The following is a 115,343-nucleotide window of genomic DNA, read 5'->3' on the forward strand; positions in this document are numbered from 1 at the left end:
TCGCGGACGAGCACGTCGACCCCGAGTTCGGCACCGGCGCGGTCAAGGTCACCCCGGCCCACGACCCGAACGACTTCGAGATCGGGCAGCGGCACGGCCTGCCGAACCTGACCGTCATGGACGAGCACGCGGTCATCACCGCCCATGGCCCCTTCCAGGGCCTGGACCGGCTGGAGGCGCGCAGCGCCGTCGTCGGCGCCCTGCGCGCCGAGGGCCGGATCGTGGCCGAGAAGCGCCCGTACACCCACTCCGTGGGCCACTGCTCGCGCTGCAAGACCACCATCGAGCCGCGGCTGTCCATGCAGTGGTGGGTCAAGGTCGGCCCGCTGGCCAAGGCCGCGGGCGACGCGGTCCGCGACGGGCGGGTGAAGATCCACCCGGAGGACATGTCGAAGCGCTACTTCGACTGGGTCGACAACCTCCACGACTGGTGCATCTCGCGCCAGCTGTGGTGGGGCCACCGGATCCCGGTCTGGTACGGGCCGAACGGCGAGGTCGTCTGCGTCGGACCGGACGAGCAGCCGCCGAGCGGCGAGGGCTGGCACCAGGACAGCGACGTCCTGGACACCTGGTTCTCCTCCGGCCTGTGGCCGTTCTCCACGCTCGGCTGGCCCGAGCGGACCGAGAGCATGGCGAAGTTCTATCCGAACTCGGTCCTGGTCACCGGCTACGACATCCTCTTCTTCTGGGTCGCCCGGATGATGATGTTCGGCTTGTACGCGATGGACGGCACCCCGCCGTTCCACACCATCGCGCTGCACGGCATGGTCCGTGACCAGTTCGGTAAGAAGATGTCCAAGTCCTTTGGAAACGCGGTCAATCCGCTGGACTGGATGGACACCTATGGATCGGACGCGGTCCGCTTCACCCTGGCCCGGGGCGCCAACCCCGGTGTGGACGTCCCGATCGGCGAGGACTGGGTCCAGGCGTCCCGCAACTTCGCCAACAAGATCTGGAACGCGACCCGCTTCGCGCTGATGAACGGCGCCACGGTCGAGGGTGAACTGCCCGCCCCCGAGCGGCTGTCGGCCACCGACCGCTGGATCCTGTCCCGGCTGAACGCGGTGGTCGCCGAGGTCGACGCGTACTACGAGGACTACCAGTTCGCCAAGCTCTCCGACGTCCTCTACCACTTCGCGTGGGACGAGGTCTTCGACTGGTACGTCGAGCTGTCCAAGACCACCTTCGCCAAGGGCGGCGCGGAGGCCGACGCCGCGCGGCGCGTCCTCGGCGAGGTCCTGGACGTCACGCTGCGGCTGCTGCACCCGGTGGTCCCGTTCGTCACCGAGAAGCTGTGGACCTCGCTGACCGGCCAGGAGTCCGTGGTCATCGCGGACTGGCCGGGCGACAGCGGCTTCCGGGACGAGACGGCCGAGCGGGAGATCGAGAACCTCCAGCAGGTGGTCACCGAGGTTCGCCGGTTCCGCGCCGACCAGGGCCTCCAGCCCGGTCAGCGGGTCCCGGCCCGGCTGGAGCTCTCCGGCACCTCGCTGGCCGCCCACGAGGACGCGATGCGCTCCCTGCTGCGCCTCCAGCCGGCCGGTGAGGACTTCACGGCCACCGCGTCGCTGCCGGTCGCGGGCGCGACCGTGGCGCTGGACCTGTCCGGCGCGATCGACGTCGAGGCCGAGCGCAAGCGGCTGGCCAAGGACCTCGCCGCGGCCGAGAAGGACAAGGCGCAGACGACCGCGAAGCTGTCCAACGAGGGCTTCCTGGCCAAGGCCCCCGACCATGTCGTGGAGAAGATCCGCACCCGGCAGACGACCGCCGAGGCGGATATCGCCCGGATCACCGCCCAGTTGGCGGCCCTCCCCAAGGGCTGACCACCGGGGAGTACCGATCACACCACAGCGCCCCCGCCGGGGGCGCTTGCGCGTGAGGCGTGTGCGATGTGCCACAGACACCCCGGAGAAGCCGCACGGGCCCTTGGAGAAGCCCCACAGACGCCTCACAGGCACCACATAGCAAAGCCCCACCGGGAACCAAACACTGCCTTCAGGGAGTTATCCGGCCGTACGTCCCGGAAGGAGCTCCCCCTCCATGAACAAGCCGCTGAGAAGGGCATCGGTGTTCTCGCTGCTGCTCGTGCTGGCCCTGCTCGCCTGGGTCACCTATGTGCAGTTGGCGAGAGGCGACAGTCTCCGGGAGGACCCGCGCAACGCCCGGGTGGCCATCTCCGAGTACGCCGGGCCGCTGGGCGACATCATCGCCGGCGGCAAGCCGGTCACCGGCTCGGCCGCCACCAAGGGCGACCTGAAGTACAAGCGCACCTACACGGACGGGAAGCTCTGGGCGCCGATCACCGGCTACGCCTCCCAGTCCTACGGCAGCACTCAGGTGGAGGCCCTGGAGCGGCAGGTGCTCGACGGCTCCGACAGCCGGCTGAAGAACCCGCTCGAGGCGGTGACGCGGGAGCGGTCCAAGCCGGGCGACGTGATCACCACGATCAACCCGGCCGTGCAGAAGGCCGCCTACGAGGGGCTGGGGAACAAGACCGGCGCGGCCGTGGCGCTCGACCCCACCACCGGCGCCGTCCTGGGCATGGCCAGCACCCCCTCGTACGACCCCGGCACCTTCGCGGGCTCCTCCACGGCGGACCAGAAGGCGTGGACCGCGCTCCAGAAGGACGACAAGCAGCCGATGCTGAACCGCGCGCTGCGCCAGACGTACCCGCCGGGCTCCACCTTCAAGGTCCTGGTCGCCGCCGCGGCGCTGGAGAACGGGCTGTACTCGTCGGTGGACGAGCCGACCAAGAGCCCGGATCCGTACCGGCTGCCGGGCACGGTCACCGATATGCACAACGAGAACAGGTCGGCGCCCTGTGAGAACGCGAACATACGCACCGCCCTGCAGTACTCGTGCAACACGGTCTTCGCGAAGATGGCCGTGGACCTCGGCCAGTCCAAGGTGGCGGCGGAGGCCAAGAAGCTGGGCTTCGACGATGCCGAGCTGGACATCCCGGTGCGCGCCGCGAAGAGCACCTACCCGAGCGGCATGAACGACTCGCAGACGGCCCTGACCGGTATGGGACAGTTCGATGTGACGGCCACTCCGCTGCAGATGGCGATGGTCTCGTCGGCCATCGCGAACGACGGCAAGCTGATGACCCCGTACGAGGTCGACCGCACCACGGACGGCAGCGCGTCCGCCCTGGACCGGACCTCGGCCAAGACCTACAGCCAGGCGATGTCCCGGCACACCGCGTCCGAGCTGCAGTCCGCGATGCGGACGGTCGTGGACCAGGGCACCGGGACCAACGCGAAGATTTCCGGGGTGACGGTGGGCGGCAAGACCGGCACCGCCCAGCACGGTGAGAACAACAGCGCCAATCCGTACGCGTGGTTCATCAGTTACGCGGACGCCGGCGGCGGCCACAAGGTCGCGGTCGCGGTGGTGGTCGAGGACAGCGACGCGGCCCGTGCCGACATCTCCGGCGGCGGTCTGGCGGGGCCGATCGCCAAGTCGATGATGAACGCGGCACTGGCCGATACCGGCTCGTGACCTGGGTGGGGATGGCGCTGGGCCGGGTTGTCACCCCTCCCTCGTAGACTGGTCGGCGTGAGCGAGGAGCGCCCCCAGAACGAGTCCGACGAGTTCGAAGAGATCGTCGGAGCCGAGACCGACCGCGACCCCGATCTGGCGGTGATCGAGGCCGGCAGCCGGACGCTGCGTGCGCAGTCCGGGCCGCCGCAGGGAGACGGCATCCCGGCCCGCCCGTCCGACCCCGAGGTGGACCGCGCCCTGCGGGAGGTGGAGGGCGAGCTGGCCAGGCGCTGGCCGGAGACCAAGCTGGACCCGTCGCTGGTGCGGATCGAGTCGCTGATGGACATCCTCGGCTCGCCGCAGCGGGCCTATCCGTCGATCCACATCACCGGTACGAACGGCAAGACGAGCACCGCCCGCATGATCGAGTCGCTGCTGGGCGCCTTCGAGCTGCGCACCGGCCGGTACACCAGCCCCCATGTCCAGTCGATCACCGAGCGGATCAGTCTGGACGGGGCGCCGATCTCCGCCGAGCGGTTCATCGAGACGTACCAGGACATCCGGCCGTACATCGAGATGGTCGACGCCCAGCAGGAGCACCGGCTGTCCTTCTTCGAGGTGCTCACCGGCATGGCGTACGCGGCCTTCGCGGACGCGCCGGTGGACATCGCGGTGGTCGAGGTCGGCATGGGCGGCTCCTGGGACGCCACCAACGTGATCGACGCGGGCGTCGCGGTGATCATGCCGATCTCGCTGGACCACACCGACCGGCTCGGCACCACTCCGGAGCAGATCGCCGTCGAGAAGGCCGGCATAGTGAAGCAGGACGCGACCGTGGTGCTCGCGCAGCAGCCGGTGGAGGCCGCCTCCGTGGTGCTCAAGCGCGCGGTCGAGGTGGATGCCACGGTCGCCCGTGAGGGCATGGAGTTCGGCGTGCTGTCCCGGGAGGTGGCGGTCGGCGGCCAGCTGCTGACCCTGCGCGGCCTCGGCGGGGAGTACACCGATGTCTTCCTCCCGCTGCACGGCGCCCACCAGGCGCACAACGCGGCGATGGCGCTGGCGGCCGTGGAGGCGTTCTTCGGCGTCGGCTCCCAGCACGCCCGTCCGCTCGACATCGACACCATCCGCTCCGCCTTCGCCTCCGTGACCTCGCCCGGCCGGATGGAGGTCGTGCGCCGCAGCCCCACCGTGGTGCTGGACGCCGCGCACAACCCCGCGGGCGCCCGTGCCGCCGCCGCGGCGGTCACCGAGTCCTTCGACTTCAGCCGGCTGATCGGCGTGGTCGGCGCGAGTGACGGCAAGGACGTGCGCGGTCTGCTGGAAGCCTTCGAGCCGATCTTCGCCGAGGTCGTGGTGACCGGCAATTCCAGCCACCGCGCCATGGACCCGGACGAGCTGGCCGCGATCGCCGTCGAGGTCTTCGGCTCCGACCGGGTGCAGGTCGAGCCGCGGCTGGACGACGCTCTGGAGGCCGCCATCACCCTGGCGGAGGAAGAGGGCGAATACGCCGGAGCGGGCGTTCTGGTGACCGGGTCGGTGATCACGGTCGGCGAGGCCCGGCTCCTCCTGGGAAAGGGCTGATATGCGAACGCTGTGCGCTTCCACCCTCATCGGTGAGTTCTTCGTGATCGGCTTCGCCGGGCTGGTCGCGATGAAGACGTCCGGGCTTTCCACGGGCACCGTCTGGACGGTCAGCGGAATCGCCATGGGGCTGTGTGTGCTGCTGTGCGGGCTGCTGAGCCGTCCGGGTGCGGTGCAGATCGGCTGGGCCCTGCAGATCGGGCTGGTGCTGAGCGGTTTCGTGGTGCCCACCATGTTCTTCCTCGGGGCGGTCTTCGCCGCGCTGTGGTGGGCCTCGGTCCACTTCGGCCGCAAGGTCGACGAGGCCAAGGCGCGGTTCGCCGCGTCCTCGGCCGCCTCACCTGACGCTGCGTGACGTGGGCGTCGTTCCCCCATGTAGCCTCTGCCTCACAGCCCCGCCGCATGTCTTTTCCCAAAGGAGCCCGCACCGTGAGCCAGCGCACGCTCGTCCTGCTCAAGCCCGACGCCGTCCGACGCGGACTGGTGGGCGAGATTCTGGGGCGGATCGAGAAGAAGGCGGGCTGGACGATCAGCGCCCTCGAACTGCGTCAGCTGGAGCGTGAGGTCCTGGAGCAGCACTACGCCGAGCATGTCGGCAAGCCGTTCTACGAGCCGCTGGTGGAGTTCATGGCCTCCGGTCCGGCCGTTGCGCTGGTGGTCGAGGGCGAGCGGGTGATCGAGGGCGTCCGGGCGCTGGCCGGGCCGACCGACCCGATCGCCGCGGCGCCGGGCTCCATCCGTGGCGATTTCGGCACCATCGTTCGGGAAAATCTGATCCATGCCTCCGACTCGGCGGAGTCCGCCGAACGGGAAATCAAGATTTTCTTTCCTGGGCTCGCCTGATCCCGATCCGATCGTCACTGATCGGCCATCAGTTTGATCATCAGCTTGCCACACCCCTGCTGACCTGGGGGCGGCCGAATTACCCGGCCGCCCTTCGGCATATGCGAGCCGATCGGGGGAACGCATCTTCGCGACACGACGTCACCATTAGAGGAGGCGGGGTCGTGTTCTGCTGACAATGGCGGAGGACCCCCGCAGCGTGTTCGAGCGGGCGTGACTACGATGAAGTCTCTGCGCGTCGCAGCGCACACCCATCCTGCCGACCTCAAGCAAGCAATCGCTCCAGCAGGGAAGGCCTGACGTATCCTCATGGGGAACAACATGTCGTTCATCGGCCGTGACATGGCTGTCGACCTCGGGACCGCCAACACGCTGGTGTACGTCAGGGGCCGCGGGATCGTCCTCAACGAGCCATCCGTCGTCGCCATCAACACAAACACCGGCGGAATTCTCGCCGTGGGCGCCGAGGCGAAGAAGATGATCGGCCGCACCCCTGGCAACATCGTCGCTGTGCGTCCGCTCAAGGACGGCGTTATCGCCGACTTCGAGATCACCGAGCGGATGTTGCGGTACTTCATCCTCAAGATCCATAAGCGACGGTATCTCGCCCGGCCCCGAGTGGTCGTCTGTGTGCCGTCCGGTATCACCGGGGTTGAGCGCCGTGCCGTCATCGAGGCGTCCACCCAGGCGGGCGCCCGTCAGGTGCACATCATCGAGGAACCCATGGCCGCGGCCATCGGCTCCGGCCTTCCGGTCCATGAGGCCACCGGCAACATGGTCGTGGACATCGGCGGCGGAACCACCGAGGTCGCCGTCATCTCGTTGGGCGGCATCGTCACCGCGCAGTCCATCCGGGTGGCGGGCGATGAGCTGGACAACGCGATCATCCAGCACATCAAGAAGGAGTACAGCCTGCTGCTCGGCGAGCGCACCGCCGAGAACATCAAGATCACCATCGGCTCGGCGTACGAGGGCGACGAGGAGGAGCACACCGAGATCCGCGGCCGTGACCTCGTCAGCGGCCTCCCCAAGACCGTGGTGATCTCCGCCGCCGAGGTCCGCAAGGCCATGGAGGAGCCGGTCAACTCGATCGTCGACGCGGTCAAGACCACCCTCGACAAGTGCCCCCCGGAGCTCTCCGGCGACGTCATGGACCGCGGCATCGTGCTCACCGGCGGCGGTGCGCTGCTGCGCGGCCTGGACGAGCGGCTGCGCCGCGAGACCGGGATGCCGATCCACATCGCCGAGGACCCGCTGGACTCCGTCGCACTCGGGTCCGGCAAGTGCGTGGAGGAGTTCGAGGCGCTCCAGCAGGTGCTGGACGCCCAGCCCCGCAGATGACAACCCGGCGGACCGGCCGTACGGGTGGTTGGCTGCCCGTGCGGCGGAACGCTGATATACAGGCATAAGGCTCCCCAGGACCGGCCGGTCAGCACATCCCCGGCACCGGTCCGACTTCGACGAGGAAGGCACGTCGCCGCACGTGAGGGACACACGAGAGAGCCGGCTGCTCCTGGTGCTGCTGGTCGCCATCGCGTTCGCGCTGATCACGGTGGATATCCGCGGCGGCGAGGACTCACCCCTCGACGGCGCCCGGCACGCCGCCGCTTCCGTCTTCGGGCCCGTGGAGGACGGCGTCGCCTCCGCCGTGGACCCGGTCGGCAACGCGGTCGCGGCCGTACGGGAATCCGGTGACCGGCACGACCGGGTCCGCCGGCTGGAGGAGGAGAACACCAAGCTCAAGCAGCGGCTCGGCAACAACGCCCGCGACCGTGCCCGCTCCGCCGAGCTCGACAAGCTGCTCAAGACCGCCGGCGCCGGTCAGTACGGCATCAAGGGCGCCCAGGTCATCGGCATCGGCGCCGCCCAGGGCTTCTCCTGGACCGTCACCATCGACATGGGCAGCAGCGACGGCATCCGCCGCGACATGACCGTCATCAACGGCGACGGGCTGGTCGGCCGGGTCACCACCGTCGGCTCCTCGACGGCCACCGTGCTGCTCGCGATCGACCCGGACTTCACCGTCGGCACCCGTATGGAGGGATCGGGCGAGCTCGGTTTCGCCACCGGGCGCGGCGACCGCTCGCTCCATGTGCAGCTCCTCAACGGCAAGGCCCGGATCAAGAAGGGCGACCGGATGGTCACCTTCGGCTCTCAGGCGGACAAGCCGTTCGTCCCCGGCGTCCCGGTCGGCAAGGTCGTCGGCGTCGATCCCACCGGGGGCGATCTGACCCGCACGCTCCGGGTGCGCCCGTACGTCCGGTTCAGCAAGCTGGACATCGTCGGGGTCGTCGTCCAGCCGCCGCGGGCCAACCCGCGGGACAGCGTGCTCCCGCCAAAGCCCGCGAAGCCCAAGCCGACGCCCACGGTCACCGTCACGGCCAACCCCTCCGCCACCGCCACCAGCCCGGCCGCCAACAGGAGCTGACCGATGCTGCACCTCAACCGGATCGTCCTGTCGACCTGCCTGGTGGTCTTCGCCCTCGTCGTCCAGATCTGCGTACTGGCCCGCCTCCAACTGCCCGGCGCCGTTCCGGACCTGCTGCTGCTCGTCGTGCTCGGTCTCGCGCTCGTCTACGGCCACACCGGCGGCGCGCTCATCGGCTTCGGCGCGGGGCTGCTCGCCGACTTCGCCCCGCCGGCCGACCACGCCGCGGGCCGCTACGCCCTGGTGCTCTGCGTCATCGGCTATCTGGCCGGGCTCGCCAAGCCGGAGACGGGCCAGCTGAGGTCGGCCACCGGGCCGATGCTGGTGGTCGTGGCGGCGGCCATCGGCGCCACGCTGCTGTACGCCGGGGTCGGCATCCTCGTCGGCGACGACGCGGCCCGTCAGGTGGGCCTGGGCAAGCTGCTGTTCACCGCGGCCCTCTACGACCTGCTGCTGGCACCCTTCACGGTGCCGCTGATCATGGGGCTCGCCAGACGGAGTGAGAACGATCCGATGGCCGACAGCGCGGGCGGCGGCGAGAGCCCGTCCCGCTGGATCAGCACGGCGGGCGGTGTCAGCACCGGCCGGATCGGCCGGATGAGCCGGCTCAGGCGCCCGGGCCGGACGCCCCGGATCGGCAGCCAGCGCGGCGGGCTGCTGGCCCGTACCGGGAAGAACAGGACGGCACGCATCAAGGGGGTCAAGCGCCTGTGAGCAACGCCCTCCCGTCGCCCGCCTCCCTCCTGTCTCCCGCCGCCCGCCCGTCTCCCGCCGCCGCCCTCATGGGAGCGCCATGAGCAATATTCCTGAGACCGGACGGACCTCCCGGGTCACCATCCGGCTCGTCGGCCTCCAGATCCTGGTCTTCTCGCTGCTGCTGACCCTCGGCGGACGCCTGTGGTACCTCCAGATCCGCAACGGCGACGAGTACACCGCCGAAGCCGCCAACAACCACGTCCAGCAGGTCGTCCACCCCGCCGTGCGCGGTTCCATACTGGACGCCCGCGGGGTGCCGCTGGCCGACAACGAGACCCGTCTGGTGGTCTCGGCCAGCCGCACCGAGCTGATGAAGATGCCGGACGACGGCAAGGCCGTCCTCACCCGCCTCGCCGATGTCCTGGGCATGAAGTCCAAGGACGTCATGGACAAGGTCCGGCTGTGCGACGCCAAGACCCCGCAGCCCTGCTGGAACGGCTCCCCGTACCAGCCCATCCCGATCACCGACGAGGCCAGCGCCAAGCAGGCGCTCCAGATCCGCGAGCGCGAAGAGGAGTTCCCCGGCATCAGCGCCGAGCCCACCGCCGTGCGCCGCTACGCCGCGCCGGCCGGCTCCAACGCCGCCCAGGTGCTCGGCTATCTCTCCCCGGTCACCGATGAGCAGGTGAAGGAGGCCGAGCACACCAAGTCGCCCCTGCTCCGCTCCGACCAGGTCGGCAGTAACGGCCTCGAGCGCCAGTACGACAGCGAGCTGCGCGGCAAGGCGGGAGTGACCCGCTACGAGGTCGACAACCTCGGCCGGGTCATCGGCCAGCGGGAGAGCCAGCGGGCCCGCCCCGGCGACAACGTCGTCACCAGCATCGACTCGCGGGTCCAGGCCGTCGCGGAGAAGGAGCTGGACCAGGCGATGCGGGACGCCCGCAAGCAGCACGACCGGAACACCGGCACCAACTACAAGGCGGACTCCGGCGCGGTCGTGGTCATGGAGGCCAAGACCGGCCGGGTGGTGGCCATGGCGTCCAACCCGACGTACGACCCCAACGCCTGGGTCGGCGGCATCTCCGGCAAGGACTACAAGCAGCTCACCGGCAAGAAGTCCAACTACCCGCTGCTCAACCGGGCGATCCAGGGCCAGGCGGCGCCGGGCTCGATCTTCAAGGTCGTCCCGACCACCGCCGCGATCAACGCCGGCTACTCCTTCAACGGGCCGTATCCCTGCACCAGCTCGTTCAACATCGGCAGCCAGGTCTTCAAGAACTTCGAGTCCGAGAACTACGGCGGGATCAGCCTCGGCCGCGCGCTGGAGGTCTCCTGCGACACCGTCTTCTACCACCTCGCCTACGAGCAGTGGAAGAAGGACGGCGGCAACAAGCCCAAGAAGAAGCCGGGGGACTGGTTCTACCGGACCGCCCACCAGTTCGGCCTCGGTAAGGAGACCGGCATCGACCTCCCCAACGAGGTCACCGGCCGGGTCCCGGACCGCCAGTGGAAGAAGGACTACTGGAAGGCCAACAAGGACGCCTGGTGCAAGACCGGCAAGAAGGACGGGAACTACGGCCAGCGGATCGCCTACGAGAACTGCCTCGAAGGCATGAAGATGCGCGCCGGTGACTCCGTGAACTACTCCATCGGCCAGGGTGACACCCTCGTCACCCCGATCCAGATGGCCACCATCTACGCGGCCATCAGCAACGGCGGCACGCTCCACGACCCGACCGTCGGCAAGGCGATCGTCAGCCCCGACGGCAAGGACATCCAGGAGATCAAGCCGAAGGCGCACGGCAAGCTGCCGATGAAGGGCCAGACCCGCGACAAGATCGACAGCGCGCTCGCGGGCGTCGCCACCCGGGGCACCGCCGCCTGGCGGTTCCAGGGCTGGCCGCAGAGCAAGATCCCGATGCATGCCAAGACCGGTACCGCGGAGGTCTACGGCAAGCAGACCACCTCGTGGTTCGCCACGTACACCAAGGACTACACGGTCGTCATGACGATCTCCCAGGGTGGTACCGGCTCCGGCGCCTCCGGCCCCGCCGTGCGCAAGATCTACAACGCGCTGTACGGGGTCGACGCCAAGGGCGGCATCGACAAGAAGAAGGCGCTGCTGCCCCAGCCGCAGGCCGAACTGCCGAAGATCTCGTCGGACGGCTCCATCGAGTCCCAGCCGCTCGGCAAGCAGTTCGAGGCGGCCGCGCGGGAGCGGCGGCGGGGAGCTGATTCATGAGCGCGTCCACGCATGGTTACTCCGTCCGCCGCTTCACCCCGGAGCGCGGCGCCTGGAGCAAGCTCATGGCGCGCGACTCGGTCGTCCGCCGCCTCGACTGGGTGCTGCTGCTCACCGCGCTGGCCCTGTCCGCGATCGGCGGGGCGCTCGTCTACTCCGCCACCCGCAACCGCACCGAGCTCAACCAGGGCGATCCGTACTACTTCCTGGTCCGGCACGCCCTCAACACCGGCATTGGGCTGCTGCTCGCCATCGGCACCATCTGGCTGGGCCATCGCACCCTGCGCGGCGCGGTCCCGGTCCTCTACGGGCTGTCCGTCATCCTCGTCCTCGCCGTGCTCACCCCGCTGGGCTCGACGATCAACGGCGCCCACGCGTGGATCGTGGTCGGCGGCGGCTTCTCCCTGCAGCCGGGTGAGTTCGCCAAGATCACGATCATCCTGGGGATGGCGATGCTGCTGGCCGCGCGCGTGGACGCGGGCGATCGGCTCAACCCCGACCACCGCACCGTCGTCCAGGCGCTCGGCCTGGCCGGGCTGCCCATCGCGATCGTGCTGCTGATGCCGGACCTCGGTTCGGTGATGGTCATGGCGATGATCGTGCTCGCCGTGCTGCTCTCCTCCGGCGCGTCCAACCGCTGGATCGCGGGGCTCATCCTCACAGCCGTGGTGGGCGCGCTGCTCGTCTGGCAGCTGCACGTCCTCGACCAGTACCAGATCGACCGCTTCGCCGCCTTCGCCAACCCCGCGCTCGATCCGGCCGGGGTCGGCTACAACACCAACCAGGCGCGGATCGCGATCGGCTCGGGCGGGCTCACCGGCAAGGGGCTCTTCCACGGCACCCAGACCACCGGCCAGTTCGTCCCCGAGCAGCAGACCGACTTCGTCTTCACGGTCGCGGGCGAGGAGCTGGGCTTCCTCGGCGCGGGCCTGATCATCCTGCTGCTGGGGGTCGTGCTCTGGCGCGCCTGCCGGATCGCGCGCGACACCACGGAGCTGTACGGGACCGTCGTCGCGGCCGGGATCATCGCCTGGTTCGCCTTCCAGGCGTTCGAGAACATCGGGATGACGCTGGGCATCATGCCGGTTGCCGGTCTGCCGCTGCCGTTCGTCTCCTACGGCGGGTCCTCGATGTTCGCCGTATGGATCGCGATCGGGCTGCTCCAGTCCATCCGGGTGCAGAGGCCCGTCTCCGCATAGGGCCCGCTTGGTGTCGCGTCTCCGCTTGGGGCTGATAAGCCCGAGTTTGGGTACGTGACTCACATGGTGGACACGAAGCAGGAGATAGAGCGCAAGTACGAGGCCACCGCCGAGGAAGCCGGTCCGTCCGGGCGGCCCGACCTGCCGGGTCTGCCCGAACTGACCGGAGCGGGGCCGGTCGCGACCGTGGTGAGCCGGGGAGTCGCCACCCTGGACGCCACCTACTACGACACCCCCGGGCGGCGGCTGCTGGCCGACGGCATCACCTTGCGCCACCGCACCGGCGGCGACGACGAGGGCTGGCATCTGAAGCTGCCCGTCGGCCCGGACACCCGGGAGGAGCTGTGGGCGCCGCTCGGCGACGAGGTGCCCGCCGAGATGGCCGCACTGCTGCGCTCGCGGGTCCGCCACGATCCGCTGCGCCCGCTCGCCCATCTGCGCACCGAGCGGGACCGCAAGGATCTGGTGGACGCCGACGGCACGGTGCTCGCCGAGGTGTCCGTCGACCGCGTGACGGCCCGGCGGCTGGCGCCCGAGGAGAGCGAGCCGGCTCGGTGGACCGAGGTCGAGGTCGAGCTCGCCGAGGGCCGCGGCCACGATCAGCGGCTGCTCGACGCGGTCGAGGTGCGGTTGCGCGACGGCGGTCTGCACCGCGCCGACAGCCCCTCCAAGCTTGCCAAGGCCCTGGCCGAGACGGAGAAGGCCGCGGTCACGGCCGAGCGTGGCGGAGGCGGGGGCGGCGAGCGCGCCAAGCCCGCCAAACCCGCCAAGCCCGGTAAGCCCGCGAAGACCGCCCGTCAGGTCGCACGGGCCGCGTCGGAGCCCCGGCGGCCGCTCGGCGCCGACGATGTCGTCCTGGACTACATACGCCGTCAGAACGGCGCCCTGGTACGGCTCGACCCGGCCGTGCGCGGGGACGTGCCGGACGCGGTGCACCGGATGCGGGTCGCCACCCGCCGGCTGCGCAGCGCGTTCCGCTCCTACCGCAGGGTCCTGGACCGTTCGGTGACCGATCCGATCGACGACGAGCTGAAGTGGCTGGCCGGTGAGCTCGGCGTGGAACGCGACCGAGAGGTGCTCACCGAGCGGCTCCAAGGCCGTCTCGCCGAACTGCCGGAGGAGCTCCGGCGCGGCCCGGTGCGCGAACGGCTGCACCACTGGTCGCACGGGCGGCGCGACGGCGCCCGTGCCACCGTCCTGGGCGCGCTGGACAGCGAGCGCTACCTGACGCTCCTGGACACCCTCGACGCCCTGGTGGCCGATCCGCCGCTGCGCCGCGCCGCCGCGAAGCCGGCCGCGCCGGTGGTCGCCAGGGCCGTGCTGCGCGACTACGAGCGACTGGCGGGCCGGATGGCCACCGCGCTGGAGACGCCCCCGGGGCCGGACCGCGACATCGCCATCCACCAGGCCCGTAAGGCCGCCAAGCGGGTGCGCTACGCCGCCGAGACGGCCCGGCCCGCGCTCGGCAAGTCCGCCAAGCGGTTCGCCCGCCGTATGCGGGCCGTGCAGGACGTGCTCGGCGACCACCAGGACAGCGTCGTGGCCCGCGAGGCGCTGCGACAGCTGGCCACCCAGGCCCACGTGGCGGGGGAGAGCGACTTCGCCTTCGGGCTGCTGTACGGCAGGGAGGAGGCGCGGGCGGCCGCACGCGAGCGTGAGCTGCCGGAGCTGTGGGCCGAGATCTCGCACAAGAAGCACCGGGCGGACCTGGAGGCCTGATCCGTGGCGAGGGCGCCCGGCGGGGCAGGTACGCTAGAGGGTCACCCCTGTCAGCTTCACGAAAGTCCGCGATGTCTGTCGAGTCGGTCTTCCCACAGCTCGAGGCCCTGCTGCCGCATGTGCAGAAGCCCATCCAGTACGTAGGCGGTGAGCTCAATTCCACCGTCAAGGACTGGGACTCCTGCGACGTCCGCTGGTCGCTCATGTACCCGGACGCCTACGAGGTCGGGCTCCCCAACCAGGGCGTCATGATCCTCTACGAGGTCCTCAACGAACGCGAGGGCGTGCTCGCCGAGCGCACCTACAGCGTGTGGCCGGACCTCGAGGAGCTGATGCGCGAGCACAAGGTGCCGCAGTTCACCGTGGATTCGCACCGCCCGGTCTCCGCGTTCGACTTCCTCGGCGTCTCCTTCTCCACCGAGCTGGGTTACACCAACCTGCTCACCACGCTGGACCTCGCCGGTATCCCCCTGGACGCCGTGGACCGCACCGAGGACCACCCCGTGGTGGTCGCGGGCGGCCACGCCGCGTTCAACCCCGAGCCGATCGCCGACTTCATCGACTGCGCGGTGATCGGCGACGGTGAGCAGGCCGTGCTCGACATGACCGGGATCCTCCGCGGCTGGAAGGCCGAGGGCCGCCCGGGCGGCCGCGATGAGCTGCTCTTCCGCCTCGCCCGCACCGGCAGCGTCTACGTCCCGAAGTTCTACGACGTGGAGTACCTGGCCGACGGGCGGATCTCGCGTGTGGTGCCGAACCGCTCGGGCGTGCCGTGGCGGGTGTCCAAGCACACCGTCATGGACCTCGACGAGTGGCCCTACCCCAAGCAGCCGCTGGTGCCGCTGGCCGAGACCGTCCATGAGCGGATGTCGGTGGAGATCTTCCGCGGCTGCACCCGGGGCTGCCGCTTCTGCCAGGCGGGCATGATCACCCGCCCGGTGCGCGAGCGGTCGATCACCGGGATCGGCGAGATGGTCGACAAGGGGCTGAAGTCCACCGGCTTCGAGGAGGTCGGCCTGCTGTCGCTGTCCTCCGCCGACCACACCGAGATCGGCGACATCGCCAAGGGCCTCGCCGACCGGTACGAGGAGGACAAGATCGGCCTGTCCCTCCCGTCGACCCGGGTGGACGCCTTCAACATCGACCTCGCCAACGAGCTGACCCGCAACGGGCGCCGCTCGGGCCTCACCTTCGCCCCCGAGGGCGGCAGTGAGCGCATCCGTAAGGTCATCAACAAGATGGTCTCGGAAGAGGACCTCATCCGTACGGTGTCCACCGCGTACGGCAACGGCTGGCGGCAGGTGAAGCTGTACTTCATGTGCGGTCTGCCCACCGAGACCGACGACGACGTGCTGCAGATCGCCGACATGGCGACCAAGGTCATCGCCAAGGGCCGCGAGGTGTCCGGCAAGAACGACATCCGCTGCACGGTCTCCATCGGCGGTTTCGTACCCAAGCCGCACACCCCCTTCCAGTGGGCCCCGCAGCTGAGCGCCGAGGAGACCGACGCCCGGCTGGAGAAGCTGCGCGAGAAGATCCGCGGCGACAAGAAGTACGGCCGCTCGATCGGCTTCCGCTACCACGACGGCAAGCCCGGCATCGTCGAGGGCCTGCTCTCGCGCGGCGACCGCCGGGTGGGCGCGGTCATCCGCGCCGTCTACGAGGACGGCGGCCGCTTCGACGGCTGGCGCGAGCACTTCAGCTACGACCGGTGGATGGAGTGCGCCGAGCGGACCCTGCCCGACTTCGGCCTCGACGTCGACTGGTACACCACGCGCGAGCGCACCTACGAGGAGGTCCTGCCCTGGGACCACCTCGACTCGGGCCTCGACAAGGACTGGCTGTGGGAGGACTGGCAGGACTCCCTCGACGAGACCGAGGTGGACGACTGCCGCTGGACCCCCTGCTTCGACTGCGGCGTCTGCCCGCAGATGCAGACCGAGATCCAGATCGGCCCCACCGGACGGAAACTGCTGCCGCTGTCGGTGAAGTAGCCGAGTAGCCGTACGGCGGTGACATGGCGGTACGGCGGCGATGCAGCGGCCGGGCGGTGACGTAGCCGTCCGGCGGCCCTCCGTCACCGGGCCGCCCGCGCCGCCCACAAAGTAGGCTGGAAGACACCGGGGCCCCGTGGCCCTGGGGTTCGACGGCAAGGAAGTACAAGGAGACAGTCCCCTGGGCAAGCGACAGCCCGAAGGCCCGCCGCCCGCACCCGCGGTGCAGCGCATCCGTTTGCGTTACACCAAGCGCGGCCGCCTCCGGTTCACCAGCCACCGCGACTTCCAGCGCGCCTTCGAGCGGGCGCTGCGCCGCGCCGAGGTGCCGATGGCGTACTCGGCGGGGTTCACCCCGCATCCGAAGGTGTCCTACGCCAATGCCGCACCCACCGGCACCGGCAGCGAGGCGGAGTACCTGGAGATCCAGCTGACCGAGGCGCGTGACCCCGAGAAGCTGCGGGCGGTCCTCGACGAGTCACTGCCCGAGGGGCTCGACGTGATCGAGTCCGTGGAGGCCCGCACCTCGGGGCTCGCCGACCGGCTGCAGGCGTCCGTATGGGAGATCCGGCTCGACCGGGTCGCCCCGGCGGACGCCGATCGGGCCGTCGCGGCCTTCCTGGAGGCCGACACGGTCGAGGTGGAACGCCGGACGAAAAACGGGTTGCGAACCTTCGACGCCCGTGCCGCGGTGGCCCGGCTGGAGACGCTTCCGGCTCGGGCCGATAGGCCCGGCGACGGTGGCTGTGCGATACTGCGGCTGGTGGTACGGCATCTGACACCTGCCGTACGACCCGACGACGTCCTGTCCGGTCTCCGCGCTACGGCCGACCTGGCGCCGCCGGTCCCCGCAGCGGTGACCAGGCTGGCGCAGGGGCTGCTCGATGAGGAGTCCGGCACGGTGACCGACCCGCTCGCGCCCGATCGCGAGGCAGCTCAGGCCGCTACATCCACGGCCGCCGAGCTGACCGCCGCGATGGCGCCGGAAGGTCCCGCGTAGGGCCGCCGTCGATGCGCCGCCGATGCACTTGGGAGCCACCCGGGTCCGGCTGGCGCACTGACCAGAAGACTTTCGCCGGTCCCGACAGATCCGGTCCCGGCGAGCGAGACGACAGCTCCCGTGCGGCGCCCGCGCCCCGGACGGCGGCACCCGCGCACAGTGCGCGGGTGGCCGGCCGGAATCAGGCGCGGCGCCCGGGAGCGTGACGGGAGAAACGCCCGCATGCTCGAACCTATTGAGCCGACCCGACCTGTCCAGCCCCTGGGGTCATCCGCGCCGCGTGCCGTGGTACCCGGGGAACCCATCGACAACACGCCCAGCGACACGCTGCCGCCGCGCCGCCGCCGTGCGGCCTCCCGCCCGGCCGGTCCGCCGCCCGGTGCGGTGAGCGAGGCCGAGGTCACCGCGCCCTCGGTACCGGCCATAGCCGCTGCGCAGACCGGTGCCTTCGCCGCCGCCGAGGCCGCTTCCGAGCCCGTCGCCGCCGGTGCCGCCATGGCCACCGCGGGTGGATCCGTATCCGGGTCCGACACCGAATCCACCGCTCCGCCCGCCCGTACGCGGCGCCGGGTCGCCCGCAAGGCGACCGCTCCGGCCGGTTCGCCGGAAGCCGCGGAGACCGTGGTCCCGGCCGACGCCGGGCTTGGCGGCGAGGAGACCGAGGCCGCCGCCGAGCCGGTGGCGGAGCCCGTGGTGGAGGCCGCCGCCGAGGCCGCTCCGCCCGCCCGTACGCGACGCCGTGCCACCCGTAAGGTGACCGCTCCGGCCGGTGCCCCCGCGGAGTCGGAGGCCGTGCAGCCGAGCGAGCCGGAGGCGGCGGAGGAGCCCGAAGAGACCGAGGAGTCCGCGGCGGCTGCGGCCGCCGAGGCCGAGACCGTGTCCTCGGCCCCCGCCCGTACCCGCCGCCGTGCGACCCGTAAGGCCGCCGCCCCCGAGGGTGCGCCGCAGGCGGAGGCCGCCGACGCGGACGCGTCGTCTGCGGCGGCCGCTGGCGGCAGTGGTGACGAGGCCACGGCCCCAGCCGCAGTCGCAGCCGATGCCCAGGCCGATGAGGCCCCGCGTGCCCGTACGCGCCGTCGTGCGGCCCGTAAGGTGACCGCTCCGGCCGGTGCCCCCGCGGAGTCGGAGGCCGCGGAGGTCGTGCCGCCGAAGGAGCCGGTGGAGCCGGAGGCGACCGAGGAGTCGCCGGCGGCCGCCGAGGCCGAGACCGTGCCCCCGGCCCCCGCCCGTACCCGTCGCCGTGCGACCCGTAAGGTCACCGCCCCCGCCGGAGCGCCCGCGGAGGCCGAGGCCGCCGAGGAGCCCGCCGCCGAGCAGCGTGGCGAGAGCGCCGAGGAGACCGCCGGTACGCGGGCCGAGGACGAGGCGCCGCGCGCCCGCACCCGCCGCCGTGCCACCCGGAGCACCACATCCGAGGAGCCGAGCGGCGCTCAGGAGCCGCAGGCCGCCGAGGCCGAGGCCCCCGCCGCCGAGGCCGCGTCCGAGCCGGAGCCCGCGCCCCGTTCGCGGCGCCGGGCGGCCCGCCCGCCCACGGCCGTGTTCCAGGCGCCCGTCTTCACCGAGCCGGTCTTCCAGACGCCGGAGAGCGCCGCCGCCGCGGCCGCCGCCGCGCTGGAGGAGCCCGAGGAGGAGGACGAGGAGCAGCCGACGGCCGAGGCCGTAGAGCCCGAGGCGCCCGCCGGCCGCCGTCGGCGCCGCCGCCGTGGCGCCGCGCCCGCCGAGGAGCAGCCGGAGGCCGCCGAGGAGCCCGAGGCCGCCGAGGAGAGCGAGACAGAGGCCGAGGCCGGTCAGCCCGAGGGCGAGTCCGGCGAGGAGGAGTCGGGCGACCGTCCGGCCCGTCGCCGCCGCCGTGGTGGCCGTCGCCGCCGTCGTGGCGAGACCGCCGAGGCCGAGGGCGCTTCCGAGACCGGTGAGCGGTACGACGACGAGTCGGCCGCCGAGGGCGAGGGCGCCGACGAGCAGGGCGACGGCCGGGACGACTCGGGCGCCGAGGCCGGTGAGCCCGGCGGCTCCAGCAGCAGCCGCCGTCGCCGTCGCCGCCGCCGTCGCAGCGGTGACGCCGCCGAGCCCGAGGCGGCCGGTGACGACCCGGAGCGCACGGTCGTCAAGGTCCGCGAGCCCCGGGAGCGGCGCGGCAAGGAAGCCGAGTCCGGTGCCGACGAGGTGCAGTCGATCAAGGGGTCGACGCGTCTGGAGGCCAAGAAGCAGCGCCGTCGCGAGGGCCGTGAGCAGGGCCGTCGCCGTGTGCCGATCATCACCGAGGCCGAGTTCCTGGCCCGTCGCGAGGCGGTCGAGCGGGTCATGGTCGTCCGGCAGAACGGCGATCGCACCCAGATCGGCGTGCTGGAGGACAACGTCCTCGTCGAGCACTTCGTCAACAAGGAGCAGGCCACCAGCTACGTCGGCAACGTCTACCTGGGCAAGGTCCAGAACGTGCTGCCGTCGATGGAGGCCGCCTTCGTCGACATCGGCAAGGGCCGCAACGCCGTGCTGTACGCGGGCGAGGTGAACTTCGAGGCGCTGGGGCTCGCCAACGGGCCGCGCCGCATCGAGACCGCCCTGAAGTCCGGCCAGTCCGTGCTGGTGCAGGTCACCAAGGACCCGATCGGCCACAAGGGCGCCCGGCTGACCAGCCAGGTCTCCCTGCCCGGCCGCTACCTGGTGTACGTGCCCGAGGGCTCGATGACCGGCATCAGCCGCAAGCTGCCCGACACCGAGCGGGCCCGGCTGAAGCAGATCCTCAAGAAGATCGTCCCCGAGGACGCGGGCGTGATCGTCCGCACCGCCGCCGAGGGTGCGAGCGAGGAGGAGCTGTCCCGCGATGTCGCCCGGCTGCAGGCGCAGTGGGAGGAGATCAAGAAGAAGGCGAAGAGCGGTAACGCCCCGTCGCTGCTCTACGGCGAGCCCGACATGACCGTCCGGGTCGTCCGCGACATCTTCAACGAGGACTTCTCCAAGGTCATCGTCAGCGGTGACGACGCGTGGGAGACCATCCACGGCTATGTCTCGCACGTGGCGCCCGACCTCGCGGACCGGCTCCAGAAGTGGAACTCGGACGTCGATGTCTTCGCCACCTACCGGATCGACGAGCAGCTGATGAAGGCGCTGGACCGCAAGGTCTGGCTGCCCAGCGGCGGCTCGCTGGTGATCGACCGGACCGAGGCGATGGTCGTCATCGACGTCAACACCGGCAAGTTCACCGGCCAGGGCGGCAACCTCGAGGAGACGGTCACCAGGAACAACCTGGAGGCGGCCGAGGAGATCGTGCGCCAGCTGCGGCTGCGCGACCTCGGCGGCATCATCGTGATCGACTTCATCGACATGGTGCTGGAGTCCAACCGCGATCTGGTGCTGCGGCGGCTGCTGGAATGCCTGGGCCGGGACCGTACGAAGCACCAGGTGGCGGAGGTCACCTCGCTCGGCCTGGTCCAGATGACCCGTAAGCGGGTCGGCCAGGGGCTGCTGGAGTCCTTCTCCGAGTCCTGTGTGCACTGCAACGGCCGCGGCGTGATCGTCCACATGGACCAGGCGTCGTCCGCCGGCGGCGGTGGCGGCAAGCGCAAGAAGAAGAAGTCCGCCGCCGGTGCCGCTCAGCAGCAGGAGCGGGCCGCGGCTGAGGCCGAGGCCGAAGCCGAGGCGGAGTCCGAGGACGTCACCGAGGCGGCGGCCGAGATCGCGGCGGAGGCCACCCAGCCCAAGCCGCTGCCCGAGCCGGTCTTCGCGGCCGACGAGGAGCTGTACAGCAGCGCCGCGGAGGCCGAGGCCGCCGCGACCCGTGGGCGTACGCGCCGCCGTGCCACCCGTAAGGTGTCCGCCCCGGCGGGCGCCCCGAAGGCCGCCAAGGAGCCCGAGGGCGTGGTGGTCGTGGTGGCCGACGAGCGTCGGGAGGCGGTCCAGGCGGAGCCGGAGGCGGCCGCCGAGGCCCCCGCCGCCGCTCCCGCCGAGGAGCAGGCCCCGCTCGAGGGCGTTCCCGCGCCGCGTACGCGCCGCCGTGCGACCCGTAAGGTGAGCGCCCCCGCGGGCTCGCCGACGGGTTCCGAGGAGGCGGCCGTGGTGGTCGTGAGCGGGTCTTCCGCCGAGTCGGAGCCGGAGTCGAGGCCCGAGCCGGAGGCGGCGCCCGAGAGCGCGTCCGCCGAGGGCGAGGCCGAGGCCGCGGCACCGGCGAAGAAGACCGCCCGTAAGGCCGCCAAGAAGGCTCCCGCCAAGAAGACGGCGGCCAAGAAGACCGCCGAGAAGAAGACGCCGGCGAAGAAGACGGCCGCCAAGAAGGCCACGGCCAAGAAGACGACCGCCAAGAAGGCGGCGACGAAGAAGACCGCGGCCGCGGAGCAGCAGACTCCGCAGTCGGTCTCGGCCGCCACTGACGACTGACCCGGCCGCCCGGCCGACCGGGAGGGCACACTGTCATGTGACAGTGTGCCCTTCGGGCTCTGGTAGCCTTGACCCTCGGCGTCTGTACGCCAAACCCCTGAGCACATCCCTTCCGCTTCGCCGGAAGAGGCCGTTCGGCCGATGCTGAATCGCATGATCACTCGGTTGTCGCGACCCCTCGTGGGCCGTGTTGGGCGGCTGGCATCAGAGGTCCGTTTTCTAGCGAGAGAGTGAGAACCGCGTGTACGCAATCGTGCGCACCGGCGGCCGCCAGCAGAAGGTGGCCGTGGGCGATGTCATCGAGGTCGACCGTCTGGCCAGCAACAAGGTCGGCGACACCGTCGAGCTTTCCACTCTGCTCGTTGTCGACGGCGATGCCGTCACCAGCGACCCGTGGGTCCTGGCCGGTGTGAAGGTTCGCGCCGAGGTCGTCGACCACCACAAGGGTGACAAGATCGACATCCTGAAGTACAAGAACAAGACCGGCTACCGGAAGCGGATCGGCCACCGTCAGCTGCACACCGCGCTGAAGATCACCGGCATCGACTCGGCTGCGAAGTAAGGGACTGAGAAGAGATGGCACACAAGAAGGGCGCATCGTCCACTCGGAACGGTCGCGACTCCAACGCCCAGCGGCTCGGCGTCAAGCGCTTCGGCGGCCAGGTCGTCAACGCGGGTGAGATCCTGGTCCGCCAGCGCGGCACGCACTTCCACCCGGGCACGGGTGTCGGCCGCGGCGGCGATGACACGCTGTTCGCGCTGGCCGCCGGTGCGGTGCAGTTCGGCACCAGCCGTGGCCGCAAGGTCGTGAACATCGTTCCGGTCGCTGAGTAATCAGCCCGGGCGATATCGCACAGCCTTTTCCGAGGGCGGACCGCTCTTCCCGTGACGGGAAGCGGGTCCGCCCTCGGCGCGTTACGAGCGTGAGGCACATCAGAACATCCCCGAACCCGTATGTAGCTGGAGGCACCCGTCATGACCACCTTCGTGGACCGCGTCGAACTGCATGTCGCCGCGGGTAACGGAGGCCACGGCTGCGCCTCCGTGCACCGCGAGAAGTTCAAGCCGCTCGGGGGACCGGACGGCGGCAACGGCGGCCGGGGCGGCGATGTGATCCTGGTCGTGGACCAGTCCGTCACCACCCTGCTCGACTATCACCACAGCCCCCACCGCAAGGCCACCAACGGCAAGCCCGGCGAGGGCGGCAACCGCTCCGGCAAGGACGGTACCGACCTGGTCCTGCCGGTCCCGGACGGCACCGTCGTGCTCGACAAGCGGGGCAACGTCCTGGCCGATCTGATCGGGGAGGGCACCACCTACATCGCCGCCCAGGGCGGCCGCGGCGGCCTCGGCAACGCCGCGCTCGCCTCGGCCCGCCGCAAGGCCCCCGGCTTCGCGCTGCTGGGCGAGCCGGGTCACTCCGGCGACGTCGTCCTGGAGCTCAAGACCGTCGCGGACGTGGCCCTCGTCGGCTACCCGAGCGCCGGCAAGTCCTCGCTGATCTCGGTGCTTTCGGCGGCCAAGCCGAAGATCGCCGACTATCCGTTCACCACGCTGGTGCCCAACCTCGGTGTGGTCACGGCCGGTTCGACCGTCTACACCATCGCCGACGTCCCCGGCCTGATCCCCGGCGCCAGCCAGGGCAAGGGCCTCGGCCTGGAGTTCCTGCGCCATGTCGAGCGCTGCTCGGTGCTGGTGCACGTGCTGGACACCGCGGCGCTGGAGTCCGAGCGCGATCCGCTGACCGACCTCGACGTCATCGAGGCGGAGCTGGCCCAGTACGGCGGTCTGGACGACCGGCCGCGGGTCGTCGTGCTCAACAAGGTCGACATCCCCGACGGCAAGGACCTCGCCGACATCATCCGGCCCGATCTGGAGGCCCGCGGCTACCAGGTCCTCGAGGCCTCGGCGGTCGCACATCTCGGTCTCAAGGAGCTGTCCTTCGCCCTGGCGAAGATCGTCGCGGAGGCGCGGGAGGCGAAGCCGAAGGACGAGGCGACCCGGATCGTCATCCGGCCGAAGGCCGTGGACGACGCGGGCTTCAGGGTCGTCGCCGAGGAGGGCTTCTACCGCGTGCTGGGCGAGAAGCCCGAACGCTGGGTGCGTCAGACCGACTTCGCCAACGACGAGGCCGTGGGCTACCTCGCCGACCGCCTGGCGCGCCTCGGCGTCGAGGAGGAGCTGATGAAGGCGGGCGCCCACTCGGGCGACGAGGTCGTCATCGGCCCCGAGGACGACGCGGTCGTCTTCGACTGGGAGCCGAGCCTCGCGACCGGCGCGGAGATGCTGGGCCGCCGTGGTGAGGACCACCGCTTCGACACCCCGCGCCCGGCCGCGCAGCGGCGGCGGGACCGGGATGCCGAGCGCGACGAGGCGGACGAGGAGTTCGACACGTTCAAGCCGTTCTGAGGGCCGCGTGGCCGCAGCGGGGCGCCCCTGGGTGGTCCCGGATGCTCCGGGCTCCCGCGCGGGCTCTGAGCGGGCTTCCCGGTGCCACCCGGCAGATGGCATGACGAAGGGCCCGGGAGAAATCTCCCGGGCCCTTCGTCATGCTCTCGGTGCCCGCCGTCGGCTCGGACCGCCGGACGTCAGACCGTCGCGGTCTCCTCCGGCTCCGCAGAGCCGGACTCCAGCTCCATCTCCTCCGCGGCGTCCCGGGCCTCGCGCTGCGAGGGGATCTCGTCGGTGAGCCGGGTGGCCATCCGGGCCCGGCGCTCGTCGGCCTTGCGGCACAGGTCCTGCGTGGCCTGGTCGAAGCGCACCAGCGACGGCGGGTCGGACGGGCCGAGCAGATGCACCTTCAGCTCGGCGCGGGCGCCCGCGAGGGTGTCCTTCTCGGGGTCGCGGACCGCTTCCAGCAGTCCGGTCATGCCCGCGGCTTCCGGCGTGAGGATCGTGGCGGCGCGCACGGTCGGGAAGCCCGCCCGGAACTCCTCCTCCGTCATCCCGCTGGTGTTCGCCACGGCGTACGGCTTCTCGCTCGTCAGGTAGTCCGAGACTACGCTGGAGACATCGCTGATCAGCACGTCGGCCTGGTTGAAGCAGGTGAAGATCGCCGGACGCGGACCGGTGATGATCTGGTGCTCCCAGACCGGCAGCGAGGCCCAGTAGGCGCTCTCCCAGGCGGCGGTGGCCGCGGCGACGGCCGCCGCGCGGTCGCCGTCCGGGGCCCCCTGGAGCTTCATGCGCTCGATCTCGTCCGCGCTGGCCCGGAAGGCGGTGCTGGTGAGCCGGTTGAGTTCATCGGCGCACCGGGCCAGCTCGGCGGCGGCCTCCGCGCCGGGGCGGTCGCCGGTGCGCTTGGTGTTCGCCTCGGCGATCATCGCCTTGACGCGTTCGTTGGCGCGGCCCGCGCGCGGGTCGACGGAGCCGGTCATCGGGTGCGGCTTGTACAGCAGGCGCACCTTGGGGTCGGCGAGCAACTCGCGGACGATGTTCTCACCGGCCAGGATCACCGAGGTGTTGCCGGGGTTCCCGTCCCAGCCCTCCCAGGTCGGCGCGTACAGCACCGTCGTCAACTCACCGGTGGGCACGCCCGCGTAGGGGCGGATGGGGGCCAGCTGCGGCCGGCCGACCTCCACGACGTCCTTGTCCTCGACGCCGATGTCGGCGAGCTGGTAGCGCTCGCGCGCCGCCGGGCCCGCGACCCACACCTCGTCGTACGCCTTGGCGTACGGGTTGCAGCTGGAGAGCTTGTCGCTCTCGCCGTGGTTGATGAACGCGTGCTTGATCGAGGGGATGCGCAGCACCTGCGAGGTCTTGCCGGAGTTCGCCGGGTGCAGCAGCACCTTGAGCGTCGAGTGCTCCAGCCGCATCAGATGCGCGACCTTGGGGAGGCAGACGATCGGCACGTCCGTAGCCTCCACCTTCTGCACCATGAACCGCTCACGGAGCACGATGATCGGCTTGCCGTCGAGCGCGGCGAGCGTGGAGAGCCACATGTTCGCCTGGTACGCCGAGGAGTTGCCGCCGGAGAAGTACATGCCCACGGTCGGCTGGTAGTCGGCCAGCCACTGGTCCAGCCAGCGCAGGGCCGTGGCCTCGTTCGCCACGCGCTTGCGCGGCAGCAGCCAGCTGGCCAGGTGGGCCGTGCCGCCGATGCCGATCAGCAGCGCGATCGTCAGGCCGGCGCCGCCCCAGACGGCGTCCTTGGTGGCGGCGGTGATCAGCAGACCGGCGGTGACCGGCGCGGCCAGCCGCAGCAGACGGCGCCCGTGCTGACGGGCGAACAGCCGCGGCGGGGCATCGTTCAGGCGCAGCGCGGACGCGTCGATGTTGCGCGTGACGAACGGCAGCTGCCGGGTCCGGCGGACCAGGATGGCCGCCGCCTGGCAGGCGAAGTGCACCAGGTAGAAGAGCAGCAGCCCCACGGTCAGGGGCGCCTGCTCGTGCAGGGGATTGATGCCCTCGATGCGCAGCAGCCCGACCATGATGAGCATGTCGCGGAACAGCTGGCGCACCGTGACGTCGAGGCGGATCTTCCCCAGCAGCGACAGCAGACCGGGCTGCTTGTGCTGCAGGAAGAGATCGAGCGCGAGACCGCACGCCGAGGAGGCGATGAAAAGCGGTACGTTCGGAAGCACGGCGCCGACGAGCTGTGTGGCGAAGAACACGAGCATCGCGAGCAGCGCCGTCAGCTGTACGACCCGGCGTGGGGCGATTCCGGCAGAGGGCACGGGGTGGGCTCCTGGCAGGAGGGCAACGGACTGGGGGGACCCCTGACCGTATGCCGACGCCCGGCCCGGTGACAATCCGCGCCGGTGCCAACCGGTCGCAATCGGTGTCAAAGGTCCCCCGAGAGGTGTCCGCGGGGCGCTCATGGCGGTGGGTGAGGCGGTGTGCGCGGGCGGTGTCCGGAGGCTGAAATGCCGAGGCGGGCGAGGACCGACTGTCGTAGATTGCCCCCTTGTCATGATGAGTGTGTAAGGCATGCGTTTCTTCGGGGCGTGTGACGGGCCGGGGACGAACGAGGGAGCGGCGTGGCGGAGCAGGACGGGTCGGCGGTACGGGACGAGGTGGCCGCCGCCCGCAGGATCGTGGTCAAGGTCGGCTCGTCCTCCCTCACCACCGCGGCGGGGGGCCTGGACGCGGACCGTGTGGACGCGCTGGTCGACGTGCTCGCCAAGGTGCTCGACGGCGACGGTAAGGGCGACGGCGGCAGGGACGGCGACGGTAAGGGCGGCGACAGTAAGGGCGGCACGAACGGCAAGGAGATAGTCCTCGTCTCCTCCGGTGCCATCGCCGCCGGGCTGGCGCCGCTGGGCCTGGACCGGCGCCCCCGCGACCTCGCCCGCCAGCAGGCGGCCGCGAGCGTCGGACAGGGGCTCCTGGTGGCCCGCTACACGGCCTCCTTCGCGCGCTACGGGCGCCGCGTCGGCCAGGTGCTGCTCACCACGGACGACACCAGCCGCCGCGCCCACTACCGCAACGCCACCCGCACCCTGGACCAGCTGCTGGCCATGGGCGCGCTGCCGATCGTCAACGAGAACGACACGGTGGCCACGGACGAGATCCGGTTCGGTGACAACGACCGGCTCGCGGCCCTGGTCGCCCATCTCGTCCGGGCGGATCTGCTGGTGCTGCTCTCCGATGTGGACGGCCTGTACGACGGGGACCCCAGGACCCCCGGTACCTCCCGGATCGGCGAGGTCCGGGGCCCTCGGGACCTGGACGGTGTCTCCATCGGCAGCGCGGGCCGCTCCGGGGTGGGCACCGGTGGCATGGTCACCAAGGTCGAGGCGGCCCGGATCGCCACCGCGGCCGGGGTCCCGGTGGTGCTCACCTCCGCCAGCCGGGCCGGGGACGCCCTGCTCGGCCGCCGTACGGGCACGTTCTTCCACCGCACCGGCCGCCGCTCGGCGAACCGGCTGCTCTGGCTCGCCCACGCCTCCGCGCCACGTGGCGCCCTCACCCTGGACGACGGCGCGGTACGGGCCGTCGTGGAGCGCCGCACCTCGCTGCTGCCCGCCGGGATCGCGGCCGTGGAGGGCGAATTCACCGCCGGTGACCCGGTCGAGCTGAGGGACACCGAGGGCCGCCCCGTGGCCCGTGGACTGGTCAACTTCGACGCCAAGGAGATCCCGCAGCTGATCGGCCGCTCGACCAGGGACCTGGCCCGCGAGCTCGGCCCGGCCTATGAACGCGAGGTGGTCCACCGCGACGACCTCGTCGTCCTGGACTGAGCCGCTCCGGCGGCACGGGCACCCTCGAGGCGACTCGGGGAGAACCGAGCCGCCGGAAAATAACCCCCCTCCGAAAAACCTCAAAAGCGCCCCGCGGGCGGGCGTGGGCTGGTCAACTTTGTTCAACGGGGTCGCGCGGGGCAGCGCGCCGGCTGTGGGAGACGCGGCGGAGTCCGAGCGGAAGGCCGCGGCCATGGCACCGTCATGAGATGCTCCGCCCGCGCGTGAGCGGAGCAGCGAGTTACAGGAGGCCGTCGGTGAGACGAGGGCGCCCGGGGGCGTCGCCCAGAGGGGCGGCGGAGCGCACCCTGACCAGTGTCGGAGCGGGCGACGCCGGGTCCGGCGACGCCGTGGCGCACGATGCCTTGGCGCGCGATGCCGGGCGTGGCGAGGCGTCCCGGCTGTGGCACATCACCCTCAGCGTCTCGGGGAGCGAGGCGCCGCTGCCGGAGGTCCGCAGGGCGCTCGAGCAGCTGGCCCATGACCATCCGTTCCTGCTGACCAGCCGCTATGCCAACGATCACGCCGAGATCCGCTACTGGGAAGAGGCCCGCGATCTGCATGACGCCGCGGCGGTCGCGCTGCGGCTGTGGGGCGAGCACCGGGCCTCGGCCAAGCTGCCGCCCTGGGAGATCGTGGGGCTCGAGGTCATCGACCGTGATACGTATCACCATCGGGTCGCGGAGGGATACGGACCGCCACCGGCCTCTCCGGTGGGCGTGCATCCGTTCTGAGGGCCTTGTGCGACGCCGAGATGTGAGAATGCCATCTCGAACTGCGGAATAGTGCGTGGATCTCCGCCCCCGGCTCAGTACGCTTCGGACATGACCAGCGCACCCACGTCGCCGCTCACCGACCCCTGGCCGAAGTCCCCGGTCCTCCAGGCCGCCTACCGGGCCCAGGTCGCGGCCGCCGATCTCGCGCCACTGCCGCGCGCCCTCAAGGACGACGCGCTGCTCGCGATGGCCGACGCCCTGGAGGTGCGCACCAAGGAGATCGTGGAGGCCAACGCGGCCGATGTGGAGCGGGCCCGCGAGGCCGGCACCAGCGACGCCATCGTGGACCGGCTGACGCTCACCCCCGAGCGGGTACGGGCCATCGCCTCCGATGTCCGCGACGTGATCGCGCTGCCCGACCCGGTCGGCGAGGTGGTGCGCGGCTCCACGCTGCCCAACGGGATCGACCTGCGCCAGGTGCGCGTTCCGCTCGGCGTCGTCGGGATCATCTACGAGGCCCGGCCGAATGTGACGGTGGACGCCACGGCGCTCTGCCTGAAGTCGGGCAACGCGGTGCTGCTGCGTGGCTCCTCATCGGCGTCCCACTCCAACGCCGCGCTGGTGAAGGTCCTGCGCGACGCCGTAGGCGGGGCGGGGCTGCCCGCGGACGCGGTGCAGCTGGTGCCGGGCGAGAGCCGCGAGTCGGTGCGCGAGCTGATGCGCGCCCGCGGCCTGGTGGACGTGCTGATCCCGCGCGGCGGCGCGTCCCTCATCCGTACCGTCGTCGAGGAGTCCACGGTCCCGGTCATCGAGACCGGCACCGGCAACTGCCATGTGTACGTGGACGCCGACGCCGACCTCGACATGGCGGTCGAGATCCTGGTGAACTCCAAGGCCCAGCGGCCGAGCGTGTGCAACGCGGCGGAGACGCTGCTGGTGCACCAGGACATCGCCGCCCGGTTCCTGCCCCGCGCCCTGGACGCGCTGGCCGAGGCCGGGGTCACGGTCCACGCGGACGAGCGGGTCATGGCGCTCGCGGAGGGCTCAAAGGCCACGATGGTCCCGGCGGTGGTCGACGACTGGGAGACCGAGTACCTCTCGTACGACATCGCGGCGGGCGTCGTGGACTCCCTGGAGGCCGCGGTGAGCCACATCCGCCTGTGGTCCTCCGGGCACACCGAGGCCATCGTCACGACGTCCCAGCAGGCCGCCCGCCGCTTCACCCAGCTCGTGGACTCCACCACGGTCGCCGTGAACGTCTCCACGCGGTTCACCGACGGCGGGCAGTTCGGCTTCGGCGCCGAGATCGGCATCTCCACCCAGAAGCTGCACGCCCGGGGGCCCATGGCGCTGCCCGAGCTGACCTCGACGAAGTACATCGTCACCGGCGACGGCCACACCCGCTGAGTCACCCGTTCGGGGGATAGTCGATTTCCGGCACCGCTGGGGTGGATCTTCCCCCGAATACCATTTCACCCTGCCCAAATTGACCCGTCCGGTCTACTCTGAATGGGTGCCGGACGACGTGGGGGGCAAGCCGTTCCCGGACGGCGACGAGCCCGACGACCGCAGCCACGGCGAGACGAACGACGAGTTCGCCGCCGTGGTATTCGACGAGGACTTCGTACGGTCGGCCCCGATCCATGAGCCCACCGCCATCGAGCGGATGCTGGCCGCCGCCGAGGCCCGTGCCGAGGCCGAGGCGTCCCGGCGCCGCAGGGCCGGTGTCCCGCCCGAGGACGAGCTCTTCGAGGACGGGTACGGGGCGGAGGCCGACTTCTACGGCGCGGACGACCGCGACGGACGCTTCGGCCCCGGGCGGGACGGGGACGACGCGTACGGCCCTTACGGGCGCTACGGCAGCGCGGGGCGTCCTTACCGCGGCCATGCCCGCTGGCACCGCCCGGTGGCCTGGCTGCTGGCCGTCCTGATGGGCATCGGGGTGGTCGCCCTGGCCTTCACGGCGGTCTACCGGGGCGCCTCGGGCAACCGCCAGGACCCCGCCCCGCCGCCCGCCACCAGCGGTGTCGACGGCTCGCCCGCGGGGCAGCCGCGCCTGGAGCCCTCGGGGTCGGAGTCGGCCCCGGAGCCGACCGGGGCCAAGGGCCCGACCGCCTCCGCCGTGCCGCCGTCGCGGTGACGTCCTCGCAGCTCGCTAGCATGTCGCGGCCTATGGGGCGTTTCCTCCGCACTCGCCTCCCAAGTTGTGGAGTACCACCGCGTTTACCGTCGCCCCCGGCGACCTACTCTTGAGATATGACCGGGCGTGGAGACCCTCCCGAGGGGACACCCGAGGGCGTCCCGGGAGGTGGTGAGGACGAGTACCGCTCCGTCGTGTTCGACGAGTCGTTCGTCCGTGCTGCCCGGCTCCAGGAGTTCTCCGCCGACGAGCGCATGGGCGAGCACGCACGGGCGGTGCGCAGCCGGCACGCCTGGGCCAGGGCCGGGGCGTCGCGCCAGGCCGTCGCGCTCGTCCTGCTGATCGCCATCGCCTTCGCGGCCGCCGTCTACATGGGGGTGCGCCACCCGTACCAGACGCCGCAGCCGCAGACCGTGGAGCCACTGCACAGCAGCGTGGTGCCGCTCGCGCCGCGCGGTGAGGTGCCCGGAGGGCCGCCGGACCGGCTGTTCCGCAACAGCCCGGCCGCCGAGTTCCGCACCGGTGCCGAAGGGGTCACCGTGCCCGGCGCCCGCCGCACCCAGAGCTTCTCCGAGAGCCAGGTGATGACGGCGCTCACCACCGCCAAGGACTACCTGGTCAGATCCGCCATCGACCCGGGTGTGCTCACCGGCGGCCCGGTGCAGGCCGTAAGGCTGCTGCTGGATCCCGCCCAGCAGACCCAGTTCGACCAGAGCATCGAACATCCGGTCGACGACGGACGGCATGCGGCCACCGGCTGGCTGAACCGCTTCAACCCGGCCGAGGTGACCCTGGCCGACACTCCGGTGCGGGTCCGCGGCACCCTTACGGTCATCGAGCGCAGCGCCGCGACCCTGGAGGTCGCCGCCGATCACGTCTTCGTCTACGCGCTCCAGCCGGCCCATGAGCGCGGACCGGACCATGCCTCGCTGTTCACCGTGCGCCGTGAGACGCGGTTCCGCTTCGACCGGGACGATCTGCGCGACCACCATCTGGAGCTGGTGCAGAGCACCGTGCTGGCGGGTCCGCAGGCCTGCGCCGCGAACGCCTCCGGCTATCTGCGGCCGATGCTCGCCGGTCAGAGCGCCAAGGGCGACGCCCCGACGGGCACCGACCCGTACACCACGGGCCGGACCACGGTGTCGCTGTGCGGCGTCATGGCCCCCGGGACCCAGCCCGCCGTCGACGGGCGGTCCTGAGGGCCGTCAGGGGCCGGCTCAGCGCCGCGGCGGGGTGTCCCCGGCCCCGTCGTTGCCCGGTCGCTCCTCAGGCCCGTCTCCGGGTCGCTGGTCCTCGGTCGCGTCCTGAGCCCCGCCCTGAGCCCCGTCCTCAGCCCCGCCCCGGGGCTCGTCACGGGGCTCCTCCCGGGGCGGCGTGCCCTCCTCGGCGGTCTCACCGTGCTTGCCCGCGCCACCGGTGAACCGGTCGCGCAGCTTGCTGCCCAGGTCCCCGGCGCCCCCCGCCACGTCCCTGACGAAGGCGAACAGCGGGTCCTTGCTGTTGCGGACCGACTCCGCGTAGTGGCTCGCGGACTCCCGGAACGAGTCGCTGACCGAGGTGTCCCGGTCCTCGTCGCGGCGCGGGTAGTGGCCGTCCATGAGCCGCTGGTAATCGCGGGTCGCGGCCCACTTCTTGAGCTCGGCGGCGCGCACGGTGGTGAACGGATGGCTGCGCGGCAGCATGTTCATGATCTTGAGGACGGAGTCCCGCAGATCGCCGCTCGACTCGTACTCCTCCGCCTGCTCCAGGAAGGCGTCCACGTTCATCTCATGGAGGTGATGGCCGCCCGCGAGCTTCATCAGCCCGCGCATCGAGGCCCGCAGATCCTGCCCCACCAGCAGCCCTGCCCGGTCCGCCGACAGCTCCGACTTGCGGAACCACTCGCGCAGCGCCGTGACCAGCGCCAGCACCGCCACATTGCCGAGCGGAATCCAGGCGACCTTCATGGCGAGGCTGGTGAGGAAGAGCAGTATCGTCCGGTAGACCGAGTGCCCCGACAGCGCATGGCCCACCTCATGGCCGATGACCGCCCGCATCTCCTCCTCGTCGAGCAGCTCGACCAGACCGGTGGAGACCACGATGATCGGCGCGTCCATGCCGATGCACATCGCGGTCGGCTGCGGGTTCTGGGTGACGTACATGGCCGGGACCCGCTCCAGGTCCAGGATGTAGCAGGCGTCCCGCAGCATGTCGTGGAGATGGGTGAACTGCCGCTCGCTGACCCGCACCGAGTCGGAGAGGTAGAGCAGCCGCAGGCTTCGCTCGGGCAGCAGACCGCTCATCGCCTTGAAGACGGTGTCGAAGCCGGTCAGCTTGCGCAGCGCGACCAGCGCGGAGCGGTCCGCCGGATGTTCGTACGCCCGTGAGGAGATCCCGGGGAACCGCCGCCGTTCCCGGCCGGGCACATGCTCCCGGGCGTCTCCCGTCCCGTTTCCACCACCGGTCTCGTGGCTGTCGCTCATGTCGCCCCCTCGTTGATTGCCCGCTCGACGGGGCGCCCGGTCCGGGCCCCTCGTCCGGCGGCCCCCAGCCTAGGCCCTGAGCGCCTGGGGGTTAGCGTGGAGACATGCCCGAAATGACTGGCCTCACCGAAGCCCTCGCCGCCACCTCCCACAGCAACGACGGCCCGGGAGCGCTGCTGCGCATCGTCATCGTGGTCGGCGTGGTGGGCGCCGCCCTGCTCGCCTGGTTCCTGCTGCGCGGTTACAAGCAGGACTGAGCGGATACAAGGCGGATACGAGCAGGACTGATGACGAGCGGGGCTGCCACCAGCAGGACGGACATCGGGACCGAAAACCGCCTCGCATACGATGTGGCCGACGTGTTGTGACGCCTAGACCCGGATAGGTACTGCCGCGATGACCGCTTTCAGCACCGCACATGCCGCCCTGACCACGCTCGCGTCCGAGGGCGGTGAGCACGCCGACACCCACCCGAGCATCAGCCCCTTCATGACCGGCGGTGCGGCCCTGGTGATCCTCTTCCTGCTGCTGTGGATCACCACGCGCTTCAACCGGGACCGCTGACCTGGGCGATTGCCCCTATGGGCCCCGGCTCCGGGCCGGGCCCAGTAGGGTCTGCACGCATGGAAGAGCAGAAAGGGTCCGGCAAGCGGCGACTGGGTGTGATGGGCGGGACGTTCGACCCGATCCACCACGGCCACCTGGTCGCGGCGAGCGAGGTGGCCTCGCAGTTCCACCTCGACGAGGTGGTGTTCGTGCCGACCGGGCAGCCTTGGCAGAAGAGTCACAAGAAGGTCTCCCCGGCCGAGGACCGCTATCTGATGACGGTCATCGCGACCGCCTCGAACCCGCAGTTCTCGGTCAGCCGTATCGACATCGACCGCGGCGGGCCCACGTACACCACCGACACGCTCCGGGAGCTGCGCGCGCTCAACGGTGACGCCGATCTGTTCTTCATCACCGGGGCCGACGCACTCAACCAGATCCTCACCTGGCGCGACGCCGAAGAGCTCTTCTCGCTGGCCCACTTCATCGGGGTGACCAGACCCGGGCACATACTGGCCGACCCGGGGCTGCCGGAGGGCGGGGTGTCGCTGGTGGAGGTCCCGGCTTTGGCGATCTCGTCATCGGACTGCCGGGCGCGGGTCGCTCATGGCGACCCCGTCTGGTACCTGGTGCCGGACGGCGTGGTGCGCTACATCGACAAGCGCGAGCTGTACCGGCACGACTGCTGAAGGGGTACCGGTGAACGACCGGCAGGATCCGTACGACCCGTACGCACAGGACCCGTATGGCCAGGAGCCGCAGATCTACGGCTATGACGCCTATGGGCGTCCGGTTTACCAGCCGCAGGCGGAACAGCAGCAGAGTTACGACCCGTACGCGCAGCAGCAGGCGCAGTACGGGGAGCGGCAACAGCAGCAGCACGACGGGTACGGGTACGACCCTTACGGCCGGCCGCAGCACCAGCAGCAGTCCCAGACGCAGAACTACGACCCGTACGTTCAGCAGCGACAACAGCAGCAGTACCAGCAACAGCAGTACCAACAGCAGCCACCGCAGGGTTACGGCTACGGCTACCCGGAGGCAGCCGCCGCCCCGACCGTCCCCCCGCAGCGCGAGGAGCCCGGCCCGGAGCCGAACCCCTACGAGGAGCTGAGCCCGGAGCAGCTGCGCCCCGGGACCGAGCCGCCTCCGTCCGGGGAGCCCCGGTCCGCCGGGCCCCGGTCCGCGGAGCGGAAGCGCCCCGGGGGCGCCGATCGGGAGGAGTACCACACCGAGCAGTTCTCCTTCGTCGAGGAGCAGGACGAGGAATCCGACGACGTCATCGACTGGCTGAAGTTCGCCGAGACCCGTTCCGAGCGCCGTGACGAACGCCGCCGCAAGGGCCGCAACCGGCTCGTCGCGCTCGTCGTGGTCCTGGTCCTCGCCGCGGCGGGCGGGGTCGGTTACCTCTGGTACGAGGGCAAGCTCCCGGGGCTGTCCGACGACGCCCAGGACCAGGCGGCCGCGGGCGGGCCGCAGAAGCGCGATGTGATCGTCGTCCATCTGCGCGAGACCAAGGGCGGCCGCACCTCCACGGCCCTGCTGGTGGACAACGAGACCACCAAGAAGGGCACCACCGTCCTGCTGCCGAACTCGCTGGCCGTCTCCACCGAGGACGGCGCCTCCACCACGCTCGGCAAGTCCGTGACCGACGAGGGCTCGGACTCCACCCGGGACTCGCTGAGCACCCTGCTGGGGTCGAAGATCCAGGGCACCTGGCGGCTGGACACGCCCTATCTGGAGAACCTGGTAGAGCTGGTCGGCGGGATCAGCATCGACACCGACGCGACCGTCCCCAGCCCCCAGAAGGGCGAGGACCCCCTGGTCAAGCGGGGCAAGGACCAGATCGTGAGCGGCCAGGCGGCCGTGGCGTACGCCACCTACCGCGCGCCCGGCGAGGCACAGTCCAAGCAGCTCGCGCGGTTCGGGCAGGTCATGCACGCGGCCCTGAAGAAGCTCTCCAGCGACGAGAAGGGCGCCACCAGCACCGTGGAGTCGCTGGCCCAGATCCCCGACCCGTCGCTGTCCGAGCAGCAGCTGGGCGCGTCGCTGGCGAAGCTGGCCGAGCAGGCCAAGAGCGGTGCGTACGACACCGCGATGCTGCCGGTCCAGCCGGACGGGACGCTCAGCAGCCAGGCGACCGACCATGTGGTCAAGGACATCCTGGGCGGCACGGTCAAGAACTCCGACAAGAGCACCGCGCCCCGGGTCAGCGTGACCAACGCCGGAGGCCCCAAGGACGCGTCGAGCGCCGCGCGGGTGGCACTGGTCAACGGCGGCTTCACGGTCGTCACGGCCACGGAGGGCGGCGACGCGCAGTCGGCCTCCCGGGTGACCTACGCGGACAACGCCCAAGCGGGGCAGGCCAAGGAGGTCGCCAAGACGCTCGGGCTGCCGGAATCGGCGGTGCGGAAGGGCAAGGGCGCGGCCAACGCGGACATCACGGTCCTCCTCGGCCCGGACTACGACGCCACGGGCTGAGGCGGCCGGACGGCCCGGACTACGGCCGCCCGGCGTGACGGTGGGCCGTGAGACCCTGGGGGGAGCCAGACCTTCGAGGTACCACCGACCGAAAGCCTTGCCTGTGACCGCCACGGACCGCTCCCTCGAGCTCATCAACGCCGCCGCCCAGGCGGCCGCCGACAAGCTCGCGCACGACATCATCGCGTACGACGTCAGCGATGTGCTCTCCATCACCGACGCCTTCCTGCTGGCCTCGGCGCCCAACGACCGCCAGGTCAAGTCGATCGTCGACGAGATCGAGGAGCGGCTGAACAAGGACCTGGGTGCCAAGCCGGTGCGTCGCGAGGGCGACCGAGAGGCCCGCTGGGTGCTGCTGGACTACGTGGACATCGTGGTGCACGTCCAGCACAGCGAGGAGCGGGTGTTCTACGCCCTGGAGCGGCTCTGGAAGGACTGCCCGCAGCTGGAGCTCCCGGCCGACGCCGAGGCCACCCGCGGCAAGGCGCAGGAGTACGCGCAGGCGCAAGGCCCGGACGGCGGCGCGGGCGGTGAGCTGAGCTGAACGGCATCCAAGGCGCCCGTGGCCGCCGCATCGTCCTGTGGCGCCACGGCCAGACGGCCTGGAACATAGAACGCCGCTTCCAGGGCTCCCTGGACATCGAGCTGACCGACACCGGTGTCGCGCAGGCGCACCGCGCGGCCCGGCTGCTCGCCGCCTTGAAGCCGGACGCGATCATCGCCTCCGATCTGAAGCGGGCGGCGGCCACGGCCGCCGAGCTGTCCGCCGTCACGGGTCTGTCGATCGCGCATGACGCGGGCCTGCGGGAGACCTACGCGGGCAAGTGGCAGGGGCTGACCCACGAGGAGATCATCGGGCGCTTCGGCGAGGAGTACGCGGCGTGGAAGCGCGGGGAGCCGATCCGGCGCGGCGGCGGTGAGCTGGAGACCGAGGTCGCCGACCGGGCGGCGCCGGTGGTGCTCGAGAGCGCCGACAAGCTGCCGGACGACGGCACGCTCGTGGTGGTCAGCCACGGCGGCACGATCCGCACCACCATCGGCCGGCTGCTCGGCCTGGAGCCCCGCACCTGGGAGGCGCTGGGCGGCCTGTCCAACTGCTGCTGGTCCGTTCTGGGCGAGGGTGCGCGGGGCTGGCGGCTCCTGGAGCACAACGCCGGGTCGCTGCCCGAGCCGGTGCTCGGCGACGACGACTGAGCGGATTTCCTTTCCCGGCAGGTCACCGGCTATGCTCCTTCTCGTTCGAAGCGCTCCGGCGCGGAGAAGAGCGGGGCTATAGCTCAGTTGGTAGAGCGCCTGCATGGCATGCAGGAGGTCAGGAGTTCAATTCTCCTTAGCTCCACAGGACCAGGATCCCGTCTCCCTCACAGGGAGGCGGGATCGCTGCTTTCCGCGCCGCTTCCGGCCCGGGTCTCCGCCGCGGCTCTCTCCTCCCGCAGTACGGAGAGCGGCTTGGCGTGCATCGTGCAGCCGATCAGCGGGTCGTGGAGGAGGCGCACCCGCCGCGCATGGTCGCGGCTCTCCTCGTCGCAGGGCGTGTAGACCACGACCCGGGTCTCCGGCACCCCGCTGACCCACATCGAGGTCGAGGTCAGCCGGATCTCGCCGACCGAGGCGTGCTGCACCACCTTGATCCGGGAGCCCGGCGGGGCCACGTCCCCGCTCTGCCACAGCCGGGCGAAGTCGTCGCTGGCCTCCAGCAGCCGGGCGATGAAGTCCTCCCAGGCGGGCTCGCCCACATGGCGTCCGTACCCGCCGCGCAGCGTGGCCACCAGGAGCGGCAGCTCCTCCTCGAGGTTCACATAGGGGGCACAGCAGCGGCGGGCCACGAACAGCTGCCACAGGGCGTTCCGCTCGGAGACGGCGGAGAGCAGCATCTCCGGGAACAGGCCGCCGTACGCGGCATTGGCGGCCAGGACGTCGTAGCGGGCGTTGTAGACCACCGCCGGGAGCGGGTCGAGCGCGTCGATGATGCCCTGCACCTCCGGGCTCACGCTGCGTGGATCGCGCTCCCGGCCGGGCACATACGGCACCTCGGCCAGGTGGTAGAGGTGCTCGCGCTCGGTCTGGTCCAGCCGCAGGGTGCGCGCGACCGCGTCCAGCACCTGCACGCTGGCGTTGATCGGGCGGCCCTGCTCCAGCCACGTGTACCAGGTGATGCCGACACCGGTCAGCTGGGCGACCTCCTCGCGGCGCAGTCCGGGGGTGCGGCGCCGCACCCCGGGCGCCATGCCCACGTCGGCGGGGGTCACCCGGGCACGGCGGCTGCGCAGGAAGGCGGCCAGTTCGGGCCTTCTGCGCCGAGTGTTCGCGGTCATCGTCGCTCTCCCCATCCCCCGTGCCGCCGGGCGGCACGGTCGGTCCCCCGTCGAGCCGTACGGTTCCCCCGACGAGCCGTACGGACCCATGCTCCCGGGGGCGGCGGGCGGCTGCCAGGTGCTGCCACTACCAGCATCGGCGGGCTCTCGTTACCGGTATCCGCCCGGCCACAGGCTCGACCCATGAGACACACCACCCCGACCACCCTTCCTCCGACGGGGGACCCCGGTGGATCCAGTAAAGGCGAGACCACTGACAACCGGGCCGATGGCAGCCCGGCCGCCGACCACCGGGCCGCGCGGCGCCCCGCCTCCGGACGCCCTGACTCCCGGCGCTCTCCGCGCCCCGGCTGGCTGCTCGCGATCGTCCTCACCGGCCAGCTCATGGCCGTCCTCGACGTCTTCATCGTCAATATCGCCGCCCCGACCGTCCGCGCCGATCTGCACGCCTCCGGCGCCGGGCTGCAACTCGTCATCGCGGGCTACACCGTCTCCTACGCCGTGCTGCTGATCACCGGCGCGCGGCTGGGCGCCCTGATCGGCCACCGGCGGATGTTCCTGACCGGGCTCGCGGTCTTCACCGGCGCGTCGCTCGCCTGCGGGCTCGCCGCCACCACCGGACAGCTGATCGCCTTCCGGTTCGTCCAGGGCGCGGGTGCCGCGCTGATGCTGCCGCAGGTGCTGAGCCTGATCCAGCGGACGTTCACGGGCGGTTCGCGGGCACGGGCGCTGGGCGCGTACTCCGCGGTGCTGGCCTCCGGTGCCGCCGGCGGGCAGATCCTGGGCGGGCTGCTGGTCGAGGCCGATCTGCTCGGCTCCGGCTGGCGGCCGGTCTTCCTGGTGAACGTGCCGATCGGGCTCGCGCTGCTGGCCCTCGGCCCTCGGCTGCTGCACGACCCGGCCGATCCGCCGCGTCCCGCCGATCCGCCGCGTCCCGCCGAGGCCTCGCGCCCGGACGACGCGCCGCGCCCTCGCGGGGAGCGCGCGGCCGTCCGCCGGAGCGGCCTGGACCTGCCCGGTCTGGTGCTGCTCGCGGCCGCCGTGCTGCTGTTCACCGTGCCGCTGGTGCTCGGCCAGGAGCGGGGCTGGCCGCTCTGGTGCTGGATCACGCTCGGCCTGAGCGCGGTCCTGGTGGCGCTCTTCGCCGCGTACGAGACCCGGCTGGCCCGGCGCGGCGGCGCGCCGCTGATCTCCCCCAGGGTGGCGCGGGCGCCGGGGATACCGCTCGCGGTGATCCGTATCGCACTGGGGATGGCGGCCAACGCGGGGTTCCTGTTCGCCCTCACCCTGCATGTGCAGGGCGGACTCGGCTACGGCCCGCTGCGGGCGGGGCTGACATTCGTCCCCACGGCGGTCGCGTTCGGCGTCGTGGGCCTCAACTGGCAGCGGCTGCCCGCCCGCTGGCACGCCGCCACCGTCCCGGGCGGATTCCTCCTGGCGGCCGTCTCGTTCGCGGGGGCGGGGCTGGCCCTGCGCGACGGCACGGACGGCGGCCCATGGCTACTCGTCGCCCTTACGGCCTCCGGCGCGGGGCTCTCGCTGGCATACAGCCCCCTGCTCACGCGGACGTTGGCGACCGTAAGGCAGCAGGACGCGGCGGACGCCAGCGGGGTGCTGGTGACAGCGGCTCAACTCGGCCTGCTCACCGGCGTCGCGGTCTTCGGGGCGGTGTTCCTGGGCGCCGCGGACGGTACGGTGCCCAGTGCGGGTGCCTCCGCGGACGCCCTGTGGGTGACCTGCGTCGCCTTGGCCGGGGCCGCGCTGTGCGGAGCGCTGATGAGTCTGGTGAGACGAGTGGGGCATCTCCGCTGACCTGCGCGTCGTCCCGTGGCAGAATCGGACGGCCGGAGGGGGATGGGGCCGACACGTCCGATGGGGAGGGCAGGTGGGATGCGGACCAGCATCCTCGATGCGATCGAGGACCCGTCCCGCAGGGCACGAGCGGGCATCGTGTGCCCGTCCTGCGGCTCCGGACACGTGGCACAGGTCCTCGGTGACAACGGCGGTGTTTCCTACGTGTGTACGGCCTGCGGCCATAGCTGGAGCTGAGTGAGATGGGAGCCCACAGCCGGAAGTGCGACTGGTGCGGCACCGGTACACCGATCGTCCGCGACATGGAGCCGCTCAACTCCGACTACCAGTACTGGTGCGCGGAGTGCGCACAGGCGCTGATCATCAGGGGCGATCCCATCGAGACCTACCGCGAGCTGGAAGGGGAGCCGATCTACGGCCGGCTCCTCGACGAGCACTGCACGCTGAAGCGCTTCTATTCGTTCGCGACGGCGTAACGGGGATCTGCTCCGGCCTCCGGCCAATCGATTTGGCGGAAGGCCGGGGCGTCCGTGTAATGTAGGCGTCGCCGCCGGGGAAGCCGGGCGGAGCGAGACCTGGGGCTATAGCTCAGTTGGTAGAGCGCCTGCATGGCATGCAGGAGGTCAGGAGTTCAATTCTCCTTAGCTCCACATCAAGGAGGCGGGGCGTCCGTAAGGGCGGCCCGCCTTTGTGACGCGTGACGACGGTCACCACCTCCGTGCGGCCCGTCTGCGCCCTGCGGTAACCTGGCTCCATGCGTGCCGTACGCCTTCTGCTTAGCGGGCCGCGCTGATCAGTACCGACCGAGTACAGCTCCGGTCGGTATCAGCGCGGCGTCCCCTCCTGTGCGAGGGGTCTTTTTGTTTCGGAAGCAGGGATCCGCTGCGTTGCCGCAGGCAGAGACGACCGATGGAGCTTTGAGGACCATGAGCGAGACCAATGCCGCGGCCGAGGTGGCCGCGCCGCACCGCTACACGGCCGCCCTGGCCGCTGACGTCGAGGCCCGCTGGCAGGACTTCTGGGACGCGCACGGCACGTATGAGGCGCCCAACCCGAGCGGTGACCTGGCCGGCGACGCCGAGGCCGTCGCCCGGCCCAAGAAGTTCGTCATGGACATGTTCCCGTATCCCTCGGGTGCGGGACTGCACGTGGGCCATCCGCTGGGCTACATCGCCACCGATGTGTTCGCCCGCTACCACCGCATGACGGGCCACAACGTCCTGCACACCCTGGGCTTCGACGCCTTCGGCCTGCCCGCCGAGCAGTACGCGGTGCAGACCGGCACCCACCCGCGGGTCAGCACCGAGGCCAACATCGAGAACATGCGGCGGCAGCTGCGCCGGCTGGGCCTGGGCCACGACAATCGCCGCTCGTTCGCGACGATCGACCCGGACTACTACAAGTGGACCCAGTGGATCTTCCTGCAGATCTTCAACTCCTGGTACGACCCGGAGGCGAAGACGGCGCGCCCCATCGACACCCTGGTCCAGCGGTTCGCCTCCGGTGAGCGCACCACCCCCGACGGCCGTCCCTGGGCCGAGCTGACCGAGTCCGAGCGCGCCGACATCCTGGGCGACTACCGGCTGGCCTACGCCTCGGACGCGCCCGTCAACTGGTGCCCCGGTCTGGGCACCGTGCTGGCCAACGAGGAGGTCACCGCGGACGGCCGCTCCGAGCGCGGCAACTTCCCGGTCTTCAAGGCCAAGCTGCGCCAGTGGAACATGCGCATCACCGCCTACGCCGACCGGCTGCTGGACGACCTGGACGAGCTGGACTGGCCCGAGGCCATCAAGCTGCAGCAGCGCAACTGGATCGGCCGCAGCGAGGGCGCCCGGGTCGACTTCCCGGTGGCCGAGCACCCCGATGCCAAGATCACGATCTTCACCACCCGCCAGGACACCCTGTTCGGCGCCACCTACATGGTCCTGGCGCCCGAGCACGGCCTGGTGGACGAGATCGTCCCGGCCGCCTGGCCCGAGGGCACCCACGACGTCTGGACCGGCGGCCACGCCACCCCGGTCCAGGCCGTCGACGCCTACCGCAAGCAGGCCGCGGCCAAGTCCGACGTCGAGCGGCAGGCCGAGGTCAAGGAGAAGACCGGCGTCTTCACCGGCGCGTACGCCGTCAACCCGGTAAGCGGCGACCGGGTGCCGGTCTTCATCGCCGACTACGTCCTGATGGGCTACGGCACCGGCGCGATCATGGCCGTCCCGGCCCACGACGGCCGTGACTTCGCCTTCGCCCGAGCCTTCGAGCTGCCCATGCGCTGCGTCGTCGAGCCCTCGGACGATCGCGGCACCGACCCGTCCACCTGGGACGACGCGTTCGGCTCGTACGATGCCAAGATCGTCAACTCGGCGGGGGACGGCATCTCCCTGGACGGCCTGGGCGTCACCGAGGCCAAGGCCCGGATCACCGAGTGGCTGGAGGCCCGCTCCATCGGCGAGGGCACCGTCAACTACCGGCTGCGCGACTGGCTGTTCAGCCGGCAGCGCTACTGGGGCGAGCCCTTCCCGATCGTCTACGACGAGGAGGGCGTGGCCCACCCGCTGCCCGAGTCGATGCTGCCCCTGGAACTGCCCGAGGTCGAGGACTACTCGCCGCGCACCTTCGACCCGGACGACTCCGACACCTCCCCGGAGACCCCGCTGTCCCGGAACGAGGCCTGGGTCAACGTGGTGCTGGACCTGGGCGACGGGCGCGGGCCGCGGCCGTTCCGCCGCGAGACCAACACCATGCCCAACTGGGCCGGCTCCTGCTGGTACGAGCTGCGCTACCTGGACCCGCACAACAGCGAGCGGCTGGTCGACCCCGACGCCGAGCGCTACTGGATGGGGCCGCGCGAGGGGCAGCCGCACGGCGGTGTCGACCTGTACGTCGGCGGCGCCGAGCACGCGGTGCTGCATCTGCTGTACGCGCGGTTCTGGTCCAAGGTGCTGTTCGACCTGGGGCACGTCTCCTCGGTCGAGCCGTTCCACAAGCTGTACAACCAGGGCATGATCCAGGCGTATGTCTACCGGGACAGCCGCGGTATCGCCGTCCCGGCCGCCGAGGTCGAGGAGCGGGACGGCGCCTACTGGTACAACGGCGAGAAGGTCACCCGGCTGCTGGGCAAGATGGGCAAGTCCCTGAAGAACGCCGTCACGCCGGACGAGATCTGCGCCGAGTACGGGGCCGACACGCTGCGGCTGTACGAGATGGCCATGGGCCCGCTGGACGTCTCGCGGCCCTGGGACCCCCGCGCCGTCGTCGGTCAGTACCGGCTGCTGCAGCGGCTGTGGCGCAATGTCGTCGACGAGGGCACCGGAGAGGTCACCGTCGTCGACACCGAGCCCGACGAGGCGACGCTGCGCGCCCTGCACAAGGCGATCGACGGCGTCCGGCAGGACATGGAGGGCCTGCGCTTCAACACCGCCATCGCCAAGATCACCGAGCTGAACAACCACGTCACCAAGGTCCGCGAGGTGCCCCGCTCGGTGGCCGAGGGCCTGGTTCTGCTGATCGCGCCGCTGGCCCCGCATGTCGCGGAGGAGCTGTGGCGTCGGCTGGGCCACTCCGGGTCGGTCGTCCACGAGTCCTTCCCGGTCGCCGATCCGGAGTACGTCGTGGACGAGACCGTCACCTGTGTGGTGCAGGTCAAGGGCAAGGTCAAGGCCCGGCTGGAGGTCGCGCCCTCGGTCTCGGACGAGGAACTGGAGGCGCTGGCGGTGGGTGACCCGGCGGTCGTGGCGGCGCTGAACGGGGCCGGCATCCGTAAGGTCATCGTGCGCGCGCCGAAGCTGGTGAACATCGTTCCGGCCTGATCGGCTTCTCACTCGCGGGCGGGTTTTCACGTGTGGGCGGGTTGGGGGTTCGTCAGGAACCTCTGACCCGCGCGGCGCGTTTACGCTGAGAGGACGACCGCCACCGTGCCGTGACCGCCGCCCCAAGGAGCGCACATGGAAGCCATCTGGATCCTGTTGACGCTTTTCGTCCTGATCATGCTGGCGGGGGTCTATGGGGTCGTCCGCGGGGTCAGGGCGGCCAAGCGCGGTATCGACCGTACGGTGCACCACGCCCGTGTCACGGTGGAGGAGACCAGACTCCGGGCCCGGCAGCTCGCCCAGCCCGGCGCGGCCGGTGAGCTCGCCCAGCTGCGGCTCTCCCTGCGCGGCTCGATGCGCGCCACCGGGCAGGCGCTGCAGGCGGCCGCCCCGCAAGACCGCTCCCTGTCGGAGTCGTTGGCCCTGTTCCAGCGGCTGAGCACCCATGCGCTGGACCTGGAAGCGGAACTGAAGCGGCTGGAGCAGGAGCCCGACAGGGCCAGGCTTGCCGCCCTGCTGCCCGAGATGCGGGAGCGTACGCAGCGGATCACCCATTCGGCCGACTCGCTGCGCTGGGCGGTGCAGGAGCGGACGCATCGGATGGCGCACGACGATCTGGACTCGCTGGGCCGCGAGATCGAGATGGAGGCGGGGGCGCTGCGGCACTGGACGGCGGTGGAGCCCGACGAGCCGCAGGCGGCGCCCGAGGCGGGGCAGGAGCCGGAGCCGCCCCGGCCGTCGCTCGGGGCGAGGCCGAATACGGAGCCCCAGGCGTGGCAGAAGCCCTGGCAGCAGTCCCCGCGTCCCGAGAACACGGCCTGAGAACAGGATCTGAGTCACGTCTGAACAGGGCATGATCGGCAAGGCAATTGATCATCCGGTGGGGTCGCGCTGTCGGCAGGCGCCATCCCCCGATAACCTCCCAGTCATGTCCCGCCATGTCGCGATCGTGACCGATTCCACGGCGTACTTGCCGCAGGATGCGATGGAGCGGCACCGCATCACCGCCGTGCCGCTGACGGTGGTGCTCGGCGACCGGGCCCTGGAGGAGGGCACCGAGATCTCGGCCCGGTCCCTCGCGCAGGCGCTGCAGAAGCGGAAGCCGGTGACGACGTCCCGGCCCAGTCCGGAGATGTTCGCGGCCGCCTATCGGGCCGCCGCCGAGGAGGGCGCGACGGGCATCGTCTCCCTGCATCTGTCGGCCGAGTTCTCCGGCACCTACGACGCGGCGGTGCTCGCGGCGCAGGACGCGCCCGTTCCGGTGCGGGTGGTGGACAGCGGAATGGTCGCGATGGCGCTCGGCTTCTGCGCGCTGGCGGCGGCCGAGACGGCGGAGGGCGGCGGCACGCTGGACGAGGCCGTGGCGGCGGCCGAGAAGCGGGCCGACGGCACGGCGGCCTACTTCTACGTCGACACCCTCGACTATCTGCGGCGCGGCGGCCGCATCGGCGCGGCCCAGGCCCTCCTCGGCTCGGCGCTCGCGGTCAAACCGCTGCTCCAGCTCGACGAGGGGCGGATCGAGCTGCGGGAGAAGGTCCGTACCGCCTCGAAGGCCATCGCCCGGCTCGAGGAGATCGTGGTGGAGCGGGCCGGCCGGAGCCCGGTGGACATCGCGGTGCAGCACCTGGCGGCGGGCGAACGGGCGGCGGCGCTCGCGGAGCGGCTGCGGGAGCGGGTGCCGGGGCTGGCGGAGCTGTATGTGAGCGAGGTGGGCGCGGTGATCGGGGCGCACACCGGGCCGGGGCTGCTGGGGGCGGTGGTCTCTCCGCGATAGCGGAGGGTGGGGGAGGCTCTTCACCCGGCGGGGTGACGGAGTTGTCCACAACGCGGGGGTTATCCCCGGAAATTGAGGCGGACCAGCGCGATCGGCGCCACGTGCCTACCGTCAGGTGGCATGAGTTCACGATCACGCACAGTAACCACGGGCCCGGGGCGGGGCCGCCATCGCGACGGCGGGGCGGGCCGACGCCCACGCCCGCCGTCCGGCACGGGTCCGGTCGGCGCCGGAAGCCGCCACCGCGGTGCCCACCGCCAGACGCACCCCGCCGCATCTTCACGCGCGAGCCGCGCGGCGGCGCTCTTCGCCACGGCCTCGTCGGCGCCTCGGGCGTCCCCGGTGGCGGTCGGGTCCATCGCTCTGGGCAGCCGGGACGGACCGAAGGGCGTCGCGGGGTCGGCCGCGGTGGCGGAGGAAGTACGGAACGAGGAGCCGCCCGGGGACGGACACGAGGACAGAAACGAGGGCGGACAGGAGGAGGGGCACAAGGACGGACAGGAGGACGGGCGCGAGGAGGGGCTTGAGAGCGCGTCCGAGAGCGCTCCGCTGCGCAGACGCGACCGGGCGGGGCTGGCCCTGCGCGAGCGGCTGCCGGTGTGGCTTCAGCTGCGCTGCGGCATGGAGCTGAAGACGGTAGCCGCCCTGGCGGTCGCCCTGCTCACCGCGGTGGCCTTCGCGGCCTACCACTTCTGGACCGGCCGTCCCCAGACCGTGCGCGCCCCGGACCCGGAGCCCCCGCACGCCGCACCCTCCGAACCCGGTCCGACGGCGGGCGGGCAGCTCACCTCGTCCGGTGGCGGCCGGAAGGTCGTGGTGGATGTGACGGGCAAGGTCCGCCGCCCCGGCCTGCGCAAGCTGCCGCCCGGGTCGAGGGTCGCCGACGCGCTGGAAGCGGCGGGCGGGGCACGGCCGGGCGCCGACCTGAGCGGACTGAATCGTGCCCGCCCGCTGGTGGACGGGGAACAGATCGTGGTCGGCACCCCCGCGGCCGGACCACCGGCGCCGGGCGCGGCGGCCGGTGGCTCGAACGCACCCAACGCTGCCAACGGGCCAAGCGCAGCCAACGGGCCCAACGCACCCGACGGGCCCAACGCACCCGACGCACCGGCCGGGCCGGGGGCACCCGGTGGCGTGATCAGCCTGAACTCCGCGACCGCCGAACAGCTCGACACCCTCCCGGGAGTCGGCCCCGTCCTGGCCCGGCACATCATCGACTACCGCACCCAGCACGGAGGTTTCCGCTCCATCGACGAACTCCGCGAGGTGAACGGCATCGGCGAGCGCCGGTTCGCCGACCTGCGCCCGCTGGTCCAGCCATGACGTCCGCGCAGCCCCCGCGCACCCGCGCCCCGGTCCATGCCGCGGCCGCGTCCCCACGCGGTGCGTCACACCCACGCCAGGAGGGCCCACCCGACCTCCGCCTGGTACCCCCGGCCCTGGCCGCCTGGGCAGCCGCGGCACTGGCCCTGGACGCATCACCCCCAGCGGTTGCCCTCGTCTGCGCGGCAGCCACCCTCGTAGCGGCGGCCCTGCTCTTCCGGACCCGCCGACGAGCCCCGACACCGGAAGGCCCCAACCTGCCGGGGCCCGGGCCGGGGCGGCAAGCCACTTCACCGCCACGCGCTGTCGCCTGGCGTGGGCGCCGTATGGCAGGAGCGATCGCCGCATTGCTGTTATGCGGGGCCACTGCGGGGGCGGTCGCCGGGCTGCACGGGGCGGACGTACATCGCGGCCCCGTCCCCGCACTCGCCCGGGGGTACGCGGAGACCACAGCCGAGGTGACGGTCACGGGGGACCCACGGCTCACTCGGCCACGGGTGCGGGGCGCGGCGCTCGCGCCCGCGTCCGTGGTCATAGAAGCAGAGGCCCACGAGGTCACCGGCCCCGATGGCACCACGACCACCACCCGTACGCCCGTCCTGCTCACGGTCCACCCCGGGTCCGGCAAGGAGCGGACGGCCTGGCTCGGGCTGCTGCCGTCCACACGTCTGCGGGTCCACGGCCGCTTGGCGCCACCGCTGCGCGACGGGGACCGCATCGCGGCCGTAGTGCGTGTGAGCGGTGGGCCACCGAGGGCCACGGGCCCGCCCAGCGCGGTCCAGCGGTTTGCCGGGCGGCTGCGCGCCGGGCTGCGCACCGCCGCCGACGGACTCTCCCCGGACGCGCGGGCGCTGCTCCCCGCGCTGGTCGTGGGGGACACCTCACGGGTGCCGCCCGAGCTGGACGAGGCGTTCCGGGCCACGGACATGCTGCACCTCATGGCCGTCTCCGGCAGCAACCTGACGCTGGTCCTCGCACTGCTCACGGGTCCGCCGCAGCTGGCCGGGCGGGCCGAGCGGCGCGGTCTCGCGGGCGCGCTCGGCATCCGGCTGCGCACCACCGCCCTCCTCGGCGGCGGGCTCACGCTCGCCTTCGTCATCGTCTGCAGACCCGAACCCAGTGTGCTGCGTGCCGCCGCCTGCGGGCTGATCACCCTGCTCGCCCTCGGCACCGGCCGCCGGCGCTCCCTGCTCCCGGCCCTGGCCGCCGCCGTCCTCGCGCTGGTGCTCTACGACCCCTGGCTGGCCCGGAGCTACGGCTTCCTGCTCTCCGTGCTGGCCACCGGCGCCCTGCTCACCATCGCACCGGGATGGAGCGCGGCCCTCCAGCGCCGTGGCGTACCGCCCCGGGTGGCCGAGGCGCTGGCGGCCGCCGGCGCGGCCCAGGCGGTCTGCGCACCGGTCGTCGTGGTGATGGCCGCGCGAGTGAGCCTGGTGGCGATCCCCTGCAACCTCATCGCCGAGGTGGCGGTGGCCCCCGCCACCACCCTCGGCTTCGCCGCGCTCGCGGCAGCCGCCGTCGCACCGCCGCTCGCCCAGTGGATCGCCTGGCTGGCGGGCTGGCCCGCCGAATGGATCGCCCGGGTGGCCCGGACCGGCGCGGCGCTGCCCGGAGCCGAGGCGGACTGGCCGGACGGCTGGGCCGGCGCGCTCCTGCTGGCCGCCGTCACCCTGGCCGTAGTCCTCGCGGGCCGCCGAGTGCTGCGCCACCGCCTGCTGTGCGCCGTATGCGCACTGCTGGTGCTGCTGGCCGTCGTACGCCCGGCCCCCCTGGCCCGGGTCATCACCGGCTGGCCACCGCCCGGTTGGCGGATGGTGGCGTGCGATGTCGGACAAGGTGACGCCCTGGTCCTGGCGGCGGGCCCGGGCACGGCCGTCGTCGTGGACACCGGCCCCGAGCCACGAGCCGTCGACCACTGCCTGCGCTCCCTGGGCGTCGTCCGGATCCCGCTCCTGATCCTGACCCACTTCCACGCGGATCATGTGGCCGGGCTGAGCGGTGCGTTACGCGGCCGCGCGGTCGGCGCGATCGAGACGACCGTCCTGGAAGAACCACCGGGCCAGGCCGAGTTCGTGCGCCGCAGGGCCCGGTCGGCGCACATCCCGGTCATCCCGGCGCAGCCAGGGGAACGACGACGCTTCGGCCCGCTGTCCTGGCAGGTCCTCTGGCCCCCGCCCCCACCCGGCCCGACCGCGACCGAGGGCCCGAACGACGCAAGCGTCACCCTCCTCGTCCGCACGGCGGGTCTGACCCTGCTCCTCCTGGGCGACCTCGAACCCCCCGCCCAGCAAGCCCTGCTGACGACGCACCCCGCCCTCCCCGAGATCGACGTTCTCAAGGTCGCCCACCATGGCTCGGCCTACCAGGACCCACAGCTGCTCCGGCGCCTCAGCCCCCGCCTGGCCCTGATCTCCTGCGGCGCCGACAACCCCTATGGCCATCCATCGCCCCGCACCATCGCCTCCCTGCGCGCCCAGGGCGCCGCCGTACTGCGAACCGACACCGACGGCCCCATCGCGGTCACGCACGACCGGGGCCTGCGCGCGGTCCTCGGAGGCCGTGGTGGGGGCACGCGACGGTCCGCCTGATGCACCCCGAAGCGGTTTCGGCCGCGAGTACGGGCGCCAGAGGTCCTCCCTTCGCCCCTGGCGCCTCACTCATGTCCGCGGCACGCGTCAGTGGTGGTGGCCGTGGCGGCCGAGGGTCTCCACGGGGGTCGCGCCGGGGCGGGTCCACTGCGGCACGGGGCGGCTGGTCGGGCCCCAGGTGGCGGTCCCGTCCGCGTCCGAGCGCCAGGACCAGCACGCGTCGCGCCCCTCGGGACGGCCCTCGGGGTTGTCCTCCCACGCCTCGCCGCGGCCGTAGGGAGTCATGTCGAGCAGGCCGAGGGACCCGTTGACCCGCTCATTGCCGCGGCCCGTCGTGGAGTAGGTGAGGAACACGCGGTCGCCGTCGCGCAAGTAGCAGGTGAGATAACCCATGCTGCCGCCGGCCGGCCCGTCCACGTCGCGCACCGAGTACCAGGGCTGGGCGTAGCCCATGAACTCGACGTAGGAGGCCACCTCGTCCCAGCGGCCCGTGGTCAGGACGGCGAACGAGACTCCGCGCGCGTTGAGGTAGTCCGCTTCCTTCAGATGCCAGGCCGTGGTGGTGCAGCCCTCGCACTGCCCCTGGTGCGGTGCGCCGTCATACCACATGTGCTTGTAGACCACGAGCTCGTCGCGGCCCTGGAACAGGTCCAGGAACGGGACCGGGCCGTCGGGCCCGACGACCTCGACCGTCCCGTCGAACTCCACCATCGGCAGCCGGCGGCGGGCCGCGGCGATGGCGTCGCCCTCGCGGGTGTGGGCCTTCTCGCGGACCAGCAACTCGTCACGGGCGGCCTGCCAGGTGGCCAGGCCGACCACGGGCGGCCGGCCGGGCAGCGAGGTGGTCGGGTCGTCCGGTGTGGCCGTCATGGTGTCCTCCGTGGTGTCTCGTACCGGGCAGCGTCGTACGGCGTTCTACGACGGTCACCAGAAGAGACTCCCGGCCCGGCCGGAACTCATCGCGACAGGGATGCCCCGCCCTCAGACGCGGTCCAGGGGGCGGTGGGGTCCGGCGGGGAGCTCGGCTTGGATCAGGTCGCCCGGACGGACCGTACCGCCCTCCCGCACGATGCTCATGACTCCGGCCTTGCGGATGATGTTTCCGGCCTCGTCGCGGCCGACGACCTGCTTCAGGAGGCCGTTCTGGAAGTGGTCGATCTGCAGGCAGGGGTTGCGGAGGCCGGTGACCTCAAGCACCGCCTCGCCGCCGATGCGCAGCAGGGTGCCGACGGGGAGGGCGAGCAGGTCGACGCCGCGAGTGGTGATGTTCTCGCCCAGGTCGCCGGGCAGCACCTTGAAGCCCTCCGTACCGACCTCCGCGAAGAGTTCCTCGTGGATGAGGTGGACCTGGCGCAGGTTCGGCTGGGTGGGGTCCTGGGCGACGCGGGAGCGGTGTTTGACCGTCACACCGGCGTGGACGTCGTCCTCGACGCCGAGGCCGGTGAGCAGGGTGATGCTGTCCCGGTTCGGCTTGGTGAACGAGTACTCGCCGTTGCTGCTGACTGCCGTCACAGTTCCGTTCATCCTCGGAGTCCCCCTCTTCCGTGACCACGATTGGTTGCGGCACCAGTCTCGGACGCTATTCGGTCTCCAGCCAGCCGTCGTACTCGTCCGCGAGCGCGTCCAGCGCCGTCGGGTCCAGTCCGCCGGCCGGGTCCTCGATCACCACCAGCCACTGGGCGTCCTCGGCGTCGTCCTCGCCCGCCAGGGCTTCCCGCACCAACTGGGGCTCCTGGGTGATGCCGAAGCGCTCGGGGAGGGCCTCGGCCACCTCCTCCGCCGCGTCGCGGTCGGGGAGCACCAGGATGTGCCGGGCGTGCCGTGCGCCGGTCGGTCCTTCATCGATCACCGGAACATTGTCGGACATCCGGACGGCGGGGCTGTCGGTGGTCCGTGGGATGCTGGACCGCGATGGCCAGGAAGACGACGACCGACGATCCACTCGCCCCGGTGACCCTCGCCGTGGGCCAGGAGGAGCTGCTGCTCGACCGCGCCGTGCAGCAGGTGGTGGCGGCCGCCCGCGCGGCCGACCCCGACACCGATGTGCGCGACCTCATGCCCGACGCGCTCCAGCCCGGCACCCTTGCCGAGCTGACCAGCCCCTCGCTCTTCGCGGAGCGCAAGGTCGTGGTGGTGCGCAACGCACAGGATCTGTCGGCCGACACGATCAAGGACGTGAAGGGTTACCTCGGCACCCCCGCCGAGGAGATCACCCTGGTGCTGCTGCACGCGGGCGGGGCCAAGGGCAAGGGGCTGCTCGACGCCGCCCGTAAGGCCGGGGCGCGCGAGGTCGCCTGTCCGAAGATGACCAAGCCCGCCGACCGGCTGGCGTTCGTACGGTCGGAGTTCCGCGCCACCGGCCGGTCCGCCACCCCCGAGGCATGCCAGGCTCTCGTCGACGCCATCGGAAGCGATCTGCGCGAGCTGGCCAGCGCGGTCTCCCAGCTCGTGGCCGATGTCGAGGGCACGATCGACGAGGCCGTCGTCGCCCGCTACTACACCGGCCGTGCCGAGGCGTCCAGCTTCACCGTCGCCGACCGCGCCGTCGAGGGCCGCGCGGCCGAGGCGCTGGAGGCCCTGCGCTGGGCCGTCTCCACCGGGGTGCCGCCGGTGCTGATCACCAGCGCCCTCGCTCAGGGCGTCCGCTCCATCGGCAAGCTGGCCTCCGCGCCGCGCGGCGCCCGCCCCGGCGACCTCGCCCGTGAGCTGGGCATGCCGCCGTGGAAGATCGACCGGGTCCGGCAGCAGATGCGCGGCTGGTCGGCGGACGGCGTGGCGATCGCGCTGCGCGCCGTCGCGGAGGCCGACGCGGGGGTCAAGGGCGGCGGGGACGATCCGGAGTACGCCCTGGAGAAGGCCGTCGTCACGATCGCCCGAGCCGCCCGGGCGGGCCGCCGCTAGCCGCCGGCCCGGGGCCGGGGGAGGAGACGCGCTTCGTTCCCGGCACCTTTCGTTCCCCACCCCGCCCCTCCCCGAACCAAGGCTCCGCCCCGGACCCCTGGGGCTGCGCCCCCGCCCCCGGCTTGGGGCTGCGCCCCGGGCCCGGGCTTGGGGCTGCGCCCCGGGCCCCGCTCGGGTTCCGCCCCCGTCCTCACTTGGGCTGCGTCCCCCTGGGACGGGAACGCGGAGCTCGGCCACGGGCGTTGGCCGGGGGCGGTGAGTTGTGTGCTCTGATCGGTGGGTGGCTCCCGTACCGCTTTACCCCTTCATCTTCGCCAGTGTCGCCTTCGCGCTCTTCCTGAGCATCTCGGTGGCCTCCTCAGGCGTCTTGGCCGAGGCGCTGGACGAGGTTGACACATACTCCGACCAGGTCGACTGATAGGTCATCCAGCCGTCCCGCACAGCGAGGATCACATAGGCGCCGGTGTTGGAGGTGCTGCTCTTGCTCTCCTGCCTCACCACGTACGCCTCTTCGCCCAGCCCCTTGACCGGGCTCACCTCATAGCTGTAGGTGGACGTCTTCTGGTCCTCGTACGCCCGGTACTGGGCCTCGAACTCGGGGCCGGGGTCGGTCTTCTTGTGCAGCGACGCCGTTGTGTACAGCCACACCGAGGAGTAGTCGCTGCTGCTCGCGCTGCTCGGCTCGAAGTCGATGTTGCAGGTCATCGAGTCCAGCGCGGGGTTCTCCGAACTGCTGTGCTGGGGGTTGGACGACGAGCCGCTCTCGTCCTTCTGCTCGTACCCGGAGTCCTCGAACGCCTGGGAGTCCGTCGAGCCGCACAGGTTGGTCGTATAGCGGTAGCCCGCGAGATCGGCCTCCGCCTCGTTCCCGTCGAAGCCTCCGGTGGCGAACAGCACCCCGGCCCAGACCGCCGAGGCGACGACGGCCCCGCCGAGCCCCCACAGCCAGCCCTTGCCGCCGCTCCCGCCCCCGGCCCCGGGGCCCATGGGAGGCACCCCGGGAGGCGTGCCCGGTGCGCCCATCGGGCCGTAGCCGCCGCCCAGGGGGACGGAAGGCATCGTCGGCTGGGCGTACGGATTGTGCTGGGGCGGCTGGGGCGGGGGCGGCACCTGTCCGTACGGACCGGGCGGCGCGCTCTGCGGCGGGCTTTGTCCCGGCCCCTGCGGCGCGCTCTGCGCCGGGCTCTGCTGAGGCGGCTGAGGCGGTTGGGGCGGCTGCGGCGGCCCGTACGGATTGGGTGTTTCCCCCGGTGTCGACATGACGTGAACATACCCGAATCAAGCGCGAAAGCCCCGCGCTGTCCTGGGGAAAGGACAGGCGCGGGGCCTTCGTATCGATCAAGTGCGCCGCACCCGCGTGGCGAACGCAGGCCGCGTGCGGCGCGGTACCGCTGAAGGGGCTGAAGAGGCTCTCGGCTGCCGGTCGGAGCGGGTGAGAGGGACCGCTGTGTCCGAACCGGCCGGAGACCAGCCCCGGAAGGCGTCAGCCTTCGAGGTCAGCCCCGGAAGGCGTCAGCCCTGGATGCTGGAGACCTGCTGGGCGAGCGCCGACTTCTTGTTGGCGGCGTTGTTCTTGTGCAGAACGCCCTTGCTGACGGCCTTGTCGAGCTTGCGCCCGGCGATGCGGATGGCCGCGGCGGCCTTCTCGGCGTCACCGGCGGCCACGGCCTCGCGGGTGCGGCGGATGGCGGTCTTCAGCTCGGACTTGACCGCCTTGTTGCGCAGGCGCGCCTTCTCGTTCGTCTTGTTCCGCTTGATCTGGGACTTGATGTTCGCCACGTAAAAGCCTTCGCAGGTTCGTTGGGTTTCACTTGCTTCATGGTGCGTCCGCGCCCATCGAGACGTCCGTGAAGACGTCCATGGCGCCCCTCACGAAGATGTCCTCGGAGATCTCCGTGAAAGAGGGGGCACGAGACACAGTCGGCCAGGTTACCAGCAGGGTCCATGGCGTCCCAAACCCGGAAGAGGTCGCCATTCATGGGACCATGGACGGGACTGACCCAATACCGATAACACCGAGTCCCGCCTAGACACAGGACCCTGCGTGCCCGCGACCCCTACCAATGTGCCGGAGCCGAGCCGTACCGACCCGGCTCTGATCCGTAACTTCTGCATCATCGCGCACATCGACCACGGCAAGTCGACGCTCGCCGACCGCATGCTCCAGCTGACCGGGGTGGTCGAGCAGCGGCAGATGCGCGCGCAGTATCTCGACCGCATGGACATCGAGCGCGAGCGCGGCATCACGATCAAGTCCCAGGCGGTCCGGCTGCCCTGGGCGCCGACGAAGGACGAGGGCGGCGAGTCCGCCACCCACATCCTCAACATGATCGACACCCCCGGCCATGTGGACTTCACCTATGAGGTCTCGCGTTCCCTCGCCGCGTGCGAGGGCTGCATCCTGCTGGTCGACGCGGCCCAGGGCATCGAGGCCCAGACCCTCGCCAACCTCTATCTGGCGATGGAGCACGAACTCACGATCATTCCGGTCCTCAACAAGATCGACCTGCCGGCCGCCCAGCCCGAGAAGTACGCCGCCGAGCTGGCCCACCTCATCGGCTGCGACCCCTCCGACGTGCTGAAGGTCTCCGCCAAGACCGGCGAGGGCGTGGCCGAGCTGCTGGACCGGGTCGTCAAGCTGGTGCCCGCCCCGGTGGGCGTCCACGACGCCCCCGCCCGCGCGATGATCTTCGACTCCGTCTATGACGCCTACCGGGGCGTCGTGACCTATGTGAAGGTCGTCGACGGCACGCTCAGCAAGCGCGAGCGGATCAGGATGATGTCCACCGGCGCCGCCCATGAGCTGCTGGAGATCGGCACCAACTCGCCGGAGATGACCCCCGCCGACGGGCTGTCCGTCGGCGAGGTGGGCTATCTGATCACCGGTGTGAAGGATGTCCGCCAGTCCAAGGTGGGTGACACGATCACCCAGGTCAGCGGCGGTGCGCAGGAGCCGCTGGGCGGCTACAAGGACCCCAAGCCGATGGTGTTCTCGGGGCTGTATCCGCTGGACGGCTCGGACTACCCCGAGCTGCGCGAGGCCCTGGACAAGCTGCAGCTCAACGACGCCGCGCTGGTCTACGAGCCGGAGACCTCGGCCGCCCTCGGCTTCGGCTTCCGCGTCGGCTTCCTCGGGCTGCTGCACCTGGAGGTCATCCGTGAGCGCCTGGAGCGCGAATTCAATCTCGACCTGATCGCCACCGCGCCCAATGTGGTCTATCGGGTGGAGATGGAGGACGGCACCGAGCACACGGTGACCAACCCCAGCGAGTTCCCGGTGGGCAAGATCGATACGGTGCATGAGCCGGTCGTCCGGGGCACCATCCTCGCCCCGAGCGAGTTCATCGGCGCGATCATGGAGCTGTGCCAGAACCGCCGCGGCGTGCTGCTCGGCATGGACTACCTCTCCGAGGACCGGGTCGAGATCCGCTACACCCTGCCGCTCGCCGAGGTCGTCTTCGACTTCTTCGACCAGCTGAAGTCCAAGACCCGCGGCTATGCCTCGCTCGACTACGAGCCCACCGGTGAGCAGACCTCCGAGCTGGTCAAGGTCGACATCCTGCTGCACGGCGACAAGGTGGACGCGTTCTCCGCGATCACCCACAAGGACAAGGCGTACGCGTACGGCGTCCGGCTGGTCGCCAAGTTGCGCGAGCTCATCCCGCGGCAGAACTTCGAGGTGCCCATCCAGGCGGCCATCGGCTCCCGGGTGATCGCCCGGGAGACGGTCCGTGCCATCCGTAAGGACGTCCTCGCCAAGTGCTACGGCGGTGACATCTCCCGTAAGCGGAAGCTGCTGGAGAAGCAGAAGGAAGGCAAGAAGCGGATGAAGATGGTCGGCAATGTGGAGGTGCCCCAGGAGGCCTTCATCGCGGTGCTGTCCTCCGACTCCGACGGCAAGGACTCCAAGGCGAAGAAGTAGACCGGGATGAAGAAGCGGACCGGGACGAAGAAGTAGATCAAGGCGAAGAAGTCGACATCGCCCACCGGTGCGGGAGAAACCGCCCACCGTGGACAGTGTGGTCAGCGGGCCTGGCGTGATGGATGCGCCGGGCTCGCCGCCTTCCGGGGCTGCTCTTGGGCATCTCGTGAGAACAACGTGACCCAGCCCCCTTACGCCGTAAGGATTCGGCCCCTACCCTGATCACCTACTCGAAGGTTACTCGCGAGTCACCAAGCAATGATGCGGGCCCCGGAGGATGCCGTGACCGACACCCAGAACTTGCTCGAGAACCGGCCGCCGTCCTTGGCGACGCACTTCCTCCAGCGCGTCGAGGCGACACCGGACAAGGAGGCGTACCGCTATCCGGTGCCTCCTGCCTCGGGCACGGGCCCCGATGAGTGGCGGCCGCTGACCTGGCGGGAAAGCGCGGATCGGGTCTTCGCCATCGCCGCCGGGCTGATCGATCTGGGCATCCGCCCCGAGGAGCGGGTGGCGCTGGCCTCCTCGACCCGCGTGGAGTGGATCCTGGCCGACCTCGGCGTGCTGTGCGCGGGCGCGGCCACCACCACGGTCTACCCGACCACCAACGCCGACGAGACCTCCTTCATCCTCTCCGACTCCGGCAGCCGGGTGCTGATCGCCGAGGACGCGGCGCAGCTCGCCAAGGTGCGGGCGCAGCGCGAGGAACTCCCCGAGCTGGCCCATGTGGTGGTGATCCAGGCCGACGACGCGGTCCCCGCCGCGGACGACCCCGAGGGCTGGGTGCTCTCGCTCACCGAGCTGGAGAAGCGGGGCGCGGCCCTGCTGGAACGGCAGCCGGACGCGGTACGGGAGCGGATGGACGCCCTGCGCAGCGATCAGCTGGCGACGCTCATCTACACCTCCGGTACCACCGGGCGCCCCAAGGGCGTACGCCTGGCGCATGACTCCTGGTCCTACATGGCCATCGTGATCGGCAATCAGGACGGGCTGCTCTTCCCCGACGATGTGCAGTACCTGTGGCTGCCGCTCGCGCATGTCTTCGGCAAGGTACTGACGGCGGGACAGATCTACGTCGGCCACACCACGGCGGTGGACGGCCGGGTCGACAAGATCATCGACAATCTGCCGGTGGTCCGGCCGACCTATATGTGCGCCGTGCCGCGGATCTTCGAGAAGGTCTACAACGGGGTGGCCCAGCGGGCGCGCGAGGGCGGCGCGGCCCAGTACAAGATCTTCCAGTGGGCGGCCGAGGTCGCCCGGGACTACGCCAGGGTCTCTCAGGACAACTTCCGCCGCACCGGCACCGCCTCCGTGCCCTTCGGCCTCCGGGCCCAGCACGCGGTGGCCGACAAACTGGTCTACGGCAAGCTGCGCGAGGCGTTCGGCGGCCGGCTGCGGGCGGCGGTGTCCGGCTCCGCCGCGCTCGCGCCCGACATCGGCTACTTCTTCGCGGGCGCCGGGATCAACATCCTGGAGGGCTACGGCCTGACCGAGTCCAGCGCCGCCAGCTTCCTCAACCCGGCGGACTACCGCACCGGTACGGTCGGCAAGGCGTTCCCGGGCCTGGAGGTGCGGTTCGCCGAGGACGGCGAGGTGCTGCTGCGCGGCCCCGGCATCATGCAGGGCTACCACGGGCTGCCGGAGCTGACCTCGCAGGTGCTGGAGTCCGACGGCTGGTTCCACACCGGGGACATCGGTGAGCTGTCCCCCGACGGCTATCTGCGGATCACCGACCGCAAGAAGGACCTGATCAAGACCTCGGGCGGCAAGTACGTGGCCCCGGCGGAGGTCGAGGGCCAGTTCAAGGCGGTGTGCCCGTTCGTCTCCAACATCCTGGTGCACGGCGCCGACCGCAATTACTGCACCGCGCTGATCGCCCTCGACGAGCCCACGATCATGAAGTGGGCGGGCGACCACGGCCTCGGCGGCAAGACCTATGCGGAGGTCGTGGACACCGATGAGGTGCGGGAGCTGATCGGCGGCCATGTGCAGCGGCTCAACGACGGACTGCAGCGCTGGCAGACGATCAAGAAGTTCCGGCTGCTGCCCCGCGATCTGGACGTGGAGCACGGGGAGTTGACGCCCAGCCTGAAGCTCAAGCGCCCGGTCGTCGAGCGTGAGTACAAGGATCTGATCGAGGACATGTACGCGGGCGCGCGGGAGGTTTAACGGGCAAGCATACGACCCCGCACCGGATTTCAGGTTGACCGGCCCGCCGGACACATGAATTTTCCCCTTATCGCGGTTCACTTGCGTAACCCGGTGCATATGAGGGCGGTCCGTCTGTCACTCTGTCCGTGCCGGATACGGTTACGGATACGGCGTTATGACGGAGCTTCTTCAGGAGCCGCACAGTGGGGACGTCATCTTCTGCCACTTCTGGTGGGTCGGTTGAGGGCGGTGGGGTGGTTCTACCGGCCGGGGGTGGGGTCGGCCCCGTCCGTACCAGCGCATCGGCACGCGTCAACCTGCCCTGCAGTCCGCTCGCGGCCTCGGCCGCGCGCCGGTTCGTCCGTGCCGCCCTCGCCGACTGGGCCGCGCTCGAGGTCCCGGCCGCCGACCGGGTCACCGACCGGGTGGCGGACGAGGCCGTACTGCTGGTGAGCGAGCTGGTCACCAACGCGGTGGTGCACGCCGGCACCGCCGTCGAGGTGAGCTGTGCGCTGGATGTGTCGGACCGCGAGGGCGAGCCGCCGTCCCTGGTGGTGGAGGTGACCGATCACCATCCCACCCGGGTCGTGCGCGGCGATCCGCCGTCCGCGGACGAGCCGCCGGAGTACGCCGGGGGCCACGGGCTGCGGCTGGTGGCCGAGATCGCCGAATCCTGGGGGACGACCTACCGGCGGGCGACCAAGTCGGTGTGGTTCCAGATGGCGGTGGCGCCCACGGGCCCGGCCGCCGCGGGCGGCATGGGCTCGGGCTTCATGGACGCCGCGGCCGCCGTGGACGTCGGGGATGCCGTGGACGCGGCGAACGCGAACGCGGCCGGGCCGGACGGCGGCTTCGGGACGGGCGTCGTCCCCGGAGGCCTGGAATCCGCTCCTGAGGGCCTGGGGACCGTCGGTGAAGACCGTAAGGCGGCCGTCGAGGCCGTCGAGATCGTCGCGCCCGCGCAGGGCCTCGTCCCGGTCGGCCGCGACCCCGAGTGGACCCAGCGCGGCGCGCTCTCCTTCCTCGCTGAGGCCTCCGATCTGCTGGCCGGGCAGTTCGACGAGGACATGGTCACCTCGCTCGCCGGACAGCTGCTGGTGCCCCGGCTCGCCGACTGGTGCGCGATCTGGCTCGACTCCACCAGCGGTCCGCCGCGTCTCGCCCGGGTCTGGCACGCCAGCGAGGGGCGCATCGAGGGCCTGCGGCAGGTGCTGGAGAAGGAGCCGCCCCATGTGCCCACCGCCGTCCGCGGCAGCGCCGTGGAGTGGCCCTGGCCCGCCGACCCCGCCGCGTACGGGCCCGGTGGCGCGGCCCTCGCATGCCGGCTGGTGGCGGGCGGCCGCGCGCTCGGCACACTGCTGCTGGGGCGGGCCGGGCTGGTGCGGATGCCGGCCGAAGTGGTCGGCCTGATCGAGGACTTCGCCCGCCGCGTCGCCCTGGCGCTCGCCTCCGCCCGCCGCTACACCCGCCAGGCGACCATCAGCCGGGTGCTCCAGCGCGGGCTGCTGCCGTCCGTGATCCCGCGGATCCCCGGGGTCGAGTCGGCGGTGGTGTACGAGCCGACCGGCGAGATCTCCGCCGGGGGCGACTTCTACGACGTCTTCCCGGCCGGTGACGGCCGCTGGTGCTTCGTCCTGGGCGACGTCTGCGGGAACGGCCCGGAGGCGGCCGTGGTGACCGGCCTCGTACGGCCCTGGCTGCGGCTGCTCGCCCGCGAGGGGTACGGCGTGGGAGAGGTCCTGGACCGGCTCAACCAGCTGCTCGGCGAGGAGGCGGTGGAGCAGGCCGTCGAGGGCGCCGCGGAGGCCGTGGTGGCCGGTGTGGAGGCCGTGGGAGGCCCCGCCGGGGTCGTGGAGCTGGTGGACGGCGGCCTGGTCGGAGGCGCGGGGATGCCGACGGGCGGCGGCGTCGCGCGGTTCCTGTCGCTGCTGTACGGGGAGCTGGAGCCGCTGGGCGACGGCCTGGGCGTGCGCTGCACGCTGGCCAGCGCGGGGCATCCGCTGCCGCTGGTGCTGCGGCCCGACGGTGAGGTGCGGACGGTCGCGGCGCCGCAGATATTGCTGGGCGTCGTGGACGATGTGTCGTACGAGAGTGAATCGTTCGATCTGACGCCCGGGGAAACGCTGCTCTGTGTGACGGACGGGGTGACGGAGCATCGATCGGGCGACCGGCAGTTCGACGACGAGGACGGTCTGGCGGCGGCGTTCGCGCTGTGCGGGGGGCTGAGCGCGCGGCAGGTCGCGGAGCGGGTGCGCCGGGCGGTGGACGAGTTCGCGGCGGAGCCGCCGGACGACGACCTGGCGATGCTGGTCCTGAAGGTGCTCTAGGAGTGTCCGGCGGGTCGTGACGCCTGCGGCGGGCCACGCGGCGGAGCCGCATATCGATGCCTTCCCTTCCCCGCCCCTTCCCACAACTGGGGCTGCGCCCCAGCCCCCGGCCGCGTCGCAGGCGGCGTTGGTCGGGGCCCTGGCCGGTGAGCTGATCGCGGCGACGGTCGGCTCGTCGGGGCCCCGGGGGCCAGGGGCAGAGCCCCTGCCACGCGGCGGAGCCGCACATAGACGCTTCGGGAAGGGGCGGGGAGGGGAAAGCGGGCCCCGGCGTCTGGGCGCCGTCTCGTGGTCCCGGGTGGTGCCGGTCGTGCCGGACAATGGGGGCATGCCTTCCGTATTGCCTGATGGTGAGCCCATGCCCGAGGACGGCGCACTGCCCGCGACCGCTTTGGCGGGGGCGGAGCGGCGGCCGCTGGGGTTCTATCTGCACGTGCCGTACTGCGCCACCCGCTGCGGCTACTGCGACTTCAACACCTACACCGCCAGTGAGCTGCGCGGTTCCGGCGGGGTGCTCGCCTCGCGGGACAACTACGCCGAGCAGGTCGTCGAGGAGGTACGGCTGGCGCGGAAGGTGCTGGGGGACGATCCGCGGACCGTGGAGACCGTGTTCGTGGGCGGTGGGACCCCGACCCTGCTCGCGGCGGCGGACCTCGGGCGGATGCTGGGGGCGATCCGGGACGAGTTCGGGCTGGCCGAGGGGGCCGAGGTCACGACCGAGGCCAATCCGGAGTCGGTCGATCCGCGGTATCTGGCGGAGCTGCGGGAGGCGGGGTTCAACCGGATCTCCTTCGGGATGCAGAGCGCCCGCCAGCACGTCCTCAAGGTGCTGGACCGTACGCACACCCCGGGGCGCCCGGAGGCGTGTGTGGCCGAGGCGCGGGCGGCCGGATTCGGCCATGTGAACCTGGACCTGATCTACGGGACGCCCGGCGAGAGCGACGCGGATTGGCGGGCCTCCCTGGAGGCGGCCCTGGGGGCGGGCCCGGACCATGTGTCGGCCTATGCGCTGATCGTCGAGGAGGGCACCCAGCTGGCGCGGCGAATCCGGCGCGGCGAGGTGCCGATGACCGACGACGATGTGCACGCGGACCGCTATCTGATCGCCGAGGAGACCCTTACAGCCGCCGGGTTCGCCTGGTACGAGGTCTCCAACTGGGCCACCTCGCCCGCCGGGCGCTGCCGCCACAACGAGCTGTACTGGCGCGGCGCCGACTGGTGGGGCGCGGGCCCCGGCGCGCACAGCCATGTGGGCGGTGTGCGGTGGTGGAACGTGAAGCACCCCGGGGCGTACGCACAGGCCCTGGGCGAGGGCCGGTCACCCGGCGCGGGCCGGGAGTTGCTGTCCGCCGAGGAGCGCCGGGTGGAGCGGATCCTGCTGGAGCTGCGGCTGGTCGAGGGCTGCCCGCTGGAGCTGCTGCGCCCGGCCGGTGCGGCGGCCGCCGCTCGCGCCCTGGAGGACGGCCTGCTGGAGCCGGAGCCGTACCGGCGCGGGCAGGCCGTGCTCACGCTCCGGGGGCGGCTGCTGGCGGACGCGGTGGTGCGGGACCTGGTGGACTGAGGCGGGGGCCGTCAGCCCGTACGGAGCCCAATAGCCCGTACGGGAGCCCATTGCCCGTACGGGAGCCCATTGCCCGTACGGAGCCCAATGGCCCGTACGGGAGCCCATTGCCCTTCCGGGAGTCATCAAGCCCTTACAGCGGCCGTCAGCCCCTCACAGCGGCCGTCAGCCCCTTACGGCGGCCGTCCAAGCCCCTTACGGCGGCCATCAGCCCTGTGGGGCCGTCACGAAGTCGATCAGCTCCTCCACCCGCCCCAGGAGCTCCGGCTGGAGGTCCTTGTAGGAGTGGACCGAGGACAGGATCCGCTGCCAGGCGGCCCCGGTGTTCTCCGGCCAGCCCAGGGCGCGGCAGACGCCCTTCTTCCAGTCCTGGCCGTGCGGCACCGTCGGCCAGGCCGGGATGGAGAGGGAGGACGGCTTCACGGCCTCCCAGATGTCGATGTAGGGGTGGCCTAGGACCAGCACATGCTCGCCGGTGACCCGCGCGGCGATACGGGACTCCTTGGAGCCCGTCACCAGATGGTCGACGAGGACGCCGAGCCGGGCGTCCGGGCCGGGGGCGAAGTCGTCGACGATGGCGGGCAGGTCGTCGACGCCCTCCAGGTACTCCACGACGACGCCCTCGATGCGCAGATCGTCGCCCCAGACCCGCTCGACCAGCTCCGCGTCATGGCGTCCCTCGACATAGACGCGCCCCGCGCGGGCGACCCTCGCGCGGGCCCCCGGCACGGCGATCGACCCCGAGGCCGTGCGCCGAGGCGCGCTGGGGGCCGCCGCGCGCGGGCGTACGAGGGTGACGACACGCCCCTCGAGCAGAAAACCGCGCGGCTCCATGGGGAAGACGCGATGTTTGCCGAAGCGGTCCTCCAGAGTGACCGTCGGACCCTGGGCGGTCTTCTCGCAGCGGATCACGGCACCACAGAATCCGGTGGTGGCCTCCTCCACGACGAGGTCCGGTTCGGCGGGGACCTCGGGGGCGGGCCGCTGCCGCTTCCAGGGCGGGGTCAGGTCCGGGTCGTACTGTCGCATCCGGATGACGATAGCGCGCGACGGCCACCCGCTCCGGCAGGCGCACAACCGGGCGAACGACTAGGCGAACGACTAGAGCGACGGCTGGCCGGACACGCCGAAGCGGGCGGCCAGTTCGTCGCGTTGGGCCCGTACGAACGCGGCGTCCACGACGGAGCCGTGCCCCGGGACGTACCGCGCGTCCGCGCCGCCGAGGGCGAGCAGCCGGTCGAGCGCGGCGGGCCAGTGGCCGGGGATCGCGTCGGGCCCGGCCTGGGGCGTGCCGGACTCCTCCACCAGATCGCCGCAGAAGACCACCTCGGGCCGGCCGGGCACCAGGACTGCCAGGTCGTGGGCGGTGTGGCCGGGTCCCACATTGGCCAGCAGCACCGTACGGCCGCCCAGGTCGAGGGTGAGTTCCCCGCAGACCAGGTGGTGCGGGGAGGCCAGATGGTCCACGGCCTCGGTGGCGGCGTCCCGGTCCACCCCGTGGCGGATCGCGTCCTCGCGCAGCGTCTCCCGCTCACGGCGCAGCAGCTCGTCCAGCCCAGTGGCCCCGTAGACCTCGCAGCCCGCGAAGGCGGCCGAGCCCAGGACATGGTCGAAGTGCGGATGGGTGAGCGCGATCCGGGTGGGGCGGCGGCCGGTCAGCCGGGTGATCCCGGAGCGCAGCTCGGCCCCGGCGCGCAGGGTCGCGCCGGTGTCCACGACGAGGATGTCGGTCCGTCCGACGACCACGCCGACCGTCTCGTCCCACTCCGGCATCCGACGGCGGGCGACACCGGACGCGAGCCGCTCCCAGCCCGCCTCTTCCCAACACGTCTCCATACCGCGACGCTAGCTCAACGGGGATGGGGGAGAGTTGCTGACAGCGGCGGCTCTTGCCCATGCCACCACACCCCGCCGTACACTGGCGGAGGGGTTCTGGCACTCGTGCCCGGTGAGTGCCAGGCGGACGACCTGATGAGACCGCTGGACTGGAGGTGCGCGGGGTGCTCAGCGAACGCAGACTCGAGGTGCTGCGTGCCATTGTCCAGGACTATGTGGGCACGGAGGAGCCGGTCGGCTCCAAGGCGCTCACCGAGCGGCACCGGCTGGGCGTCTCCCCGGCCACGGTGCGTAACGACATGGCCGCTCTGGAGGACGAGGGCTTCATCGCCCAGCCGCATACGAGCGCCGGGCGGATCCCCACGGACAAGGGCTATCGCCTCTTCGTGGACAAGCTGGCCGGAGTCAAGCCGCTGTCCAGCCCGGAGCGGCGGGCCATTCAGAACTTCCTGGACGGCGCGGTCGACCTCGACGACGTGGTGGGGCGCACGGTCCGGCTGCTGGCGCAGCTGACCCGGCAGGTGGCGGTGGTGCAGTATCCGTCGCTGACCCGTTCGACGGTGCGCCATGTGGAGCTCCTCCCGCTGGCCCCGGCCCGGGTGATGCTGGTGCTGATCACCGACACCGGCCGGGTGGAGCAGCGCATGGTCGACTGCCCCAGCCCGGTCACCGAGGATTCGCTCGCCGATCTGCGAGCCCGGCTCAACAGCCGGGTCGTGGGGCGGCGTTTCGCGGATGTGCCGCAGTTGGTGCAGGATCTTCCGGAGTCCTTCGAACAGGAGGACCGGGGGACCGTCTCGACCGTACTGGCGACCTTGCTCGAGACGCTCGTGGAGGAGACCGAGGAGCGGCTGATGATCGGCGGCACCGCGAACCTCACGCGTTTCGTGCATGATTTCCCCCTGACGATCCGGCCCGTTCTGGAGGCACTCGAGGAGCAGGTCGTCCTCCTCAAGCTGTTGGGCGAGGCCAAGGACTCGGCTATGACCGTGCGGATCGGGCATGAGAATGCTCACGAGGGGCTCACTGCCACCTCGGTCGTCGCGGTCGGCTACGGTTCCGGCGACGAGGCGGTCGCCAAACTCGGCGTGGTCGGACCGACCCGCATGGACTACCCCGGAACGATGGGAGCGGTACGCGCAGTGGCACGTTACGTCGGACAGATCCTGGCGGAGTCGTAAGTGGCGACGGACTACTACGCAGTCCTGGGCGTGCCCCGTGATGCCTCGCAGGACCAGATCAAGAAGGCATTCCGGCGGCTCGCCCGCGAGCTGCATCCGGACGTGAACCCGGATCCGAAGACCCAGGAGCGGTTCAAGGAGATCAACGCCGCTTATGAGGTCTTGTCGGATCCGCAGAAGAAGCAGGTCTACGACCTGGGCGGGGACCCGAACGCAGGGCCGGGCGGCGGTGGCGCCGGCGGCTTCGGCGCGGGTTTCGGCAACTTCTCCGACATCATGGACGCGTTCTTCGGCACCGCCTCGCAGCGCGGTCCGCGTTCCAGGACCCGGCGCGGTCAGGACGCGATGATCCGGCTGGACGTGGAGCTCAGCGAGGCCGCGTTCGGGACCACCAAGGACATCCAGGTCGACACCGCGGTCGTCTGCACGACGTGCAGCGGCGAGGGCGCGGCGCCGGGCACCTCGGCGCAGACCTGTGACATGTGCCGTGGCCGCGGTGAGGTCTCCCAGGTGACGCGGTCCTTCCTGGGCCAGGTCATGACCTCGCGGCCGTGCCCCCAGTGCCAGGGCTTCGGCACCGTGGTGCCGACCCCGTGCCCGGAGTGCGCGGGCGACGGCCGGATCCGCTCGCGGCGCACCCTTACGGTGAAGATCCCCGCCGGTGTGGACAACGGCACCAGGATCCAGCTGGCCGGTGAGGGCGAGGTCGGACCGGGCGGCGGCCCGGCGGGTGACCTGTACGTGGAGATCCACGAGGTGCCGCACCCCGTCTTCCAGCGGCGCGGTGACGACATGCACTGCACGGTGACGATCCCGATGACCGCGGCGGCCCTCGGCACCAAGGTGCCGCTGGAGACGCTGGACGGCCTGGAGGAGATCGACATCCGGCCCGGCACCCAGTCCGGCCAGTCGGTCCCGCTGCACCAGCGCGGCATCACCCATCTGCGCGGCGGCGGCCGGGGCGACCTGATCGTGCACGTCGAGGTGACGACCCCGACCAAGCTGGAACCGGAGCAGGAGGAACTGCTGCGGCGGCTCTCCAAGCTGCGCGGCGAGGAGCGCCCGACCGGCGAGTTCAAGCCGGGGCAGCAGGGGCTGTTCTCGCGCTTGAAGGACGCGTTCAACGGGCGGTGATCCGGTGGTGAGCCGGTGCGGAGGGCATGACACGATGTGGCCATGTCCTCCGCGCTGACCGATCTTTACCGGTACCCGATCGTGCAGGCGCCGATGGCGGGTGGAGCCTCCTGCCCGCAGCTCGCCGCCACTGTCTCCGAGGCCGGTGGCCTCGGTTTCCTCGCCGCCGGCTACAAGACGCCGGAGGCGATGTATGAGGAGATCAAACAGTTGCGGGGGCTGACCAACCGGCCCTTCGGCATCAATCTGTTCATGCCGCAGCCGCCCAACCCCGACCCGGCCGCCGTCGCGGCCTACGGCGAGCGGCTCACCGGCGAGGCGGCCTGGTACGAGACCTCACTGGGCGACCCGGAGTCGGGCTCGGACGACGCGTACGACGCCAAGCTGGCCGTGCTCCTCGACAACCCGGTCCCGGTCGTCTCGTTCACCTTCGGCTGCCCGACCCGCGCCGTCCTGGACGCCCTCGCCAAGGTCGGCACCCGTACGGTCGTGACCGTGACCTCGCCCGTCGAGGCGCAGACCGCCCAGTGGGCGGGCGCCGACGCCGTCTGTGTGCAGGGCGTGGAGGCGGGCGGCCATCAGGGCACGTACAGCAATGACCCGGCCGCGGACGGGATGGGCGTCGGGCTCGGGCTGCTGTCGCTGATCACTCTGGTCCGGGAGTACGTCCAGATCCCGATCATCGCGGCGGGCGGGATCATGCGTGGTTCGCAGATCGCCGCGGCGCTGTCCGCGGGCGCGGTCGCGGCCCAGCTGGGGACCGCGTTCCTGGTGTGCCCCGAGTCCGGGGCGAACGCCCTGCACAAGCAGGCGATGACGGATCCGCTGTTCGGCCGTACCGAGCTGACCCGCGCCTTCTCCGGGCGCCCGGCACGGGGCCTGGTCAACCGCTTCCTGCGCGAGCACGGCCCGTACGCGCCCGCCGCCTACCCCCAGCTGCACCACATGACCTCCGGTCTCCGTAAGGCGGCCGCGAAGGCGGGCGACCCCCAGGGGATGGCGCTGTGGGCCGGGCAGGGCCACCGGCTGGCGCGTGACCTGCCCGCCGCGCGGCTGGTGGAGACGCTCGCGGTGGAACTCGACGCGGCGCGGGCCGCGTTGGGCTTTCAGCCCCAGCGGGGTGCGGTGTCGTGACCGCCCCGGTGTTCGTGGCCGACTCCCTGGCGGGGGCGGCCGCGGGGGCCCGGGTCTGGCTGGAGGGCCCGGAGGGGCGCCACGCGGTGTCCGTAAGGCGGCTGCGCGTCGGTGAGCCGGTGGTGCTGACGGACGGTCACGGTACGGGCGTCCAGGGCACTGTGGCGGCCGTGGAGGGCAAGGACCGGCTCGAGGTCGCGGTGGACGAGGTGCGCCGGGAGGCCGCCCCGGACCCGAGGATCACCGTCGTCCAGGCGCTGCCCAAGGGCGACCGGGGTGAGCTGGCGGTGGAGACCATGACGGAGACCGGTGTGGACGCCGTCGTGCCGTGGTCGGCCGCCCGCTGCATCACCCAGTGGAAGGGCGAGCGCGGCCTCAAGGCGCTCGGCAAGTGGCGGTCGACCGCGCGCGAGGCGGGCAAGCAGTCCCGTCGGCTGACCTTCCCCGAGGTCACGGACGCGATGACGACCCGGCAGGTTGCCCGGCTTCTCGCCGAAGCCCAATTCGCCGCCGTACTCCACGAGGAGGGCGGGGAACCGCTCGCCACGGCCCAACTGCCCGCGAGTGGCGAGATCGTGCTGGTCGTCGGGCCCGAAGGGGGCGTGACGCCGGAGGAGTTGGCGGCCTTCGCCGAGGCGGGCGCGCGGCCGTACCGGCTGGGCCCGAGCGTGCTGCGCACCTCCACGGCGGGAACGGCGGCCGCCGCGCTGCTGCTCGGCCGCACCGGCCGCTGGGGGTGAGAGGCCCCTCCGGGGGCCCCTCCGGGGGCCCTCGCCAGGTACGTCCGCACCTGGCCGAGGACGGCCTTCCGGTTCGCGCCGGCCGATGGGAACCTACCCCCTATGGGGGTATTGAGCCAGGCAAGGCAGGCACGACGGACACGGCAGACGAGACGGGCACGGCGGACAGGACGGGGACGGACGCTCTTCGCCGTCGCGGCGGTCGGCGCGGCGGCGGTCGCGGTGACGGCATGTGAGCCGACCGGCGGCGGCATCAGCTCCGTGACGGTCGCGATCACCACGGACCAGGTCGCCACCGAGGCGCTGGAGCGGGGCGGTGTCGGCGTCCGCTGGATGAGTTGCAACGCCGAGTTCAGGAACGGCCGTACGGCGGGTGCCGCTTCGCCCTCGCGGAGCGACTCGCAGAGCGAGCGGTCCGGGGAGACCGACGCACGGGTGGACTGCCACGGCAGGACCGACAACGACAAGGACGTCAGGATCAGGGGCCGGGTCACCTACGTCCGGGAGGACCACTGCGTCCGGGGCGACTTGACCGGTCAGGTGGACGGCCGGAAGGTCTTCGAGGCGAATGTGATCGGGGAGTGCCAGGGCGGCGGCTCGGACACCGGGAGCCCCCGGCCGACCCGCAGTCCCACCCGGGAGCACCGGACCACGGAGGCCCCCGAGCCGACTCGCAGCCCTCCCTGGGAGCACCGGACGACTGAGGCTCCTGAGCCGACCCGTAGCCACCCTTGGGAGCACCGGACCACGGAGGCTCCCGAGCCGACCCGCGGCCACCCCTGGGAGCATCCGTCCACCGAGGGCGGCGCAGGCCAGGTCGGTGCCGATGACGGCGCCGGTGAGGACGGTAAGGGCGGCACCGGGGGCGGCGGCCGGAGCGAATAGTCCGCGATCGCTTCCGTCGGCAGGCCCTCCCGGTACCATCCGGACCGTACGTGCCGACGATCCGTGAGGAGCCACCGGTGGCGGGAGAACCGCAGGCCGATTGCCTGTTCTGCAAGATTGTGTCGGGGGAGGTGCCGGCCACCGTGGTCCGCGAGACGGACACCACCGTCGCCTTCCGCGACATAAACCCCCAGGCGCCCACGCACGTCCTGGTGATCCCCAAGGCGCACCACCCGGACGCCGCCTCCCTCGCGGCGGCCGACCCGCAGGTCACCGCGGACGTGCTGCGCGAGGCGGGCGCGGTCGCCGCGGATGAGAAGCTCGACGAGACGGGCTACCGCGTGGTGTTCAACACCGGCTCCGGCGCCGGTCAGACCGTCTTCCACGCGCATGCCCACGTCCTGGGCGGCCGCGGGCTCAACTGGCCCCCCGGATAACCCTTGTCCGCGCGGGAACTGATCGTCCTCGGCACCGCCAGCCAGGTGCCGACCCGGCATCGCAACCACAACGGCTATCTGCTGCGCTGGGACGGCGAGGGCCTGCTGTTCGACCCCGGCGAGGGCACTCAGCGCCAGATGGTGAGGGCCGGGGTCGCCGCCCATGACATCGACCGGATCTGCGTCACCCACTTCCACGGGGACCACTCCCTGGGCCTGGCCGGGGTGATCCAGCGGATCAACCTCGACCGGGTGCCGCACCGGGTGACCGCCCACTACCCGGCGAGCGGGCAGCGGTTCTTCGATCGGCTGCGCTACGCGACCGCCTACCGCGAGACGGTGGCACTGACCGAGGAGCCGGTCGCCGGTGACGGCGCGGTGCTGGCCCGCACCCCCGCGTACACGCTGGAGGCCGCCCGGCTCTCGCACCCCGTCGAGTCCTACGGCTACCGGCTGATCGAACCGGACGGCCGCAGGATGCTGCCCGAGCGGCTCGCCGCCCTCGGCGTCCGCGGCCCGGAGATCGGCCGGCTCCAGCGGGATCGGGTGCTGGAGATCGGGGGGCGCACGGTGGCGCTCGAGGAGGTCAGCGAGGTGCGCCGGGGGCAGCGCTTCGCGTTCATCATGGACACCCGGCTGTGCGACGGCGCCGACGCCCTGGCGCAGGGGTGCGATCTGCTGGTCATCGAGTCGACCTTCCTGGACGAGGAGGAGGCCCTGGCCGTCGAGTACGGGCATCTGACCGCCGGGCAGGCCGCCCGGCTCGCCGCCGGGGCCGGGGTGCGCCACCTGGTGCTGACGCACTTCTCGCAGCGCTACGGCGACCCCTTCGAATTCGAGCGCCAGGCGCGGGACGCGGGGTTCGACGGGGAGCTCACGGTCGCCCAGGACCTGATGACGGTGGCGCTGCCCAAACGGCGCTGAGGGCGCCCCGGCGGGGGTCGCCGGGACCGATGACCGCCGGGGGCCGCCGGGACCGATGACCGCCGAGGGTGGCGGTGGGCCGGACCCCGGCCCGTTGTCGGTGCCATCGTGCACACTGGCCGCACCCGCGTCCGACGGCGGAGGCGGACCGGCAAGACCTGGGAGAGCGCGGTGACGACACACGACGGCGGCAAGCTCACGGCGGCGGGCTACCACCTGCTCGACCCGCTCGCGGACGTGCGCCGCCCCGGCGACGCGGACTGCGACGTCTATCTCACCGGCACGGTCTTCCTGGACATCATCTTCACCGGTCTTGACAGCGCCCCGGTCCGCGGCACCGAGTCCTGGGCCCGCGGCATGGGCTCGAGCCCCGGCGGCGTCGCCAATATGGCCACCGCCCTGGCCCGGCTCGGCCTGCGCACCTCGCTCGCCGCCGCCTTCGGCGACGACCACTACGGGGACTACTGCCGGGACGCCCTGGACCACGGCGAGGGCATCGATCTCTCGCTGTCCCGCACGATCCCCGGCTGGCACTCCCCGGTGACCGTCTCCATGGCCTACGAGGGCGAGCGGACCATGGTCTCCCACGGCCATGAGGCCCCGCCGCCCGAGGAGCCCGCGCCCAGCTGCCCGCCCCCGGCCCGCGCCGCCGTGGCCTCCCTGGTGCCCGGCCGCGGCCAGGAGTGGGTCGCCGAGGCCGCCCGCCGCGGCAGCAGGGTCTTCGCGGACGTCGGCTGGGACGACACCGGCCGCTGGGACCCGGCCGACCTCGCCGAGCTGGAGCACTGCGAGGCGTTCCTGCCCAACGCCGAGGAGGCGATGCGCTACACCCGCACCGACTGCCCGCGCGCCGCCGCCCGGGCCCTGTCCGACCTGGTCCCGCTGGCCGTCGTCACGCTCGGCTCCGAGGGGGCGTACGCGGTCGACGGCCGCACCGGCGAGACCGCCGAGGTGCCCGCGATCTCCGTGGAGGCCCTGGACCCCACCGGGGCCGGGGACGTGTTCGTCGCCGGTTTCGTCACCGGCACGCTCGCCGGGTGGCCGCTCGCCGACCGGCTGGCCTTCGCGGGGCTGACCGCCGCGCTGTCGGTGCAGGAGTTCGGCGGTTCGCTGTCGGCGCCCGGCTGGGTCGAGATCGCCGCCTGGTGGCAGCACGCCCGCGCCTATGACGACCAGCCCGCCCGCGCGCTGCGCCGCTACGCCTTCCTCGACCGGCTGCTCCCGGCCGCCGCCCGCCCCTGGCCACTGCGCCGGGCCGTCCCGACGATCGGTTTCCGCCAGGCGTAGTCCAGGGCGCGGGCCAGGGACGGCGCGGGGCGCGGGGCGGGGCCTGGCGCTCGGGCCCCGGCCGCTGGATCATCAGGGGGCGCGGAGGCCCCAAGTGAGCGGGCGATCAGCGGATAGGAGTAAAAGGGCTCGGGTGTTGTCGGTGCTCCGTCGTACCCTTGGAACCCAAGGTTGTCGAGCGGCGAGAACCCTTGTATCGGGAGGTAGAAGCAGGCCAGAGAGCCGGCCCATGACGCAACCAACCACAGCACCGCAGGCGCATGCGCAGTTCACGGTCCCGAACAAGCACCCCATGGTCATGGTCCTGGGATCTGGTGACGCGCTGCTGCGTGTGATCGAGAACGCGTTCCCGGCGACCGATATTCATGTGCGGGGCAACGAAGTCAGCGCCACCGGGGACCCGAAGGAAGTAGCCCTGGTCCAGCGTCTGTTCGATGAGATGATGCTGGTGCTCCGCACCGGTCAACCGATGACGGAGGATGCGGTGGAGCGCTCGATCTCCATGCTGCGCGCGGCTGAGAACGGCGAGAGCGGGGTGCAGGAGACGCCCGCCGAGGTGCTCACCCAGAACATCCTCTCCAACCGCGGCCGCACCATCCGCCCCAAGACGCTCAACCAGAAGCGCTATGTCGACGCCATCGACAAGCACACGGTCGTCTTCGGCATCGGCCCCGCGGGCACCGGCAAGACCTATCTCGCCATGGCCAAGGCCGTCCAGGCACTGCAGTCCAAGCAGGTCAACCGGATCATCCTCACCCGGCCGGCGGTCGAGGCGGGGGAGCGGCTCGGTTTCCTGCCCGGCACCCTCTACGAGAAGATCGACCCGTATCTGCGGCCGCTGTACGACGCGCTGCACGACATGCTCGACCCCGACTCCATCCCGCGCCTGATGGCCGCGGGCACGATCGAGGTCGCGCCGCTGGCGTACATGCGTGGCCGTACCCTCAATGACGCGTTCATCATCCTCGACGAGGCCCAGAACACGAACCCCGAGCAGATGAAGATGTTCCTCACCCGGCTCGGTTTCGACTCCAAGATAGTGATCACGGGCGACATCACCCAGATCGACCTCCCCGGCGGGACCAAGAGCGGTCTGCGCCAGGTGCGGGAGATCCTGGACGGCGTCGAGGATGTTCACTTCTCCATGCTCACCAGCACCGACGTGGTCCGTCACAAGCTGGTCGGCCGGATCGTCGACGCATACGACCAGTACGACAGCCGCAACGGAAAGTAACCACGAGCCCCCATGGCGATCGACGTCAACAACGAATCCGGTACCGATATCGACGAGCGGGCGGTGCTGGACATCGCCCGCTACGCGCTCGCCCGGATGCGTATCCACCCGCTCTCCGAGCTCTCGGTGATCGTCGTCGACGCCGACGCCATGGAGCAGCTGCACATCCAGTGGATGGATCTGCCGGGTCCGACCGATGTCATGTCCTTCCCGATGGACGAGCTGCGCCCGCCGGCCAAGGACGACGAGGAGCCCCCGCAGGGCCTCCTCGGGGACATCGTGCTCTGCCCCGAAGTGGCCAAGAAGCAGGGGGAGGAGGCGCCGACCGGGCATTCGATGGACGAGGAGCTCCAGCTGCTCACCGTCCACGGCGTCCTCCACCTCCTCGGCTATGACCACGAGGAGGCGGACGAGCGCGCCGAGATGTTCGGCCTCCAGGCCGCCATCGTCGACGGCTGGCGCGCGGAGCAGGGCGTCACCGGCCCCTCCCCGGCCCCCACCGTCCGATGAGCGCGCAGCTCGTCACCGCGACCGTCCTGCTGGTCGTGGTGGCCTGGCTGGCGGCCTGCGCGGAGGCCGGTCTGGCCCGCACCACCCGGTTCCGCGCCGAGGAGGCCGTGCGCTCCGGGCGCCGGGGCAGCGCCAAGCTGATGCTCGTCGCCGAGGACCCCACCCGCTATCTCAATGTGGCCCTGCTGGTCCGGGTCGCCTGCGAGGTGGCGGCGGGCGCGGTCGTCACGTTCGCGAGCCTGCGCGAGTTCCCCGAGACCTGGAAGGCGCTGACCGTCGCGATCGGCGTGATGGTCCTGGTGTCGTACGTGGCCGTCGGCGTCTCCCCGCGCACCATCGGCGCCCAGCATCCGCTCAACACCGCGACCGTCGCCGCCTATGTGCTGATCCCGCTGGCCCGGGTCATGGGCCCCATCCCGCCGCTGCTGATCCTCCTCGGTAACGCGCTCACGCCCGGCAAGGGCTTCCGCAAGGGCCCGTTCGCCTCCGAGGCCGAGCTGCGCGCCCTGGTGGACCTCGCCGAGCAGGAGTCGCTGATCGAGGACGAGGAGCGGCGCATGGTCCACTCCGTCTTCGAGCTCGGTGACACCCTGGTGCGCGAGGTGATGGTGCCGCGCACCGACCTCGTGGTCATCGAGCGCTTCAAGACCATCCGGCAGGCCCTCACCCTCGCGCTGCGCTCAGGCTTCTCCCGGATCCCGGTCACCGGGGAGAACGAGGACGACATCGTCGGGATCGTCTACCTCAAGGACCTGGTCCGCAAGACGCATATCAACCGCGAGGCCGAGACCGAGCTGGTCTCCACCGCGATGCGGCCCGCCGCCTTCGTCCCGGACACCAAGAACGCGGGCGATCTGCTGCGCGAGATGCAGCAGGATCGCAACCACGTGGCCGTGGTGATCGACGAGTACGGCGGCACGGCCGGGATCGTCACCATCGAGGACATCCTCGAGGAGATCGTCGGCGAGATCACCGACGAGTACGACCGCGAACTGCCGCCCGTCGAGGACCTCGGCGACGGCACCCACCGGGTGACCGCCCGGCTCGCCCTGGGCGACCTCGGGGAGCTGTACGGCACGGATCTGGAGGACGAGGACGTCGAGACGGTGGGCGGGCTGCTCGCCAAGGCGCTGGGCCGGGTGCCGATCGCGGGCGCCAAGGCCGAGGTCGACGTCCCCGAGGGCGGTGTGGACCCCGCGCTCAAGGCGCTGCGGCTGACCGCCGAGTCCCCGGCGGGCCGCCGCAACCGCATCGTCACGGTGCTGGTCGAGCCGGTCCGTGCAACCGCCGCGGCCGAACCGGAGTAGCCCCCGCGCAAGCCTTGACGCGGCCCCGTCCACACCCCGTGGGCGGGGCCGCACTGTGCTCCGGCCCGGCCCGGCAGCCTGGTCCGGTCTGGCCCGGCCCGGGGCCCGGCCCGGTCCGCCTCCCGCGCTCCCGCCGTACGCGCCGGGGCGCGGCACCCGCCCGTACGACAGCGTGCCGTCGCGCCAGCGCATCGCCAACGCGCGGCCCGCGCTGCGCCATCTGGGTGGAATAGCCGTCCGCTCCCTGGCCCATGTGGCGTAGGCGCCCGCTTACTTGCAGATACCGACTGGTGGGTCGCCCATACCTCTGTCGGGGGACAGTCGGCCTGTCTGCTTTGACGTAGACAGGTCGGCCGTATGGGCACCCCCGCACAGAGGCCATGGCTCCGCGTGGCACGCGTCGCGCGGAGCCGGGCGGCTCATCCCCCCTGAGCTCAGGAAAGGGCGGCCGCTTCCATGTCCACCACCACGGTGACCTCCGTACCGAATCCCTCAGTCTTCGGCGAATCCGTCACCTACACCGCCACCGTCACCGGTATCACCGCCGGGACCCCTCCATGGGGCGACGTGACCTTCGTCATCGCCGGAGGCCCGACGCTCGGCCCCGTGACGCTGACCCAGACCGGGGTCGACTCCGGCACGGCCAGCGTGACCGACTCCACCCTCGCCGTCGGCTCCCATCTGGTCACGGCGAACTTCGTCAACTCCAGCGACCCTTTGGACAATTCGTCCGGCACGACCATCCAGCAGGTCAACCAGTCGGCGACCACCACCACCGTCACCTTCGTCCCGCCCGCGCCCGTCTGCGGCGAGACCGTGACCCTGACCGCCAGTGTGGCGGCGGCGCCCCCGGGCAGCGGCATCCCCACCGGTACGGTCACCTTCATCATCAGCGCGGACGGGCCCACGGTGCCCGGGACCCTCGACGGGGCCGGGAACGCCTCGGTCACCGTCCCCGCCCTGAGCGTGGGCACACACCAGGTCGCGGCGTTCTACAGCGGCGACGCCAACTTCGCCGCGTCCAACTCGCCCTTGACGCCGCTCACCGTCAGCCCGGCGTCCTCGACCACGACCCTCACCATCTCCCCGGCCTCGCCGGTCTGCGGTGAGACGGTGACCCTGTGCGCCCAGGTGGCGGTCGTCGCGCCCGGTACCTGCACCCCGACGGGCACGGTGACGTTCACGGTCGCCGGCGGTCCGACGCTCACGGGCACCCTGGACGCGACCGGGCAGGCGTGCGTGACGACCACCGCCATCCCGGTGGGGACCCACGCCGTGACGGCCACCTACGCCGGAAACGGGGACGTCTCGGGCTCGACCGACACCGGCTCGGTCACGGTCGGCCAAGGCGCGTCGACCACAACGGTCACGGTAACCCCCGCCTCGCCGGTCTGCGGTGAGGCGATCACCATCTGCGCCCAGGTGACGGTGTCGCCCCCGAGCACCTGTACGCCCACCGGCACGGTGACCTTCGTGATCACCGGTGGTCCGACCCTGACGGGCACGCTGAACGCGAGCGGCCAGGCGTGCGTGACCACCAGCGCGCTGACCGCGGGGTCGTACACCGTGACCGCCACGTACGGTGGCAGCACGAACATCGCGAGCTCCACCGGCACCGCGTCGATCACCGTGGGCCAGGGCGTCTCGGGTATCTCGGCGAGCATCTCGCCCAGCCCGTCCGTCTGCGGTGAGCCGGTGACCATCTGCGCGGACGTGAGCGTCGGGCCGCCCAGCACATGTGTCCCCACCGGGAACGTGACGTTCGCCGTCTCCGGTGGTCCGACCCTGACGGGCACGCTGGACGCGACCGGTCAGGCGTGCGTGACGACCAGTGCCATTCCGGTCGGCACCCACAGCGTGACCATCACCTACCCGGGCGACGGGGACGTCCTGGGCTCGACGACGACCCTCCCCCTGACGGTGAACCAGGCCGCCTCGACGACCGCCCTGACCATCACGCCCAGCACGGCGTCGTGCGGCCAGTCGGTGACCTTGTGCGCGCAGGTGACCACGACACCGCCCGGCACGTGCGCCCCGACCGGGACGGTGACGTTCACGATCGCGGGCGGTCCGACCCTGACCGGGACGCTGAACGCCAGCGGTCAGGCGTGTGTGACGACCAGCGCCATTCCGGTCGGCACCCACGCGGTGACGGCCACCTACTCCGGTGACACCGGCGTCGCGGGTTCGTCCGCCTCCGGGACCGTCACGGTCAACCAGGGCGTCTCCACCACGACCCTGAGCTTCCTGCCCGCCTCCCCGGTGTGCGGCCAGCCCGTGACCCTGTGCGCCCAGGTGACGGTCGCGTCGCCCAGCACCTGCACCCCGACCGGGACGGTCACCTTCACGATCGCGGGTGGTCCGACCCTGACCGGGACGCTGAACGCCAGCGGTCAGGCGTGTGTGACGACCATCGCCATCCCGGTCGGCACTCACGCGGTGACGGCCACGTACGCGGGCAACACGGGCGTGGCGGGCTCGTCGGCGTCCGGCTCCATCACCGTCGGCCAGGCCGCGTCCACGACCGCGCTGACCATCACGCCCGCCTCCCCGGTGTGCGGCCAGTCGGTGACCCTGTGCGCGCAGGTGACCACGACATCGCCCGGCACGTGCGCCCCGACCGGGACGGTGACGTTCACGATCGCGGGCGGTCCGACCCTGACCGGGACGCTGAACGCCAGCGGTCAGGCGTGCGTGACGACCAGCGCCATTCCGGTGGGTACGCACGCGGTGACGGCCATGTACGGGGGCAACACGGGCGTGGCGGGCTCCTCGGCGTCCGGCTCCGTCACCGTCGGCCAGGCGACCACCACGACCACGCTCACCTCCTCGCCGAACCCGTCCACCCCCGGCCAGAACGTGACCTTCACCGCCACCGTGACCGCGGTGCCGCCGGCGACGGGCACCCCGACCGGGACCGTCACCTTCGTGATCAGCGGCGGGCCCACCCTCACCGGCACGCTCAACGGCGCGGGACAGGCCACCGTCAGCACCAACACCCTCACCACCGGCGCGCACACGGTCACCGCCACCTACGGCGGCGACACCTGCTTCGCCGGTTCCACCTCACCGACCATCACCCAGAACGTGGCCGTGCTGCCGACCGGGACCACCGTGACCGCCACTCCGGCCACCATCCGGCTGCGGTTCAACGGCACGTTCGTCATCCCGACCCTGAGCGCGACGCTGAGGGACGCGTCGAACAACCCGATCCCCGGCCAGACCCTCACCTTCGTCGCCAACTCGGTACTGGGCCCGATCGCGCTGGGCAGCGCGGTCACCAATGCCAGTGGCACGGCGACGCTCAGCAATGTCGCCGTCCCGCCGACGGTGATCACCGCCTCGACGTACACCGCCTCCTTCGCGGGCGCTCCGGGTCTGAGCCCGTCGTCGGGTTCGGCCTCGCTGACCTTCCAGCCGACGCCGCTCCTCCCGTAGGGCGCCCGAGGCCCTGAGGCCCTGAGGCCCTGAGGCCCTGAGGCCCTGAGCACAACGCGCCACCGCACAACCGCGTATCGCCCGCGCCGGGCCGCCGCACCGCGGCCCGGCGCGGGCCGCGGTGTGCCCACCGGAGTCACCGCCGGTCAACGCCCCGCATATGCTCATCCGCATGAGCGAAGCAGCGCAGTTGGACCCCGAAGACCGCAAGATCATCACGCTGGCCCGCTCCGTGCGGGCCCGCAACTCCGTACCGGAGGGCGCCGCCGTCCGCGACGAGACGGGGCGTACGTACGTGGCCGGGACCGTGGCCCTCGACTCGCTGAAGCTGAGCGCCCTCCGGACCGCCGTCGCCATGGCCGTGGCGAGCGGAGCCACGTCCCTGGAGGCCGCGGCCGTGGTGACCGACGCGGAGAGCGCATCGGAGGAGGACCGCGCGGCCGTCCGGGACCTCGGCGGGGCCGGGACCCCGGTGCTGCTGGCGGGCCCCGACGGCACCCTGCGGGCCACGCTGGACGCCTGACCCCGGCCCACCCGCCCCCGGTGGTCGTACGAGGCCGGGAGGGCTGGTCCGAGCGGGCCGGGGCATCGGGGAGAATGGGGGCCATGACTGCCGGTACCTCCCCGTCCCCGACCGAGCAGCGGGAGACCCCGCACCGCTCGGGCTTCGCCTGCTTCGTCGGCCGCCCCAACGCGGGCAAGTCGACCCTGACCAACGCGCTGGTGGGGACGAAGGTCGCGATCACCTCGAACCGCCCGCAGACCACCCGCCACACCGTCCGCGGCATCGTGCACCGCCCCGACGCCCAGCTGGTGCTCGTCGACACCCCCGGTCTGCACAAGCCGCGCACCCTGCTCGGCGAGCGGCTCAACGACGTCGTGCGCACCACCTGGGCCGAGGTCGACGTCATCGGCTTCTGCCTGCCCGCCGACCAGAAGCTGGGCCCCGGCGACCGCTACATCGCCACCGAGCTCGCGGGGATCAAGAAGACCCCCAAGGTCGCGATCGTCACCAAGAGCGACCTGGTCGAGCCCGAGCAACTGGCCCAGCAACTGATCGCCGTCGACCGGCTCGGCAAGGAGCTGGGCATCGAGTGGGCCGAGATCGTCCCCGTGTCGGCCGTAGGTGACCAGCAGGTGGATCTGCTGGCGGACCTGCTGGTCCCGCTGCTGCCCGAGGGCCCGACGCTCTACGCCGAGGGCGACCTCACGGACGAGCCCGAGCAGGTCATGGTGGCCGAGCTGATCCGGGAGGCCGCGCTGGAGGGCGTACGGGACGAACTGCCGCACTCCATCGCGGTGGTGGTGGAGGAGATGCTGCCCCGCGAGGGCCGCCCCGCGGACCGGCCGCTCCTGGACATCCACGCCAACCTCTACATCGAACGGCCCAGCCAGAAGGGCATCATCATCGGCCCCAAGGGCCGCCGCCTGAAGGACGTGGGCACCAAGTCCCGCAAGCACATCGAGGCGCTGCTGGGTACGCCGGTCTTCCTCGACCTGCATGTGAAGGTGGCGAAGGACTGGCAGCGCGACCCGAAGCAGTTGCGGAAGCTCGGGTTCTGAGCCCGGTGCGTGGGCCCCGGCGCATCCGCCGGGGCCGAGTGCGCCCCGGCCGCGTGGGGCTTTACGCGCCTTCCTCCAGCACCGTGCGGATCAGTTCCCGCTGGGCGTCGCTCAGCTGGGGGTCCGCGGCGTGGACGGTGCGGCCGTCGACGGTGATCTCGTACTGGAAGCCGTCGGGGACGCCGCGGGGGGCCGTGGTGTGGCCGGTCTCGACGGCCTGGTGGGCCAGGGCGTCCAGATGGGTGGCGTCGGGCCGGCCGGTGGTGTCCAGCTCGGCCCGGCGCTCGATTCCGGCGAATCCACCGGTGCGGGTGACGGAGATGCGCATGGCTCCATCACTACCCGATGGCGTGCCCTAGCGCGCGCCCACGTGGGCCCGCAGATCGGTGATGCCCACCCCGGCCCATGCGTCCCGCACCGCCGCCTGCTCCTCGCCCTCGCCGTAGCGGGCGTGCGCCGCGGCCACCGTGAGCTGGGCGAAGTCGGCGAACTGCGCGTCGGAGTCCAGATCGCCGCCGGTCAGCACGTCGTACCAGATCTGCCCGGCGCGCTCCCAGGCGTTGCCGCCCAGGGCGGTGGCGGCGAGGTAGAAGGCGTGGTTGGGGATGCCGGAGTTGATGTGGACGCCGCCGTTGTCACGTGAGGTGTGGACGTAGTCGTCCATCGTGCCCGGCTGCGGGTCCTTGCCCAGCACATCGTCGTCGTAGGCCGTGCCCGGGGCCTTCATGGAGCGCAGGGCCACCCCGGTGACCCGGTCCGTCAGCAGCCCCGCGCCGATCAGCCAGTCGGCCTCCTCGGCGCTGTGGCCGAGCACATGCTGCTTGACCAGGGAGCCGAAGACGTCGGACATCGACTCGTTGAGCGCCCCGGACTGGCCGAAGTACTCGAGGTTGGCGGTGTACTGCGTGACGCCGTGGGTGAGCTCGTGGGCCATCACGTCGACCGGGATGGTGAAGTCCTGGAAGACCTCGCCGTCCCCGTCGCCGAAGACCATCTGCTCGCCGTCCCAGAAGGCGTTGTTGTAGTCCTCGCTGTAGTGGACGCTCGCGTTCAGCGGCAGCCCCGAGTCGTCGATGGAGCGCCGGCCGTACGCCTTGAAGAAGAGCTCGAAGGTCGCGCCGAGCCCGTCGTACGCGCGGTTCACCGAGTCGTCCCCGCTCGCCTGGTCGCCCTCGCCGCGCGTCTTCCTGCCCGGCAGCGAGGTCCGGTGCTGGGCGTCGTAGATGGTGCGCTGGGGCTTGTCGGAGGGCGCGGCCGCCCGCGCGGCGGGGACGCCGCGCACGGTGGCGATCCGGCGGCGGGTGCGCTGCAGGGCGTCGTGCTCGAGCGTGCGGCGGGCGGGATCGGCCAGCGAGGCGTCCTCGGCATGGGACAGCTTGTCCAGGACGTGCGGCGGCACGATCGTGCAGAAGGCGGTGTGGCGGTGACCGCGGGCAGGGCGGGCATTGGCATTGGCGTCCATGGCTGGCAATGTCGCATCGCGTGATGCCTGTGTCACGCCTTGCGGTCATGATTGCTGAAATCGAGTGGAAGATGTGTATTCCTCCGAAGCACATGCTTCGGTCCGCATAGTGATACGGGTCCGCCGGGCCCGTGCGTCTCGGTTAGGCTGCTCTCCATCATGCGTTTCGGGCTGCTTCTTCTTAGCTGCCGCGGCGAGGGCCTGTAGTCGTAGGCCGACCCCCTCCCCGCGGAGTTCGGTGTTGCGGTGTTTTCGCCCCGTCGGCCGCCCAGCGGACATACGAGGAGCCCTACGCATCATGAGCACGTCTGATCATTCCGCAAGCGCCCAGAGCCATGTCGGCCGTCCCACCCCCATCACCGCCGCGAGCGTCACCCAGCGCCCCTCGGGGATGCCGATCCACAAGTACGGCCCGTACGAGGCCGTCGACATCCCGGACCGCACCTGGCCGGACAACCGCATCACCGTCGCCCCTCGCTGGCTGTCCACCGATCTGCGGGACGGCAACCAGGCGCTGATCGACCCGATGTCCCCGGCCCGCAAGCGCGAGATGTTCGACCTGCTGGTGCGCATGGGCTACAAGGAGATCGAGGTCGGCTTCCCCTCCTCCGGTCAGACCGACTTCGACTTCGTACGGTCGATCATCGAGGGGGGCGCGATCCCGGAGGACGTGACGATCTCCGTCCTCACCCAGGCGCGCGAGGAGCTGATCGAGCGCACCGTGGAGTCGCTGCGCGGGGCGCACAAGGCCACCGTGCACCTGTACAACGCCACCGCCCCCACCTTCCGCCGCGTCGTCTTCCGCGGCACCCGGGAGCAGGTCAAGCAGATCGCGGTGGACGGCACCCGGCTGGTGGTGGAGTACGCCGACAAGATCCTCGGCGATGACACGGTCTTCGGCTACCAGTACAGCCCGGAGATCTTCACCGACACGGAGCTGGACTTCGCCCTGGAGGTCTGCGAGGGCGTCATGGACGTCTGGCAGCCCGAGGAGGGCCGCGAGATCATCCTGAATCTGCCGGCCACCGTCGAGCGCTCGACCCCGTCCACCCACGCGGACCGCTTCGAGTGGATGTCGCGCCATCTGTCCCGGCGCGAGCACATCTGCCTGTCGGTGCATCCGCACAACGACCGCGGCACCGCCGTCGCCGCCGCCGAGCTGGCGATCATGGCCGGGGCGGACCGCATCGAGGGCTGCCTGTTCGGCCAGGGCGAGCGCACCGGCAACGTGGACCTGGTGACGCTGGGCATGAACCTGTTCTCCCAGGGTGTCGACCCGCAGATCGACTTCTCGCAGATCGACGAGATCCGCCGCACCGCCGAGTACTGCAACCAGATGCAGATCCACCCGCGCCACCCCTACGCGGGCGATCTGGTCTACACCGCCTTCTCCGGCTCCCACCAGGACGCCATCAAGAAGGGGTTCGAGGCGCTGGAGGCGAGCGCGGCCGAGCAGGGCAAGACGGTGGACGAGATCGAGTGGGCCGTCCCGTACCTGCCCATCGACCCCAAGGACGTCGGCCGCTCCTACGAGGCCGTGATCCGGGTGAACTCCCAGTCCGGCAAGGGCGGCATCGCCTATGTCCTGAAGAACGACCACAACCTGGACCTGCCGCGCAGGATGCAGATCGAGTTCTCCAAGACGATTCAGGCCAAGACCGACGCAGAGGGCGGCGAGGTCACCCCGGACCAGATCTGGGCGGCCTTCCAGGACGAGTACCTGCCGACCGAGGACAACCGGTGGGGGCGGATCTCGCTGCGCAGCGCGCAGACCTCGACCACCACCGAGGGCACCGACGCGCTCACCGTCGAGGCGGTCGTGGACGGCGCCGAGACGGTGCTGACCGGCACCGGCAACGGCCCGCTGGCGGCCTTCTTCGACGCCCTGGCCGCGATTGACGTGGACGTACGGCTGCTGGACTACTCCGAGCACACCCTGAGCGAGGGCGCCGCTTCGCAGGCCGCCGCGTACATCGAGTGCGCGATCGGCGGGCAGGTGCTGTGGGGTGTCGGGGTCGACGCCAACATCGTGCGCGCCTCCCTGAAGGCCGTCGTCTCCGCGGTGAACCGGGCTCGCCGCTGATCCTCACGGAATCCTCCGGATTCCTTTCAGGTGGGTAGATGATCTTTCACCGGCCTGATCGGACGGGTTCATCACCCCGTTGACCTGGTCACCCACATGGGCCCCGTTCACCCCGCGAGGTGGGCGGGGCCTCGGGTTTGGCCTGTTGTCTCCGTTCGGGGTACTGACGTCACATCATGGATGTGGCTAGCATCACGTCAACGCGGCAACGTGGCCGAAGCGTTATGGAGGTGTGACGTGGTGCACCGGCGAGCCCGCCGTGACCGGGACCTGTGTGTGGTAGGCGTACGCACTCTGTGGCGGACCGTCGGCGATGGTGAGTTCTTCTGCCCCGAGTGCGGAGGCGACCGCAACTACCGCCGCCGTACCGGCCGTCGCCGCATCGTGGTGCTCGGCCTGCCGGTGCTGCCGCGCGGACCGGTCGCGCCCATCGTGGAATGCGCGGCCTGCGGCAGCCGCTGCGGCACGGAGGTGCTCGACCACCCCACCACGACCCGCTTCTCCGCGATGCTCCGCGACGCGGTGCACACCGTGGCCCTCGCGGTCCTCGCCGCGGGCGGCACCGAGGCGACGGCGGTCCGGCAGGTCGCGGTCGGCGCGGTGCGCGCCGCCGGGTTCGCCGACTGCAGCGAGGAGCAGCTGCTCGCGCTCATCGAGGCCCTCGCCGCCGACACCGGGCGGCTGCCGGGCGCCTGCGGCGAGCGGGACGGCCTGGACCCGTGCGGTACGGCGCTGGCCATCGAGCTGCACGAGGCACTGGAGCCGCTGGCCCCGCATCTGGCCCCCACCGGCCGGGAGGCCATCCTCCTCCAGGGCGCCCGGATCGCCGTGGCGGACGGCCCGTACCGCCCGGCCGAGCGCGCGGTCCTGGAGACGGTCGGCCGGGCGCTGATGATCTGTCCCGACGACACGGCCCGCCTGCTGGCCGCCACAAGGGCAGCGTTCTGAGCGGAGGGTTCCGGTTCGCTCTCCGTACTCCCCAGGGAGTAATCGCCCCCTCCTCGCCCCCGGCGTAGTAGCCGCCATTTCCATCGTCGGCGCGAGGTATCGGCGCCCGGGCGCCGGAAGCCTGGGGGCATGCAGACGACATCGTCAGGGATCGCTGGAGATCCCCAACAACCGGACGCGCCACCACCCGCCGCGGCCGGGGCGTCATCCGCCGCGGCAGGCGGCAAGCGGAGGCGCTCACTGCCCTGGGCGGTCATCGCGGGCTGGGTGCTGCTGCTCCTCGTCGCCGTCCCCTTCGCGGGCAAGCTCGAGGGCGCCAAGCGGGACACGGCCGTCGACTACCTCCCGGCGGGCGCCGACTCCACCCAGGTGGCGCGGCTCCAGGAGCGGCTGCCCGGTGGCGACACCATCGACCTCGTCCTCGTCTTCCACCGCGACGGCGGGCTGACCGGCGCCGACCGTAAGGCGGCCGGCGGGCGGGTCGCCGAGGTGGCGGGACGTCATGACCTCGTCGGCGGCACGGCGCCGCGCGCCGTGCCGTCCAAGGACGGCACGACCGTGATGTACCCCATGGCGCTCACCGGCCTGGCCGACGAGAAGGAGCGGGCCGACGCCGTCAAGGACGTCCGCGCCGAGCTCGCCTCCCATCCCGGGGGCCTGACCGTCCAGGTCGGCGGTCCCGGGGCGCTCAGCGCCGACTCGCAGGAGGTCTTCGCCTCCACCGACGGCACGCTGATGTTCGCCACCGCCGGGGTGGTCGCCCTGCTGCTGATCATCACCTATCGCAGCCCGCTGCTGTGGCTGGTGCCGCTGGGCGTGGTCGGCGTCGCCGCCATGGCCGCGATGGCGATCGTCTACGGCCTCGTCCAGGGCTTCGACCTCATCGTCACCAGCATGAGCTCCTCGATCATGACGGTGCTGGTCTTCGGCGCGGGCACCGACTACGCCCTGCTGATCGTGTCCCGCTACCGCGAGGAACTGCGCCGCCACCGCGCCCCGTACGACGCGATGCGCGAGGCCCTGCGCGGCTGCGGTCCGGCCGTACTCGCCTCCAGCGGCACCGTGGCCGCCGGGCTGCTGTGTCTGCTCGCCGCCGACCTCAACAGCAGCAGCGGACTGGGTCCGGTCGGCGCGGTCGGGGTCATCTGCGCGCTGGCCGCAATGATGACGCTGCTGCCCGCGGTGCTGGTGCTGCTGGGGCGCCGGGTGTTCTGGCCCCTGATCCCCGTCCACGGCAGTGAACCGCGGGCGACCCGGCGCGGGTTCTTCGAGGCGATGGGCGACTCGGCCCGCCGCCGGCCCGGTGCCGTGCTCCTCGGCGGTGCCGCGCTGCTGGGCGTGCTCGCCCTCGGGGTGCTCAATCTGCCCGGCAACCTCAAGCAGGAGGACACCTTCACCGACAAGCCCGAGTCGGTGGCCGCCACCCAGACCCTCGCCGACGCCTATCCGGACAGCAGCAGCCAGCCCATCAGCGTGATGGCGCGCACCGCGGGCGCGGACGAGGTGCTGCGGCGGGCGCGCTCCACGGAGGGGGTCGTACGGGCGGACACCGGGCGCAGCGGCGGCGGCTGGACGGAGATCGACGTCTTCCCGCGGGGCGCCCCGCAGTCGGCGGAGGAGACGGCCGCGCTGCACGCCCTGCGCTCGGATCTGGTGCGGGTCGAGGGCGCCGACGCGCTCGTCGGCGGGCCCAGCGCCCAGCAGCTCGATCTGAAGGACACCAACGCCCGCGACCGGATGCTGGTCATCCCACTGGTGCTGATCGCCGTACTGCTGATCCTCGCGGCCCTGCTGCGCAGCCTCCTCGCGCCGCTGGTCCTCGTGGCCGCCGTGGTCGCGGTGTGGGGCGCGGCCATGGGGCTCGGCGGGCTCTTCTTCGACCCGGTCTTCGGCTTCGCCGGGGTCGACCCAGGGCTGCCGCTGCTGTCGTTCGTCTTCCTGGTCGCCCTCGGCGTGGACTACGGCATCTTCCTGATGCACCGGATGCGGGAGGAGTCGCTGCGCGGGGCGGACGTCCCGGACGCGGCGGTGACCGCGCTGCGCACGACGGGCGGGGTGATCGCCTCGGCCGGTCTGGTGCTGGCGGCGACCTTCGCGGTGCTGGCCTCGCTGCCGATGGTGATGCTGGTCGAGATGGGGTTCGTGGTGGCGGTCGGCGTGCTGCTCGACACCTTCCTCGTACGGACGTACCTGGTGACGTCGGCGAGCCTGCTGCTGAAGCGGTGGGTGTGGTGGCCGGGCGCCCTCTTCCGCCGTACGCCCGCCTCGCGGGCCCCGGCCGCCCAGGACGGACCCGCCGCCGGGTCCCGTCCGGAACCGGCCGTACGCGGCGGCTGACGCCGTTCCTCAGCCCGGACCGGCCGCACAGGGGCCGGCCGGTCCGGGACACCCTTCGTACCGCCCCAGGCCGCCCCCTGGCCGCTCTGCCGCCCCCAGGCCGTCCCCTGGCCGCTCTATGGCCGCTCTCCGGGTCCGTACCGCCCTAGGGGCTGCGTACCGCCGTATGGGACGCATACAGCCCTATGGCAGCCCTATGGCTCGGCCCGAGGCGGATCCCCGAGGATGGAGCCCGTGCCCGTACCTCCTACGAACCACTCCGCGCCCACCCCGCCGGAGCGTGCCGCCAACGCCCGGCACCCCGCCGCGCGCCCCGCCGCGCACTCCGCCGTCCACCGCGCGATCGCCTCCGCGTCGCGCGCCCTGCACAACGGCCCCCGCCCCGCCGAGGCCCCGGAGGAGGCCCGCAGGCGACGGCGGGTGGACGCCCGGATCGCCGGTGCGGTGCTGGTCCTCCAGGCGGTCCTGGCGCTGCTCAACCCCGACCGGAACGGACACCGCCCGGACGCGTTCGGCTGGGCGCTGCTCGTCGCCAGCGCCACGGTGCTCATCGGGCGGCGGCACAGCCCGATGGTGGTCACCGTGGCGGTGGTGTTCATGGTCGGGCCGTACCACGCCATGGACAACGTCCATATCGCGGTCGTCCCGGCCGGGCTCCTCGCCGTCTACACGCTCGCCGTCATGGGCCCGCCGCTGCGGTCCTTCCTCACCGTCACCGCCGTGATCTCGATCATGGTGTCGGTGATGGCACTGAGCGGGAAGCCGCACGCCGGTCTCGACATGCTGCGCACTTCCGGCTGGGTGCTGTCGGTCGTGGTGATCGGCGAGGCGGTCCGCATCCACCGCAAGTACATCGCCGCGATCCTGGAGCGGGCCGAACGCGCCGAGCGGACCCGCGAGGAGGAGGCGGCCCGGCGGGTCGCCGAGGAGCGGCTGCACATCGCCCGCGATCTGCACGATTTGCTCGCGCACAGCATCACCCTCATCGGCGTCCAGACCTCCGTCGCGGCGCACGTCCTGATCGCCGACCCCGAGCGGCTGGACCGCGAGGCGATGGCCAAGGCGCTCGACTCGATCGCCGACACCTGCCGGGACGCCCGCGCCGAGCTCCGGGCCACCCTCCAGGTGCTCCGCGGCGGCGCGGGCGGCGACGCCGACCGCGCGGACGGGGAGGACACCGGGCCGCTGCCGGGGCTCGCCGGACTCGCCGACCTGGCCGCGGCGGCGGAGGCGGCGGGCGTCCGTGTGGACCTTACGGTCGACGTGGAGGCGTCCGAACTGTCGCCCGCCGTGGGTGCCGCCGCGTACCGGATCGTGCAGGAGGCCCTGACCAACGCCGTCCGGCACGCGCCCGGCACAAGGGTGCGGATCACGCTCGTACGGGACGAGGGGGAGCTGAGCGTCGCCGCCGTGGACGACGGCCCCGGGGGCGAGGAACCGCCCCTTATCGCGCCCGTCGAAGCGGGCTACGGCATCGTGGGCATGCGCGAGCGGGCCCGCAGCGTCGCGGGCACCCTGTCCGCCGGGCCGCGCGAGGACGGCCCCGGCTTCGCGATCAGGGCCGCGCTGCCGTGGGGGAGGGGCGGCCCGTCCGGCGGCCGTACGGGCACCGGCAACGCTACCGGCACCGGCACCGGCACCGGCACCGGCACCGGCACTGGCACTGGCACCGGCACCGGTCCAGGCTCCGGCACCGCCGCCAGTACCGGACAGACCGCCGCACCGCCCAGGGAGGCCACCGCATGACCACGCCACCGGACCCGCCGATCAGGGTGCTGCTCGCGGACGATCAGACGCTGGTCCGTTCCGCCTTCGCCATGCTGGTCTCCTCGGCCCGCGACATGGACGTGGTCGGGCAGGCGGGCACCGGCCGTGAGGCCGTCGAACTGGCCCGCACGGCCCGAGCCGACCTCGTGGTCATGGACATCCGGATGCCCGATCTCGACGGCATCGAGGCCACCCGCCGGATCGCCGCCGACGAGGACCTCGCCGGGGTAAAGGTGCTCGTGCTGACGACGTACGACACCGATGAGCACATCGTCGAGGCGCTGCGCGCGGGCGCGTCCGGCTTCCTGGTGAAGGACACCCGGCCCGCCGAACTCCTCGACGCCATAAGGACCGTGGCTGCGGGGGAGTCCCTGCTCTCGCCCGGCCCCACCGCCCGGCTCATCGCCCGTGTCCTGCGTCTGCCGGAGGCCCCGCCGCCCGGCGTTCCCGCGCCCGCCGCACTGGCCGCGCTCTCCGAGCGCGAACGGCAGGTGCTCGCCCTCGTCGCCCGGGGCCTGAACAACGCCGAGGCCGCGCAGACCCTCGGCCTTTCGCCGCTCACCACCAAGACCCATGTCAGCCGCATCATGGGCAAGCTGGGCGCCCGCGACCGCGCCCAACTCGTCATCGCGGCCTATGAGTCCGGCCTGGTCACGCCGACTTGTCGGTCGGAATCTCCTTGATCTCGGCCGTCGGGGCGTTCTTCTTGACGGATTCGACGCCCTTCTGCGCGGCGGACTTGGACTCATAGGCCTCGCCGACCGCGATGATCTCGCCGTTGCCCGCCTTCAGCCGGAAGCGGTGCTTGCCGCGCTTGTCCTCGTAGATCTCGAACTTGCCTGCCATGGATGCCACCTCCATTGGGGTGTGTCCGGCGGGTCTCTTGCCGCTTGCGGCGGGCTGCTCCCCTCCCCGCCCCTTCCACAGCATCGATATGCGGCTCCGCCGCGTGGCTGGGCTCTGCCCCAGACCCCGCTCCTCAATCTCCCCCAGCTACCGCTGGGAGGTGCCCCCTGGAGGGGCTGGAAGGCGGGGTTTCGCCCCAGACCCCCGGGGTCCAGGGGCGGAGCCCCCTGGTAGCGAAGGACCCGCCGGACACCTCGTCGTCCCGGCCCCCTCAAACCACCGTAGAGCGGGCGATACGGGCTCGCACTCCCGCAGCCCGAGGACGCCACGGCCCAAGGGCGTCAGGGAGCGCCGAACAGCGCGCGGCACGGCTCCAGTCCGGCGATCTCGACCGGGGTGGCGCGGTGCTCCTCCCAGGCCGCGCGGTCCAGCCGCAGCCGCTGAAGGGTGCGGGCCTCGCCCCGTACGGCGAGCACGGACAGCCCGTCGGGGCGGTAGCCGAGCCGCCGGGACACCCCCAGCGAGCGGCCGTTCTCCACCATCGCGCCGGAGATCAGCGACAGTGCGCCCAGCCCCTCGAACGCCAGGTGCGCCACCGCGGCCCGCATCTCCGTGCCCAGGCCCTTGCCCTGGTGGGCGGTGCCCAGCCAGGATCCGGTCTCGGCCTCCCGCGTGACGGCGAACTCGGCCGCGAACAGGTCCTGCCGCCCGATCACCGCCCCCTCGTGCAGCACCGCGAGGCTCAGCGTCCACTGCTCCGGCCGCCATTCGGCGATCGTGCGGAGCACATGCTGGAAGGTGCCGCGTCCGCGCTCCTCCGGGGGCGCGTCGGTCCACGGGACGCCGAAGGGCATCTCGTCCGGGTCGTGCACCCCGCCCGCCGCGACCGCGGCGAGTTCGTCGAGCAGCGGGATGTCGGGAAGCCGCAGCTCCAGGCGTGGCGTACGCAGGCGCAGCCCGTACAGGGGCCAGTGATGGGGGTCCATGACGGGAGGCTGCCGGAGCCGCGGCCGCCGAGTCGAACCAATTACGGCCGACCGTGTGGCCCGTCCCGCGCGTGGGCGCACAATTCGTTTGCAGTAGCGTGGCATTCGGACGCATCCTGACCCGATGTTGATCCGACGAGAGACCCGCTCCGACATCGACGCCGTACGGACCGTCACCTCGGCCGCGTTCGCGAAGTCGGACACCTCGGACACCTTGAGCAGCCCGAGCCCCCCACCTCCGGTCGAGGCCACGCTGCTGGACGAGCTCCGGATCAGCGACGGCTGGCTCCCCGCGCTGTCGTTCGTCGCCACCGGCGACCGTGGCGAGGTGATCGGACATGTGGTGTGCACCCGCGGCCATGTCGGCTCCGACCTGGCCCTCGCCCTCGGCCTCGGCCCGCTCAGCGTGCACCCCGCCCATCAGGGCCGTGGCGTGGGCCTCGCGCTCGTCCACGCGGTGCTCGGCGCGGCGGACGCGTTCGGCGAATCGCTGGTCGCCCTGCTGGGCAGCCCCGCCTACTACGGCCGGTTCGGCTTCCGCCCGGCGACCGAGTACGGCATCTCGGCCCCGGATCCGGCCTGGGGCGAGTACTTCCAGGTCCGGACCCTGACGGCCTATCAGCCGACCGTCAAGGGCCCCTTCAGGTACGCCGAGCCGTTCGACCGCGTCTGACGCGGCGTTCGACCCTCTCTGACACGGCGTTCGACCGTCTCTGACGCGGCAGGGGCCGAGGCTCACCGCGGCGCGTCGGGCGGCGGCAGCCGGACGATCTGCTCCCGGTCCACCGACTCCACGCCGTCCACCGCCGCCAGTACCGGCATCCGGTCCTCCGCGATCGTCCCTGACAGCGAGCCCAGGATCGGCTGCTCACCGGTGACCGTCAGCCCGACCCGGCGCGCGGCCTCCACCACCTGGGCGAACCGGTCCGGGTCGACCGAGAGGATGACCCCGACCGGCCCGGACCGTGCCGGCTGCCCCATGGCGCCCCCGCTCACGGCGCCTGGAGCAGACCCGCGCCGATGTCCGCGCCCGGTTGCGCCAGCGGATGGGCGCCGGACAGCAGACGGGTGCTCAGGTCGGCCGCCGAGGCGTCCGGATGCGCCTGCGCCAGCAGCGTGACCACACCGGCGGCATGCGGCGTCGCCATGCTGGTGCCGCTCATCGTCTGGTACGTGCCGTCGGGCGCGGCCGAGAAGATGTCCACCCCGGGCGCGGCGATATTGATCTCCCCGCCCGCGCCGTTGATGGCGCCGCAGGAGAAGAACGCCGTCCCCAGGTCCTTGCCGAGCGCCGCCACCGCCAGGATGGACGGGCAGTTGGCGGGCCGCCCCACCGGCGCCACGAAGCCCGGCCGCCGGCTCTCGTTGCCCGCCGCGGCCACGATCACGGTGCCGCGCCGCAGCGCGCGCCGCGCCACGTTCTCGTAGGTCTGCGGGAACAGCTCGCCCGGCTCCACCGGAGCCCCGAGCGACATGGAGACCACCCGGGCGCCCTGGGCGACCGCCCAGGCCATCCCCGCCAGGATCTCGCCGTCGGAGCCCACGCCCTGGTCGCTGAGCACCTTGCCGACCAGCACCCGGGCCTCACCGGCCACGCCGTACCGCGGCGCGCGCCCCGGCTCGGCCGGACCGGCCACGGTGCCGACGCAGTGGGTGCCGTGGCCATGGCCGTCCTCGACGCTCACCCCGGACACGAAGGAGGCGGTCGCCTCGACGCATCCGGTCAGATCCGGGTGGTCGGTGTCCACACCGGTGTCCAGCACGGCGACCTTCACCCCGCTGCCCGTCAGATGCGACCAGTTGGCGCGGATCCCCTGGAGTCCCCAGGTGGTGTTCTGCTCGTCCCACGCCGGTCCCAGCGAGGTGGCGAGCTCGGCCCGGGTGTGCCGGGACACTTCGCCGTCGTCGCTGCGGTACGTCGGGAAGAAGCCGGTCAGCGTGCGCTGCGGCTCCGTGATCACCGACGCGTACACCACGCGCTCCGGCTCCGTCGCGATGATCGTCGGCTCCGCCTCCGCCGTGGTGACCAGCGCATGGCGCTGGTCCGGCCGCACATCGACGACGGCGACGCCGAGTTCGTCGAAGACCACCGACACATCGGCGCGCCCCAGCAGCTCCGCCGCTCCGGGCTCGGCCCCGCGGACGCGCTCCACGGACGAGATCCCCACGGACGAGCGCAGCGCCTCCAAACCGCGGTCGGGCTCCTGCTGATCGAGCAGGACCACATACCGCCCGGTGTACTCGGTCTGCTGCGCCCCCGGCGGCATACCGCCCCGCTGCCGCGGCCGCTCCCCGTTCGGCCCCTTACCCATGGGCCCCACGGGCCCAGGTCCGTTCGTCATTGCCTTTCTCCGCTCCTGTGCGCGGTCTGTGTGCACCCCTGTGCTCCCCGGGATGTTTCACCCGCCCCCACAGCCTCTCGAGCCCCTACAGTCCCCCGAAGTCCCCCGAACCCCCCCACGTCCCCCTTATGCCCACCGTCACCCCCCGCGTGGGGGCCCGCAACTCGGGGCCCGGGCGCCCCCGCACACCGATTGATCCGAAGCGGCCATTGGGCCGGGCTGACGCGTGCGGGTATAAGGGACGGCACGGGGAGCGGGGGATCGAAGGGCCGGGGGAGAACTGTGGCGGGCGGCAAGGTCGCCGACCGCCACCGGCGACGCGCCGCCCGCCGTCCCCGGCGGCCACCGATCGGAGCGTCCGCTCAGCCGCGCGGCCGCGGCCACTCCTGCTCGGCGGCCCAGGCCGCGAAGGAGGTCCAGACGACGCCGGGGAAGTCGGCGCGCAGTCGCGGCAGGTCCACGTCGTAGCCGGTCTCCGCCAGGAAGGTGAACATGGCCCCCATGTCCGCGCTCGCCTTACGGACCGTGTCCAGCGGCACCTGGCGGTACTCCACCGGGCCACCGGCCGCCGAGGCGAGCGCCTCGGCCATCTGCCGGGGAGTGGGCGCGTCGCTCGCGACCTCCACCCGCCGCCCGATCCACCGCCCGGGGTCGGCGATCACGGCGGCCACCACCGCGCCCAGGTCGCGCAGGGCCGTCTGCTGGAGCGGTGTGTCACCGGGGATCGCGAGGGGCAGCACGCCCTGGGCGATGTCGTCCCGGCTGCCCAGGGCGTTCTCGTAGAAGTACGTCGGCGCGACCACGGTCGACGGCAGACCCGCCGCCTCCAGGTTCCGCTCGATGACCGCCTTGCTGTCGAAGTGGGGGATACCGGTGGAGCGGTCCGCCGAGCCCACCGAGGCGAGCACCAGATGCGCGGGCGCGGCCCGGCCGGCGGCTTCGATGATCGCCTGCCCCTGCCGCACCTCGGCGTCCGGGCCCGACTCGAACGGCGTCGTCACCGCGAACGCCGCCGACGAGCCCTCGAAGGCCGCCGTCAGCGACGCGGCGTCGCTCAGGTCGCCGACCACCACGTCCACGCCCTGCTGGGCGAGCCGGCGTGCTCTGGGCTCCTCGCGGTCGCGGACCACGGCCCGGACGCTGTGGCCCGATGACAGCAAGGCCCGTGTCACCGCACCGCCCTGGCCGCCGGTGGCTCCCAGCACAGTGATCATCAGTACCGCGTAGAACAGCCGAGACCGACGGCGTCGGAGCGCCGTGGGGCATGCTCAGCCCCGCGGGACCCATGGTCGTACAGGATCGGTCGGCGCGCGGGAGACGCGCCGGTCGGCCGCGCCGCCGCTCGGCGGCGACGAGGCGCACATCGGGGGGTGAGCGACCGTCACGCCTCGCTCGGCGCGGCGCGCCGCTCCAGCACCCGCGAGATGGTGCGGGCGATGCTCTCGTCGATGTGTTCGCCGAAGGTGGCCTCCGCGAACTCGGCGAAGCGGGCGACCACTTCGGGCCCGGCGCCCTCGGGGGAACCGGCGTCGAAGGGCGGCCGCGGGTTGTACTCCATGGCCAGCTGGGAGAGTTTCGCGGCGTCCTCGCCGAGGGTGCGTGCCACGAGGGTGAGCCCGAAGTCGATGCCCGCGGTCACACCGCCGCCGGTGACCCTGTTCCGGTCGACGCATACGCGCTCGTCCGACACCTCGACGCCGAACCGCGCCAGCTGATCCCGCGTGGCCCAGTGCGTCGCCGCCCGGTAGCCGTCGAGCAGACCCGCCGCCGCGAGCACGAGCGAGCCGGTGCAGACGGAGGTGATGTACGAGGCGGTACGCCCGTGGTGGGAGAGGAACTCGGCCTTGGCGCGGTCGAGCAGCACCTCGTCGACGCGCCCACCGGGGACGAACAGGATGTCCAGATCGGCGGGGCAGCTCTCGAGGGTGACGGTCGGCAGGACGGCCACTCCGGTGTCGGACACCACCGGGCCCAGTGAGTCCGACACCAGGTGGACCCGCATGCCCGCACTGGCGAAGGCCAGGTGCGGACCGACGAAGTCGAGCATGGTGTGACCCCCGTACAGCACCATGCCGACTTCCATCGGACGTGCGGAGTCCGTCTCCCGGCCGTTCCCCTGCGTCGTTTCGTGTGCCAACTCGAGCCTCCGTGGTGTGCCTGCCGAACGCGTGGAAATCGCGCTTTTCGGCACGCTAGACACCGGTCACGGCATCAACCATGAGCGTTTGTGCCGACCCTCCACGGATTCTCGCCAGCGCCCCGCGGGAGGACGCCGGACCTCACCCGAACTGGCCGGGCCGGTAGTCGCCCGCGGGCTGCTGGACGATGACGTTCAGCCGGTTGTAGGTGTTGATGACGGCGATGATCGACACCAGGGCGGCGAGCTGCTCCTCGTCGTAGTACTTGGCGGCGTTCGCCCACGCCTCGTCCGTGACACCACCGGCCGCGTCGGCGATGCGGGTGCCCTGCTCCGCGAGTTCCAGGGCGGCGCGCTCGGCGTCGGTGAACACCGTGGCCTCCCGCCAGACCGCGACCAGGTTCAGCCGCGTCGAGGTTTCCCCGGCCTTCGCGGCGTCCTTGGTGTGCATGTCGGTGCAGAAGCCGCAGCCGTTGATCTGGCTGGCGCGGATCTTCACCAGCTCCTGCGTCGCGGCCGACAGCGCCGAGTCGCCGATCACCTTGCCCGCGGAGTTGAGGTGTTTCAGGAAGGTGCCGAGGAGCGGGTTGCCGAAGAGGTTCAAACGGGCGTCCATGACGGGCTCTCCTAGCGGTTGCCGTGGTTACACCTCCCTGACGGAACGGCTCGGAGAGATGTGACAGGACCGAATGTGACCTGCGTCTCCACCGGGATCAGCCGCCGCCCCCCGGGCCCCCGGGGGGCGGCGGCTTCCCGGCCTCGCTGTTCGCTGCCTCGCCGCCTCGCTGTGCGGGCTCCGCGGCGGGCCTAGTGCGTCAGCGTGTACCAAGCGGTGCTGCCCACCGTGATGCACACGGCCCAGGCCCACCGCAGCGCTTTGGGGGAGATACGGACGGAGAAGGTCACGTGCTCGTCGAGGTTGACCTCGAGGTGTCGCCGGCGCTTGCGTTCGGCCATGCGGATTCTCCTTGGACTTCGTGGCCCTCGGTCATGTGCCGGGGCCCGTCTGGTGAGGGACTGACGGGGTGTTCGGCTCCAACTGCCAGGAAGGGGGGAACACCACGTCGGAACGTACGCCTGCCCGCGGACAGGTGTCGTGTAGTTAACGCAGCCACGTCGCTCGACGCAACTAAACCCGCACTAACCACTGACAAAGCGTCAGCCGTCAGCTGTCGGCGGGTGACACTACAATTCCCCTCCGCTTCAGGGACATTGATCCGCATAGCTCCCATCGCCGACCATAGCGGCCATACTTACCGACGGGTATTCCGCAACTTTGCGATTGGGAGCGCATGTAAATGCACTTAACGCGCCAGTTGGGCCCGTGTTCGGTATGGCCAACGCCACATTCCAGGTGGCGATGAAAGGGCGATGAAACATCCCAAGAGCCGCCCATCTGGCATATTCGGCGTGTCTTCGCGAAAGCATCATGTCCGGTATGGGGTGCGGCGGCGCTCAGCAGGAGTTTTTGGCTCTCCGGTGTCGGCTAATTGCCTCTCGAATTGGCGACTGCCTGCTGTCCGGCTAAGTGATTGCCCGGGCGATCTATCCATGGCGGATGCAACGCGATGATCGCGAATGCAAATCGTGTGCGGATGGTCGCGTGAGCGGTGCGCAATGACGGTGTTGGCCGGAAACCGCCGCCCCTCCCTTCCTGGCAGTTGGAGCAGGGGCGGCGGCCCTCACCAGACGTGGAGAACCACGCCCGCTTACTTCGTCGTTGACCCCACGGATGTGCGGGCAGCGTCGCTGTTCCGGCCTCCGCCCAGTCAACGACTGGACCGAGGATAGTGTTTTTCTGTGGGGTTCGGATGCACTAGAAGGAGTGAATATGTGTTATTCGCAACACTGTTCTGGCTGTTCAGAAGAACGAAAACCCTCGACTCCGGGCCCGATCTCTCAGCGCGTTCTGATAGCGGAACCTCTGATCCCGCCAGGGCATCGAGGTGCCACATGATGAGCATGTGGCCGGTTTTCGTCACCTTCTAATAGGGCGGCCTATTCGGAGTCGGTGGCCCGGTCGCGCGTCGCGGTTCGGCGAGCGCGGTGGTTGGCGACGTTGACGCGGTTGCCGCACAGCCCGGGCATGCAGTAGCGGCGGCTGCCGGGCCGGGTGGTGTCGATGAACGCTCCCCGGCAGGTGGGTGCGGTGCACGGCCGGAACCGCCGCTCGCCGAGGGTGTGGACGACCCCGAGGACGCCCATGCCGCAGATCAGCGAGAGGGCGTCGGCTATGGTCGCCCCGTCCCGGAGCGGGACGGCCCACCGTATGCGGCCCTTGTGTGCGGGGTCCGGTACCAGAGTGGCGCCCCGGGCGGACGAGGTGAGCCGGGTGGCACCGGCGATGAGGCGGTCGCGGCCGGGGTGATCGATCAGGTCCCGCACGGTGGTCCGCAGCGCGTGCACCGCATGGAGGTCGGCCGCGCGCCCCCGGCGGGCGAGTTCGGCCAGCGCGCCCGGAACCTCGTCGTCATCTCCGGGCCGGTCGCCGTGCTGCTCGGTGAACGCGACGAGGGCGGCCGGATCGGGCAGGTGGTCGTCGCCGCGCCAGACCTCGGCGGTGGTGTTGACCAGCTCGGTCGCGATCCCCGCCGCCCAGACGTAATCGTCCAACGCCACTTGCATCGTTGACGCACCTCTCGCTACGTTTCGGCTAAACGCAATTTTAACCCTTACATGCCACGCCGGCTACCAGCCCCAGCCTCAGTCCCCCGCCCTCCCCGCTCCGTCAGGAGACCTTGCCCATGTCAGAGCTGGAGATCGACGCCGTCGTCTTCGATGTGCTCGGCACCCTCGTCGACGAACCCACCGGCATCCGTGCCGGTATCCGCGAACTCGCCCCGGCGCTCGACGATTCCGGGATCGAGCGGCTGTTGTCGCTGTGGCAGCGGCATATCGACCGCGAGCAGCGCCGCATCCTCGACGGCGCCCGGCCCTACGCCACCACCGAGGTCCTCGACCGCGAAGTCGCCCGGCTCGTCGCCGACACCGCCGGGGTCGACGACCCGGCCGCCGTGGCGGCGCTGGCCGCATCCGGCCGTCGGCTCCCGCCGTGGTCCGACACGGTGGCGGGGCTGGCCCGGCTCGCCGGGCGGTTCCCGCTGATCGGGCTCTCCAGCGCGAGCCGTACGGCGCTGCTGGAGCTCAACGCCCACGCGGGACTGCGCTGGCACCAGGCCCTGTCCGCCGAGGACGCCCGGACCTACAAGCCGGACCCGGCGGTCTACGAGCTGGCCGTCACCGCCTCCGGACGGCCGCCGGGGCGGCTGCTGATGGTCGCCGCCCACGCCTGGGACCTGCGCGGTGCGCAGGCTCTCGGTCTGCGCACCGCCTATGTCGCCCGCCCCGTCGGCGACCCGCCCGGCCCCTCGGACCGATTCGATCTGCACGCCGAAGGGCTGGCCGATCTGGCGGACCAACTCGACAGGAACTTGCCTCCGCAATAGCCAGCGCTTGCAATCATCCGCGTACGCAACTATTGTCTCGAGTCACCTCGCACACCCGCGAAACACACCCGCGAACGGAACGGCTGGAGCGATGACCCGGACCCCCGAGCAGATCTTCCACGACCACGGCCAAGCGCTCGGCTCGGGCGACCTGGACAGGATCAGCGCCAACTACGCGGAGGACGCGGTCTTCGTCACGCCCTCCGGTGTGCTGCGGGGCCGCGAAGGGGTGAAGCGGGGTATCGGCGCGCTCCTCGGCGATCTCCCCAACGCCGCCTGGGAGTTGAAGCCCCAGTTCGCGGACGACGTCCTCTTCCTCGAGTGGTCGGCCGCCACCGCCGATGCGCGCGTGGAGGACGGCGTCGACACCTTCGTCTTCCGCGACGGCCTCATCCAGGCCCAGACCGTGCGCTACACCCTGGTCGCCGAAGAGGGCTGAGCCGCCTCGCCTAGTGCACCAGGGGGAGGAAGACCGTGTCCACGATCTCTTCGAGGGTGTCGTCGGGCACGGGGGCGAAGGTCGTGAGGATTTCGTGGCGCAGCAGGTCGAAGGGGAGCGACTTGACGCGTTCGGTGAGGCGTTCCGGTTTGATCTCGCCACGGTCGACGGCGCGGTCGAAGAGCGCGTCGAGAGCTTCCGCGCGGCCCGTCGCGAGGGGGTCGCGCAGCTCATCGGGGCTGTTTCCGGTCGCCTGGTGGTAGTCGGCCAGGCGCATGCTCATGATGGTGATGAACTGGACGCGGGTGGAGTTGATCTCCCGCATGAGGGTGAGGATGTCCTCCCGCAGGCTTCCCGTGTCGGGAACGTCGAGGCGGGACTCCTTCAGGGTGTGGACGATGGCTGCCCGGACCAGCTCGTCGCGGTTGGACCAGCGGCGATAGAGAACGGGCGGGCTGGTGCCCGCGCGCTTGACGACGGCGTCCATGGTGAACCTGGCGTAGCCGGTGTCCGTGAGTTCTTCCCAGGCCGCGTCGAGGAGCGCCTTCTCCAGTGCCGCTCCGCGGCGTCGCTCGGGCATGCGTTCCTCCCTTAGATAGACTTGCCTTTCTTATTCTAGCGCCCTACTCTGACCGCCGTAAGATAGACGTCTATATCTTAAGGTGGCTGTTCATGAGCACCCCTCCCAGCCGGTCAGACCCCACATCCGCGGCCGCGGACCCCGATCGCGTGGGCTCCGGTCGCGTGGATCCCGCCGTGTGGCGCATGGCGATCACCCTCATCGTGGGCGCCCTCGCCGTCGTCTTCGACACCACCATCGTCAGCGTCGCGCTCAACGACCTGGCGAAGGAACTCGACGCCCCGCTGTCCACCATCCAGTGGGTGAGCACCGGCTACCTGCTGGCGGTGTTCGTCACCATCCCACTCGCCGGATGGGCCCAGTCGCGGCTCGGCGGCCGACATCTGTGGATCGCGGCCCTGGGCGTGTTCCTGCTCGGCTCGATCCTGAGCGCGCTGGCGTGGGACGCGACCAGCCTCATCGCCTTCCGCGTCATCCAGGGCGGCGCGGGCGGCCTCATGATGCCGCTCATGGCCACGCTGCTCATGCAGGCCGCCCAGGGCCGCAACATCGGCAAGGTCATGGCCATCATCACCGTGCCCACCGCGCTCGGCCCGATCCTCGGCCCGGTCCTGGGCGGCCTCATCCTGCACCTGGCCGACTGGCGCTGGCTGTTCTTCGTCAACATCCCCTTCTGCGCCGTCGGCGCCTGGCTCGCCTGGCGCAATCTGACCGACGACCGACCGGCGCCCGACCGCCCCCGCGCCCGTCTGGACACCGTCGGCCTGCTCCTGCTCTGCCCGGGCTTCGCCGCCCTCGTCTACGGCCTCTCCCGGGTCGGGGGCAGCGCGGGCTTCGCCGACGCCAAGGTCCTCATCCCGCTGATCGGCGGACTCGCCCTGGTCGGGGGCTTCGCCGCCTGGGCGCTGCCCCGCACCACCGGCGCCCTGGTCAATGTGCGGCTGTTCCGCCACCGCGCGGTGGCCTCCTCCGCAACTCTGCTCCTCCTGGGCGGCATCTCCCTGTACGGGTCGATGATGCTGCTGCCCCTGTACTTCCAGCAGGTCCGCGGCGAGGACGCCCTCGGCGCCGGACTGCTGCTCATCCCGCAGGGTGTCGGCGCGCTCCTCGCCCGCGGCCTGGCGGGCGCCTACACCGATCGCGTCGGCCCCCGCGGGGTCGCCCTCGCGGCGTTCGCGTTCGTCGCCGCGGCCACCGTGCCGTTCGCCTTCGTCACCGCCGACACCAGCGAAGTCCTGCTCATGGCCGCGCTGTTCGTCCGCGGTATCGCCCTGGGCGCCGCCATGATCGCGCCCATGGGTGCCGCGTACGTCGGGCTGGAGCACGGGGAGATCCCCGACGCCAGCATCATCACCCGCGTCGCCCAGCAACTCGGCGGCGCCGTGGGCATCGCCGTCCTCGCCGTCATCCTCCAGCACGGCATCGGCGACGCCCGCACCCCGGGCGCCCTGGCCGACGGCTTCGGCACCGCGTTCTGGTGGTCGGTGGCCCTCACCGCCGTCGCCGTCCCGCTGTGCCTGCTCCTGCCCGGCCTCCCCGAACCGGCGGCCCCCGACGACGCCGCCGAGGCGGAAGCCGCCGCCGAGGCCTGAATCGCGCGTCGCGGGCGAGTGGGGCCTCGGACATCCGGACCAGCCCATGACCTGACTGCGCCTGGTCGCGTGACCGTGTCTCGTCCTTGCCCCTGCTCACAACCGTGTTAGCCGACCGTTAGCGGGGCGGCAGCCTTGCGGTAGGGGGCCCGGCCAGAGTTGGTGACGCACCGAGAAGACCACGACATCGACTGCCCCTGGGGGGACCCGAAATGAGCTCCAACGCCGTTGCCCGCACCGTTCGTCGCCGCACCCTGCGCGTTGCCGCCGCGGTCCTGATCGCAGCCGCCGGCTTCAGCCTGACCGCCTGCAACGACTCGGACGCCAACGCCTCGAAGCCCGCGGCCTCCGCCAGCTCGAACAGCGCGGACTCCGCCACCGGAGCGAAGGGCTCCGATGGCAGCGGAGCGAAGGGCTCCGACGCCAAGGTCGGTACCGAGTCGGGCGCCGCGGACGAGGCGGCATCCCCGGACCGCACCGAGACCCTGGCGGACGGCAGCACGGGCGAGATCTACGAGCTCGGCGACCAGCACTACCGCCTCAAGATCGTCAACGACGGTGACGTCCTGGCCACGTTCGAGACGAACGGGCGGGACGCCGGGCTCGACGCCAACGGCATGTATGTCGTGCTCACCATGGGCGGCGAGGTCCAGTCCTGGATGGGCGGCGAGCACAAGGCGCCGGGCACCTTCGAGCTCGCGGGCGGCTGGACGGCCAAGGTAACGAAGGTCGGCGAGGCCCAGTACCGTGCGGAGATCATCGGCCACGGTGACGTCATGGGCACGATGGAGGCGAACGGGCACGACGCCGGGCTCGACGCCAACGGCGTGTACATCGTGCTCAGCACGCGCGGTGTGATCAGCGCCCACGAGTGAACGCCCAGGAGTGAACGCCCGCCCGGCCGCGGCGGTGGAGCCACCGGATGGTGGCTCCACCGCCGCGGCCGGGCGGGCGTTCACTCCGTAGACTGACGGCATGGCATGCCGCATCAGTGAGCTGATCCTCGACTGCGCCGACCCCGAGCGGCTGGCCGCGTTCTGGAGCGAAGTCCTCGGCTATGTCGAACTCGACCGGGAGGACGACGGAAGCATCGAGATCGGGCCGCCCGGCGCCGGTTTCGGCGGCTTGCAGCCCACTCTCGTGCTCAGCCCCAGCAGCGACCCCCGGCCCGAGAAGCTCCGACTGCACCTCGACGTCAACGCCACCGACCGCGACCAGGACGCCGAGTTGGAGCGGCTGCTCGCGCTCGGCGCCAGGCCCGCCGACGTCGGTCAGACCGGCACCGAGAACTGGCACGTCCTGACCGACCCCGAAGGCAACGAGTTCTGCCTCCTGCACCGCCGGCTCCAGCCCCGCTGACCGGCTTCGGCAAAAACCAGTGGAGCGGCATCACGCTGCGCCATTAGCGTGCTGCCGACCCAAGTCGTCCAGGCAAGGACGTGCCGTTGTACACCGTGTGAGACCTCCCAAGCGCTGATTTGTCGCGCGTCGCGCTAATGCGCCGCGCTCTTTTTTGCTGCGGATTTCTCACTGGAACCGGTGTACTTCTGTGCTCAATACCTGGGTGGTCATGCCCACCTGCCTGCCGCTCGTTCTCCGCCGCTGTCACGCGTGCGCGTCCGAGCGTTTCCGGGCAAACGGCAAATTCCGCGTCAACGCGAACCACAAGCTGATCGACGCCTGGCTCCTCGTGCTCTGTACCGGGTGCGCAGAAACGGCGAAGCTCACGGTCCTGGAGCGGATGAACGTGCGCTCCGTACGACCCGAGCTGCTGGACCGGCTGCACGACAACGACCCCGGTCTGGCAGCCGAGTTGCTCCAGGATCCGGTCGTACGGCGCCGTAATCGCATCGCCCTCGACTGGAACAACGCCTGGCGCCTCGACACCGGCGGATCGGATCACCTGGACCGCGGATGGGGTCTCCCCTGCTCGAGCGAAGCCGAGAGCTTGGGGAAGATCGATGTCTCGGTCCGGTTCGCGGCGCGGATCCCCGTCCGGCCGGTGCGACTGATCGCTGAAGGCTGCGGTCTTTCACGGGCCGAGGTCGAGAGACTGATCACGGAGGGCAAGCTCGTTTCGGCGGTCCGGCTGGGCGCCAAGCTCACCGGCGACTTCACCTTCATGCTCAAGCGCTGAGCCCTCCCCGGGACCGGCACGGGGCTGCGCCACCGGCGCCGCCCCGTGCGTACGGTGAGGTAGGAGTAACCCTCGGCTGAACCATCGTCCCGGGTGGTGGATGTGATCAGCGTCACCACTCCGGGGCGCCCGTACCGCGCCGCCTGGTCGTCCCGGGCCGTCAACTCGCCCGAAACGCGCCCAGGTCGGCCGCCGGGGCATAACGCGCCGACTCCCCGCGTCGCCTCCCGCGTCGCCTCCCGTGCCGCGCACGTGGGCACCGTCACACGCCGAGGGATCCGCCCATGGGGAGCCGGTATGTAGCGTGCGCCCATGCATGTCACGGATGACTCGACCACCCCGCATGACCACGTCCTCGGACAGCGCGCCGCCGGAGGCTGGATGTTCCTCCTCGAGGCAGCCCGCGACATGCGCACCACCGGGGCCCTCGCCCCCAGCGGCAGGGCGCTGGCCCACGCGCTGACCGAACCGGTGCGCTCACAGGCGGGGCGGCCGCTGAGCGTCCTGGAGGCCGGTGCCGGTACCGGGTCGGTCACCAGTTCCCTGATCCACCAGTTGCCGGCGGGCAGCCGCCTGGACATCGTCGAGGCCAACCCCCGCTTCACCGGCCGGCTGCGCGACCTCGTCCGCACCCACCCGCACCTGGCCGGGCGGTCCGAGCGGATACGTGTGCACGAGGCGTACGTCGAGGAACTCGACGTACGCCGCCGTTACGACGCGATCATCTCAGCCCTGCCCTTCGCCAACTTCGATCCCCGCCAGATCGAGGCGATCATGGGCCGGTATCTGGAGCTGCTGCGCCCAGGCGGCCTCCTGGCCTACTTCGCCTACCGCGGCACCCGGCAGGCCCGCAGCCTGCTGCCCTCCCGAAACCAGGCGCGGCGGCACCGGGCCGCCGAAGAGGTGCTGGCCGACTACCGCCGCCGCTACGCCACCGGCCGCAGCACGGTCTGGGCCAACCTGCCCCCGGCCGACGTCTGGCACCTCCGCCGCCCCGCGGGCAGCCTCCCGGCCGCGAGCCGGACATCCGCCGGAGCCGCGGCCGGCTGGTGACCGTCAGCCGCCCGTGGACGACGGGCCCCGCGGAGATCCATCAGAAGCCCCCTAGTCCCGGAACGAACCGTCCGCCCTGCGTGCGTGCCTGGACAGCAGATGCCCGCACTGCGGGCAGTGCCGCCTGAACCCCTTCTTGATCAGATAACTGATGCCGATCGTCACCACATGCATCAGCCCCACCGCCGCGTTCTGGAACAGCCGGCCCAGCCACGACCTCGTACACGTCTCACAGTCCCGGCAACCGTCCGCCATGGCGTATCCCCCCAACTCGTCGCTGACCTGCCCCGCACCACCAGTGTGCGCAATGGGGAACGCCGCCGAGCCGCCAGCCGCCCTCCCTCCGCCGGGTTGTGACCGGCCCAGATCGCGTCCAGCACACGGCTGTGACATCGCGGCGGCGACATCGCGGCGGCGACCTTGTGGCAGCGACATCGCACCGGCCATGACGTAGATCACAGAGAAAGGGTGACAGGGTGTTGTCGCGGGCGGCTGCGAACGTCGGCGGCATGACGATCACAGATGTCGGCGGCATGACGCTCACGGATGAGGACTGCCTTGCCGAAACCCTGGCCTCCAACGAGAAGTTCGAGGCCGACGCGGCGAGCCGGCCGCCCCGTGGGCCGGTGCCGAGCGCGGCCACACTCGCGCTCCTGCGGCGCAACCGGCTCGGCGCCGACACCCCACCGGTGAGACTGGAGCACGGCCGGGACCGCGTCGTCGCGGGCGGGGTGAAGGTGCGGACGTTCGTACCGGACCGCGTCGACGGCGTACACCTGCACATCCACGGTGGCAGCTGGGCGTTCGGCGCCGCGGACGGGCAGGACGAAAGGCTCTGGCGGCTCGCCGTGGAGGCACGGCTGGCGGTGGTGAGCGTGGAGTACCGCCTGGCGCCGGAACACCCCTTCCCCGCCGGGCCGGACGACTGCGAAGCGGTCGCCCGGTGGCTGGTGGAGCACGCGGCAACCGAGTTCGGTACGGAACGGCTGCTGATCGGCGGCGAATCGGCCGGTGCCCACCTCAGCGTCCTGACGCTGCTGCGCCTTCGCGACCGGCACGGCATCACCGGTGCGTTCCGCGCGGCCCACCTGCTCTTCGGCCCCTACGACCTGTCGATGACACCGAGCCAGCGGTTGTTCGGCCCCCGACCGCGGCTGAGCAACACCGATTCGCTCCGGGGCGCCTATGAGCTGTTCACGCCGGGGATGGGGGCGGAGCGGCGCCGCGACCCCGGGGTCTCCCCGCTCTTCGCGGACCTGACCGGTCTGCCACCAGCCCGCCTCGCCGTCGGCACCGAGGACCCGCTGCTGGACGACTCCCTGTTCCTGGCCCAGCGCTGGCGGTCGGCGGCCGCGCCCGTACGGCTCGACGTCATCGCCGGCGCGATGCACGGCTTCACCCTGTTCCCCCTCACCATCACCGAGCGGGAACAGCGCCGGGAGCGGGACTTCCTGGCCACCGCGTGACGGTAGCGTCCCACCGCGTGACGGTAGCGTCGGCCCCATGAACCGCACCGCCCGGCTGTACGCGCTGGTGGAGGAGTTGCGCGCGGCCGCGCCACGGCCACTGACGGTCGCGGCGCTCGCCGCGCGATTCGAGATCAGCACCCGCACGGTGCAGCGCGACCTCCAGACGCTGATGGAGACCGGCGTCCCGGTGCGCACCACACCCGGGCGGGGCGGGGGCTGGTCCATCTCTCCGGAGATGACCCTCCCGCCGATCCACTTCACCGCCGAAGAGGCCTCCGCCCTGACCGCCGCACTCGCCGCCGTCGGCGCCGCCACCCCCTACGCGGGCGCGGCCCGCACCGCGGCCCAGAAGATCGCGGCCTCGATGACCGGCCCCGCCTCGACGGCGGCCCGCGAACTCGCCGCACGGATCGTCATGCGGCCGACCCGAACCGACTCCGGGATCCGCACCGCCGTGGAACAGGCCCTCACCCACAACGTGGCGCTGCGGCTGTCCTACACCGACGCGTCCGGACGCGAAACCGACCGCGTCGTGGAACCCGCCGGGCTCCTCACCGCCGAAGGCCGCTGGTACCTCATCGCCTGGTGCCGCACCCGCCGCGCCGGCCGAGGCTTCCGCCTGGACCGCATCACCGCGGCGACCCCCACCGACGAACAGGCCCAGCCCCACAACCTGACCGACCTCCTCCTCGGCTCAACCGCCACCGACGCGATCCGGCCCACCGCACTGGCTTCACTGGCCCCGCAGAGCCCGCAGGCGTTCGGTGTGCCGGGTCTGGAGCGCGGTGGTGGCCCGTAGGAAATCCATGACCAGTTCCAACTGCTCCGCGCTGTATTTCGCGCCGAGTTCCCGCGCACCGTCCTCGATGAGCGGGGCCATGAGCTCGTAGCAGCGACGACTCCCCTCCGGTGTCACCTTGACCACGCTCTTACGGCGGTCGACGGGGTGGGGGGCGCGGGTGAGCAGGTCGAGCTTCTCCAGCCGGTCGAGCATGGCGGTCACGCTGCCGGTTGTCAGTCCCAGCAGCCTGCTGAGTTCGCGCGGGGAGAGTTCCTCGGCGTCGAGCAGCAGTTCCAGGCAGCGCAGGTCGGTTTCGTTCACGCCGAGGAGCCGGGCGCTCTCGCGATCGGAGTCATCGACCGCGGCCTGGTAGCCCTGAATGACCTTGCCCAGCTCGGCGAGCACCTGATCCTTCTCGTTCGCCAATCGGGGTACCTCCTTGCCGATCAGATGGCTTGACAGTCGAGTGTCTTGATGTTCAAGGTATATATGCCTTGGCATTCAAGATACACGTCTCTCAAGGGAAGCGATCCGCATGCATGTCTTGATCATCGGCGGCGGCACCGGCGGGATGTGCCTGGCCCACGGCCTGAAGAAGGCCGGCATCTCGGTGGCCGTGTACGAGCGCTACGGCTCCCGTCGTGACGGTCTCTACGGCTACCGGGTCGGCATCGACCCCACCGGCAGCCGGGCATTGCACGAATGCCTGCCGCCCGAGCTCTTTGAGACCTTCGTCGCCACCTCTGCGCGGGAGCCTCGCCACTTCAACGTGCTCACCCAGTCCCTGCGCACCACCGCCACGTTCCGACTGCCCCCGGCGCGCGACGCGGTCAGCAGCGAGCGCTCGGTGTCCCGCGCGACCCTGCGCCAGGTGCTCTTCACCGGCATGGACGACGTCGTGCGCTACGGCAAGGAGTTCACCCGCTACGAGCGGCACTCCGACGGCACGATCTCCGCCCACTTCGGCGACGGCACCACCGCGACCGGCGACGTCCTGATCGCCGCCGACGGAACCCGCTCGGCCGTGCGCCGGCAGTTCCTGCCCCACGCCGAGATCAAGGACGCCGGTGTCACCGCCATCGCCACCAAGACCGCGCTCACGCCCGAGACCCGCGCGCTGTTGCCGGACGAGGCGCTGAACGGCCTCTCCCTGATCTTCGGCACGAAGGGCATGATCGGCATGCTGCACGTCATGACGTTCAAGCGGGACGCGCGGGGCGGCGGTTGCCCGGGGCCGGAGTCCGACACCACCCGCGACTACATCAACCTCTCCATCTGGAGCTCTCGTGATCGCTTCCCCGAGGACACATCGCGGCGGCGCGGACGGCCGCTCATCGCAACCGCTCTGGAAGCGGCCGCCAACTGGCACCCCAACCTGCGCCGGATCTTCGAACTGTCGGACCCGGAGTCCGCGTTCCCGCTGAAGATCGCGACCTCGGTTCCCATCGATCCGTGGCCGACGATCAACGTCACCCTGCTCGGCGACGCCATCCACACCATGACCCCCGGCCAGGGCGTCGGCGCCAACACCGCACTGCGCGACGCCACACTGCTGTGCCGCGAGTTGACCGCCGTCGCGGACGGACGCAAGGAGCTGCTGACCGCGATCGGCGACTACGAGGCCGAGATGATCCCCTACGGCTTCGCGCGCGTCGCCGAATCCCTCACCAGCAATGGCACCAGCGGTGACGACCGGCTCTTCCGGCCCGTCACGGGTCGCTTCGCGCTCTTCGCCGCCCGCAGCTACTTCGCCGCGACCAGCAGGGTCCCCGCCCTGCGCCGCAAGTTCCTGGCCGACCTGTCCACTTACCGCGGCGAGGACTTGCCCAGCTCTTGATCACTCGGTGCGCGGTTCGCGGAGCAGATGTGCTTGCCGGTGGGGCGCAGGCCGTCTCCACGGCCGCCCGCTCCGCGAGTACCTACCGCACACGCTTCGACACGTCTTCGTCGGTGCCGCAGTCATGGCTTGACTGACACTCCATGTGTCAAAAGCGGTAAGCTGATGACAGTCAGTGACGCAGGGATCACGGAGGTAGTCGATGGCCCGTTTCTGGGATGCTGACTCGTCGGCGTTATTCGTCAAACGCCTGGGAAAGTCGGCGGCAGAGCTTGGAAACTCCGAGGACGAAGAAAAGTGCCCGGATATCTGGCAGTTGGACAACGGTGATATCGCCGTCATCGGCCGTGACCTCACTGCCGTCTATGCCTCGCGCCTACCGAATGGTGTGTCCATCGGGCCCGGCGAGCGGCTGGTCGTGATTCCCGGAAACATGCTCAGCGCAGCAAAGGCAGATATTCCCGATGCTTGATCTTCGTGCCCCAGCGCTCCCGGCCGAACAAGGCGAACCACTCGATGACGATGCCTACGTCAGTGACTTCCGGGCGCGACGCAAGGCCATCCGTAACGGCGAGTCCTGGAAGTTGGAACGGCTGCAGCACTTCGAAGAAGAGGACAGCCCCACCCGGGACGCGCTCCGTCGAGGCGACTGGGACGAGGCGCTCCGGCTTTTCGAGGCGAGGCGTGAGGCCGAACAAGAGACAGCTGAACGCGACCGGCGGAACGGCTCCCCGTTCCATCGCTTGCGCGTCGTGGAAGAGCCGGTGACGCCATACATGCAATGGGAGCTGCACTCACTCCACGTTCGTGCGGAGGCCGGGCATCCCACCCGTGTGCTGCCCGCGAAGGAAGTCGCCGCCGCCGAGACCGAGCACCTTCTGCCCGAGTTCGTCATCCTCGACAATCTCACGCTTTATGAAATTCTCTACACCGAGACCGGAGTGTTCGAGAGCGCACGCCGTTTCACCGACCCCGAGATCGTAAAACCCTGGGTAGCCTATGTGAAGCAGGCTTGGGCGGCAGCGGAGGACATCCGGACCTATTTCGAGCGTGCGGTCGTGCATCTTCCGCCGCCCCCGGCGGCATGAGCGGAGAACAAATCAACGCCTCGGCCGGGGGCGAGGGAAGTCGTCCACAGGGCTCTCAGAATGACCTGTCAGGGTCGTCTCGGGACGTCGTACAGGCTGGCAATGTCTCGGGCGGCATCAACTTTTACCAGGGGGCGCCGGGGAAGCAGGCCAGCCTCATACCGCGACAGCTTCCGGCTGATGTGCACGCCTTTGTCAACCGCGCCGACGAACTACGGCAGCTTAATGCGATCCTGACCAGCCAAAGCGGCGACCGACTGGTCGTCTCGATCCATGTAGTGGCCGGCACGGCAGGTGCGGGGAAGACCTCGCTGGTGCTGCACTGGGCCCATCAAGTCAAGGACCGCTTTCCCGACGGTCAGCTCTTCGTCAATCTGCGGGGCTACGACCCCGGCGAACCCGTCACCGCGGACCAGGCACTACGCCGATTCCTGCGCGCGCTCGGCGTCCCTGCCGACCAGATTCCCCAGGACGTCGATGATGCCGCCGCGCTGTACCGCTCGCTGCTCGCCGAGCGACGCGTCCTGATCCTGCTCGACAACGCCGCCACGGTCAGCCAGGTGCGACCGCTCCTCCCCGGCAGTGGCACGAGCCTGGTAGTGGTGACCAGCCGCACCCGGCTCTCCGGCCTCACCGTACGGGACGGGGCCCGCCGCCTGACGCTTGGCATGCTTCCCGAACCCGAGGCGATTGCCTTGCTGCGCGCGGTCACCAGCGGCTGTCGGCCCGGAGACGATGGGGAAAAGCTGACCGAACTGGCGCGTCTTTGCGCTCGGCTGCCGCTCGCCTTACGTATCGCGGCAGAGCGCGCCGCCAGCCACCCTCATATGAGGATCGACGATCTCATCTCTGACCTGCGGGACGAGTCGGCGCTGTGGGACGCGCTCAGCACCGGGATCGATGAGGAAGCAGAAGCGGTTCACTCGGTCTTCGCCTGGTCGTACCGCGCCCTGCCGGAACCCTCCGCGCGGCTCTTCCGCTTGCTGGGAATTCATCCGGGTCCCGAGTTCAGCCTCCACGCCGCCGCGGCCCTTTGTGAGTCCAGCCTCAGCCGCACACGGCAGCTCCTGGACGACCTCGTGGGCGCCCACCTGCTTGAACAAACGGCACCGGACCGATTCCAGTTCCACGACCTACTGCGTGCCTTCGCCACCGGCCAGGCGCAGAGCGATGAACCCGTAGAGCAACGGAACGCGGCCCTGCACCGTGTACTGGACTGGTATCTGCATACCGCTGTTGCGGCGCAGAGTTGGCTCAGGCCTACCGAGTGGCTTTCCCTCTTGGCGACCTCTACGGCTTCCGTGCCTCCTCTGGTCTTCGCTGATTACGACGCGGCGGCGGACTGGGCGGACCGAGAGCACGCGACTCTGCTCCGTTTGGTTCCTGCCGCCGTATCAGCCGGGCTCGACCCTCTTGCCTGGCGCCTGGCCGAGGCGTTGTGGAGCGCCCGCTATCCCTCAGCGCCAGGCAGTGACTGGATCGACCCGATGCGTGCCGGTCTGGCGGCAGCCGAGCGGGTGGACGAACCGGGTGGCCAAATTCGGTTGCTCAACTTTCTCGGTATAGCCTATCGGGAATACCGTCGCCTCGACGAGGGCATGGAATGTCACCGACGAGCCAGGGAGCTGGCGCACAGCACAGCCATGCCCCTTGAAGAGGCGCGCTCGCTGAATCTCATCGGCCTGATTCACCTCGAGAGCCGCCAATTCGACCCAGCCGCCGACCACTTCGGGCGCGCCGCTGCGATCTTCCGTGACGCGGATGAAACCCGCAGAGCGGCCATGGCCCTGTCCAACATCGCAAGTACCCGACTCGACGCGGGCCGCCTGTCCGAGGCCGAGGAGGCCGCCCAACAGGCGCTCGCCGCCCACCGAGCCCTGAACAACGAAAGAAGCGTGGGCAATGCCTTGTATATCGTCGCCGAGCTCCGCCGCGAGCAAAGCGAGCTCGCGGCAGCACGACGTGCGATCGACGAAGCCCTCGACATCGCGCTCAACCTCAGGAGTCACGTCCTGGAGGGCTTTTGGCTGCTCACTCTAGGCGACATCCAGCGTGAGGCAGGGCAGCACGGCGACGCGCTGACCTCGTTCCAGCGGTCGGCCAAGCTCCAGCGGCGTCTCGGCGACCGCAGCCGAGAAGCCCTTGCCTGGCGGGGCACGGGGCAGACCTATGCGGCGATGGAGCGTTACGACGAAGCCGCCGCATTTCATCGTCAGGCCGCTGCAGCGCACGAACAGCTCGGCGATGCATGGCAGCACGCCTTGGAACTCGACCACCTGGCCGCCGCCGTGGATAGAAACGACCCCCAAGCGGCCCGCGCCCACTGGGCCGAGGCTCTGTCCCACCTGGGGACATATGCCGACCCCCGAGCCGTGGCCGCGCGGTCCCGCATCGAGGGACGCCTGGCCGATCCCTCGGCGTAGCTACTGTCATTCGGTGTGCGGGTCGCGGAGCTCGAACCAGATGTGCTTGCCGGTGGGGCGCAGGCCGTTTTCCCAGGTGACGCCCCACGCGTAGGCCAACTCCCGCATCAGGAACAACCCGCGTCCGCCCTCCTCGTCCGGCGCCGCGTCGCGCGGGTACGGGTGGCGTTCCGGGGAGCCGTCGCGTACGGCGATCGTCGCGATGCGGTCGCGGACGAGGGTGTCGATGTGGATCAGCTGGGTGTCGGTGTGCTGATTGACGTTCGTCACGGCCTCGGAGACCAGGAGTTTCGCCGTGTCCGCGAGGTCGTGCAGGTCGTTGGCCTGGAGGAGCGCGGCGATCGCGTCCCGGCAGACCCTCGGGCTCTTGGGGGAGTTGGGGGCGCTGAGTCGGTAGGCGTACGGGGGTTCGGCGGCTTCGGGCATGTTGGTGCTCCCAACGCGGTGCGTAGTTGATTCCTCACGCTGTGATAAGGACCATAGGGCATGCCGGGTAACTGGTTCCACTCCCATGGTGGAACCAGTTTTTATCTGAAAGGGTGACAGGGTCGCCCGGGTGCGTAGGGAGGAGTCCGCATGGGGCAGAGGGCCGCCACGACCGCGAGGCAGCGGCGCATCGGAACAGAGCTGCGCAAGATGCGCGAGCGGGCCGGGATGAGCGTGGCGGAGGCCGGTGAGCACCTCGGTGTGAACCGGACCCGGATCAGCAACATCGAGGCCGCGCGGTTCGGGGTGAGTGAGGAGCGGATCAGGACGCTCGCGACCATCTACTCCTGCATGGATCGGGCCTACGTCGACGCCCTCGTGGCCATGAACGAGGAGCGCGGCCGGGGCTGGTGGGAGGACTATCGCGGCAGGACACCCGCGAGCGCACTCGATCTGGTCGAACTCGAGCACCACGCGGTTGCCATGCGTTCAGCGCAGATCATGCATGTGCCGGGCCTGCTTCAGACGGAGGACTACGCGAAAGCCGTGTTCGCCACGGCCACGTCCAGTCCCACCGCGGCGCAGTTGCGGGCGAGCGTTTCGTATCGGCTGAGGCGCCGGGATGTACTGGACCGTGATGATCCGCCGCACTGCACCTTCTTCATCCATGAGGCCGCGCTGAGGATGAGGTTCGGCGGTCCGAAGGTGATGCGAGGGCAGTTGGAGCATCTGATCGAGTCATCGGAGCGGGGCAACCTGACCGTGCAAGTGGTCCCGTTCTCGGCTGGCGGGTTTTCCAATCCGGGCATCAGCATGCTCTATGTGTCCGGACCCGTACGGCGGCTGGACACCGTCCAGGCCGATACGCCCTCGGGTTCGGCCTTCCTCGACTCGGAGGCTCACCTGGAGCGCTACGGCCGTATCTTGGACCAAATGGAAGCCCTGGCGCTCACGCCAGAGGACACGGTCGGCTTCGTTCATGAGATAGCGCAGCAACTTTGACCCGACGGAGATGCCCTGACATGTACTGGCGCAAGTCCTCGTACTCGGGGGAGGACGCCGAGCACAACTGCGTCGAGCTGGCCCGCACCCCGGACACCGTCCTTCTGCGTGAGAGCGACGAGCCGCACATCGTGATCACCACCACCCCCGCCGCCCTCAGGGCGCTGACCCGGGCCGTCCGGGCCGGGCGGTTCGATCAGCTGTCCCGCTAGGGGACAATGGGCGCCATGAGTCTGTTCCGCGACGACGGCATCGTGCTGCGCACCCAGAAGCTGGGGGAGGCGGACCGGATCATCACGCTGCTCACCCGTAACAACGGCCGCGTCCGCGCCGTCGCGCGGGGCGTGCGGCGGACGAAGTCGAAGTTCGGCGCGCGGCTCGAACCGTTCAGCCACGTCGACGTGCAGTTCTTCTCACGCGGTGGCGGCGAGCTGATCGGGCGCGGGCTGCCGCTCTGCACGCAGAGTGAGACCATCGCTCCGTACGGCAGCAACATCGTCACCGATTACGCCCGCTACACCGCCGGTACGGCCATGCTGGAGACGGCCGAGCGGTTCACCGACCACGAGGGCGAGCCCGCCGTACAGCAGTATCTGCTGCTCGTCGGCGCGCTGCGCACCCTCGCCGCCGGGGATCATGAGCCGCATCTCGTCCTGGACGCGTTTCTGCTCCGTTCCCTCGCCGTGAACGGCTACGCACCGAGTTTCGACGACTGCGCCAAGTGCGGGATGCCCGGTCCGAACCGGTTCTTCTCGGTCGGCGCGGGCGGGGTCATCTGCGGAGAGTGCCGGGTGCCCGGAAGCGTCGTACCCTCGGCGGAGTCGCTGACGCTGCTGGGCGCGCTGCTGACCGGGGACTGGGAGACGGCGGACGCGTGTGAGTCGCGGCACGCCCGGGAGGGCAGCGGGCTCGTGGCGGCGTATTTGCACTGGCACCTGGAGCGGGGACTTCGGTCGCTGCGGTACGTAGAGAAGTAGCAGTAGCAGCACAGAGAGCAAGGGCTGAGGGAGACATGGCAGGCATCGCAGGACGCGGGTTTCTGGGCCGACAGCGGCGCGAGTACCGGGCCCCGGAACCGCACCCGTCCGGGGTCAGGCCGCCGAAGATCCCCGGCGAGCTGGTGCCGCAGCACGTGGCCTGTGTGATGGACGGGAACGGCCGCTGGGCCAAGGAGCGCGGGCTGCCGCGCACCGAGGGGCACAAGGTCGGCGAGGGCGTCGTGATGGACGTGCTCAAGGGCTGCCTCGAGATGGGCGTCAAGAACCTCTCCCTCTACGCCTTCTCGACCGAGAACTGGAAGCGTTCGCCCGACGAGGTGCGCTTCCTGATGAACTTCAACCGCGATGTCATCCGCCGCCGCCGCGACGAGATGGACGCGATGGGTGTGCGGATCCGCTGGGCGGGCCGGATGCCGAAGCTGTGGAAGTCGGTGGCGCAGGAGCTCCAGGTCGCCCAGGAGCAGACCAAGGACAACGACGCCATGACGATGTACTTCTGCATGAACTACGGCGGCCGTGCGGAGATCGCGGACGCGGCGAAGGCGCTGGCCGAGGACGTCCGGGCGGGCCGCCTCGATCCGTCGAAGGTGAACGAGAAGACGTTCGCGAAGTACCTCTACTACCCGGACATGCCGGATGTGGATCTCTTCCTGCGCCCGTCCGGCGAGCAGCGGACGTCCAACTACCTGATCTGGCAGAGCGCGTACGCCGAGATGGTGTACCAGGACGTGCTGTGGCCGGACTTCGACCGCCGCGACCTGTGGCGGGCGTGCCTGGAGTACGCCTCGCGGGACCGCCGCTTCGGCGGGGCGATCCCCAACGAGGAGCAGCTGAAGAAGGACTCCCCGTCCGCGTAACGCGTAAGCGGTAGGAGCGCGACCCTCTTACTCCGCCGCCACGATGCGCTCCACCGCGGCCGCCACCAGCTGATCCCGCTCCGCCTCCGTGAAGACGTCCGGCAGGGTGAGCTGCTCGACGATCAGCCAGTTCA

General features: G+C 71.2%; 104 protein-coding genes and 2 tRNA genes (2 of these 106 running past the window's edge). 80 read left to right on the forward strand and 26 right to left on the reverse strand.

Translation table 11 applies throughout. The annotated features are described in order from the left end of the window. From LIV37_RS32535 to obgE, 17 genes are all read left to right on the forward strand, one after another. On the forward strand, window positions 1–1,823 hold the 3' portion of the coding sequence (locus LIV37_RS32535) for a valine--tRNA ligase (protein ID WP_020871335.1). Its footprint begins 811 nt before the window's first position; the window shows 1,823 of its 2,634 coding nt (coding positions 812–2,634); the start codon falls outside the window, past its left edge; its stop codon occupies window positions 1,821–1,823. Window positions 1,824–2,040: 217 nt separating this feature from the next. Then, the gene (locus LIV37_RS32540; RefSeq protein ID WP_020871336.1) at window positions 2,041–3,501 is read left to right on the forward strand and encodes a peptidoglycan D,D-transpeptidase FtsI family protein; all 1,461 of its coding nucleotides are present in this window, start codon (window positions 2,041–2,043) and stop codon (window positions 3,499–3,501) included. A 57-nt stretch (window positions 3,502–3,558) separates the two neighbouring features. Continuing rightward, on the forward strand, window positions 3,559–5,064 hold the full coding sequence (gene folC / locus LIV37_RS32545; RefSeq protein ID WP_020871337.1) for a bifunctional tetrahydrofolate synthase/dihydrofolate synthase: 1,506 nt from the start codon (window positions 3,559–3,561) through the stop codon (window positions 5,062–5,064). A gap of 1 nt (window position 5,065) precedes the next feature. After that, on the forward strand, window positions 5,066–5,419 hold the full coding sequence (locus tag LIV37_RS32550) for a DUF4233 domain-containing protein (RefSeq protein WP_020871338.1): 354 nt from the start codon (window positions 5,066–5,068) through the stop codon (window positions 5,417–5,419). 74 nt (window positions 5,420–5,493) lie between these two features. Next, window positions 5,494–5,907 carry a nucleoside-diphosphate kinase gene (ndk, locus tag LIV37_RS32555; RefSeq protein WP_020871339.1) on the forward strand — a complete coding sequence of 138 codons (414 nt, stop codon included), beginning with the start codon at window positions 5,494–5,496 and terminating at the stop codon, window positions 5,905–5,907. A gap of 321 nt (window positions 5,908–6,228) precedes the next feature. Beyond that, window positions 6,229–7,248, forward strand: a complete 1,020-nt coding sequence (locus LIV37_RS32560) for a rod shape-determining protein (RefSeq protein ID WP_037946248.1) — start codon at window positions 6,229–6,231, stop codon at window positions 7,246–7,248. Between the two features lie 142 nt (window positions 7,249–7,390). Then, the gene (gene mreC, locus LIV37_RS32565) at window positions 7,391–8,335 is read left to right on the forward strand and encodes a rod shape-determining protein MreC (protein ID WP_020871341.1); all 945 of its coding nucleotides are present in this window, start codon (window positions 7,391–7,393) and stop codon (window positions 8,333–8,335) included. 6 nt (window positions 8,336–8,341) lie between these two features. Then, a complete protein-coding gene (gene mreD / locus LIV37_RS32570) occupies window positions 8,342–9,049 on the forward strand; it encodes a rod shape-determining protein MreD (RefSeq protein WP_121825139.1) in 708 nt (235 codons plus the stop codon). 79 nt (window positions 9,050–9,128) lie between these two features. Continuing rightward, the gene (gene mrdA / locus LIV37_RS32575; RefSeq protein WP_020871343.1) at window positions 9,129–11,273 is read left to right on the forward strand and encodes a penicillin-binding protein 2; all 2,145 of its coding nucleotides are present in this window, start codon (window positions 9,129–9,131) and stop codon (window positions 11,271–11,273) included. Continuing rightward, window positions 11,270–12,472, forward strand: coding sequence for a rod shape-determining protein RodA (gene rodA / locus LIV37_RS32580; protein WP_020871344.1), 1,203 nt, complete (start codon window positions 11,270–11,272; stop codon window positions 12,470–12,472). Before mrdA ends, rodA begins: the two co-directional genes overlap by 4 nt. 63 nt (window positions 12,473–12,535) lie before the next feature. Continuing rightward, window positions 12,536–14,191, forward strand: a complete 1,656-nt coding sequence (locus tag LIV37_RS32585) for a CYTH and CHAD domain-containing protein (protein WP_020871345.1) — start codon at window positions 12,536–12,538, stop codon at window positions 14,189–14,191. A 71-nt stretch (window positions 14,192–14,262) separates the two neighbouring features. Next, entirely contained in the window at window positions 14,263–16,185 is a 1,923-nt protein-coding gene (locus LIV37_RS32590) for a TIGR03960 family B12-binding radical SAM protein (RefSeq protein ID WP_020871346.1), read from the forward strand. 223 nt (window positions 16,186–16,408) lie between these two features. After that, window positions 16,409–17,185 (forward strand): TIGR03936 family radical SAM-associated protein, encoded by a 777-nt coding sequence (locus tag LIV37_RS32595; RefSeq protein WP_121825138.1) that lies wholly within the window; start codon window positions 16,409–16,411, stop codon window positions 17,183–17,185. A 222-nt stretch (window positions 17,186–17,407) separates the two neighbouring features. Beyond that, window positions 17,408–21,556, forward strand: a complete 4,149-nt coding sequence (locus LIV37_RS32600; protein ID WP_121824242.1) for an Rne/Rng family ribonuclease — start codon at window positions 17,408–17,410, stop codon at window positions 21,554–21,556. Between the two features lie 241 nt (window positions 21,557–21,797). Then, window positions 21,798–22,118: a 50S ribosomal protein L21 gene (gene rplU / locus LIV37_RS32605; RefSeq protein WP_020871348.1), complete on the forward strand. Its 321-nt coding sequence runs from the start codon at window positions 21,798–21,800 to the stop codon at window positions 22,116–22,118. A 14-nt stretch (window positions 22,119–22,132) separates the two neighbouring features. Continuing rightward, a complete protein-coding gene (rpmA, locus tag LIV37_RS32610) occupies window positions 22,133–22,390 on the forward strand; it encodes a 50S ribosomal protein L27 (RefSeq protein WP_020871349.1) in 258 nt (85 codons plus the stop codon). Between the two features lie 141 nt (window positions 22,391–22,531). Continuing rightward, window positions 22,532–23,965, forward strand: coding sequence for a GTPase ObgE (obgE, locus tag LIV37_RS32615; protein ID WP_020871350.1), 1,434 nt, complete (start codon window positions 22,532–22,534; stop codon window positions 23,963–23,965). Between the two features lie 179 nt (window positions 23,966–24,144). On the opposite strand, the gene LIV37_RS32620 is transcribed toward obgE, so the two are convergent. Continuing rightward, window positions 24,145–26,232 carry a hypothetical protein gene (locus tag LIV37_RS32620; RefSeq protein ID WP_020871351.1) on the reverse strand — a complete coding sequence of 696 codons (2,088 nt, stop codon included), beginning with the start codon at window positions 26,230–26,232 and terminating at the stop codon, window positions 24,145–24,147. Window positions 26,233–26,535: 303 nt separating this feature from the next. On the opposite strand from LIV37_RS32620, the gene proB reads away from it, so the two are divergent. The 5 genes from proB to LIV37_RS32645 all read left to right on the forward strand — a co-directional run bounded on the left by proB (window position 26,536) and on the right by LIV37_RS32645 (window position 31,793). Then, window positions 26,536–27,738 (forward strand): glutamate 5-kinase, encoded by a 1,203-nt coding sequence (gene proB / locus LIV37_RS32625; RefSeq protein WP_020871352.1) that lies wholly within the window; start codon window positions 26,536–26,538, stop codon window positions 27,736–27,738. 257 nt (window positions 27,739–27,995) lie between these two features. Beyond that, on the forward strand, window positions 27,996–28,472 hold the full coding sequence (locus LIV37_RS32630) for a hypothetical protein (protein WP_121824241.1): 477 nt from the start codon (window positions 27,996–27,998) through the stop codon (window positions 28,470–28,472). Window positions 28,473–28,562: 90 nt separating this feature from the next. Further along, on the forward strand, window positions 28,563–29,861 hold the full coding sequence (locus tag LIV37_RS32635) for a glutamate-5-semialdehyde dehydrogenase (RefSeq protein ID WP_020871354.1): 1,299 nt from the start codon (window positions 28,563–28,565) through the stop codon (window positions 29,859–29,861). Window positions 29,862–29,967: 106 nt separating this feature from the next. Continuing rightward, window positions 29,968–30,594, forward strand: coding sequence for an SCO2584 family spore wall biosynthesis protein (locus LIV37_RS32640; protein ID WP_243146125.1), 627 nt, complete (start codon window positions 29,968–29,970; stop codon window positions 30,592–30,594). A 116-nt stretch (window positions 30,595–30,710) separates the two neighbouring features. Continuing rightward, on the forward strand, window positions 30,711–31,793 hold the full coding sequence (locus LIV37_RS32645) for an SCO2583 family membrane protein (protein WP_121824240.1): 1,083 nt from the start codon (window positions 30,711–30,713) through the stop codon (window positions 31,791–31,793). A gap of 18 nt (window positions 31,794–31,811) precedes the next feature. On the opposite strand, the gene LIV37_RS32650 is transcribed toward LIV37_RS32645, so the two are convergent. Next, on the reverse strand, window positions 31,812–33,056 hold the full coding sequence (locus LIV37_RS32650; RefSeq protein WP_020871357.1) for a M48 family metallopeptidase: 1,245 nt from the start codon (window positions 33,054–33,056) through the stop codon (window positions 31,812–31,814). Between the two features lie 104 nt (window positions 33,057–33,160). Here LIV37_RS32650 and LIV37_RS32655 point away from each other — a divergent pair, with 104 nt between their 5' ends. The 7 genes from LIV37_RS32655 (at window position 33,161) to LIV37_RS32685 (ending at window position 37,422) form a co-directional block, all read left to right on the forward strand. After that, a complete protein-coding gene (locus LIV37_RS32655; RefSeq protein ID WP_044575378.1) occupies window positions 33,161–33,313 on the forward strand; it encodes a hypothetical protein in 153 nt (50 codons plus the stop codon). A 139-nt stretch (window positions 33,314–33,452) separates the two neighbouring features. After that, on the forward strand, window positions 33,453–33,620 hold the full coding sequence (locus tag LIV37_RS32660; protein WP_020871359.1) for a hypothetical protein: 168 nt from the start codon (window positions 33,453–33,455) through the stop codon (window positions 33,618–33,620). A 59-nt stretch (window positions 33,621–33,679) separates the two neighbouring features. Further along, window positions 33,680–34,291 (forward strand): nicotinate-nucleotide adenylyltransferase, encoded by a 612-nt coding sequence (gene nadD, locus LIV37_RS32665; protein ID WP_037945980.1) that lies wholly within the window; start codon window positions 33,680–33,682, stop codon window positions 34,289–34,291. A gap of 10 nt (window positions 34,292–34,301) precedes the next feature. Continuing rightward, entirely contained in the window at window positions 34,302–36,083 is a 1,782-nt protein-coding gene (locus LIV37_RS32670) for a LytR C-terminal domain-containing protein (RefSeq protein WP_020871361.1), read from the forward strand. 103 nt (window positions 36,084–36,186) lie between these two features. Next, the gene (rsfS, locus tag LIV37_RS32675) at window positions 36,187–36,627 is read left to right on the forward strand and encodes a ribosome silencing factor (RefSeq protein ID WP_020871362.1); all 441 of its coding nucleotides are present in this window, start codon (window positions 36,187–36,189) and stop codon (window positions 36,625–36,627) included. Continuing rightward, window positions 36,624–37,277, forward strand: coding sequence for a histidine phosphatase family protein (locus LIV37_RS32680; protein WP_121824239.1), 654 nt, complete (start codon window positions 36,624–36,626; stop codon window positions 37,275–37,277). Before rsfS ends, LIV37_RS32680 begins: the two co-directional genes overlap by 4 nt. A gap of 72 nt (window positions 37,278–37,349) precedes the next feature. Next, window positions 37,350–37,422: transfer RNA gene (locus LIV37_RS32685), tRNA-Ala, on the forward strand. Window positions 37,423–37,444: 22 nt separating this feature from the next. Here LIV37_RS32685 and LIV37_RS32690 read toward each other — a convergent pair. Beyond that, window positions 37,445–38,398 (reverse strand): helix-turn-helix transcriptional regulator, encoded by a 954-nt coding sequence (locus tag LIV37_RS32690; RefSeq protein WP_254807128.1) that lies wholly within the window; start codon window positions 38,396–38,398, stop codon window positions 37,445–37,447. A 183-nt stretch (window positions 38,399–38,581) separates the two neighbouring features. Between LIV37_RS32690 and LIV37_RS32695 the strand changes: the two genes are divergently transcribed. The 8 genes from LIV37_RS32695 to LIV37_RS32730 all read left to right on the forward strand — a co-directional run bounded on the left by LIV37_RS32695 (window position 38,582) and on the right by LIV37_RS32730 (window position 49,698). After that, window positions 38,582–40,210, forward strand: coding sequence for an MFS transporter (locus tag LIV37_RS32695; protein ID WP_020871365.1), 1,629 nt, complete (start codon window positions 38,582–38,584; stop codon window positions 40,208–40,210). Window positions 40,211–40,452: 242 nt separating this feature from the next. After that, the gene (locus LIV37_RS32700; protein ID WP_020871366.1) at window positions 40,453–40,686 is read left to right on the forward strand and encodes a hypothetical protein; all 234 of its coding nucleotides are present in this window, start codon (window positions 40,453–40,455) and stop codon (window positions 40,684–40,686) included. Between the two features lie 101 nt (window positions 40,687–40,787). Next, window positions 40,788–40,860, forward strand: a tRNA-Ala gene (locus LIV37_RS32705). 276 nt (window positions 40,861–41,136) lie between these two features. After that, window positions 41,137–44,013 carry a leucine--tRNA ligase gene (gene leuS, locus LIV37_RS32710; RefSeq protein ID WP_020871367.1) on the forward strand — a complete coding sequence of 959 codons (2,877 nt, stop codon included), beginning with the start codon at window positions 41,137–41,139 and terminating at the stop codon, window positions 44,011–44,013. A gap of 135 nt (window positions 44,014–44,148) precedes the next feature. After that, entirely contained in the window at window positions 44,149–44,835 is a 687-nt protein-coding gene (locus LIV37_RS32715; protein ID WP_020871368.1) for a hypothetical protein, read from the forward strand. Window positions 44,836–44,941: 106 nt separating this feature from the next. Then, on the forward strand, window positions 44,942–45,787 hold the full coding sequence (locus tag LIV37_RS32720) for a DegV family protein (RefSeq protein ID WP_020871369.1): 846 nt from the start codon (window positions 44,942–44,944) through the stop codon (window positions 45,785–45,787). A 342-nt stretch (window positions 45,788–46,129) separates the two neighbouring features. Beyond that, window positions 46,130–47,110 (forward strand): ComEA family DNA-binding protein, encoded by a 981-nt coding sequence (locus LIV37_RS32725; RefSeq protein ID WP_020871370.1) that lies wholly within the window; start codon window positions 46,130–46,132, stop codon window positions 47,108–47,110. Further along, window positions 47,107–49,698: a ComEC/Rec2 family competence protein gene (locus LIV37_RS32730; RefSeq protein ID WP_121824237.1), complete on the forward strand. Its 2,592-nt coding sequence runs from the start codon at window positions 47,107–47,109 to the stop codon at window positions 49,696–49,698. Before LIV37_RS32725 ends, LIV37_RS32730 begins: the two co-directional genes overlap by 4 nt. A gap of 87 nt (window positions 49,699–49,785) precedes the next feature. Here LIV37_RS32730 and LIV37_RS32735 read toward each other — a convergent pair whose 3' ends face one another. From LIV37_RS32735 to LIV37_RS32745, 3 genes are all read right to left on the reverse strand, one after another. Continuing rightward, on the reverse strand, window positions 49,786–50,568 hold the full coding sequence (locus LIV37_RS32735; protein ID WP_020871372.1) for a DUF899 family protein: 783 nt from the start codon (window positions 50,566–50,568) through the stop codon (window positions 49,786–49,788). A 111-nt stretch (window positions 50,569–50,679) separates the two neighbouring features. Further along, on the reverse strand, window positions 50,680–51,222 hold the full coding sequence (locus LIV37_RS32740) for an MOSC domain-containing protein (RefSeq protein WP_121824236.1): 543 nt from the start codon (window positions 51,220–51,222) through the stop codon (window positions 50,680–50,682). 55 nt (window positions 51,223–51,277) lie between these two features. Continuing rightward, the gene (locus tag LIV37_RS32745) at window positions 51,278–51,565 is read right to left on the reverse strand and encodes a hypothetical protein (RefSeq protein WP_020871374.1); all 288 of its coding nucleotides are present in this window, start codon (window positions 51,563–51,565) and stop codon (window positions 51,278–51,280) included. Window positions 51,566–51,609: 44 nt separating this feature from the next. On the opposite strand from LIV37_RS32745, the gene holA reads away from it, so the two are divergent. Next, window positions 51,610–52,599, forward strand: coding sequence for a DNA polymerase III subunit delta (holA, locus tag LIV37_RS32750; protein ID WP_020871375.1), 990 nt, complete (start codon window positions 51,610–51,612; stop codon window positions 52,597–52,599). A 297-nt stretch (window positions 52,600–52,896) separates the two neighbouring features. On the opposite strand, the gene LIV37_RS32755 is transcribed toward holA, so the two are convergent. After that, window positions 52,897–53,658, reverse strand: coding sequence for a hypothetical protein (locus LIV37_RS32755; RefSeq protein ID WP_121825136.1), 762 nt, complete (start codon window positions 53,656–53,658; stop codon window positions 52,897–52,899). A 453-nt stretch (window positions 53,659–54,111) separates the two neighbouring features. Further along, on the reverse strand, window positions 54,112–54,378 hold the full coding sequence (gene rpsT / locus LIV37_RS32760; RefSeq protein WP_020871377.1) for a 30S ribosomal protein S20: 267 nt from the start codon (window positions 54,376–54,378) through the stop codon (window positions 54,112–54,114). 265 nt (window positions 54,379–54,643) lie between these two features. Between rpsT and lepA the strand changes: the two genes are divergently transcribed. The 4 genes from lepA (at window position 54,644) to hemW (ending at window position 62,563) form a co-directional block, all read left to right on the forward strand. Beyond that, complete coding sequence (gene lepA, locus LIV37_RS32765) at window positions 54,644–56,521, forward strand: translation elongation factor 4 (protein ID WP_121824235.1); 1,878 nt, start codon at window positions 54,644–54,646, stop codon at window positions 56,519–56,521. A 282-nt stretch (window positions 56,522–56,803) separates the two neighbouring features. After that, complete coding sequence (locus LIV37_RS32770; protein ID WP_121825135.1) at window positions 56,804–58,693, forward strand: AMP-dependent synthetase/ligase; 1,890 nt, start codon at window positions 56,804–56,806, stop codon at window positions 58,691–58,693. 236 nt (window positions 58,694–58,929) lie between these two features. Then, on the forward strand, window positions 58,930–61,002 hold the full coding sequence (locus tag LIV37_RS32775) for an ATP-binding SpoIIE family protein phosphatase (RefSeq protein WP_020871381.1): 2,073 nt from the start codon (window positions 58,930–58,932) through the stop codon (window positions 61,000–61,002). A 328-nt stretch (window positions 61,003–61,330) separates the two neighbouring features. Next, a complete protein-coding gene (gene hemW / locus LIV37_RS32780) occupies window positions 61,331–62,563 on the forward strand; it encodes a radical SAM family heme chaperone HemW (protein WP_121824233.1) in 1,233 nt (410 codons plus the stop codon). A gap of 207 nt (window positions 62,564–62,770) precedes the next feature. On the opposite strand, the gene LIV37_RS32785 is transcribed toward hemW, so the two are convergent. Then, window positions 62,771–63,592, reverse strand: coding sequence for a DUF3097 domain-containing protein (locus LIV37_RS32785; protein WP_020871383.1), 822 nt, complete (start codon window positions 63,590–63,592; stop codon window positions 62,771–62,773). A gap of 72 nt (window positions 63,593–63,664) precedes the next feature. Then, window positions 63,665–64,399 carry an MBL fold metallo-hydrolase gene (locus LIV37_RS32790; protein ID WP_020871384.1) on the reverse strand — a complete coding sequence of 245 codons (735 nt, stop codon included), beginning with the start codon at window positions 64,397–64,399 and terminating at the stop codon, window positions 63,665–63,667. A 164-nt stretch (window positions 64,400–64,563) separates the two neighbouring features. Here LIV37_RS32790 and hrcA point away from each other — a divergent pair, with 164 nt between their 5' ends. The 15 genes from hrcA to era all read left to right on the forward strand — a co-directional run bounded on the left by hrcA (window position 64,564) and on the right by era (window position 80,173). Further along, window positions 64,564–65,580, forward strand: a complete 1,017-nt coding sequence (gene hrcA / locus LIV37_RS32795) for a heat-inducible transcriptional repressor HrcA (protein ID WP_121824232.1) — start codon at window positions 64,564–64,566, stop codon at window positions 65,578–65,580. Next, entirely contained in the window at window positions 65,581–66,714 is a 1,134-nt protein-coding gene (gene dnaJ, locus LIV37_RS32800; protein WP_020871386.1) for a molecular chaperone DnaJ, read from the forward strand. A gap of 42 nt (window positions 66,715–66,756) precedes the next feature. After that, on the forward strand, window positions 66,757–67,848 hold the full coding sequence (locus LIV37_RS32805; protein WP_121824231.1) for a nitronate monooxygenase: 1,092 nt from the start codon (window positions 66,757–66,759) through the stop codon (window positions 67,846–67,848). After that, a complete protein-coding gene (locus tag LIV37_RS32810; protein ID WP_020871388.1) occupies window positions 67,845–68,588 on the forward strand; it encodes a 16S rRNA (uracil(1498)-N(3))-methyltransferase in 744 nt (247 codons plus the stop codon). The genes LIV37_RS32805 and LIV37_RS32810 overlap by 4 nt, the downstream gene beginning before the upstream one ends. A 222-nt stretch (window positions 68,589–68,810) precedes the next feature. Then, window positions 68,811–69,473 carry a hypothetical protein gene (locus LIV37_RS32815; protein WP_020871389.1) on the forward strand — a complete coding sequence of 221 codons (663 nt, stop codon included), beginning with the start codon at window positions 68,811–68,813 and terminating at the stop codon, window positions 69,471–69,473. Window positions 69,474–69,550: 77 nt separating this feature from the next. Further along, on the forward strand, window positions 69,551–69,910 hold the full coding sequence (locus LIV37_RS32820; protein WP_020871390.1) for a histidine triad nucleotide-binding protein: 360 nt from the start codon (window positions 69,551–69,553) through the stop codon (window positions 69,908–69,910). Window positions 69,911–69,913: 3 nt separating this feature from the next. Next, complete coding sequence (locus tag LIV37_RS32825; protein WP_020871391.1) at window positions 69,914–70,834, forward strand: ribonuclease Z; 921 nt, start codon at window positions 69,914–69,916, stop codon at window positions 70,832–70,834. Between the two features lie 171 nt (window positions 70,835–71,005). After that, the gene (locus LIV37_RS32830) at window positions 71,006–72,121 is read left to right on the forward strand and encodes a carbohydrate kinase family protein (RefSeq protein ID WP_020871392.1); all 1,116 of its coding nucleotides are present in this window, start codon (window positions 71,006–71,008) and stop codon (window positions 72,119–72,121) included. A 229-nt stretch (window positions 72,122–72,350) separates the two neighbouring features. Then, the gene (locus tag LIV37_RS32835; RefSeq protein ID WP_121824230.1) at window positions 72,351–73,355 is read left to right on the forward strand and encodes a PhoH family protein; all 1,005 of its coding nucleotides are present in this window, start codon (window positions 72,351–72,353) and stop codon (window positions 73,353–73,355) included. A gap of 12 nt (window positions 73,356–73,367) precedes the next feature. Beyond that, a complete protein-coding gene (ybeY, locus tag LIV37_RS32840) occupies window positions 73,368–73,865 on the forward strand; it encodes an rRNA maturation RNase YbeY (RefSeq protein ID WP_020871394.1) in 498 nt (165 codons plus the stop codon). Continuing rightward, window positions 73,862–75,172: a hemolysin family protein gene (locus tag LIV37_RS32845; protein ID WP_020871395.1), complete on the forward strand. Its 1,311-nt coding sequence runs from the start codon at window positions 73,862–73,864 to the stop codon at window positions 75,170–75,172. The genes ybeY and LIV37_RS32845 overlap by 4 nt, the downstream gene beginning before the upstream one ends. A 55-nt stretch (window positions 75,173–75,227) precedes the next feature. Beyond that, on the forward strand, window positions 75,228–75,434 hold the full coding sequence (locus LIV37_RS32850; protein WP_148717783.1) for a hypothetical protein: 207 nt from the start codon (window positions 75,228–75,230) through the stop codon (window positions 75,432–75,434). 194 nt (window positions 75,435–75,628) lie between these two features. After that, window positions 75,629–78,610 (forward strand): beta strand repeat-containing protein, encoded by a 2,982-nt coding sequence (locus tag LIV37_RS32855; RefSeq protein WP_121824229.1) that lies wholly within the window; start codon window positions 75,629–75,631, stop codon window positions 78,608–78,610. Window positions 78,611–78,782: 172 nt separating this feature from the next. After that, a complete protein-coding gene (locus LIV37_RS32860; RefSeq protein ID WP_121825133.1) occupies window positions 78,783–79,133 on the forward strand; it encodes a cytidine deaminase in 351 nt (116 codons plus the stop codon). Window positions 79,134–79,216: 83 nt separating this feature from the next. After that, complete coding sequence (gene era, locus LIV37_RS32865) at window positions 79,217–80,173, forward strand: GTPase Era (protein WP_020871397.1); 957 nt, start codon at window positions 79,217–79,219, stop codon at window positions 80,171–80,173. Window positions 80,174–80,234: 61 nt separating this feature from the next. On the opposite strand, the gene LIV37_RS32870 is transcribed toward era, so the two are convergent. Then, window positions 80,235–80,501 (reverse strand): protealysin inhibitor emfourin, encoded by a 267-nt coding sequence (locus tag LIV37_RS32870; RefSeq protein WP_020871398.1) that lies wholly within the window; start codon window positions 80,499–80,501, stop codon window positions 80,235–80,237. A gap of 27 nt (window positions 80,502–80,528) precedes the next feature. Further along, window positions 80,529–81,635 (reverse strand): M4 family metallopeptidase, encoded by a 1,107-nt coding sequence (locus tag LIV37_RS32875; RefSeq protein ID WP_020871399.1) that lies wholly within the window; start codon window positions 81,633–81,635, stop codon window positions 80,529–80,531. 298 nt (window positions 81,636–81,933) lie between these two features. On the opposite strand from LIV37_RS32875, the gene leuA reads away from it, so the two are divergent. From leuA to LIV37_RS32900, 5 genes are all read left to right on the forward strand, one after another. After that, the gene (gene leuA, locus LIV37_RS32880) at window positions 81,934–83,718 is read left to right on the forward strand and encodes a 2-isopropylmalate synthase (protein ID WP_020871400.1); all 1,785 of its coding nucleotides are present in this window, start codon (window positions 81,934–81,936) and stop codon (window positions 83,716–83,718) included. Between the two features lie 237 nt (window positions 83,719–83,955). Continuing rightward, a complete protein-coding gene (locus LIV37_RS32885; RefSeq protein WP_020871401.1) occupies window positions 83,956–84,666 on the forward strand; it encodes a TerB family tellurite resistance protein in 711 nt (236 codons plus the stop codon). A gap of 129 nt (window positions 84,667–84,795) precedes the next feature. Next, a complete protein-coding gene (locus LIV37_RS32890) occupies window positions 84,796–87,003 on the forward strand; it encodes an MMPL family transporter (protein ID WP_121824228.1) in 2,208 nt (735 codons plus the stop codon). 225 nt (window positions 87,004–87,228) lie between these two features. Then, window positions 87,229–88,749: a sensor histidine kinase gene (locus LIV37_RS32895; protein WP_020871403.1), complete on the forward strand. Its 1,521-nt coding sequence runs from the start codon at window positions 87,229–87,231 to the stop codon at window positions 88,747–88,749. Beyond that, window positions 88,746–89,453: a response regulator transcription factor gene (locus LIV37_RS32900; protein WP_020871404.1), complete on the forward strand. Its 708-nt coding sequence runs from the start codon at window positions 88,746–88,748 to the stop codon at window positions 89,451–89,453. Before LIV37_RS32895 ends, LIV37_RS32900 begins: the two co-directional genes overlap by 4 nt. Here the strand turns inward: LIV37_RS32900 and LIV37_RS32905 are convergent. Together LIV37_RS32905 and LIV37_RS32910 are read right to left on the reverse strand one after the other, a co-directional pair. Next, on the reverse strand, window positions 89,422–89,616 hold the full coding sequence (locus tag LIV37_RS32905; protein WP_020871405.1) for a YegP family protein: 195 nt from the start codon (window positions 89,614–89,616) through the stop codon (window positions 89,422–89,424). The two genes, LIV37_RS32900 and LIV37_RS32905, sit on opposite strands and share 32 nt — an antisense overlap. 341 nt (window positions 89,617–89,957) lie before the next feature. Next, the gene (locus LIV37_RS32910) at window positions 89,958–90,602 is read right to left on the reverse strand and encodes a GNAT family N-acetyltransferase (protein ID WP_020871406.1); all 645 of its coding nucleotides are present in this window, start codon (window positions 90,600–90,602) and stop codon (window positions 89,958–89,960) included. A 124-nt stretch (window positions 90,603–90,726) separates the two neighbouring features. Here LIV37_RS32910 and LIV37_RS32915 point away from each other — a divergent pair, with 124 nt between their 5' ends. Further along, entirely contained in the window at window positions 90,727–91,275 is a 549-nt protein-coding gene (locus LIV37_RS32915; RefSeq protein ID WP_020871407.1) for a GNAT family N-acetyltransferase, read from the forward strand. Window positions 91,276–91,337: 62 nt separating this feature from the next. On the opposite strand, the gene LIV37_RS32920 is transcribed toward LIV37_RS32915, so the two are convergent. The 7 genes from LIV37_RS32920 to LIV37_RS32950 all read right to left on the reverse strand — a co-directional run bounded on the left by LIV37_RS32920 (window position 91,338) and on the right by LIV37_RS32950 (window position 97,706). Continuing rightward, window positions 91,338–91,583, reverse strand: coding sequence for a hypothetical protein (locus tag LIV37_RS32920; protein ID WP_020871408.1), 246 nt, complete (start codon window positions 91,581–91,583; stop codon window positions 91,338–91,340). Between the two features lie 11 nt (window positions 91,584–91,594). Continuing rightward, entirely contained in the window at window positions 91,595–92,944 is a 1,350-nt protein-coding gene (locus LIV37_RS32925; protein ID WP_121824227.1) for a S8 family peptidase, read from the reverse strand. A gap of 362 nt (window positions 92,945–93,306) precedes the next feature. Further along, on the reverse strand, window positions 93,307–94,158 hold the full coding sequence (locus tag LIV37_RS32930; protein ID WP_020871410.1) for an NmrA/HSCARG family protein: 852 nt from the start codon (window positions 94,156–94,158) through the stop codon (window positions 93,307–93,309). Between the two features lie 167 nt (window positions 94,159–94,325). Next, window positions 94,326–95,081 (reverse strand): DJ-1/PfpI family protein, encoded by a 756-nt coding sequence (locus LIV37_RS32935; RefSeq protein ID WP_202979597.1) that lies wholly within the window; start codon window positions 95,079–95,081, stop codon window positions 94,326–94,328. 142 nt (window positions 95,082–95,223) lie between these two features. Further along, complete coding sequence (locus LIV37_RS32940; protein WP_020871412.1) at window positions 95,224–95,697, reverse strand: carboxymuconolactone decarboxylase family protein; 474 nt, start codon at window positions 95,695–95,697, stop codon at window positions 95,224–95,226. A 191-nt stretch (window positions 95,698–95,888) separates the two neighbouring features. Next, entirely contained in the window at window positions 95,889–96,038 is a 150-nt protein-coding gene (locus LIV37_RS32945; RefSeq protein ID WP_020871413.1) for a hypothetical protein, read from the reverse strand. A 1,041-nt stretch (window positions 96,039–97,079) separates the two neighbouring features. After that, window positions 97,080–97,706 (reverse strand): CGNR zinc finger domain-containing protein, encoded by a 627-nt coding sequence (locus LIV37_RS32950; RefSeq protein ID WP_202979596.1) that lies wholly within the window; start codon window positions 97,704–97,706, stop codon window positions 97,080–97,082. Window positions 97,707–97,825: 119 nt separating this feature from the next. Here LIV37_RS32950 and LIV37_RS32955 point away from each other — a divergent pair, with 119 nt between their 5' ends. Together LIV37_RS32955 and LIV37_RS32960 are read left to right on the forward strand one after the other, a co-directional pair. Beyond that, window positions 97,826–98,527 (forward strand): haloacid dehalogenase type II, encoded by a 702-nt coding sequence (locus LIV37_RS32955; RefSeq protein WP_020871415.1) that lies wholly within the window; start codon window positions 97,826–97,828, stop codon window positions 98,525–98,527. Window positions 98,528–98,618: 91 nt separating this feature from the next. After that, window positions 98,619–98,966 carry a nuclear transport factor 2 family protein gene (locus tag LIV37_RS32960; RefSeq protein WP_020871416.1) on the forward strand — a complete coding sequence of 116 codons (348 nt, stop codon included), beginning with the start codon at window positions 98,619–98,621 and terminating at the stop codon, window positions 98,964–98,966. A 10-nt stretch (window positions 98,967–98,976) separates the two neighbouring features. Here LIV37_RS32960 and LIV37_RS32965 read toward each other — a convergent pair whose 3' ends face one another. Next, window positions 98,977–99,546: a TetR/AcrR family transcriptional regulator gene (locus LIV37_RS32965; protein ID WP_020871417.1), complete on the reverse strand. Its 570-nt coding sequence runs from the start codon at window positions 99,544–99,546 to the stop codon at window positions 98,977–98,979. Between the two features lie 92 nt (window positions 99,547–99,638). On the opposite strand from LIV37_RS32965, the gene LIV37_RS32970 reads away from it, so the two are divergent. The 5 genes from LIV37_RS32970 (at window position 99,639) to LIV37_RS32990 (ending at window position 104,328) form a co-directional block, all read left to right on the forward strand. Next, on the forward strand, window positions 99,639–101,138 hold the full coding sequence (locus LIV37_RS32970) for an MDR family MFS transporter (RefSeq protein WP_121824225.1): 1,500 nt from the start codon (window positions 99,639–99,641) through the stop codon (window positions 101,136–101,138). Between the two features lie 212 nt (window positions 101,139–101,350). Then, on the forward strand, window positions 101,351–102,013 hold the full coding sequence (locus LIV37_RS32975; RefSeq protein WP_121824224.1) for a hypothetical protein: 663 nt from the start codon (window positions 101,351–101,353) through the stop codon (window positions 102,011–102,013). Window positions 102,014–102,113: 100 nt separating this feature from the next. After that, window positions 102,114–102,497, forward strand: a complete 384-nt coding sequence (locus tag LIV37_RS32980; protein ID WP_020871419.1) for a VOC family protein — start codon at window positions 102,114–102,116, stop codon at window positions 102,495–102,497. 190 nt (window positions 102,498–102,687) lie between these two features. Beyond that, window positions 102,688–103,275: a DUF1062 domain-containing protein gene (locus tag LIV37_RS32985; RefSeq protein ID WP_020871420.1), complete on the forward strand. Its 588-nt coding sequence runs from the start codon at window positions 102,688–102,690 to the stop codon at window positions 103,273–103,275. 312 nt (window positions 103,276–103,587) lie between these two features. Continuing rightward, entirely contained in the window at window positions 103,588–104,328 is a 741-nt protein-coding gene (locus tag LIV37_RS32990; RefSeq protein WP_020871421.1) for a class I SAM-dependent methyltransferase, read from the forward strand. Between the two features lie 51 nt (window positions 104,329–104,379). On the opposite strand, the gene LIV37_RS32995 is transcribed toward LIV37_RS32990, so the two are convergent. Beyond that, entirely contained in the window at window positions 104,380–104,583 is a 204-nt protein-coding gene (locus LIV37_RS32995; protein ID WP_020871422.1) for a hypothetical protein, read from the reverse strand. Between the two features lie 254 nt (window positions 104,584–104,837). Here LIV37_RS32995 and LIV37_RS33000 point away from each other — a divergent pair, with 254 nt between their 5' ends. Both LIV37_RS33000 and LIV37_RS33005 read left to right on the forward strand, forming a co-directional pair. Next, on the forward strand, window positions 104,838–105,794 hold the full coding sequence (locus tag LIV37_RS33000) for an alpha/beta hydrolase (protein ID WP_020871423.1): 957 nt from the start codon (window positions 104,838–104,840) through the stop codon (window positions 105,792–105,794). Window positions 105,795–105,831: 37 nt separating this feature from the next. After that, entirely contained in the window at window positions 105,832–106,596 is a 765-nt protein-coding gene (locus LIV37_RS33005; RefSeq protein WP_020871424.1) for a helix-turn-helix transcriptional regulator, read from the forward strand. On the opposite strand, the gene LIV37_RS33010 is transcribed toward LIV37_RS33005, so the two are convergent. Further along, entirely contained in the window at window positions 106,531–107,004 is a 474-nt protein-coding gene (locus LIV37_RS33010) for a MarR family winged helix-turn-helix transcriptional regulator (protein ID WP_020871425.1), read from the reverse strand. The two genes, LIV37_RS33005 and LIV37_RS33010, sit on opposite strands and share 66 nt — an antisense overlap. A gap of 109 nt (window positions 107,005–107,113) precedes the next feature. Here LIV37_RS33010 and LIV37_RS33015 point away from each other — a divergent pair, with 109 nt between their 5' ends. The 4 genes from LIV37_RS33015 (at window position 107,114) to LIV37_RS33030 (ending at window position 111,926) form a co-directional block, all read left to right on the forward strand. Continuing rightward, window positions 107,114–108,415 carry an FAD-dependent oxidoreductase gene (locus LIV37_RS33015; protein WP_020871426.1) on the forward strand — a complete coding sequence of 434 codons (1,302 nt, stop codon included), beginning with the start codon at window positions 107,114–107,116 and terminating at the stop codon, window positions 108,413–108,415. 202 nt (window positions 108,416–108,617) lie between these two features. Next, window positions 108,618–108,887, forward strand: coding sequence for a hypothetical protein (locus tag LIV37_RS33020; RefSeq protein WP_121824222.1), 270 nt, complete (start codon window positions 108,618–108,620; stop codon window positions 108,885–108,887). Further along, entirely contained in the window at window positions 108,880–109,503 is a 624-nt protein-coding gene (locus LIV37_RS33025; RefSeq protein WP_121824221.1) for a DUF6879 family protein, read from the forward strand. Before LIV37_RS33020 ends, LIV37_RS33025 begins: the two co-directional genes overlap by 8 nt. Next, window positions 109,500–111,926: an ATP-binding protein gene (locus tag LIV37_RS33030; RefSeq protein ID WP_309471179.1), complete on the forward strand. Its 2,427-nt coding sequence runs from the start codon at window positions 109,500–109,502 to the stop codon at window positions 111,924–111,926. Before LIV37_RS33025 ends, LIV37_RS33030 begins: the two co-directional genes overlap by 4 nt. Before the next feature lie 6 nt (window positions 111,927–111,932). Here the strand turns inward: LIV37_RS33030 and LIV37_RS33035 are convergent, their stop codons facing one another. Continuing rightward, window positions 111,933–112,352, reverse strand: coding sequence for an ATP-binding protein (locus LIV37_RS33035; protein WP_020871430.1), 420 nt, complete (start codon window positions 112,350–112,352; stop codon window positions 111,933–111,935). Window positions 112,353–112,502: 150 nt separating this feature from the next. Between LIV37_RS33035 and LIV37_RS33040 the strand changes: the two genes are divergently transcribed. Genes LIV37_RS33040 through LIV37_RS33055 form a run of 4 tightly spaced genes read left to right on the forward strand, consistent with a single transcriptional unit; the run spans window position 112,503 to window position 115,209 of the window. Further along, on the forward strand, window positions 112,503–113,354 hold the full coding sequence (locus tag LIV37_RS33040; RefSeq protein WP_254807129.1) for a helix-turn-helix domain-containing protein: 852 nt from the start codon (window positions 112,503–112,505) through the stop codon (window positions 113,352–113,354). Between the two features lie 20 nt (window positions 113,355–113,374). Next, a complete protein-coding gene (locus LIV37_RS33045) occupies window positions 113,375–113,566 on the forward strand; it encodes a DUF397 domain-containing protein (RefSeq protein ID WP_020871433.1) in 192 nt (63 codons plus the stop codon). 15 nt (window positions 113,567–113,581) lie between these two features. Beyond that, the gene (recO, locus tag LIV37_RS33050) at window positions 113,582–114,331 is read left to right on the forward strand and encodes a DNA repair protein RecO (RefSeq protein ID WP_020871434.1); all 750 of its coding nucleotides are present in this window, start codon (window positions 113,582–113,584) and stop codon (window positions 114,329–114,331) included. 44 nt (window positions 114,332–114,375) lie between these two features. Beyond that, window positions 114,376–115,209: an isoprenyl transferase gene (locus LIV37_RS33055; RefSeq protein ID WP_121825129.1), complete on the forward strand. Its 834-nt coding sequence runs from the start codon at window positions 114,376–114,378 to the stop codon at window positions 115,207–115,209. A 27-nt stretch (window positions 115,210–115,236) separates the two neighbouring features. Here the strand turns inward: LIV37_RS33055 and LIV37_RS33060 are convergent, their stop codons facing one another. Further along, window positions 115,237–115,343 carry the end of a TetR/AcrR family transcriptional regulator gene (locus tag LIV37_RS33060; RefSeq protein ID WP_020871436.1) on the reverse strand. 472 nt of this gene lie beyond the right edge of the window, so the window shows 107 of its 579 coding nt (coding positions 473–579); its start codon lies off the right edge, out of view; it ends in the stop codon at window positions 115,237–115,239.

The organism is Streptomyces rapamycinicus NRRL 5491, from assembly GCF_024298965.1.
GTDB classification, from domain to species: domain Bacteria; phylum Actinomycetota; class Actinomycetes; order Streptomycetales; family Streptomycetaceae; genus Streptomyces; species Streptomyces rapamycinicus.

Bases quoted from the DNA above. Each gene is read 5' to 3' on its own strand.
- LIV37_RS32585 (WP_020871345.1), top strand. From the start codon at position 12,536: ATGGTGGACACGAAGCAGGAGATAGAGCGCAAGTACGAGGCCACCGCC.
- LIV37_RS32890 (WP_121824228.1), top strand. From the start codon at position 84,796: ATGCAGACGACATCGTCAGGGATCGCTGGAGATCCCCAACAACCGGAC.
- LIV37_RS32635 (WP_020871354.1), top strand. From the start codon at position 28,563: ATGACCAGCGCACCCACGTCGCCGCTCACCGACCCCTGGCCGAAGTCC.
- LIV37_RS32965 (WP_020871417.1), bottom strand. From the start codon at position 99,546: ATGCCCGAGCGACGCCGCGGAGCGGCACTGGAGAAGGCGCTCCTCGAC.
- LIV37_RS32910 (WP_020871406.1), bottom strand. From the start codon at position 90,602: ATGGACCCCCATCACTGGCCCCTGTACGGGCTGCGCCTGCGTACGCCA.
- holA (WP_020871375.1), top strand. From the start codon at position 51,610: ATGGCCAGGAAGACGACGACCGACGATCCACTCGCCCCGGTGACCCTC.
- LIV37_RS32695 (WP_020871365.1), top strand. From the start codon at position 38,582: ATGAGACACACCACCCCGACCACCCTTCCTCCGACGGGGGACCCCGGT.
- LIV37_RS32980 (WP_020871419.1), top strand. From the start codon at position 102,114: ATGGCATGCCGCATCAGTGAGCTGATCCTCGACTGCGCCGACCCCGAG.
- LIV37_RS32590 (WP_020871346.1), top strand. From the start codon at position 14,263: ATGTCTGTCGAGTCGGTCTTCCCACAGCTCGAGGCCCTGCTGCCGCAT.
- hemW (WP_121824233.1), top strand. From the start codon at position 61,331: ATGCCTTCCGTATTGCCTGATGGTGAGCCCATGCCCGAGGACGGCGCA.
- LIV37_RS33005 (WP_020871424.1), top strand. From the start codon at position 105,832: ATGAACCGCACCGCCCGGCTGTACGCGCTGGTGGAGGAGTTGCGCGCG.
- LIV37_RS32945 (WP_020871413.1), bottom strand. From the start codon at position 96,038: ATGGCCGAACGCAAGCGCCGGCGACACCTCGAGGTCAACCTCGACGAG.
- LIV37_RS32970 (WP_121824225.1), top strand. From the start codon at position 99,639: ATGAGCACCCCTCCCAGCCGGTCAGACCCCACATCCGCGGCCGCGGAC.
- leuA (WP_020871400.1), top strand. From the start codon at position 81,934: ATGAGCACGTCTGATCATTCCGCAAGCGCCCAGAGCCATGTCGGCCGT.
- LIV37_RS32835 (WP_121824230.1), top strand. From the start codon at position 72,351: ATGACGCAACCAACCACAGCACCGCAGGCGCATGCGCAGTTCACGGTC.
- LIV37_RS32895 (WP_020871403.1), top strand. From the start codon at position 87,229: ATGGAGCCCGTGCCCGTACCTCCTACGAACCACTCCGCGCCCACCCCG.
- LIV37_RS33045 (WP_020871433.1), top strand. From the start codon at position 113,375: ATGTACTGGCGCAAGTCCTCGTACTCGGGGGAGGACGCCGAGCACAAC.
- LIV37_RS32950 (WP_202979596.1), bottom strand. From the start codon at position 97,706: ATGCAAGTGGCGTTGGACGATTACGTCTGGGCGGCGGGGATCGCGACC.
- LIV37_RS32940 (WP_020871412.1), bottom strand. From the start codon at position 95,697: ATGGACGCCCGTTTGAACCTCTTCGGCAACCCGCTCCTCGGCACCTTC.
- nadD (WP_037945980.1), top strand. From the start codon at position 33,680: ATGGAAGAGCAGAAAGGGTCCGGCAAGCGGCGACTGGGTGTGATGGGC.
- LIV37_RS32785 (WP_020871383.1), bottom strand. From the start codon at position 63,592: ATGCGACAGTACGACCCGGACCTGACCCCGCCCTGGAAGCGGCAGCGG.
- LIV37_RS32805 (WP_121824231.1), top strand. From the start codon at position 66,757: ATGTCCTCCGCGCTGACCGATCTTTACCGGTACCCGATCGTGCAGGCG.
- LIV37_RS32650 (WP_020871357.1), bottom strand. From the start codon at position 33,056: ATGAGCGACAGCCACGAGACCGGTGGTGGAAACGGGACGGGAGACGCC.
- era (WP_020871397.1), top strand. From the start codon at position 79,217: ATGACTGCCGGTACCTCCCCGTCCCCGACCGAGCAGCGGGAGACCCCG.
- LIV37_RS32660 (WP_020871359.1), top strand. From the start codon at position 33,453: ATGACCGCTTTCAGCACCGCACATGCCGCCCTGACCACGCTCGCGTCC.
- LIV37_RS32540 (WP_020871336.1), top strand. From the start codon at position 2,041: ATGAACAAGCCGCTGAGAAGGGCATCGGTGTTCTCGCTGCTGCTCGTG.
- LIV37_RS33030 (WP_309471179.1), top strand. From the start codon at position 109,500: ATGAGCGGAGAACAAATCAACGCCTCGGCCGGGGGCGAGGGAAGTCGT.
- mrdA (WP_020871343.1), top strand. From the start codon at position 9,129: ATGAGCAATATTCCTGAGACCGGACGGACCTCCCGGGTCACCATCCGG.
- LIV37_RS32715 (WP_020871368.1), top strand. From the start codon at position 44,149: ATGGAAGCCATCTGGATCCTGTTGACGCTTTTCGTCCTGATCATGCTG.
- rpmA (WP_020871349.1), top strand. From the start codon at position 22,133: ATGGCACACAAGAAGGGCGCATCGTCCACTCGGAACGGTCGCGACTCC.
- LIV37_RS32755 (WP_121825136.1), bottom strand. From the start codon at position 53,658: ATGCCTTCCGTCCCCCTGGGCGGCGGCTACGGCCCGATGGGCGCACCG.
- LIV37_RS32975 (WP_121824224.1), top strand. From the start codon at position 101,351: ATGAGCTCCAACGCCGTTGCCCGCACCGTTCGTCGCCGCACCCTGCGC.
- LIV37_RS32655 (WP_044575378.1), top strand. From the start codon at position 33,161: ATGCCCGAAATGACTGGCCTCACCGAAGCCCTCGCCGCCACCTCCCAC.
- LIV37_RS32990 (WP_020871421.1), top strand. From the start codon at position 103,588: ATGCATGTCACGGATGACTCGACCACCCCGCATGACCACGTCCTCGGA.
- LIV37_RS32900 (WP_020871404.1), top strand. From the start codon at position 88,746: ATGACCACGCCACCGGACCCGCCGATCAGGGTGCTGCTCGCGGACGAT.
- LIV37_RS33035 (WP_020871430.1), bottom strand. From the start codon at position 112,352: ATGCCCGAAGCCGCCGAACCCCCGTACGCCTACCGACTCAGCGCCCCC.
- LIV37_RS32735 (WP_020871372.1), bottom strand. From the start codon at position 50,568: ATGACGGCCACACCGGACGACCCGACCACCTCGCTGCCCGGCCGGCCG.
- LIV37_RS32860 (WP_121825133.1), top strand. From the start codon at position 78,783: ATGAGCGAAGCAGCGCAGTTGGACCCCGAAGACCGCAAGATCATCACG.
- LIV37_RS32925 (WP_121824227.1), bottom strand. From the start codon at position 92,944: ATGACGAACGGACCTGGGCCCGTGGGGCCCATGGGTAAGGGGCCGAAC.
- LIV37_RS32700 (WP_020871366.1), top strand. From the start codon at position 40,453: ATGGGAGCCCACAGCCGGAAGTGCGACTGGTGCGGCACCGGTACACCG.
- LIV37_RS32790 (WP_020871384.1), bottom strand. From the start codon at position 64,399: ATGGAGACGTGTTGGGAAGAGGCGGGCTGGGAGCGGCTCGCGTCCGGT.
- LIV37_RS33015 (WP_020871426.1), top strand. From the start codon at position 107,114: ATGCATGTCTTGATCATCGGCGGCGGCACCGGCGGGATGTGCCTGGCC.
- LIV37_RS32930 (WP_020871410.1), bottom strand. From the start codon at position 94,158: ATGATCACTGTGCTGGGAGCCACCGGCGGCCAGGGCGGTGCGGTGACA.
- LIV37_RS32875 (WP_020871399.1), bottom strand. From the start codon at position 81,635: ATGGACGCCAATGCCAATGCCCGCCCTGCCCGCGGTCACCGCCACACC.
- ybeY (WP_020871394.1), top strand. From the start codon at position 73,368: ATGGCGATCGACGTCAACAACGAATCCGGTACCGATATCGACGAGCGG.
- LIV37_RS32915 (WP_020871407.1), top strand. From the start codon at position 90,727: ATGTTGATCCGACGAGAGACCCGCTCCGACATCGACGCCGTACGGACC.
- LIV37_RS33020 (WP_121824222.1), top strand. From the start codon at position 108,618: ATGGCCCGTTTCTGGGATGCTGACTCGTCGGCGTTATTCGTCAAACGC.
- obgE (WP_020871350.1), top strand. From the start codon at position 22,532: ATGACCACCTTCGTGGACCGCGTCGAACTGCATGTCGCCGCGGGTAAC.
- LIV37_RS32645 (WP_121824240.1), top strand. From the start codon at position 30,711: ATGACCGGGCGTGGAGACCCTCCCGAGGGGACACCCGAGGGCGTCCCG.
- LIV37_RS32745 (WP_020871374.1), bottom strand. From the start codon at position 51,565: ATGTCCGACAATGTTCCGGTGATCGATGAAGGACCGACCGGCGCACGG.
- LIV37_RS32855 (WP_121824229.1), top strand. From the start codon at position 75,629: ATGTCCACCACCACGGTGACCTCCGTACCGAATCCCTCAGTCTTCGGC.
- recO (WP_020871434.1), top strand. From the start codon at position 113,582: ATGAGTCTGTTCCGCGACGACGGCATCGTGCTGCGCACCCAGAAGCTG.
- LIV37_RS33025 (WP_121824221.1), top strand. From the start codon at position 108,880: ATGCTTGATCTTCGTGCCCCAGCGCTCCCGGCCGAACAAGGCGAACCA.
- leuS (WP_020871367.1), top strand. From the start codon at position 41,137: ATGAGCGAGACCAATGCCGCGGCCGAGGTGGCCGCGCCGCACCGCTAC.
- LIV37_RS32720 (WP_020871369.1), top strand. From the start codon at position 44,942: ATGTCCCGCCATGTCGCGATCGTGACCGATTCCACGGCGTACTTGCCG.
- LIV37_RS32845 (WP_020871395.1), top strand. From the start codon at position 73,862: ATGAGCGCGCAGCTCGTCACCGCGACCGTCCTGCTGGTCGTGGTGGCC.
- LIV37_RS32995 (WP_020871422.1), bottom strand. From the start codon at position 104,583: ATGGCGGACGGTTGCCGGGACTGTGAGACGTGTACGAGGTCGTGGCTG.
- LIV37_RS32955 (WP_020871415.1), top strand. From the start codon at position 97,826: ATGTCAGAGCTGGAGATCGACGCCGTCGTCTTCGATGTGCTCGGCACC.
- LIV37_RS32870 (WP_020871398.1), bottom strand. From the start codon at position 80,501: ATGCGCATCTCCGTCACCCGCACCGGTGGATTCGCCGGAATCGAGCGC.
- LIV37_RS32560 (WP_037946248.1), top strand. From the start codon at position 6,229: ATGTCGTTCATCGGCCGTGACATGGCTGTCGACCTCGGGACCGCCAAC.
- LIV37_RS32730 (WP_121824237.1), top strand. From the start codon at position 47,107: ATGACGTCCGCGCAGCCCCCGCGCACCCGCGCCCCGGTCCATGCCGCG.
- LIV37_RS32600 (WP_121824242.1), top strand. From the start codon at position 17,408: ATGCTCGAACCTATTGAGCCGACCCGACCTGTCCAGCCCCTGGGGTCA.
- LIV37_RS33040 (WP_254807129.1), top strand. From the start codon at position 112,503: ATGGGGCAGAGGGCCGCCACGACCGCGAGGCAGCGGCGCATCGGAACA.
- LIV37_RS32920 (WP_020871408.1), bottom strand. From the start codon at position 91,583: ATGGGGCAGCCGGCACGGTCCGGGCCGGTCGGGGTCATCCTCTCGGTC.
- LIV37_RS33000 (WP_020871423.1), top strand. From the start codon at position 104,838: ATGACGATCACAGATGTCGGCGGCATGACGCTCACGGATGAGGACTGC.
- LIV37_RS32690 (WP_254807128.1), bottom strand. From the start codon at position 38,398: ATGACCGCGAACACTCGGCGCAGAAGGCCCGAACTGGCCGCCTTCCTG.
- LIV37_RS32740 (WP_121824236.1), bottom strand. From the start codon at position 51,222: ATGAACGGAACTGTGACGGCAGTCAGCAGCAACGGCGAGTACTCGTTC.
- LIV37_RS32550 (WP_020871338.1), top strand. From the start codon at position 5,066: ATGCGAACGCTGTGCGCTTCCACCCTCATCGGTGAGTTCTTCGTGATC.
- rodA (WP_020871344.1), top strand. From the start codon at position 11,270: ATGAGCGCGTCCACGCATGGTTACTCCGTCCGCCGCTTCACCCCGGAG.
- LIV37_RS32960 (WP_020871416.1), top strand. From the start codon at position 98,619: ATGACCCGGACCCCCGAGCAGATCTTCCACGACCACGGCCAAGCGCTC.
- LIV37_RS32905 (WP_020871405.1), bottom strand. From the start codon at position 89,616: ATGGCAGGCAAGTTCGAGATCTACGAGGACAAGCGCGGCAAGCACCGC.